Origin of the sequence: Streptomyces sp. NPDC127197 (assembly GCF_042672405.1) — a bacterium.
Taxonomy (GTDB): domain Bacteria; phylum Actinomycetota; class Actinomycetes; order Streptomycetales; family Streptomycetaceae; genus Streptomyces; species Streptomyces flavusporus.
In genome coordinates, this window is sequence record NZ_JBHXVG010000023.1 from 1 (window position 1) to 111344 (window position 111344).

At 70.6% G+C, this 111344-nt stretch carries 108 protein-coding genes, 1 pseudogene and 2 riboswitches (1 of these 111 running past the window's edge); of the genes and pseudogenes, 54 read left to right on the plus strand and 55 right to left on the minus strand.

What is annotated here, in order from left to right:
- Positions 1–327 (plus strand): catalase-related domain-containing protein (locus ACFVJQ_RS29795; RefSeq protein ID WP_385788593.1); only part of this gene is annotated, 327 nt, incomplete at its 5' end.
- A 75-nt stretch (positions 328–402) separates the two neighbouring features.
- Here ACFVJQ_RS29795 and ACFVJQ_RS29800 read toward each other — a convergent pair.
- Together ACFVJQ_RS29800 and hisN are read right to left on the minus strand one after the other, a co-directional pair.
- Positions 403–795 carry a cyclic nucleotide-binding/CBS domain-containing protein gene (locus tag ACFVJQ_RS29800; RefSeq protein ID WP_224736757.1) on the minus strand — a complete coding sequence of 131 codons (393 nt, stop codon included), beginning with the start codon at positions 793–795 and terminating at the stop codon, positions 403–405.
- Positions 796–919: 124 nt separating this feature from the next.
- Positions 920–1720, minus strand: a complete 801-nt coding sequence (hisN, locus tag ACFVJQ_RS29805) for a histidinol-phosphatase (RefSeq protein ID WP_385513398.1) — start codon at positions 1718–1720, stop codon at positions 920–922.
- 150 nt (positions 1721–1870) lie between these two features.
- Here hisN and ACFVJQ_RS29810 point away from each other — a divergent pair, with 150 nt between their 5' ends.
- The gene (locus ACFVJQ_RS29810; RefSeq protein ID WP_385788595.1) at positions 1871–2479 is read left to right on the plus strand and encodes a TetR/AcrR family transcriptional regulator; all 609 of its coding nucleotides are present in this window, start codon (positions 1871–1873) and stop codon (positions 2477–2479) included.
- 9 nt (positions 2480–2488) lie between these two features.
- On the opposite strand, the gene ACFVJQ_RS29815 is transcribed toward ACFVJQ_RS29810, so the two are convergent.
- The 4 genes from ACFVJQ_RS29815 to ACFVJQ_RS29830 all read right to left on the minus strand — a co-directional run bounded on the left by ACFVJQ_RS29815 (position 2489) and on the right by ACFVJQ_RS29830 (position 6095).
- Complete coding sequence (locus ACFVJQ_RS29815) at positions 2489–2812, minus strand: DMT family transporter (RefSeq protein ID WP_385788597.1); 324 nt, start codon at positions 2810–2812, stop codon at positions 2489–2491.
- Positions 2813–2948: 136 nt separating this feature from the next.
- Positions 2949–3959 carry a ribosome small subunit-dependent GTPase A gene (rsgA, locus tag ACFVJQ_RS29820; RefSeq protein ID WP_385513395.1) on the minus strand — a complete coding sequence of 337 codons (1011 nt, stop codon included), beginning with the start codon at positions 3957–3959 and terminating at the stop codon, positions 2949–2951.
- Positions 3960–3977: 18 nt separating this feature from the next.
- Positions 3978–5294 (minus strand): 3-phosphoshikimate 1-carboxyvinyltransferase, encoded by a 1317-nt coding sequence (gene aroA / locus ACFVJQ_RS29825; protein ID WP_385788599.1) that lies wholly within the window; start codon positions 5292–5294, stop codon positions 3978–3980.
- 87 nt (positions 5295–5381) lie between these two features.
- Complete coding sequence (locus ACFVJQ_RS29830; RefSeq protein WP_385788601.1) at positions 5382–6095, minus strand: M50 family metallopeptidase; 714 nt, start codon at positions 6093–6095, stop codon at positions 5382–5384.
- Positions 6096–6144: 49 nt separating this feature from the next.
- Here ACFVJQ_RS29830 and ACFVJQ_RS29835 point away from each other — a divergent pair, with 49 nt between their 5' ends.
- From ACFVJQ_RS29835 to ACFVJQ_RS29880, 10 genes are all read left to right on the plus strand, one after another.
- Entirely contained in the window at positions 6145–6960 is an 816-nt protein-coding gene (locus ACFVJQ_RS29835) for an SOS response-associated peptidase (RefSeq protein ID WP_224736763.1), read from the plus strand.
- Between the two features lies 1 nt (position 6961).
- Positions 6962–7588 carry an alpha/beta family hydrolase gene (locus ACFVJQ_RS29840; protein ID WP_385788604.1) on the plus strand — a complete coding sequence of 209 codons (627 nt, stop codon included), beginning with the start codon at positions 6962–6964 and terminating at the stop codon, positions 7586–7588.
- Between the two features lie 256 nt (positions 7589–7844).
- The gene (locus ACFVJQ_RS29845) at positions 7845–8540 is read left to right on the plus strand and encodes a sigma-70 family RNA polymerase sigma factor (protein ID WP_385513406.1); all 696 of its coding nucleotides are present in this window, start codon (positions 7845–7847) and stop codon (positions 8538–8540) included.
- Positions 8537–8851: a mycothiol system anti-sigma-R factor gene (rsrA, locus tag ACFVJQ_RS29850; protein ID WP_385513391.1), complete on the plus strand. Its 315-nt coding sequence runs from the start codon at positions 8537–8539 to the stop codon at positions 8849–8851. The genes ACFVJQ_RS29845 and rsrA overlap by 4 nt, the downstream gene beginning before the upstream one ends.
- Positions 8852–8996: 145 nt before the next feature.
- Positions 8997–10310, plus strand: coding sequence for an HD-GYP domain-containing protein (locus ACFVJQ_RS29855; RefSeq protein ID WP_385788606.1), 1314 nt, complete (start codon positions 8997–8999; stop codon positions 10308–10310).
- Complete coding sequence (locus ACFVJQ_RS29860; RefSeq protein ID WP_385788608.1) at positions 10307–11554, plus strand: HD-GYP domain-containing protein; 1248 nt, start codon at positions 10307–10309, stop codon at positions 11552–11554. The genes ACFVJQ_RS29855 and ACFVJQ_RS29860 overlap by 4 nt, the downstream gene beginning before the upstream one ends.
- Positions 11555–11659: 105 nt before the next feature.
- Positions 11660–12640: a hypothetical protein gene (locus ACFVJQ_RS29865; protein WP_224736768.1), complete on the plus strand. Its 981-nt coding sequence runs from the start codon at positions 11660–11662 to the stop codon at positions 12638–12640.
- Between the two features lie 124 nt (positions 12641–12764).
- A complete protein-coding gene (gene def / locus ACFVJQ_RS29870) occupies positions 12765–13415 on the plus strand; it encodes a peptide deformylase (protein WP_385513388.1) in 651 nt (216 codons plus the stop codon).
- Between the two features lie 281 nt (positions 13416–13696).
- Positions 13697–14782 (plus strand): epi-isozizaene synthase, encoded by a 1086-nt coding sequence (gene cyc1, locus ACFVJQ_RS29875; RefSeq protein WP_385788718.1) that lies wholly within the window; start codon positions 13697–13699, stop codon positions 14780–14782.
- Entirely contained in the window at positions 14779–16152 is a 1374-nt protein-coding gene (locus tag ACFVJQ_RS29880; protein ID WP_385513387.1) for a cytochrome P450, read from the plus strand. Before cyc1 ends, ACFVJQ_RS29880 begins: the two co-directional genes overlap by 4 nt.
- Positions 16153–16167: 15 nt before the next feature.
- Here ACFVJQ_RS29880 and ACFVJQ_RS29885 read toward each other — a convergent pair whose 3' ends face one another.
- Entirely contained in the window at positions 16168–17130 is a 963-nt protein-coding gene (locus ACFVJQ_RS29885; protein WP_224736771.1) for a GlxA family transcriptional regulator, read from the minus strand.
- Positions 17131–17224: 94 nt separating this feature from the next.
- On the opposite strand from ACFVJQ_RS29885, the gene ACFVJQ_RS29890 reads away from it, so the two are divergent.
- Positions 17225–17467: a hypothetical protein gene (locus ACFVJQ_RS29890; protein ID WP_385788611.1), complete on the plus strand. Its 243-nt coding sequence runs from the start codon at positions 17225–17227 to the stop codon at positions 17465–17467.
- Here ACFVJQ_RS29890 and ACFVJQ_RS29895 read toward each other — a convergent pair.
- The 8 genes from ACFVJQ_RS29895 to ACFVJQ_RS29930 all read right to left on the minus strand — a co-directional run bounded on the left by ACFVJQ_RS29895 (position 17380) and on the right by ACFVJQ_RS29930 (position 26762).
- On the minus strand, positions 17380–18390 hold the full coding sequence (locus ACFVJQ_RS29895; protein ID WP_385788613.1) for a ribonucleotide-diphosphate reductase subunit beta: 1011 nt from the start codon (positions 18388–18390) through the stop codon (positions 17380–17382). The two genes, ACFVJQ_RS29890 and ACFVJQ_RS29895, sit on opposite strands and share 88 nt — an antisense overlap.
- Complete coding sequence (locus tag ACFVJQ_RS29900) at positions 18390–20753, minus strand: ribonucleoside-diphosphate reductase subunit alpha (RefSeq protein ID WP_385788615.1); 2364 nt, start codon at positions 20751–20753, stop codon at positions 18390–18392. Before ACFVJQ_RS29900 ends, ACFVJQ_RS29895 begins: the two co-directional genes overlap by 1 nt.
- Before the next feature lie 144 nt (positions 20754–20897).
- Positions 20898–20988: riboswitch (cobalamin riboswitch) on the minus strand.
- A gap of 77 nt (positions 20989–21065) precedes the next feature.
- Entirely contained in the window at positions 21066–21566 is a 501-nt protein-coding gene (locus tag ACFVJQ_RS29905) for a GNAT family N-acetyltransferase (RefSeq protein ID WP_385513383.1), read from the minus strand.
- 71 nt (positions 21567–21637) lie between these two features.
- Positions 21638–23248 carry a monocarboxylate uptake permease MctP gene (gene mctP / locus ACFVJQ_RS29910; RefSeq protein WP_385513382.1) on the minus strand — a complete coding sequence of 537 codons (1611 nt, stop codon included), beginning with the start codon at positions 23246–23248 and terminating at the stop codon, positions 21638–21640.
- A complete protein-coding gene (locus ACFVJQ_RS29915; RefSeq protein WP_385513381.1) occupies positions 23245–23508 on the minus strand; it encodes a DUF3311 domain-containing protein in 264 nt (87 codons plus the stop codon). Before ACFVJQ_RS29915 ends, mctP begins: the two co-directional genes overlap by 4 nt.
- A gap of 98 nt (positions 23509–23606) precedes the next feature.
- A complete protein-coding gene (locus ACFVJQ_RS29920) occupies positions 23607–23813 on the minus strand; it encodes a YbdD/YjiX family protein (protein ID WP_385513380.1) in 207 nt (68 codons plus the stop codon).
- Positions 23779–25923: a carbon starvation CstA family protein gene (locus tag ACFVJQ_RS29925; RefSeq protein WP_385788618.1), complete on the minus strand. Its 2145-nt coding sequence runs from the start codon at positions 25921–25923 to the stop codon at positions 23779–23781. The genes ACFVJQ_RS29920 and ACFVJQ_RS29925 overlap by 35 nt, the downstream gene beginning before the upstream one ends.
- A gap of 74 nt (positions 25924–25997) precedes the next feature.
- Positions 25998–26762: a GntR family transcriptional regulator gene (locus ACFVJQ_RS29930; protein WP_224736779.1), complete on the minus strand. Its 765-nt coding sequence runs from the start codon at positions 26760–26762 to the stop codon at positions 25998–26000.
- 395 nt (positions 26763–27157) lie between these two features.
- On the opposite strand from ACFVJQ_RS29930, the gene ACFVJQ_RS29935 reads away from it, so the two are divergent.
- From ACFVJQ_RS29935 to ACFVJQ_RS29950, 4 genes are all read left to right on the plus strand, one after another.
- On the plus strand, positions 27158–28432 hold the full coding sequence (locus tag ACFVJQ_RS29935; protein ID WP_385513378.1) for an extracellular solute-binding protein: 1275 nt from the start codon (positions 27158–27160) through the stop codon (positions 28430–28432).
- A gap of 87 nt (positions 28433–28519) precedes the next feature.
- Positions 28520–29494: a carbohydrate ABC transporter permease gene (locus ACFVJQ_RS29940; RefSeq protein WP_385788621.1), complete on the plus strand. Its 975-nt coding sequence runs from the start codon at positions 28520–28522 to the stop codon at positions 29492–29494.
- Positions 29491–30321 carry a carbohydrate ABC transporter permease gene (locus tag ACFVJQ_RS29945; RefSeq protein ID WP_385513376.1) on the plus strand — a complete coding sequence of 277 codons (831 nt, stop codon included), beginning with the start codon at positions 29491–29493 and terminating at the stop codon, positions 30319–30321. The genes ACFVJQ_RS29940 and ACFVJQ_RS29945 overlap by 4 nt, the downstream gene beginning before the upstream one ends.
- A gap of 8 nt (positions 30322–30329) precedes the next feature.
- Positions 30330–31811, plus strand: coding sequence for a glycoside hydrolase family 3 protein (locus ACFVJQ_RS29950; protein ID WP_385788623.1), 1482 nt, complete (start codon positions 30330–30332; stop codon positions 31809–31811).
- A 177-nt stretch (positions 31812–31988) separates the two neighbouring features.
- On the opposite strand, the gene nagB is transcribed toward ACFVJQ_RS29950, so the two are convergent.
- Entirely contained in the window at positions 31989–32774 is a 786-nt protein-coding gene (nagB, locus tag ACFVJQ_RS29955) for a glucosamine-6-phosphate deaminase (RefSeq protein ID WP_385513374.1), read from the minus strand.
- 297 nt (positions 32775–33071) lie between these two features.
- Here nagB and ACFVJQ_RS29960 point away from each other — a divergent pair, with 297 nt between their 5' ends.
- The 3 genes and pseudogenes from ACFVJQ_RS29960 to ACFVJQ_RS29970 all read left to right on the plus strand — a co-directional run bounded on the left by ACFVJQ_RS29960 (position 33072) and on the right by ACFVJQ_RS29970 (position 36147).
- On the plus strand, positions 33072–34160 hold the full coding sequence (locus ACFVJQ_RS29960) for an SIS domain-containing protein (protein WP_385513373.1): 1089 nt from the start codon (positions 33072–33074) through the stop codon (positions 34158–34160).
- Positions 34161–34192: 32 nt separating this feature from the next.
- Positions 34193–34297, plus strand: a pseudogene (locus ACFVJQ_RS29965) (TetR/AcrR family transcriptional regulator); the annotation flags it as partial.
- A gap of 383 nt (positions 34298–34680) precedes the next feature.
- On the plus strand, positions 34681–36147 hold the full coding sequence (locus tag ACFVJQ_RS29970) for a sensor histidine kinase (protein WP_385513372.1): 1467 nt from the start codon (positions 34681–34683) through the stop codon (positions 36145–36147).
- Positions 36148–36337: 190 nt separating this feature from the next.
- Here ACFVJQ_RS29970 and ACFVJQ_RS29975 read toward each other — a convergent pair whose 3' ends face one another.
- Positions 36338–36595, minus strand: coding sequence for a WhiB family transcriptional regulator (locus tag ACFVJQ_RS29975; protein WP_003992873.1), 258 nt, complete (start codon positions 36593–36595; stop codon positions 36338–36340).
- A 318-nt stretch (positions 36596–36913) separates the two neighbouring features.
- Positions 36914–37882, minus strand: coding sequence for a diacylglycerol kinase family protein (locus ACFVJQ_RS29980; protein WP_224737311.1), 969 nt, complete (start codon positions 37880–37882; stop codon positions 36914–36916).
- 229 nt (positions 37883–38111) lie between these two features.
- Here ACFVJQ_RS29980 and ACFVJQ_RS29985 point away from each other — a divergent pair, with 229 nt between their 5' ends.
- Positions 38112–38564 carry a hypothetical protein gene (locus tag ACFVJQ_RS29985; RefSeq protein ID WP_385788626.1) on the plus strand — a complete coding sequence of 151 codons (453 nt, stop codon included), beginning with the start codon at positions 38112–38114 and terminating at the stop codon, positions 38562–38564.
- Between the two features lie 3 nt (positions 38565–38567).
- Here ACFVJQ_RS29985 and ACFVJQ_RS29990 read toward each other — a convergent pair whose 3' ends face one another.
- The 3 genes from ACFVJQ_RS29990 to ACFVJQ_RS30000 all read right to left on the minus strand — a co-directional run bounded on the left by ACFVJQ_RS29990 (position 38568) and on the right by ACFVJQ_RS30000 (position 40663).
- Positions 38568–39710 carry an RNA polymerase sigma factor SigF gene (locus tag ACFVJQ_RS29990; RefSeq protein WP_385513370.1) on the minus strand — a complete coding sequence of 381 codons (1143 nt, stop codon included), beginning with the start codon at positions 39708–39710 and terminating at the stop codon, positions 38568–38570.
- A gap of 17 nt (positions 39711–39727) precedes the next feature.
- The gene (locus ACFVJQ_RS29995; RefSeq protein ID WP_129802215.1) at positions 39728–40141 is read right to left on the minus strand and encodes an anti-sigma regulatory factor; all 414 of its coding nucleotides are present in this window, start codon (positions 40139–40141) and stop codon (positions 39728–39730) included.
- A 261-nt stretch (positions 40142–40402) separates the two neighbouring features.
- Positions 40403–40663, minus strand: a complete 261-nt coding sequence (locus tag ACFVJQ_RS30000; RefSeq protein WP_224737314.1) for a UBP-type zinc finger domain-containing protein — start codon at positions 40661–40663, stop codon at positions 40403–40405.
- Positions 40664–40724: 61 nt separating this feature from the next.
- Between ACFVJQ_RS30000 and ACFVJQ_RS30005 the strand changes: the two genes are divergently transcribed.
- Entirely contained in the window at positions 40725–42320 is a 1596-nt protein-coding gene (locus tag ACFVJQ_RS30005; RefSeq protein WP_385513369.1) for a Na+/H+ antiporter, read from the plus strand.
- Between the two features lie 10 nt (positions 42321–42330).
- Here ACFVJQ_RS30005 and ACFVJQ_RS30010 read toward each other — a convergent pair whose 3' ends face one another.
- Together ACFVJQ_RS30010 and ACFVJQ_RS30015 are read right to left on the minus strand one after the other, a co-directional pair.
- A complete protein-coding gene (locus ACFVJQ_RS30010) occupies positions 42331–43239 on the minus strand; it encodes a 1-aminocyclopropane-1-carboxylate deaminase/D-cysteine desulfhydrase (RefSeq protein WP_385788629.1) in 909 nt (302 codons plus the stop codon).
- Between the two features lie 22 nt (positions 43240–43261).
- Entirely contained in the window at positions 43262–43852 is a 591-nt protein-coding gene (locus ACFVJQ_RS30015) for an N-acetylmuramoyl-L-alanine amidase (RefSeq protein ID WP_385788631.1), read from the minus strand.
- 295 nt (positions 43853–44147) lie between these two features.
- Between ACFVJQ_RS30015 and ACFVJQ_RS30020 the strand changes: the two genes are divergently transcribed.
- Together ACFVJQ_RS30020 and ACFVJQ_RS30025 are read left to right on the plus strand one after the other, a co-directional pair.
- Entirely contained in the window at positions 44148–45554 is a 1407-nt protein-coding gene (locus tag ACFVJQ_RS30020) for a family 2B encapsulin nanocompartment shell protein (protein WP_385513366.1), read from the plus strand.
- A 130-nt stretch (positions 45555–45684) separates the two neighbouring features.
- A complete protein-coding gene (locus ACFVJQ_RS30025) occupies positions 45685–46818 on the plus strand; it encodes a family 2 encapsulin nanocompartment cargo protein polyprenyl transferase (protein WP_385513404.1) in 1134 nt (377 codons plus the stop codon).
- A gap of 119 nt (positions 46819–46937) precedes the next feature.
- Here the strand turns inward: ACFVJQ_RS30025 and ACFVJQ_RS30030 are convergent, their stop codons facing one another.
- On the minus strand, positions 46938–47528 hold the full coding sequence (locus tag ACFVJQ_RS30030) for a TetR/AcrR family transcriptional regulator (RefSeq protein ID WP_385265107.1): 591 nt from the start codon (positions 47526–47528) through the stop codon (positions 46938–46940).
- Between the two features lie 118 nt (positions 47529–47646).
- Here ACFVJQ_RS30030 and ACFVJQ_RS30035 point away from each other — a divergent pair, with 118 nt between their 5' ends.
- From ACFVJQ_RS30035 to ACFVJQ_RS30050, 4 genes are all read left to right on the plus strand, one after another.
- Positions 47647–48231, plus strand: coding sequence for a dihydrofolate reductase family protein (locus tag ACFVJQ_RS30035; RefSeq protein WP_385788634.1), 585 nt, complete (start codon positions 47647–47649; stop codon positions 48229–48231).
- A gap of 360 nt (positions 48232–48591) precedes the next feature.
- Positions 48592–49005 carry a YciI family protein gene (locus ACFVJQ_RS30040; RefSeq protein WP_385513363.1) on the plus strand — a complete coding sequence of 138 codons (414 nt, stop codon included), beginning with the start codon at positions 48592–48594 and terminating at the stop codon, positions 49003–49005.
- Positions 49006–49039: 34 nt separating this feature from the next.
- Entirely contained in the window at positions 49040–50266 is a 1227-nt protein-coding gene (locus ACFVJQ_RS30045) for an RNA polymerase sigma factor (protein WP_385788636.1), read from the plus strand.
- A gap of 84 nt (positions 50267–50350) precedes the next feature.
- Positions 50351–50569, plus strand: coding sequence for a hypothetical protein (locus ACFVJQ_RS30050; protein WP_385788638.1), 219 nt, complete (start codon positions 50351–50353; stop codon positions 50567–50569).
- On the opposite strand, the gene ACFVJQ_RS30055 is transcribed toward ACFVJQ_RS30050, so the two are convergent.
- Positions 50556–51299 (minus strand): VOC family protein, encoded by a 744-nt coding sequence (locus ACFVJQ_RS30055; protein ID WP_385788639.1) that lies wholly within the window; start codon positions 51297–51299, stop codon positions 50556–50558. The two genes, ACFVJQ_RS30050 and ACFVJQ_RS30055, sit on opposite strands and share 14 nt — an antisense overlap.
- A gap of 21 nt (positions 51300–51320) precedes the next feature.
- A complete protein-coding gene (locus tag ACFVJQ_RS30060; RefSeq protein WP_385788720.1) occupies positions 51321–51944 on the minus strand; it encodes a LysE family translocator in 624 nt (207 codons plus the stop codon).
- A 170-nt stretch (positions 51945–52114) separates the two neighbouring features.
- Here ACFVJQ_RS30060 and ACFVJQ_RS30065 point away from each other — a divergent pair, with 170 nt between their 5' ends.
- A complete protein-coding gene (locus tag ACFVJQ_RS30065) occupies positions 52115–52603 on the plus strand; it encodes a GNAT family N-acetyltransferase (protein ID WP_385788641.1) in 489 nt (162 codons plus the stop codon).
- 208 nt (positions 52604–52811) lie between these two features.
- Here ACFVJQ_RS30065 and sodN read toward each other — a convergent pair whose 3' ends face one another.
- A complete protein-coding gene (sodN, locus tag ACFVJQ_RS30070) occupies positions 52812–53207 on the minus strand; it encodes a superoxide dismutase, Ni (protein WP_141312035.1) in 396 nt (131 codons plus the stop codon).
- Between the two features lie 145 nt (positions 53208–53352).
- Here sodN and sodX point away from each other — a divergent pair, with 145 nt between their 5' ends.
- The gene (gene sodX / locus ACFVJQ_RS30075) at positions 53353–53787 is read left to right on the plus strand and encodes a nickel-type superoxide dismutase maturation protease (RefSeq protein ID WP_385513357.1); all 435 of its coding nucleotides are present in this window, start codon (positions 53353–53355) and stop codon (positions 53785–53787) included.
- On the opposite strand, the gene ACFVJQ_RS30080 is transcribed toward sodX, so the two are convergent.
- Positions 53691–54320, minus strand: a complete 630-nt coding sequence (locus tag ACFVJQ_RS30080) for an ABATE domain-containing protein (protein ID WP_224734627.1) — start codon at positions 54318–54320, stop codon at positions 53691–53693. The genes sodX and ACFVJQ_RS30080 overlap by 97 nt on opposite strands.
- A gap of 111 nt (positions 54321–54431) precedes the next feature.
- Between ACFVJQ_RS30080 and ACFVJQ_RS30085 the strand changes: the two genes are divergently transcribed.
- On the plus strand, positions 54432–55214 hold the full coding sequence (locus ACFVJQ_RS30085) for a class I SAM-dependent methyltransferase (protein ID WP_385788644.1): 783 nt from the start codon (positions 54432–54434) through the stop codon (positions 55212–55214).
- Between the two features lie 84 nt (positions 55215–55298).
- Here the strand turns inward: ACFVJQ_RS30085 and ACFVJQ_RS30090 are convergent, their stop codons facing one another.
- Genes ACFVJQ_RS30090 through ACFVJQ_RS30100 form a run of 3 tightly spaced genes read right to left on the minus strand, consistent with a single transcriptional unit; the run spans position 55299 to position 58047 of the window.
- Positions 55299–56051 (minus strand): amino acid ABC transporter ATP-binding protein, encoded by a 753-nt coding sequence (locus ACFVJQ_RS30090; protein WP_385788722.1) that lies wholly within the window; start codon positions 56049–56051, stop codon positions 55299–55301.
- 50 nt (positions 56052–56101) lie between these two features.
- Positions 56102–57040, minus strand: coding sequence for an amino acid ABC transporter permease (locus ACFVJQ_RS30095; protein ID WP_385265136.1), 939 nt, complete (start codon positions 57038–57040; stop codon positions 56102–56104).
- A 41-nt stretch (positions 57041–57081) separates the two neighbouring features.
- The gene (locus ACFVJQ_RS30100) at positions 57082–58047 is read right to left on the minus strand and encodes an ABC transporter substrate-binding protein (protein WP_385788646.1); all 966 of its coding nucleotides are present in this window, start codon (positions 58045–58047) and stop codon (positions 57082–57084) included.
- A gap of 552 nt (positions 58048–58599) precedes the next feature.
- Between ACFVJQ_RS30100 and ACFVJQ_RS30105 the strand changes: the two genes are divergently transcribed.
- The 4 genes from ACFVJQ_RS30105 (at position 58600) to ACFVJQ_RS30120 (ending at position 61879) form a co-directional block, all read left to right on the plus strand.
- Entirely contained in the window at positions 58600–59823 is a 1224-nt protein-coding gene (locus tag ACFVJQ_RS30105; RefSeq protein ID WP_385788648.1) for an NADP-dependent malic enzyme, read from the plus strand.
- A gap of 217 nt (positions 59824–60040) precedes the next feature.
- Positions 60041–61006: a zinc-binding dehydrogenase gene (locus ACFVJQ_RS30110; RefSeq protein WP_385513351.1), complete on the plus strand. Its 966-nt coding sequence runs from the start codon at positions 60041–60043 to the stop codon at positions 61004–61006.
- A gap of 100 nt (positions 61007–61106) precedes the next feature.
- Positions 61107–61316 carry a helix-turn-helix domain-containing protein gene (locus tag ACFVJQ_RS30115; RefSeq protein ID WP_129802197.1) on the plus strand — a complete coding sequence of 70 codons (210 nt, stop codon included), beginning with the start codon at positions 61107–61109 and terminating at the stop codon, positions 61314–61316.
- Entirely contained in the window at positions 61316–61879 is a 564-nt protein-coding gene (locus tag ACFVJQ_RS30120) for a Clp protease N-terminal domain-containing protein (protein WP_385788724.1), read from the plus strand. The genes ACFVJQ_RS30115 and ACFVJQ_RS30120 overlap by 1 nt, the downstream gene beginning before the upstream one ends.
- A gap of 226 nt (positions 61880–62105) precedes the next feature.
- Here the strand turns inward: ACFVJQ_RS30120 and ACFVJQ_RS30125 are convergent, their stop codons facing one another.
- Positions 62106–63158, minus strand: coding sequence for a helix-turn-helix transcriptional regulator (locus tag ACFVJQ_RS30125; RefSeq protein ID WP_385513350.1), 1053 nt, complete (start codon positions 63156–63158; stop codon positions 62106–62108).
- Between the two features lies 1 nt (position 63159).
- A complete protein-coding gene (locus ACFVJQ_RS30130; RefSeq protein WP_385513349.1) occupies positions 63160–64101 on the minus strand; it encodes a DUF4097 domain-containing protein in 942 nt (313 codons plus the stop codon).
- Positions 64102–64271: 170 nt separating this feature from the next.
- Here ACFVJQ_RS30130 and ACFVJQ_RS30135 point away from each other — a divergent pair, with 170 nt between their 5' ends.
- Complete coding sequence (locus ACFVJQ_RS30135) at positions 64272–65117, plus strand: hypothetical protein (RefSeq protein ID WP_385788651.1); 846 nt, start codon at positions 64272–64274, stop codon at positions 65115–65117.
- Between the two features lie 54 nt (positions 65118–65171).
- On the opposite strand, the gene ACFVJQ_RS30140 is transcribed toward ACFVJQ_RS30135, so the two are convergent.
- Positions 65172–65351 carry a DUF6104 family protein gene (locus ACFVJQ_RS30140; RefSeq protein WP_023586593.1) on the minus strand — a complete coding sequence of 60 codons (180 nt, stop codon included), beginning with the start codon at positions 65349–65351 and terminating at the stop codon, positions 65172–65174.
- A 134-nt stretch (positions 65352–65485) separates the two neighbouring features.
- On the opposite strand from ACFVJQ_RS30140, the gene ACFVJQ_RS30145 reads away from it, so the two are divergent.
- The 7 genes from ACFVJQ_RS30145 to fxsT all read left to right on the plus strand — a co-directional run bounded on the left by ACFVJQ_RS30145 (position 65486) and on the right by fxsT (position 76635).
- On the plus strand, positions 65486–65848 hold the full coding sequence (locus ACFVJQ_RS30145; protein ID WP_385513347.1) for a CU044_2847 family protein: 363 nt from the start codon (positions 65486–65488) through the stop codon (positions 65846–65848).
- Positions 65841–67805: a trypsin-like peptidase domain-containing protein gene (locus ACFVJQ_RS30150; RefSeq protein WP_385788653.1), complete on the plus strand. Its 1965-nt coding sequence runs from the start codon at positions 65841–65843 to the stop codon at positions 67803–67805. Before ACFVJQ_RS30145 ends, ACFVJQ_RS30150 begins: the two co-directional genes overlap by 8 nt.
- 148 nt (positions 67806–67953) lie before the next feature.
- Positions 67954–68961: an AAA family ATPase gene (locus tag ACFVJQ_RS30155; RefSeq protein ID WP_385788655.1), complete on the plus strand. Its 1008-nt coding sequence runs from the start codon at positions 67954–67956 to the stop codon at positions 68959–68961.
- A gap of 3 nt (positions 68962–68964) precedes the next feature.
- A complete protein-coding gene (locus ACFVJQ_RS30160; RefSeq protein WP_385788657.1) occupies positions 68965–72213 on the plus strand; it encodes an SAV_2336 N-terminal domain-related protein in 3249 nt (1082 codons plus the stop codon).
- Positions 72210–72362: a hypothetical protein gene (locus ACFVJQ_RS30165; RefSeq protein WP_385513343.1), complete on the plus strand. Its 153-nt coding sequence runs from the start codon at positions 72210–72212 to the stop codon at positions 72360–72362. The genes ACFVJQ_RS30160 and ACFVJQ_RS30165 overlap by 4 nt, the downstream gene beginning before the upstream one ends.
- Positions 72359–73570 carry an FxsB family cyclophane-forming radical SAM/SPASM peptide maturase gene (locus ACFVJQ_RS30170; RefSeq protein WP_385788659.1) on the plus strand — a complete coding sequence of 404 codons (1212 nt, stop codon included), beginning with the start codon at positions 72359–72361 and terminating at the stop codon, positions 73568–73570. Before ACFVJQ_RS30165 ends, ACFVJQ_RS30170 begins: the two co-directional genes overlap by 4 nt.
- Positions 73571–73671: 101 nt before the next feature.
- Positions 73672–76635 (plus strand): FxSxx-COOH system tetratricopeptide repeat protein, encoded by a 2964-nt coding sequence (gene fxsT / locus ACFVJQ_RS30175; RefSeq protein WP_385513341.1) that lies wholly within the window; start codon positions 73672–73674, stop codon positions 76633–76635.
- Positions 76636–76697: 62 nt separating this feature from the next.
- On the opposite strand, the gene ACFVJQ_RS30180 is transcribed toward fxsT, so the two are convergent.
- The 4 genes from ACFVJQ_RS30180 to ACFVJQ_RS30195 form a co-directional block, all read right to left on the minus strand.
- Positions 76698–80510: a multifunctional oxoglutarate decarboxylase/oxoglutarate dehydrogenase thiamine pyrophosphate-binding subunit/dihydrolipoyllysine-residue succinyltransferase subunit gene (locus tag ACFVJQ_RS30180; protein ID WP_385513340.1), complete on the minus strand. Its 3813-nt coding sequence runs from the start codon at positions 80508–80510 to the stop codon at positions 76698–76700.
- A gap of 281 nt (positions 80511–80791) precedes the next feature.
- A complete protein-coding gene (locus ACFVJQ_RS30185; RefSeq protein WP_385513339.1) occupies positions 80792–81901 on the minus strand; it encodes a sensor histidine kinase in 1110 nt (369 codons plus the stop codon).
- Positions 81898–82638 (minus strand): response regulator transcription factor, encoded by a 741-nt coding sequence (locus ACFVJQ_RS30190; protein WP_129800686.1) that lies wholly within the window; start codon positions 82636–82638, stop codon positions 81898–81900. Before ACFVJQ_RS30190 ends, ACFVJQ_RS30185 begins: the two co-directional genes overlap by 4 nt.
- 113 nt (positions 82639–82751) lie before the next feature.
- A complete protein-coding gene (locus tag ACFVJQ_RS30195; RefSeq protein WP_385513338.1) occupies positions 82752–83429 on the minus strand; it encodes a spermidine synthase in 678 nt (225 codons plus the stop codon).
- A gap of 207 nt (positions 83430–83636) precedes the next feature.
- Between ACFVJQ_RS30195 and lon the strand changes: the two genes are divergently transcribed.
- The 3 genes from lon (at position 83637) to ACFVJQ_RS30210 (ending at position 87395) form a co-directional block, all read left to right on the plus strand.
- Positions 83637–86060: an endopeptidase La gene (gene lon, locus ACFVJQ_RS30200; RefSeq protein WP_385513337.1), complete on the plus strand. Its 2424-nt coding sequence runs from the start codon at positions 83637–83639 to the stop codon at positions 86058–86060.
- Positions 86061–86267: 207 nt separating this feature from the next.
- Positions 86268–86687, plus strand: coding sequence for a hypothetical protein (locus tag ACFVJQ_RS30205; protein ID WP_385513336.1), 420 nt, complete (start codon positions 86268–86270; stop codon positions 86685–86687).
- Positions 86688–86903: 216 nt separating this feature from the next.
- Positions 86904–87395, plus strand: coding sequence for a MarR family winged helix-turn-helix transcriptional regulator (locus ACFVJQ_RS30210; RefSeq protein WP_385513335.1), 492 nt, complete (start codon positions 86904–86906; stop codon positions 87393–87395).
- A gap of 4 nt (positions 87396–87399) precedes the next feature.
- Here the strand turns inward: ACFVJQ_RS30210 and ACFVJQ_RS30215 are convergent, their stop codons facing one another.
- Positions 87400–88188, minus strand: coding sequence for a protein phosphatase 2C domain-containing protein (locus ACFVJQ_RS30215; protein ID WP_385513334.1), 789 nt, complete (start codon positions 88186–88188; stop codon positions 87400–87402).
- Positions 88189–88550: 362 nt separating this feature from the next.
- Here ACFVJQ_RS30215 and ACFVJQ_RS30220 point away from each other — a divergent pair, with 362 nt between their 5' ends.
- The 5 genes from ACFVJQ_RS30220 (at position 88551) to ACFVJQ_RS30240 (ending at position 94349) form a co-directional block, all read left to right on the plus strand.
- A complete protein-coding gene (locus tag ACFVJQ_RS30220; protein ID WP_385788664.1) occupies positions 88551–91484 on the plus strand; it encodes a nitrate- and nitrite sensing domain-containing protein in 2934 nt (977 codons plus the stop codon).
- Positions 91481–91984, plus strand: coding sequence for a roadblock/LC7 domain-containing protein (locus tag ACFVJQ_RS30225; protein WP_224739771.1), 504 nt, complete (start codon positions 91481–91483; stop codon positions 91982–91984). Before ACFVJQ_RS30220 ends, ACFVJQ_RS30225 begins: the two co-directional genes overlap by 4 nt.
- Positions 91981–92400 (plus strand): DUF742 domain-containing protein, encoded by a 420-nt coding sequence (locus tag ACFVJQ_RS30230; RefSeq protein ID WP_385513332.1) that lies wholly within the window; start codon positions 91981–91983, stop codon positions 92398–92400. The genes ACFVJQ_RS30225 and ACFVJQ_RS30230 overlap by 4 nt, the downstream gene beginning before the upstream one ends.
- A complete protein-coding gene (locus tag ACFVJQ_RS30235; RefSeq protein WP_385513331.1) occupies positions 92381–93019 on the plus strand; it encodes an ATP/GTP-binding protein in 639 nt (212 codons plus the stop codon). The genes ACFVJQ_RS30230 and ACFVJQ_RS30235 overlap by 20 nt, the downstream gene beginning before the upstream one ends.
- A 67-nt stretch (positions 93020–93086) precedes the next feature.
- A complete protein-coding gene (locus ACFVJQ_RS30240; protein ID WP_385513330.1) occupies positions 93087–94349 on the plus strand; it encodes a styrene monooxygenase/indole monooxygenase family protein in 1263 nt (420 codons plus the stop codon).
- Here the strand turns inward: ACFVJQ_RS30240 and ACFVJQ_RS30245 are convergent.
- The 4 genes from ACFVJQ_RS30245 to ACFVJQ_RS30260 form a co-directional block, all read right to left on the minus strand.
- Complete coding sequence (locus ACFVJQ_RS30245; protein ID WP_385788667.1) at positions 94313–95458, minus strand: NlpC/P60 family protein; 1146 nt, start codon at positions 95456–95458, stop codon at positions 94313–94315. The two genes, ACFVJQ_RS30240 and ACFVJQ_RS30245, sit on opposite strands and share 37 nt — an antisense overlap.
- A 101-nt stretch (positions 95459–95559) precedes the next feature.
- Positions 95560–95868 (minus strand): hypothetical protein, encoded by a 309-nt coding sequence (locus ACFVJQ_RS30250; protein WP_385513328.1) that lies wholly within the window; start codon positions 95866–95868, stop codon positions 95560–95562.
- A 36-nt stretch (positions 95869–95904) separates the two neighbouring features.
- Positions 95905–96555 carry a TetR/AcrR family transcriptional regulator gene (locus tag ACFVJQ_RS30255; protein WP_385513327.1) on the minus strand — a complete coding sequence of 217 codons (651 nt, stop codon included), beginning with the start codon at positions 96553–96555 and terminating at the stop codon, positions 95905–95907.
- Positions 96556–96725: 170 nt separating this feature from the next.
- Positions 96726–97664 carry a diiron oxygenase gene (locus ACFVJQ_RS30260; RefSeq protein ID WP_385788669.1) on the minus strand — a complete coding sequence of 313 codons (939 nt, stop codon included), beginning with the start codon at positions 97662–97664 and terminating at the stop codon, positions 96726–96728.
- Positions 97665–97753: 89 nt separating this feature from the next.
- Between ACFVJQ_RS30260 and ACFVJQ_RS30265 the strand changes: the two genes are divergently transcribed.
- Complete coding sequence (locus ACFVJQ_RS30265; protein ID WP_385513326.1) at positions 97754–98863, plus strand: ferritin-like domain-containing protein; 1110 nt, start codon at positions 97754–97756, stop codon at positions 98861–98863.
- Between the two features lie 7 nt (positions 98864–98870).
- Here the strand turns inward: ACFVJQ_RS30265 and ACFVJQ_RS30270 are convergent, their stop codons facing one another.
- The 5 genes from ACFVJQ_RS30270 to ACFVJQ_RS30290 form a co-directional block, all read right to left on the minus strand.
- Positions 98871–100331 carry a peptidoglycan D,D-transpeptidase FtsI family protein gene (locus ACFVJQ_RS30270; protein ID WP_385788671.1) on the minus strand — a complete coding sequence of 487 codons (1461 nt, stop codon included), beginning with the start codon at positions 100329–100331 and terminating at the stop codon, positions 98871–98873.
- Positions 100328–101692: an FtsW/RodA/SpoVE family cell cycle protein gene (locus ACFVJQ_RS30275; RefSeq protein WP_385513324.1), complete on the minus strand. Its 1365-nt coding sequence runs from the start codon at positions 101690–101692 to the stop codon at positions 100328–100330. The genes ACFVJQ_RS30270 and ACFVJQ_RS30275 overlap by 4 nt, the downstream gene beginning before the upstream one ends.
- Before the next feature lie 38 nt (positions 101693–101730).
- Entirely contained in the window at positions 101731–103011 is a 1281-nt protein-coding gene (locus ACFVJQ_RS30280; RefSeq protein WP_385513323.1) for an ATP-binding protein, read from the minus strand.
- Complete coding sequence (locus ACFVJQ_RS30285; RefSeq protein WP_385788674.1) at positions 103008–103745, minus strand: hypothetical protein; 738 nt, start codon at positions 103743–103745, stop codon at positions 103008–103010. The genes ACFVJQ_RS30280 and ACFVJQ_RS30285 overlap by 4 nt, the downstream gene beginning before the upstream one ends.
- Before the next feature lie 101 nt (positions 103746–103846).
- Complete coding sequence (locus ACFVJQ_RS30290) at positions 103847–104353, minus strand: dual specificity protein phosphatase family protein (RefSeq protein ID WP_224735427.1); 507 nt, start codon at positions 104351–104353, stop codon at positions 103847–103849.
- Positions 104354–104450: 97 nt separating this feature from the next.
- On the opposite strand from ACFVJQ_RS30290, the gene ACFVJQ_RS30295 reads away from it, so the two are divergent.
- Entirely contained in the window at positions 104451–105257 is an 807-nt protein-coding gene (locus ACFVJQ_RS30295) for a nuclease-related domain-containing protein (RefSeq protein ID WP_385513321.1), read from the plus strand.
- A 28-nt stretch (positions 105258–105285) separates the two neighbouring features.
- Here the strand turns inward: ACFVJQ_RS30295 and ligD are convergent, their stop codons facing one another.
- Positions 105286–106167, minus strand: coding sequence for a non-homologous end-joining DNA ligase (ligD, locus tag ACFVJQ_RS30300; protein WP_385513320.1), 882 nt, complete (start codon positions 106165–106167; stop codon positions 105286–105288).
- Between the two features lie 62 nt (positions 106168–106229).
- On the opposite strand from ligD, the gene ACFVJQ_RS30305 reads away from it, so the two are divergent.
- Positions 106230–107225 carry a Ku protein gene (locus ACFVJQ_RS30305; RefSeq protein ID WP_385788677.1) on the plus strand — a complete coding sequence of 332 codons (996 nt, stop codon included), beginning with the start codon at positions 106230–106232 and terminating at the stop codon, positions 107223–107225.
- 12 nt (positions 107226–107237) lie between these two features.
- Here ACFVJQ_RS30305 and ACFVJQ_RS30310 read toward each other — a convergent pair whose 3' ends face one another.
- The 6 genes from ACFVJQ_RS30310 to meaB form a co-directional block, all read right to left on the minus strand.
- On the minus strand, positions 107238–107990 hold the full coding sequence (locus tag ACFVJQ_RS30310) for a DUF4142 domain-containing protein (RefSeq protein WP_385513318.1): 753 nt from the start codon (positions 107988–107990) through the stop codon (positions 107238–107240).
- Positions 107991–108095: 105 nt separating this feature from the next.
- A complete protein-coding gene (locus tag ACFVJQ_RS30315; RefSeq protein ID WP_385513317.1) occupies positions 108096–108935 on the minus strand; it encodes an energy-coupling factor ABC transporter ATP-binding protein in 840 nt (279 codons plus the stop codon).
- On the minus strand, positions 108932–109681 hold the full coding sequence (gene cbiQ, locus ACFVJQ_RS30320; RefSeq protein WP_385513316.1) for a cobalt ECF transporter T component CbiQ: 750 nt from the start codon (positions 109679–109681) through the stop codon (positions 108932–108934). The genes ACFVJQ_RS30315 and cbiQ overlap by 4 nt, the downstream gene beginning before the upstream one ends.
- Positions 109682–110026 carry an energy-coupling factor ABC transporter substrate-binding protein gene (locus ACFVJQ_RS30325; protein ID WP_385513315.1) on the minus strand — a complete coding sequence of 115 codons (345 nt, stop codon included), beginning with the start codon at positions 110024–110026 and terminating at the stop codon, positions 109682–109684.
- Positions 110023–110715, minus strand: a complete 693-nt coding sequence (locus tag ACFVJQ_RS30330; RefSeq protein ID WP_385788680.1) for an energy-coupling factor ABC transporter permease — start codon at positions 110713–110715, stop codon at positions 110023–110025. The genes ACFVJQ_RS30325 and ACFVJQ_RS30330 overlap by 4 nt, the downstream gene beginning before the upstream one ends.
- A gap of 29 nt (positions 110716–110744) precedes the next feature.
- Positions 110745–110929, minus strand: a riboswitch (cobalamin riboswitch).
- A 60-nt stretch (positions 110930–110989) separates the two neighbouring features.
- A protein-coding gene (gene meaB, locus ACFVJQ_RS30335; protein WP_385788682.1) for a methylmalonyl Co-A mutase-associated GTPase MeaB crosses the window boundary here: on the minus strand, positions 110990–111344 show its final stretch. It continues 647 nt past the right edge of the window; only the last 355 of its 1002 coding nucleotides appear in the window; its start codon lies beyond the right edge, outside the window; it ends in the stop codon at positions 110990–110992.

Sequence of the window (111344 nt, forward strand, 5' to 3'; positions counted from 1 at the left end):
AAGGGCGCGAAGAACTACGAGCCGAACAGCTTCGGCGGCCCGTTCCAGACGGACCGGCCGCTGTGGGCCTCCAGCTCGGACTTCACGGCCGGCACGGGCAACCACCCGGCGCCGGTGCACGCCGAGGACAACGACTTCGTCCAGGCGGGCAACCTCTACCGCCTGATGTCCGAGGACGAGAAGGAGCGCCTGATCAACAACCTGGCGGGCAGCATCGCCGGGGTGTCGCGCGACGACATCGCCGAGCGGGCGATCAACAACTTCCGCCAGGCGGACGGTGACTTCGGCAAGCGGCTGGAAGCCGCCGTCCAGGCCCTGCGCGGCTGACACCAGCCAGCACTGGATCGCTTGCCGTGGCGACGGGCCGGGTTCCTCGGGGAGCCCGGCCCGCTTCGCGCGCCTCTAGGCCGGTACCTGCTGCCGGGCCGGCACCCAGCAGCGGATGATGTCGCGGACCGAGACGATGCCGGCGGGTTCGCCACGGTCGAGAACGATGAGATGGCGGAAGCCGCCGTGCGCCATGGCACGGGCCGCCTCCTCCAGGGTCCAGGCCGGGGCGGCGAAGACGACGTCGGTGGTGGTGTGGGCGTGGGACAGCTCCGTGTCCGGGTCCTGACCCAGGCCCACGGAGTTGAGGATGTCCCGCTCGGTGAGGATGCCGATGCCGCCGGCGTCGGGGTCGAGGACCACGGCCGCGCCGACCCTGCGGGCGGACATCAGGGCGGCTGCCTGGCGAAGCGTGTGGGTGGGGCCGATGGTGAGGACCACCGTGCTCATGGCGTCGCGGACGAGCATGGGATGGAGCCACCTCCTGAGGAAGCCCCGGCTTCGGTCATTGCACTTTGTTCATCGTTTCACAAGTTCACAAGGCCGGGGATTCTCAGAGTGACAGGCAAAGAGAGGGTCAACAAGGGGGCGTTCAGTAGCGCTGGTTGAGGTAGCCGAGCAACTCGTCGTGGAGCAGGCCGTTCGACGCGGCCGCGTTGCCGCTGTGCGGGCCCGGACGGCCGTCGAGGCCCGTGAAGGTGCCGCCGGCCTCCGTCACGATGATCGCGTTCGCGGCCATGTCCCAGAGCGACAGCTCGGGCTCGGCGCACATGTCGACCGAGCCCTCGGCGACCATCATGTACGGCCAGAAATCGCCGTACGCGCGCGTGCGCCAGACCTCGCGGGTGAGGTCCAGGAAGCCGTTCAGACGGTCCTGCTCCTCCCAGCCGGACAGGGAGGAGTACGCGAACGAGGCGTCCGACAGCTTGGAGACACGGGAGACGTGCAGCCGGGTGGCGGAGGACAGGCTGCGCCCGGTGAAGGCGCCGTGGCCCTTCGCGGCCCACCAGCGGCGGCCCAGGGCGGGGGCGGAGACGACGCCGACGACGGGCTGATAGCCGCCCTCCGCCGCCTCCATCAGCGAGATGAGAGTGGCCCAGACGGGGACGCCGCGGACGTAGTTCTTGGTGCCGTCGATCGGGTCGATGACCCAGCGGCGCGGGCCGGTGCCCTCGATGCCGTACTCCTCGCCGAGGATCGCGTCGCGGGGGCGGGCGCGTTGGAGCTGGCCGCGGATGAGCTCCTCGGCCGCCCGGTCGGCCTCGGACACCGGCGTCATGTCGGGCTTCGTCTCGACCTTGAGGTCGAGGGCCTTGAAGCGGTCCGTCGTCGCGGCGTCGGCGGCGTCCGCGAGGACGTGGGCGAGACGCAGGTCGTCGAGATAGTCGGGCATGAGCGAACGGTATCTGGATCTGTTGGTACGGGGCTATGGGGGGGCGGCGTGGGAGGGTGCCCTGGTGCGCCCCCTCCGCGCCTGTACGAACCCTTGACAGTGCCCCCGGGCGCGTCAAATCTGGGCAGGAATTCGTTGTCCCGGGAGGCGATGATGCCTGCAGCGCGGGAGTCCCTGCTGGATGCCGCTTACACGGCGCTCGCCCGTCGGCCGTGGGCCGCGGTGCGGATGGTGGACGTGGCCGCGGCGGCCGGGGTGTCCCGGCAGACGCTGTACAACGAGTTCGGCAGCAAGGACGGGCTGGCCCGGGCGCTGGTGCGCAGGGAGGCCGACGGGTATCTCGCCGGCGTCGAACGCGCGCTGGCCACCCACAGCGACGCCCGTGAGCGGCTCACCGCCACCGCGGAGTGGACCACGTCGGCCGCCCGGGAGAACGCGCTGGTGCGGGCCATGCTCACCGGCTGCTGGAACGAACGGCTGCCCGCACCGAGGCTGTCGGCGGTGCCGTCCTCCTCCGCCGTACCCGCGCAGCGGCGCGCCGACGGGCCGCTGCCCTCGCCCGGCGACTTCGTGGCGCTCGTCCGCGACCGCGCGGTGGCGGTGCTGGCCGGTCCCGGCGCGCAGAAGACGGACACCGCCGACCTGGCCCGCTCCTGCGAACTGGTCGTCCGCCTCGCGCTGTCCTGCGTGGCCGCACCGCCTGTCGAGGGCGGGGTCGCCGATCTCGTCCGCGGGGCCCTGTACCGGCAGCCGGTGTGAGTCCTCGGGTCAGTGGGCCGAGCCGGACAGCTGGAGGCCGATGATGCCGATGATCACCAGGCTGATCGAGACGATCTTCAACGTCGACACGATGTCGCCGAGGAAGACCATGCCGTAGATGGCGGTGCCGGCCGCGCCGATGCCGGTCCACACCGCGTAGGCGGGGCCCACGTCGAGCTTTTTCAGGGACAGCGTCAGCAGGCCGAAGCTGCCCAGTGCGAAGACGCAGAAGGCGACGGTCGGCCACAGCCGCGTGAAGCCGTGGGACAGCTTCAGGCAGACGGCGAAGCCGGTTTCGAGCAACCCGGCCACGATGACCAGCAGCCACGCCATGTGCTGTCCTCCCCGTACGTCCACGTCCGGTGACCGCTTGTCAGGCTTTGCTCACCCCTGGGATCCGGCCTAGCGATTATGCCCTTACCGGACCCGCCGGGAGGCAAACCCCGCGTGAAGAGAAACAACGCGCGGGTCAGTCGCCTTCCTTGCGCTCCCGCGTGGCCAGCAGTCGGCGCAGCGAGTACAGGCGGGCGGGGTCGGCATGGCCTTCGGCCACCCAGGCGTCCAGCGCACAGTCCGGCTCGTCGTGACTGCACGCGCGCGGGCAGCCCTCCGTGCCCGGTTCCAGGTCGGGGAAGGCGTGGATCACCCGGGACGGGTCGACGTGGGCGAGGCCGAAGGACCGTACGCCCGGGGTGTCGATCACCCAGCCGTCCGTGCCGGACAGCGGGAGCGCCAGGGCCGACGTCGTGGTGTGCCGGCCGCGGCCCGTCACCACGTTCACATGCCCGGTCAGGCGGCGGCGCTCCTTGGGCACCAGGGCGTTGACCAGGGTCGTCTTGCCGACGCCGGAGTGGCCGACGAAGGCCGTGATCTTGCCGTCCAGCTGGTCCCGTACGCGGTCCGCCGCCTCGCCGCTGTCCAGTTCCTCGCGGCTGGTGACGACGTACGGGATGTCCAGGTGGCCGTAGAGCTCCAGGAGCTTGTCGGGCGGGGCGAGATCCGACTTCGTCATGACCAGGAGGGGTTCGAGTCCGCCGTCGTACGCCGCCACCAGACAGCGGTCGATCAGACGCGGGCGCGGCTCCGGGTCGGCGAGGGCGGTGACGATGGCCAGCTGGTCGGCGTTGGCGACGACCACCCGCTCGTACGGGTCGTCGTCGTCCGCGGTGCGGCGCAGCACCGACGTGCGCTCCTCGATGCGCACGATCCGGGCGAGCGTGTCCTTCTTGCCGGACAGATCGCCGACGAGGGCCACCCGGTCGCCGACCACCGCCGCCTTGCGGCCCAGTTCGCGGGCCTTCATCGCCAGCACGATCCGGTCCTCGACGAGGCAGGTGAGCCGGCCGCGGTCGACGGTGAGGACCATGCCCTCGGCGGCGTCCTCGTGCTTGGGCCGGATGTTCGTACGCGGCCGGTTGCCCTTGCGGTTGGGGCGGGAGCGGATGTCGTCCTCGTCGGTGTGCTTGCCGTAGCGGCGCATGACCTGATCCCGCCGTCCCTATGCCCCGAGCATCCCGGTCCACAGGTCGGGGAAGTCCGGCAGGGTCTTCGCCGTCGTCGCCACGTTCTCGATCTGCACGCCCTCCACCGCGAGGCCGATGATCGCGCCGGCAGTGGCCATCCGGTGGTCCTCGTACGTGTGGAAGATCCCGCCGTGCAGGGGGCGCGGGCGGATGTGCAGGCCGTCGGCGGTCTCCGTCACGTCACCGCCGAGTTCGTTGATCTCCTTGGTGAGGGCGGCCAGCCGGTCCGTCTCGTGCAGGCGCAGGTGGGCCACCCCGCGCAGGGTGGACGGGGAGCCGGCGAGGGCGGCGACGGCCGCGATGCCGGGGGTCAGCTCGCCCACGTCGCCGAGGTCCACGTCGATGCCGTGGACCGAGCCCGACCCGGTGAACTCGAGGCCGTAGTCGGTCAGTTCGCAGGAACCGCCCATCTCGGTGAAGATCTCGCGCAGCCGGTCGCCGGGCTGGGTGGTGCGCGACGGCCAGTCCGGGATCAGCACCTTGCCGCCGGTCACCAGCGCCGCGGCCAGGAACGGCTGGGCGTTGGACAGGTCCGGCTCGATGGTCAGGTCACGGCCGAGCAGGGCGCCCGGAGTGACCCGCCAGACGTTCGGCTCGCCGCCCGACTCCGGGGTGTCGACCTGGGCGCCGACCGCGCGCAGCATGTCGACGGTCATGCGGATGTGCGGCATCGAGGGGAGCGTCGAGCCGGTGTGGCGGACCTCGACGCCCTGGTTGAAACGCGGGCCGGACAGCAGCAGCGCCGACACGAACTGGGACGAGGAGGAGGCGTCGATCTCGACCGGGCCGCCGTCCAGGGCGCCCCCGCCGTGCACCGTCAGCGGCAGCGCGCCGCGACCGTCGTCGTCGATCCGGGCGCCGAGGACGCGCAGGGCGTCGATCACGCCGTTCAGCGGGCGCTCGTACGACCTCGGGTCCCCGTCGAAGCGGATGGGGCCGTCGGCGAGCGCGGCGACCGGCGGCAGGAACCGCATCACCGTGCCGGCGTTTCCGACGTCGACCGTGGCCGGGCCGCGCAGACCGGCCGGGAGCACCCGCCAGGCCTCGCCGGTGCCGTCCGGACCCACGCCCTCCTCGATGGCGACGCCCATCGCACGCAGGGCACCCGCCATCAGGAGCGTGTCACGGGAACGCAGCGGGCGGCGCAGCCAGCCGGGCTCGGAGGCGAGGGCGGCGAGCACCAGGGCGCGGTTGGTGACCGACTTGGACCCGGGCACATGGACCGTGGCATTGACGGCTCCGCTCGCGTGCGGGGCGGGCCAGAGGGTGGTGTGTGCGTCGTTCGGGGCCATGGGCCCCACTCTAGTGGGAGGCCGTTGTTCGGGTGCGGCGCCGTCGGGGCTGGTCGCGCAGTTCCCCGCGCCCCTTAGGTCTGCTGGTCATGCCCCGAGTAGCCAACGCCCCCCACCTATCAGCGAGGAGAAGGACACGGCATGGAACAGGAAAAGCCACAGGCCTGCCGGGGCGTGTGTCAGGCGGGACAGCTGGTCCGCGTCCGAGTCTCCCGCGCCTCCCCGTGAGCGCTTCGCCTGGAGTTCGAACGCCGGGCGCACGCCGCCCACCAGCAGGAACCACACCACCGCGTAGGCGAACGCCGCCTGTATCTGCGGGCCGGTCAGCCAGGACACCATCAGGAACATACCGCCGGTCAGGATCACGGTGAGTGCCCCGTACGCGTTGCGGATCATCACCAGCATGGCCACCAGCAGCGCCGTGGCCAGCCACAGCAGCAGTGTGATGCGGCCCGTGGCGAGCAGCGCGGCACCGCCGAGGCCGAGCAGCGGGGGAGCGGTGTAGCCGGCGGCGGCCGTGAGGATCATGCCGAGGCCGTACGGCTTGCCGCGGCTGACGGTGAGGCCGCTGGTGTCGGAGTGCAGCCGTATGCCGGTCAGGGTCCGGCCGGTCAGCAGGGCGACCAGGCCGTGGCCGCCCTCGTGGGCGATGGTGATGGCATTGCGGAAGACGCGCCACAGGCCGTGCGGGACGATCACCGCGAGAGCGGCGACCAGGGTGGCGATCACCACCCACACGTCGGGGTCGGGCTGGGTGCCGATGAGCTCGTCCCACAGAGAGGTGGCTGTAGTGCTGTCCATGTTTCTGGGGCGCTCCCTCTGATCGGCGGAGTCTGGCAGTGTGGCACGTATGTGCGGACGGTATGCATCGAGTCGTAGGCCCGAGGATCTCGTAGGAATCTTTGAGATCGAGAAGTGGGAGCCCGAGGAGACTCTGGAGCCCGACTACAACGTGGCGCCGACCAAAGAGGTCCACGCGGTCCTCGACCGTCCTCTGAAGGACGTCGACGACCGGCGCCCGGTTCGCCAGCTGCGCAAGCTGAAGTGGGGACTGGTCCCGTCCTGGGCCAAGACGCCCGAGGGCGGCGCCCGGATGATCAACGCGCGCGCGGAGACGGTCCACGAGAAGCCGGCCTACCGCCGCGCCTTCACCACCCGGCGCTGCATCCTGCCCGCCGACGGCTACTACGAGTGGGTCACCGGCAAGCAGGAGCGGGACCTGGAGGTCGAGGGCAAGAAGAAGCGGCCGCGCAAACAGCCGTACTTCGTGCTCCCCGCCGACGGGTCGGTGTTCGCGATGGCCGGGCTGTACGAGTTCTGGCGGGACCGGACGCTGCCCGACGACCACCCGCAGGCCTGGTGGGCCACCTGCTCCGTCATCACCACGGAGGCCGAGAAGAGCCCACTGGCCGTGGCCCCCGCCGACGGCCCGTACACCCTCGCCGACATCCATCCCCGGATGCCGCTGATGCTCACCCCGGACCGCTGGGACGCCTGGCTCGACCCGTCCCGCACCGACCCCGACGACCTGCGGGAGCTGCTCGCCCCGCCCCCGCCCGGCCTGATGCGCGCCTACCCGGTGACCACGGCCGTCAGCAACGTCCGCAACAACGGCCCGGAGCTGCTCACGGAGCTCGAAGGCCCCGAAGAGGGCACACTCTTCTGATGTGAGCGAGATCATCGAGACGGACGCCGGTACCGCCCGCATCACCTGGCACAAGGCGCGGAGGGCCAGGCTCGTTCTGGCCCTCGGCCACGGCGCCGGCGGTGGCATCGAGGCGCGCGACCTCAAGGCAGTCGCGGACGTGCTGCCCGGGCACGGGGTGAGCGTCGCCCGCGTCGAGCAGCCCTGGCGGGTCGCCGGGAAGAAGATGGCCCCCGCGCCGAAGACGCTGGACGTGGGCTGGCGCGGGATCTGGCCGGCCCTGGCCAAGCCCGGGCTGCCGGTCGTCGCGGGCGGACGCAGCGCGGGCGCCCGGGTCGCCTGCCGTACGGCGACGGAGCTCGGGGCGGCGGCGGTCCTCGCCCTCGCCTTCCCGCTCCACCCGCCGGGCAAGCCGGAGAAGTCCCGCGCCGAGGAGCTGCTCGGGGCCGGGGTGCCGACCCTCGTCGTCCAGGGCGGGAACGACCCGTGGGGAAAGCCCGCGGAGTTCCCCGAGGGTTCCCACGAGCTGGTCGAGGTGCCGTACGGCGATCATGCTTTCGCGGTCCCGAAGCGGGCGGAGATCACCCAGGAGCAGGCCCTGGAGATCCTCACGGACGCGGTGGTGCGGTGGACCGGGTCACTCGGGTAAAGCTTCGGGAATGCCGGGGCCCCGACCACTGTTGAGGCGGACAGAAGTGCTGATGACCAGCGCCGACGTCGTAGGAGAGGAAGTCCGCCGCATGGGTTCGATCTACTGCCCGAGCCGCAGCAGCCGCACTGACCTGGACTGGACGGTGCTGCACGCGGCCAAGGCCGTTCCTGTTCGAGCGGCGGCGGGTGCGGATCGTCGTCTATCCTCCGATTCTGGTGGGACCGCATTCGGTCTCGCCCGGAATCTTGAGGAGGTGGGTCCGGTCACCGGTACCGACGCAGGGACCGACAACGGCCAGGCGGAGCTGCCCGAGGGCCAGGGCATCAGCGGGGACTCGAGCACGGAGTCGACCGCTCAGCGCAGTGCGCGCTTCGAGCGGGACGCGCTCGAATTCCTCGACCAGATGTACTCGGCCGCGCTGCGCATGACGCGCAACCCGGCCGACGCCGAGGACCTGGTGCAGGAGACGTACGCCAAGGCGTACGCGTCCTTCCACCAGTTCCGCGAGGGCACCAACCTGAAGGCGTGGCTGTACCGGATCCTCACCAACACCTTCATCAACTCGTACCGCAAGAAGCAGCGCGAACCCCAGCGCAGCGCGGCCGAGGAGATCGAGGACTGGCAGCTCGCCCGTGCCGAGTCGCACATGTCGACGGGCCTGCGCTCCGCGGAGTCGCAGGCGCTCGACCACCTGCCCGACTCGGACGTGAAGGAAGCGTTGCAGGCGATCCCCGAGGAATTCCGCATCGCCGTCTATCTCGCGGACGTAGAGGGCTTTGCGTACAAGGAGATCGCGGACATCATGGGGACACCCATCGGTACGGTGATGTCCCGGCTGCACCGGGGCCGCCGTCAACTGCGCGGCATGCTCGAGGACTACGCCCGTGAGCGGGGGCTGGTCCCGGCGGGCGCCGGAGAGTCGAACGAAGCGAAAGGCTCGGGCTCATGAGCTGCGGAGAGCCGCACGAGACGGACTGCAGTGAAGTCCTGGACCATCTGTACGAGTTCCTCGACAGTGAGATGCCGGACGTCGATCGCGAGAAGATCCAGCACCACTTCGAGGAATGCTCGCCGTGCCTGGAGAAGTACGGCCTGGAGCAGGCCGTGAAGAAGCTGGTCAAGCGGTGCTGCGGGCATGACGACGTGCCCACCGACCTGCGGGCCAAGGTCATGGGACGGATCGATCTGATCCGCTCCGGGCAGGCCGTGCCCGAGCACGACGTGACGGCCACGCCCCAGGCGACCCCGCAGGAATCCTGAAACTCCGGGGACGGGATTCCGCTACGGGGGTCCCGTCACCCGAACGTGCTAATCGGCCGTCCGTCGGCCGCGCCCCTCCCCCTCACCGCCCTAAGCTCCGGAGCCTGGACAGGCACGGTCGGGGGACCGGGGGAGGGGCGTCGTCATGGAGGCGGTTCCGGCACGCGCACGTGTGTACGTCGCCTGTGTCGTCCTCGGTGCCCTGGTCTGCCTGCTGCCGCTGCCGACGGTACGTGCGTCGTGGCGGGCGATGATCCTGCTGGCCGTTCTGTACGCCGGTGGTGAGTGGCTCGCCCGCAGACGCATCGCCGGCGCCTTCCACCCCGTCCTGCTCGCCGGGGCGTTTCTGCTGCCGCCGGCCGCCGCGGCGCTCGTCGCCCTGCCGGGAGCGCTGCTGTCGCCGGTGGAGCGGCGCCCCGTCGGGCTGCGGCGGATCTGGCGGGCCGCCCAGCTCACCCTCGCGGTGTGGGCCGCCGCCCGCGTCCATGGCGCGCTCGGCGGGCGGGACGCCGTGGTCGCGCCCGACTTTCCCTACGCCCTTGTGCCGGCCGGGGCCGCCGTGCTGGCGTTCTGCCTGGTGCTGACCGTGCTGGACGGGGGCATTCTCGCGCTCGCCGAGCATGTGCCCGTGCGGGCCGCCTGGCGGGGGCTCTTCCTCCGGTCACTGGCGCCGCTCGCGGTGCACGGCCTCGCCGGGCTGATGATGGCCGTGCTGTGGCGCAGCCCGTACGGGCCGCCCGCCTCCCTGCTCGTACTGCTGCCCATGTGCGTGTCCTGGTGGGCGTTCGCGCAGTACCACCGGGAGCGGGGGGCCCACCAGGCGACGATCCGTGCGCTGGTGCAGGCCGTCGACATCAAGGACGAGTACACGCGCGGGCACAGCGAGCGCGTCGGGCAGGCCTCGATGATGATCGCGCGCGAACTGGGCATGGACGACGAGCGGGTGGAGGTCCTGCGGTTCGCCGGGATTCTGCACGACGTGGGGAAGCTGGGGGTTCCCACGCGGCTGCTGCGCAAGGACGGGCCGTTGACGCCCGAGGAGCGGCGGGTGATCGAGCTGCATCCCGAGTACGGGCACGAGATGGTGCGGGGGATCTCGTTCCTGGGGGAGGCCCGGGCGGCCGTACTGCACCATCACGAGCGGTTGGACGGGAGCGGGTATCCGTACGGGCTCAGGGCGAGCCAGATTCCTGAGTCCGCTCGGGTGGTTGCGGTGGCGGATGCGTTCGATGCGATGACGTCCACGCGGTCCTATCGGCGGGGGCGGCCTGTTGCGGCCGCGCTGGAGGAACTCGAGCGGTGTGCGGGGGCACAGTTCGACCCTCGGATGGTCGCGGCGTTGGTGCGGGGGGTGGAGCGGTGTGGGTGGCATCCGGCGGTGACTGCTGACGGCGCGCAGTCCCGTCGCCTTCACCCACCCGCTCAACCTGTTTCCAGTCGGGCAGGAGTGAAGCGTTGAGACCCCGTCGACTGCGCTTGCCCCTCCATCTCATTCATCTCTCCGCCGGGCTCCTCGCCTCCGTGTCCCTCGGCATCACCCTCTGGACCGGTCTCCAAGAGCGCGGTGTCGCCCTTGCCTTCGGGGTGCTCGTCACCGTCGGGGAACTGGCCCGGTGGACGGGGCCGCAGGTCAGGGAGGCGGCGCCACTCGGGGCCGCGGGAGCGTTGTCGTACGCCCTGCTCGGCGAGGACGCCGGGAACCCCACTGCACACGGCGTCGCCCAGGTCGTCAGTGTCGTGCTCGCCGCCTCACTGGCCGGATGCGTGCCGCACATCGGCCGCGGGCGGGGGCCCGTGGTCGATCATCTGACCCGGCGGGTGCTCACCGTGGGGTTCGCCGCCCTGTGTTTCCAACCCCTGTACAAGCAGGGGTTGTTCGGGGACTGGAGCGGGCCCGCCTACGCGCTGCTGCTGATCGCCCTGCTCACGGTGAGCGTGCTGTGCGACGCCGTGCTCGCCGCGGCACTGGCGCACTCCCGTACCGGGTGGCCGTTCGGGCCGCTGCTGCGGGACGAGCTGCGGGCCATGCCGGGCATCGGGTCGGCCGTGTGCGCGACCGGGGCGGTGATGGCGCTCGCGGTCGCCGTCGTCGGGCTGTGGGCGCTGCCCGTGTTCTGTCTGCCGCTGCTGCTCGCGCAGGTGTCCCTGCGGCGGTACGCAGCCGTGCGGACCACCTACCGGCAGACCATCGCCTCCCTCGCCCGGGCCACCGAGATAGCGGGGTACACGCCGGCCGGGCATGCTCGCAGGGTGGCCGCGCTCAGCCGGGCCGTCGGGCGGGACCTGGGGCTGAGCGAGCCCGAGCTCACCGTGCTCGAGTACGCGGCCCTCATGCATGACATCGGGCAGCTCAGCCTGGTCGATCCGGTGCCGGCCGGGGCCACGGCCGGGCTGCCCGCCGCCGAGCAGCGACGGATCGCGCTGCTGGGCGGGGCCGTCGTACGGCAGACCGGGGTCGACCCCTCGGTCGCGGTCGTCGTGGAGCGGCAGGCCGACCCCTACCCGGAGCAGCCGGTCGCCGCCCGGATCGTACGGGCCGTGAACGCGTACGAGGAGAAGGTGCGCGACGCCGGACCCGGCGGACCCCTGACGGCGCTGGAGGAGCTGCGGCTGGGGACCGCCGGGGACTACGCTCCCGAGGTCGTCGAGGCACTGGCCCGGGTACTGTTCCGCGATGGTCTGACCCTGCCCTCCGTGGGGTAACCCATGGGTAATGAGCGTCCTTCCAGCCGCACGTGGTTGGATGCGAAGGGAAGGGTGTCCGGGGGCACAGGCCAGCCCACCGAACGGAACTGGCAGGCGGGAATCGTGAGGATCTTCGGCAAGGGACGGCACCGGCCCTCCGCCTCCTGGCGGCAGGCCACCGACCGTGCGTTCACGCTGATCGGGGACGGCCGGTACGAGGACGCGGGCGCGCTGCTGACCCGGGCCGCCGACCTGGAGCCCTGGCTGTCGGAGTCCTGGTTCAACCTCGCCCTGCTGCACAAGTTCCGGCACGACTGGGAGCAGGCCAGGGCGGCGGGCCTCAGGGCCGTGGCCCTGCTCGACCGGGAGACCGGCGCACCCGACTGGTGGAACGTCGGCATCGCCGCCACCGCCCTGCAGGACTGGCCGCTGGCCCGGCGCGCCTGGCAGGCCTACGGGCTGCATGTGCCCGGCGGCGCCACCGCGTCCGGCGAGCCGGTCGGCATGGACCTCGGCAGCGCGGCCGTACGGCTGTCGCCGGAGGGCGAGGCCGAGGTGGTGTGGGGGCAGCGGCTGGATCCCGCGCGGATCGAGGTGCAGTCCATTCCGCTGCCGTCCTCCGGGCGGCGCTGGGGTGAGGTCGTACTGCACGACGGCGTGCCGCACGGAGAGCGGACGACTGCGGCGGGGCATTCCTATCCGGTCTTCGACGAGATCGAGCTGTGGGCGCCCTCGCCGGTGCCGACCTGGGTGGTTCTCCTGGAGGCCGACACCGAGGCCGACCGGGACGCCCTGGAGCAGCTGGCGGCCGACGCCGGGTTCGCTGCGGAGGACTGGTCGTCGTCCGTGCGGCTGCTGTGCCGGCTGTGCTCGGAGTCGCGGATGCCGGCGGACGAGGGGGACGGGGAGCACCTGGATCCGCACGATCACAGCGAGCCCGGTCATCCGGGGCCGCTCGGCCATCGCACGGACGGGCAGCTGTGGGTGCCCGAGCGCGAGTGCGGGGTGGCTGCGCCGGCTTCGCTGGTACGGGGGTTGCTGGACGGGTGGGTTGCTGACTCGCCTGACTCTCGGGACTGGCGGGATCTGGAAGAGGTTTGCTGAGGACTGAGTCCCGCTGCGGGTTCGTTGTGGCTGGTCGCGCAGTTCCCCGCGCCCCTTACGGGGCGCTCCCCGTACCCTGTATCAGCATCACACCCCAGTTTTTGCAGGAAGGCGTACGTCGGTCATGGCGCAGCAGGACACCGATCAGCAGCACGCGGGCGTGCTCCCCGTGGACGACGAGGGCTTCGTCATCGACACGGAGGACTGCGAGGAGCGCGAGCAGGCATACCGCGCGCGCGGCACCTCGCGCCCCATCACGGTCGTGGGCAACCCGGTCCTGCACAAGGAGTGCAAGGACGTCACCACCTTCGACGACGAACTGCTGAAGCTGGTCGACGACATGTTCGCCAGCCAGCGCACCGCCGAGGGCGTGGGCCTCGCCGCCAACCAGATCGGCGTCGATCTGAAGGTCTTCGTCTACGACTGCCAGGACGACGCGGGCGTCCGGCACGTCGGCGTCGTGTGCAACCCCAAGCTGGTGGAGCTGCCCGCCGAGAAGCGCCGGCTGGACGACAGCAACGAGGGCTGTCTGTCGGTGCCCACCGCGTACGCGCCGCTTGCGCGGCCGGACTACGCCGAGGTGACCGGGCAGGACGAGCGGGGCAACCCGATCAAGGTGCGCGGCACCGGCTACTTCGCTCGGTGTTTGCAGCACGAGACGGACCACCTGTACGGGTACCTCTACATCGACCGGCTCTCCAAGCGCGAACGCAAGGACGCGCTGCGGCAGATGGCCGAGAACGAGCCCCGCTATCCCGTGGTCGCGAACGGCTGACTGCCCTCGCCACTCTCCTGCGCGCGGCGTCTGATCAGGGTTCCCTCCCCGATCAGGCGCCGTTCGTCTGTCCGTCGCACGTTCGATCGCATGCGGTCTGCCGGTGATCCAAAATCGGTCAGGGGAGAGGGGAATCTCGGCGTTGTGGGGTAGTGAATGAAGCAAATCCGTTCCCAGAACGGTCAGTTGTAGTGCTGAATGGAAGTGCGGGGATACGCAACGGCGCACGCCCGGCACAGCGGGAGGGGCGTGCCCAACTGGCGGCTGAGAGGGGTTTGTTCGTGCCTGCTTTCCCACACAGCACCACATCGACCGCAACAGCGATCGCCATCCCACCGTCGCTGTCTCTCCCGATGATCGAGGCGGCGTTTCCCAGGCAATTGCACCCGTATTGGCCCAGGCTCCAGGAGAAGACCCGCACCTGGCTCCTGGAAAAACGGCTCATGCCGGCGGACAAGATTGAGGAATATGCCGACGGCCTGTGCTACACCGATCTCATGGCGGGGTACTACCTGGGTGCCCCGGACGAGGTGCTCCAGGCGATAGCGGACTACAGCGCGTGGTTCTTCGTCTGGGACGACCGCCACGACCGTGACATCGTCCACCGCCGGCCGACGGCCTGGCGCCGGCTGCGCGGCCGCTTGCACGAGGCGCTCGATTCTCCCCGGAACCATCTGCACCACGAGGATCCCGTGGTCGCGGGACTCGCGGACAGTGTGCTGCGGCTGTACTCGTTCCTGCCCCGCACCTGGAACGAGCGGTTCGCCCGGCACTTCCACGAGGTGATCGAGGCGTACGACCGGGAATTCCGCAATCGCACCGAGGGAATCGTGCCCACGGTCGAGGAATATCTCGCGCTGCGCCGGCTCACGTTCGCACACTGGATCTGGACCGACCTGCTGGAGCCGAGCGCCGGACAGGAACTCCCGGCCGGCGTGCGGAAACACCCGGCATATCGGAGGGCGGCGCTGCTGAGTCAGGAATTCGCCGCCTGGTACAACGACCTCTGTTCGCTGCCCAAAGAAATCGCGGGCGATGAGGTCCACAATCTCGGAATCAGTCTCATCACCCATGAGGGGCTGACGCTGGAAGAGGCAGTGGTGGAAGTGCGGCGGCGGGTCGAGGAATGCATCACCGAATTCCTCGCCGCCGAACGGGAGGCCGTGCGGTTCGCCGACGGCCTCGACGACGGAACGCTGCGCGGCAAGGAACTGAGCATTGCCGTGCGCGCCTGCCTCACGAATATGCGGAACTGGTTCAGTTCCGTCTACTGGTTCCACCACGAATCCGGCCGTTACATGGTCGACAGCTGGGACGACCGGTCCACGCCCCCGTACGTCAACAACGAAGCGGCAGGTGAGAAATGACCGTCGAGTCTGTGAAGCCCGACGCCCCGGCACACGCGTCGGAACTGCGCGAACCGCCCCTCGCGGGCGGCGGTGTCCCGCTCCTCGGCCACGGCTGGAAGCTGGTCCGCGACCCGCTGGCCTTCATGTCCCGGCTGCGCGACGACGGCGACGTCGTCCGGCTGAAGCTCGGCCCGAAGACGGTGTACGCCGTCACCACCCCGGCGCTCACCGGAGCCCTGGCGCTGAGCCCCGACTACAAGATCGACGGCCCGCTGTGGGAGTCCCTGGAAGGCCTGCTCGGCAAGGAGGGCGTGGCCACCGCCAACGGGCCCACCCACCGGCGCCAGCGGCGCACCATCCAGCCCGCCTTCCGGCTCGACGCCATCCCGGCGTACGGGCCGATCATGGAGGAGGAGGCGCATGCGCTGACCGAGCGCTGGAAGCCCGGCGAGACCATCGACTGCACATCCGAGTCCTTCCGGGTCGCCGTGCGCATCGCGGCCCGGTGCCTGCTGCGCGGCGAGTACATGGACGAGCGGGCCGAGCGGCTGTGCGTCGCGCTCGCCACCGTGTTCCGCGGTATGTACCAACACATGGTCATGCCGCTCGGACCGCTGTACAAACTGCCGCTCCCCGCCAACCGGGAATTCAACCGGGCGCTGGCCGATTTGCATCTCCTGGTCGACGAGATCGTGGCCGAGCGCCGGGCATCCGGTCAAAAGCCGGACGATTTGCTGACGGCGTTGCTGGAGGCGAAGGACGACAATGGCGACCCCATCGGGGAACAGGAGATCCACGACCAGGTCGTCGCGATACTCACTCCCGGAAGCGAAACGGTGGCGTCCACGATCATGTGGCTGCTCCAGGTGCTCGCCGAGCATCCGGAACACGCGGACAAGGTCCGGGACGAAGTTGAATCCGTGACCGGTGGGCGGCCCGTCGCATTCGAGGACGTCCGGGGGCTCACGCACACGAACAATGTCGTCGTCGAGGCGATGCGTTTGCGTCCGGCCGTATGGATACTGACGCGGCGTGCCGTCACCGACACGGAACTCGGCGGCTATCGCATTCCGGCCGGGGCGGACATCATCTACAGCCCGTACGCGATCCAGCGCGATCCGCGTTCGTATGCGGACAACCTGAAGTTCGACCCCGACCGGTGGCTTCCGGAACGCGTCAAGGACGTGCCGAAATACGCCATGAGCCCGTTCAGCGTGGGCAACCGCAAGTGCCCGAGCGACCACTTCTCGATGGCCCAGCTGTCGCTGATCACGGCGGCGGTGGCGACCAGGTACCGCTTCGAGCAGGTGGCCGGGTCCAACGACACGACCCGGGTGGGCATCACGCTGCGCCCGCACAAGCTGCTGCTCAGGCCGGTACCGAGGTGACGGCCGGGCGCGCGTTCAGGCGGCCTGAGGCCCTCTGAACGTGCGCCGGTAGGCGTTCGGGGTCGTTCCCAGCGCCCGTACGAACTGATGGCGCAGCGCGGCCGCGTTCCCGAACCCCGTGCGGCCCGCGATCGCGTCCACCGTCTCGTCCGTCGCCTCCAGCAACCGCTGGGCCAGCAGCACCCGTTGGCGCAGGATCCAGCGGTACGGAGTCGTCCCCGTCTCCTGCTGGAAGCGGCGGGCGAAGGTGCGCGGGGACATCAGGGCGCGGGCGGCGAGCTGCTCGACGGTCACCTCCTGGTCGAGGTTGCGCTCCATCCACACCAGCACCTCGGCGACCGTGTCGCACTCGGAGGCGGGCAGCGGCCGCTCGATGTACTGGGCCTGGCCCCCGTCGCGGTGCGGCGGCACGACCATCCGCCGGGCGATCCGGTTGGCGACCTCGGGCCCCTGCTCCTTGCGCACGATGTGCAGACAGGCGTCGATGCCGGCGGCCGTGCCGGCCGAGGTGATCACCGGGTCCTCGTCGACGTAGAGGACGTCCGGCTCGACGATCGCCCGCGGATACTGCCGGGACAGCTCGGCCGCGTGCCGCCAGTGCACGGCACAGCGCCGCCCGTCCAGCAGCCCCGCGGCACCCAGCACGAAGACGCCGGAGCACACGCTGAGCACCCGCGCACCCCGGTCCACGGCCCGGCTCAGGGCGTCGAGCAGCTCTGGCGGGAAGGTCCGGGACTCGTACCCCGCCCCGGCCGGTACGGCGATCAGGTCGGCCGTCTCCAGCCGCTCCAGCCCGTGCTCGACCTGCATCGAGAAGCCGGCGTTGGAGCGCAGCACCGGCCCCTCGGCCGAGGCGACCGCGAAGTCGTACACCGGCAGTCCGTCGTCGCTGCGGTCGATGCCGAAGACCTCGCAGATGACGCCGAGTTCGAAGGGATTCACGCCGTCGACGAGGACGGCGGCCACGTTCTGCAGCATGCTCCCCAGTGTGCCGCAGGAGTGGCAGTAATTCGAGGTTCTACGGCAGACCTGCCACTGTTGGTAAGGAGTATCCGGCGCGACAGTGGTGTCCATGAACGCAAACCAGATCGAAGCCCTGATCGGAATGCTGGCCGTCCTCGCACTCTTCGCGATCATGGTCCTCCCCTCACTGATCGGCATCGCCCACGACCGGCGCGTCGACCGACAGCTCAGGGAGGCCCAGGACCACCACAGGGAGAAGGAGGATCAGAAGTCCTCGTCCAGGTCGACGGTGCCCTCCACCGCCACCTGGTACGCCGAGGGACGCCGCTCGAAGAAGTTGGTGAGCTCCTGAACCCCCTGCAGCTCCATGAAGGAGAAGGGGTTCTCGGAGTCGTACACCGGGGCGAAGCCGAGGCGCGTGAGCCGCTGGTCGGCGACGCACTCGAGGTACTGCCGCATCGAGTCGGTGTTCATGCCCGGGAGGCCGTCACCGCACAGGTCGCGCGCGAACTGCAGCTCGGCCTCGACGGCCTCCCGCAGCATGTCGGTGACCTGCTGCCGGAGCGCGTCGTCGAACAGCTCCGGCTCCTCCTTGCGGACGGTGTCCACGACGTCGAAGGCGAAGCTCATGTGCATCGTCTCGTCACGGAACACCCAGTTGGTGCCGGTGGCCAGGCCGTGCAGCAGGCCCCGGCTGCGGAACCAGTAGACGTAGGCGAAGGCGCCGTAGAAGAACAGGCCCTCGATGCACGCGGCGAAGCAGATGAGGTTGAGCAGGAAGCGGCGACGGTCGGCCTGTGTCTCCAGGCGGTCGATCGACTCCACCGAGTCCATCCACTTGAAGCAGAACTCGGCCTTCTCGCGGATGGAGGGGATGTTCTCGACCGCCGCGAAGGCCGCCGCGCGGTCCTCCGGGTCGGGGAGATAGGTGTCCAGCAGCGTCAAGTAGAACTGGACGTGGACGGCCTCCTCGAAGAGCTGACGGCTCAGGTACAGCCGGGCCTCGGGGGAGTTGATGTGCTTGTAGAGCGTCAGCACCAGGTTGTTGGCCACGATCGAGTCGCCCGTCGCGAAGAAGGCGACCAGACGGCCGATCAGGTGCTGCTCACCATGTGACAGTTTGGCGAGATCCGACACATCCGAATGGAGGTCGACCTCCTCCACGGTCCAGGTGTTCTTGATGGCGTCCCGGTAGCGCTCGTAGAAGTCCGGGTAGCGCATGGGGCGCAGGGTCAGCTCGAAGCCGGGATCGAGCAGGTTCTGATTGCTGGGCATTACTGGCAGGCCTCGCAGGACTCGGGGTTTTCCAGGGAGCAGGCGACCGCCTCCTCGGGGGCCGGCTGCCGTACGGGGACGGTGGCCCCCGCCGCGCGGGCGATGCGGGTCGCCGGGCGGGAGCGGAGGTAGTACGTCGTCTTCAGGCCCTGCTTCCAGGCGTACGCGTACATCGAGGAGAGCTTGCCGATGGTCGGCGTCTCCATGAACAGGTTCAGCGACTGGGACTGGTCCAGGAACGGCGTGCGGGCGGCCGCCATGTCGATCAGACCGCGCTGCGGGATCTCCCACGCCGTGCGGTAGAGCCGCCGCACGTCCTCGGGAATCCAGGCGAAGTCCTGCACCGAGCCGTTCGCCTCGCGCAGCGCCTCACGGCTGCGGGCGTCCCAGACGCCGAGGTCCTTGAGGTCCTGCACCAGGTACGAGTTGACCTGGAGGAACTCGCCGGACAGCGTCTCGCGCTTGAAGAGGTTCGACACCTGCGGCTCGATGCATTCGTACACACCGGCGATCGAGGCGATCGTGGCGGTCGGCGCGATGGCCAGGAGCAGGGAGTTGCGCATGCCCGTTTCGGCGATCCGCGCCCGCAGCGCCGCCCAGCGCTCCGGCCAGGCCGGCTCGACGCCGTAGTGGTCGGGGTGCAGAACACCCTTCGCGGTACGGGTCTTCTGCCAGGCCGGCAGCGGGCCGTTGCGCTCGGCCAGGTCGGCGGAGGCCTCGTACGCGGCGAGCATGATGCGCTCGGAGATGCGGGTGGAGAGGGCCTTGGCCTCGGGTGAGTCGAAGGGCAGGCGCAGCTTGAAGAAGACGTCCTGCAGGCCCATCGCGCCGAGGCCCACCGGACGCCACTTGGCGTTGGACCGGCCCGCCTGCTCGGTCGGGTAGAAGTTGATGTCCACGACGCGGTCGAGGAAGGTGACGGCGGTACGGACGGTGGCGTCCAGCCGCTCCCAGTCGATGCCGCCGGTCGCCGCGTCGGCGAAGGCGCCCAGGTTGACCGAGCCCAGGTTGCAGACCGCCGTCTCCCCGTCGTCGGTGACCTCCAGGATCTCCGTGCAGAGGTTGGAGGAGTGGACCACGTGACCCGGCTCGGCGGTCTGGTTGGCGGTGCGGTTGGCGGCGTCCTTGAAGGTCATCCAGCCGTTGCCGGTCTGCGCGAGGGTGCGCATCATCCGGCCGTAGAGGTCACGGGCCGGGATGGTCTTCTTGGCGAGGCCTGCTGCCTCCGCCTTGCGGTACGCCGCGTCGAACTCCTCGCCCCACAGGTCGACCAGCTCGGGCACGTCCGACGGCGAGAACAGCGACCACTGCTCGTCGGCGTCGACCCGGCGCATGAACTCGTCCGGGATCCAGTGCGCGAGGTTCAGGTTGTGGGTGCGCCGGGCGTCCTCGCCGGTGTTGTCACGCAGCTCCAGGAACTCCTCGATGTCGGAGTGCCAGGTCTCCAGGTAGACCGCCGCCGCGCCCTTGCGCCGCCCGCCCTGGTTCACCGCGGCGACCGAGGCGTCGAGGGTCTTCAGGAACGGGACGATGCCGTTGGAGTGGCCGTTCGTGCCGCGGATCAGGGAGCCGCGGGAGCGGATGCGGGAGTACGCGATGCCGATGCCGCCGGCGTGCTTGGAGAGGCGGGCGACCTGGTGGTAGCGGTCGTAGATGGAGTCCAGCTCGTCCTTGGGGGAGTCCAGGAGGTAGCAGGACGACATCTGGGGGTGCCGCGTACCGGAGTTGAAGAGCGTGGGGGAGGACGGGAGGTAGTCGAGGCGGCTCATGAGCCCGTAGAGCGCGGCGACTTCGTCGACGGACCTCACCGTGTCGTCCTCGGCGAGACCGGCGGCGACACGCAGCAGGAAGTGCTGGGGCGTCTCGATCACCTTGCGGGTGATGGGGTGGCGGAGGAGGTAGCGGCTGTGGAGCGTGCGCAGGCCGAAGTAGCCGAAGCGGTCGTCGGCGTTCCGGTCGATCAGATCGTCGAGGCGGGCCGTGTGCAGCCGTACGAACTCGGCGGTGCGGTCGGCGATGAGACCCTCGCGGTGGCCGACGGCGACCGACTCGGAGAACGACGTGACGCCTTGCGAGGCGGCCTCGGCGGCGATGCTGATCGTCAGCAGGCGGGCGGCCAGCCGGGAGTAGGCGGGGTCCTCGGAGATGAGGCCGGCGGCCGCCTCCGTGGCCAGCTCGCGCAGCTCCGTCTCGTCCGCCCGCGCGGACCGGCCGCGCAGCGCGGCGGCGGCGACCCGTCCGGGGTCGGCGTCGGGGAGGTCGGCGGTCAGCTCGGTCAGGGTCCGCAGCAGCGCGGCTCCCGGACCGTCGCTCTCGACCGGAGGCACTGAGGCTGAAGCCGGTTCGGCTGGCGCGATGGTCACGTGGGGCTCTCCCTCGCTCGGCACGGGGCCTTGCGGAGGGCAGGGGGCAGCTCACGAGCGCACACGGCGTCGCGTCCACCGGCCCATTCCACGAGGCCCGGACGTCATGGCACCCGGGCCGGATGGCCGGGCGCACTGTCGGCAGGTCCTCGGACTGACTCTCGTACGACGGCATGCGGGCATACGTGTACGAGTACACCGTTGCGGGACAGTTCCGGATTCGCACCGGATTCCCCTGCGGCGACAGCGAGCATGAGCATACATCTTGTGCCGGGTTCGCGGAGCACCCCCAGATGTTGTGTCCCGCTGGTTTCAGAGCGTCAACTGGTAGGTGAGGAGAGTGATGTCGTCGAGGTGCGGGACCGGATTCCAGTCCCGCTCTGGTGTACGGACGAAGCCGAGGCGTTCGTAGAGGCGGTGGGCGGCGTGCATGCTGCGTTGCGTGGACAGCACGATGCGCTCCGCTCCGGCGGCCCGGTCGACGCAGGCGCGGACGAGGGCCTCGCCGGCGCCCTTGCCGCGCGCCTCCGGGGCCACCGCCAGCATGCGGATCTCGGCCTCTCCGGGGCCGGCTATGTCGGCCATCGGGCCACCGCCGACGGGGACGAAGGTGACAGTGCCGATGGCTTCGTCGGTGGTGGTGGCCACCAGGACTTCCGCGGCGGCGGCTCGCTTGGCGACGTTCTTGAGTTCGGGCAGGTAGGGGTCGTTCTCGCCGTAGTCCAGGAGGTTCTCTCGGAGGTAGGCGGTCGCGATGAGGTCGCCCAGGAGGTCGTATTCGGCGGGTTCCGCTCGCCGGATCTGGAGGTCCATGAGAGCGAGTGTGGACGACTGCGGGCCGCCGTTGTACTTGATATCGGCGGCCCGCTGGGGGTTTCGTGTGGTCAGTGAGCGGAGCCGGCAGTTGCCGGCGGCAGCTCCACCTTCACCCCCGGGTCGCCCGCCTCACCCGTGTAGTCCTCCGGGCTCGTCTCGTCGATGCCCTCGGGGGCCTTCGCCGCCTTGAGGACGAAGGTGAGGACCACCGTCACGACCAGGTTCAGGACGAACGCCGTCAGGCCGATGTACCCGATCTCCCCGATCCCCGGGATCTCCGCCGACGAGCCGCCGAAATGCTTCTGCGTCGGCGAGGCCACACCGTACGCGGCGACCGTGCCGTAGATCATGCCGACCGCCCAGCCGGCGAGCAGTGCCCAGCGGTGGAACCAGCGGGTGAACAGGCCGCCGACCAGGGCCGGGAAGGTCTGCAGGATCCAGATGCCGCCCAGGAGCTGGAAGTTGATCGCGACGGTCTTGTCCATGCCGAGGACGAAGACCAGCGCGCCCACCTTCACCAGCAGGGACACCAGCTTGGAGACCTTGGTCTCCTGTGCGGGCGTGGCGTCCGGCTTCAGGAAGTCCTTGTAGATGTTCCGGGTGAAGAGGTTGGCCGCCGCGATCGACATGATCGCCGCCGGCACCAGCGCGCCGATGCCGATCGCCGCGAAGGCGACGCCCGTGAACCAGTCCGGGAACATGTTCTCGAAGAGCTGGGGGATCGCCAGCTGGCCGTTCTCCACCTTGATGCCGGCCGCGATCGCCATGAAACCGAGCAGGCCGAGCATGCCGAGCATCAGCGAGTACAGCGGCAGGATCGTGGAGTTGCGGCGGATGACGTCCCGGCTGCGGCTGGACAGCACGGCCGTCACGCTGTGCGGGTACATGAACAGCGCGAGTGCCGAGCCCAGCGCCAGCGTGGCGTACGTCCACTGCGAGCCGTCGGTCGGTACGAGCCCGCCCGCGCCCGCCTCGGTGTACTTGTCGCTCGCCGCGGCGAAGATGTCGTCGAAGCCGCCCAGCTTGATCGGGATGTAGATGATCGCGACGGCGATGACGAGGTAGATCAGCGTGTCCTTCACGAACGCGATCAGGGCCGGCGCGCGCAGACCCGACGAGTACGTGTAGGCGGCCAGCACACCGAAGGCGATCAGCAGCGGCAGGTCCTTGATGAACCAGTGCGTGTTCTCGCCGCCGCCGACGCCCAGGACGTCCAGCACGGCCTGGATGCCGACCAGCTGGAGCGCGATGTACGGCATCGTGGCGAGGATGCCGGTCACCGCCACCGCCAGCGACAGGCCCTTGGAGCCGAAGCGGCCGCGGACGAAGTCCGAGGTGGTGACGTACCCGTGCTTGTGCGAGACCGACCACAGCCGCGGCAGGAAGACGAACATCATCGGGTAGATGAGGATCGTGTAGGGCACGGCGAAGAAGCCGGCCGCGCCCGCCGCGTAGATCGCCGCCGGGACCGCCACGAACGTATAGGCGGTGTAGAGGTCACCGCCGAGCAGGAACCAGGTGATCCAGGTGCCGAACGACCGGCCGCCCAGACCCCATTCGTCGAGGCTGTGCTCGTTCTCCGCCCTGCGCCAGCGTGAGGCCAGGAAGCCCATGACCGTCACGGCGACGAAGAAGAGGATGAAGACGGCGAGTGCGACGCCGTTCACGCCGTCCTTCATGACCCAGCACCCTTCTCGGACCTGCGGGCGCGCTGGTCACGCTGCCACAGCTGGTACGCGATCATCGTCAGGACCGTGGAGATGATCACCCAGGCCATCTGGTACCAGTAGAAGAACGGGATGCCGAGGAACGCCGGGTCGGTCTTCGCATACGAACCGACCCAGAGCATCGCCACGAAGGGCGCTATGAGGCAGAGGGCGATGACGACGCGCACGGGCGTCACCACCGCCGCTCTGCTCACTTCTGGGGCTTGTGACATCTGGCGGCTCCGTCCCCTCACTGATCACCTGGTGTAGTGCGCAGGCAATGTAGGTCACGGTGTCGCACATTCGGAAGCCCTGGTTCACATATCGGTACTCAGCAGCAGCGGAACCCCTGCCTCGGATCCCTTTCCTGCCGTTCTGTCCGCATTCGCTCGAACTCCCGTCGGGTCGGCACCTCCGCCTCCGGATGATCCTTGCGGACGTGCGCGACATAGCGGTCGTAGGCCGACTCGTCGGTCAGCTCTCGCACGTACCAGCGCACCCCGCTAATCACGCGGCGCAGCAGCGGTGACGGCGGCACGGCGCTCCTCCTCCTTCTCCTCCGGCGTCGGGAACAGCCCGGCCGGTGCGACGATCTTCGACTCCACGTGCGGCGCCTCGCTCAGCGTGGACAGCGCGGGGCGCCGGATGTGCCGGATGCAGACCCGGGTCGCGTCCACGATCACCACGACGATCAGGAGGGCGAGTACGGCGGACAGGACGCCGTCCACCGTGGAGTTGGTGACGACGGTGTGCATGTCGTCCATGGTCTTGGCCGGCGGCAGGATCTCCCCGCGGTCGATGGCGTCCTGGAACACCTGACGCTGCTTGAAGAAGCCGACCTTGGGGTCACTGGAGAACACCTTCTGCCAGCTGGCGGTCAGGGTGACCGTCGCGTCCCAGGCGAGCGGAATGCCGGTGATCCAGGCCCACTTGAGGCGGCCGGACTTCACCAGCAGGGTGGTGCAGACGGCGAGGGCGACCGCCGCCAGCAGCTGGTTGGAGATGCCGAAGATCGGGAACAACTGGTTGATGCCGCCGAGCGGCTCGTGGACGCCCACCCAGAGGAAGTAGCCCCACAGACCACAGACGATCGCGCTGGTGACGACCAGGCCCGGCTTCCAGCTGACGTTCTTGAAGGGCTTGTAGACGTTGCCGAGGGTGTCCTGGAGCATGAAGCGGCCCACGCGGGTGCCGGCGTCCAGCGCGGTCAGGATGAACAGCGCCTCGAACATGATCGCGAAGTGATACCAGAACGCCTTAAGGCCTCCGCCCGTCACCTCGGAGAAGATCTGCGAGACGCCGACGGCGAGGGTGGGCGCACCGCCGGTGCGGGACAGCAGGGTCGACTCCTCGACGCTCTCCGCCGCCTTGGCGAGGTCGGCGGGGGAGATCTGGTAGCCCCAACTGCCCACCACCTGCGAGGCGTTCTCGACCGTCGTGCCGATGACACCGGAGGGCGCGTTCATCGCGAAGTACAGGCCGGGGTCGATGATGCTGGCCGCGACCAGCGCCATCACGGCGACCGACGACTCCATCAGCATGGAGCCGTAGCCGATCATCCGTACCTGCGTCTCCTTCTGGATCATCTTCGGCGTCGTGCCGGAGGAGATCAGCGAGTGGAAGCCGGAGAGCGCACCGCAGGCGATGGTGATGAACACGAACGGGAAGAGCGAGCCCGCGAAGACCGGGCCGTCGCCGCGCGAGGCGAAGTCGGTGACCGCGTCCATCTTCAGCGTCGGCAGCGCGATGACGACACCGAGGGCGAGCAGCACGATCGTGCCGATCTTCATGAAGGTGGACAGATAGTCGCGGGGCGCGAGCAGCATCCACACCGGCAGGATCGAGGCGATGAAGCCGTATGCCACCAGCCAGATCACCAGCGTGGAGGGGGCGAGGGTGAAGGTGTCGGCCCAGGAGGACTCGGCGACCCAGCGGCCCGCGACCAGTGCGAGCAGCAGCAGTGCGACGCCTATCAGCGACACCTCGGCGACCCGGCCCGGCCTGAGGACCCGCAGATAGAAACCCATCAGCAGGGCGATGGGGATGGTCATGCCGATGGAGAAGGTGCCCCACGGGGAGGCCGCGAGGGCGTTGACGATGACCAGCGCCAGCACGCCGAGCAGGATGATCATGATGGCGAACGCGGCGAGCAGCGCGGCCGCACCGCCGAACGGCCCGATCTCCTCCCGTGCCATCTGGCCCAGCGACCGTCCGTCACGCCGGGTGGAGAAGAACAGCACCACCATGTCCTGGACCGCGCCCGCGAAGATGACGCCGACGATGATCCAGATCGTGCCGGGGAGGTATCCCATCTGTGCCGCGAGCACGGGGCCGACGAGCGGGCCGGCGCCGGCGATCGCCGCGAAGTGGTGGCCGAGCAGCACGCGGCGGTCGGTGGAGTGGAAGTCGATGCCGTTGTCGAGGCGTTCGGCCGGGGTGGCGCGGGTCTTGTCGACCTTGAGGACCTTGTACGCGATGAACTTGGCGTAGAAGCGGTAGGCGATCGCGTACGTGCCGAGGGCGGCGGCGACCATCCACGCCGCCGAGACCTCCTCCCCGCGCGAGAGCGCGAGCACGGTCCAGCCGGCGGCGCCTACCAGTGCAACGAGGGTCCAGATGACGATGGTTCGGGCATTCGCTGTGCGCACGGGTCGTCCTCCCGTCGGCTGCGATGACGGAAGGACCGTAGGGCAGGAATGTGATCTGCGCTACACCCCGAGCGCTACTCTTGTGGACGCTTCAACCTCGCAACGAACTTGTAGCGGTCGCCGCGATACACCGACCGCACCCACTCCACCGGCTTCCCGTCCCGGTCCAGCGAGTGCCGGGACAGCATCAGCATCGGCAGCCCCACGTCGGTGCCGAGCAGTCCCGCCTCCCGCGGAGTCGCCAGCGACGTCTCGATCGTCTCCTCGGCCTCCGCGAGATGGACGTCGTACACCTCGGCGAGGGCGGTGTAGAGGGAGGTGTACTTGACGAGGCTGCGGCGCAGCGCCGGGAAGCGCTTCGCGCTCAGGTGGGTCGTCTCGATGGCCATCGGCTCGCCGTTGGCCATGCGCAGCCGCTCGATGCGCAGCACGCGCCCGCCGGCGGAGATGTCGAGGAGGCCGGCGAGGGTGTCGTCCGCGGTGATGTAGCCGATGTCCAGCAGCTGTGAGGTCGGCTCCAGGCCCTGCGCGCGCATGTCCTCGGTGTACGAGGTGAGTTGCAGCGCCTGGGACACCTTCGGCTTGGCGACGAACGTGCCCTTGCCCTGGATGCGCTCCAGCCGGCCCTCGACCACCAGCTCCTGCAACGCCTGCCGCACGGTGGTGCGGGAGGTGTCGAACTCCGCGGCCAGTGTGCGCTCGGGCGGGACCGGCGTGCCGGGCGGCAACGTCTCCGTCATGTCGAGCAGGTGCTTCTTCAGGCGGTAGTACTTGGGCACGCGCGCCGTACGGACGGGCGCCCCGTTCTCGTTCTCCGCACTGCTGACGTCAGTGCTCATGCTCCGCCTTCCCGGCTCCTGTACCGACACGACGGACGTCCGTCGGTCACGGCTCACATCGTGGCACGGCTGCGCGCGAGAGGTTCCCCGCACGTTCCGTGATCCCCTCTGTATACCGTCGACGCCTCCGTTGGTCTAGTCCACCACATCCAAGTGGTCTACCCGAAGTGTGCCGCGCGGAATCGCTGTTTTCGACGGGTTCTTACTTAAAGGTTCCTGCATATGTAGGTCCCATAACGGCTGGTCGGGGCCTACACGAGACCCTTGACACGCCCTATGGTCTGGGCCAAGCTCCCCGTACTGGTCTACACCATTGGTCCAGGTCCCGGCCCCAGGGCGGTACATCGGTCACCGCGGGGACGAGGGGGGTTTGTGGCATCCCTGAGGAGGGTGGCGTGAAGCGCAAGCTGATATCCGCGATCGGTGTCGCGGCGATGATGGTCTCCATTGCGGCGTGCGGGGGCGACAACGGCGACGAGGGCAAGACCGGAGCGGACGGCTATGCGGGCCAGACGCTCACCGTGTGGGTGATGGACGGCTCCTCGCCCGACCAGTGGCAGAAGGACGTCGCCGCGGCCTTCGAGAAGAAGACCAAGGCGAAGGTCAAGTTCGAGATCCAGCAGTGGAACGGCATCCAGCAGAAGCTGACCACCGCCCTGTCCGAGGAGAACCCGCCGGACGTCTTCGAGATCGGCAACACCCAGACCCCGGCCTACGCCAAGACCGGCGGTCTCGCCGACCTCGCCGACCTCAAGTCGGAGATCGGCGCGGACTGGACCGAGTCGCTGAACAACTCCTCGGTCTTCGAGGGCAAGCAGTACGCGGCGCCCTGGTACTTCGCCAACCGCGTCGTCATCTACAACAAGAAGGTCTGGGAAGACGCCGGCATCAAGGAGACGCCGAAGACCCGCGACGAGTTCTACGACGCCCTGAAGACGATCGGCGACAAGACCGACGCCGAGCCGATCTACCTGCCCGGCCAGAACTGGTACCACTTCGTCGGCCTGGTCGTCGGCGAGGGCGGTGAACTGGTCAAGAAGGACGGCGACAAGTACGTCTCCAACCTCGACGACCCCAAGGTCGCCGCCGCCATGGAGACGTACCAGAAGTTCCAGGCCCTCTCCAAGGCGCCCAAGGACAAGGACGAGGCCACCCCGCAGCAGGGCGAGGTCTTCGGCAAGGGCAACGTCGGCGCGTTCATCGGCATGGGCTGGGAAGCCGGCATCGCCATCGAGGCCAACCCGAAGATCGAGAAGGAGATCGGCTACTTCACCATCCCCGGTGCCACGGCCGACAAGCCCGAGGGCGTCTTCCTCGGCGGCTCCAACCTCGCGGTCGCCGCGGGCAGCGAGAAGCAGGAGCTCGCCAAGGAGTTCCTGAAGATCGCCCTGTCGGACAAGTACGAGGGCCAGCTGGCCAAGCTCAACGGCGTCATCCCGAACAAGGAGTCGCTGCAGTCCAACCTGACGGGCAACGCCGCCGCCGAGGCCGCCGCGCCGGCCGCAGCGGGCGGTGGCACCACGCCGCTGATCCCGGAGTGGGCCGCCGTCGAGAACGCGCCCAACCCGATCAAGACCTACATGACCGCCGTGCTCAACGGTAAGTCCTCGGCCGAGGCCGCGGCGCAGGTCGAGGACGAGTTCAACAAGCGGCTGTCGCAGCAGCAGTAACGAGCGCTCCAGCCGGGGCGGAGGCCGGCCCTCGCGGCAGGCCCCGCCCCGGCGATCGTACGTAGGTCGAGAAGAGAGATCGCGAGCATGACCGTGCAGACCGAACGGCCGCCCTCCGGTCCGGTGGAGATCCGCAAGCCGGACGGCGGGTCATCCCCGAGGCCCACACGGCGCGGCGGCGCCCTCGCCCCGTATCTGTTGCTGCTGCCGGCCTGCGCGGCCACCGTGCTGCTGCTGGGCTGGCCGCTGCTGAAGGACGTACTGCTGTCCTTCCAGAACCTCAACATGGCGCAGCTGATCCAGCACGTCACCGAGTGGAACGGCATCGACAACTACAAGGAGACCCTCACCGGAGAGGACTTCTGGCGGGTCACCCTGCGCTCGATCCTGTTCACGGCGGTGAACGTCGTCCTGATCATGGTCTTCGGCGCCCTGATCGGCCTGTTGCTCGCCCGCCTGGGCAAGCGGATGCGGGTCACGCTGATGATCGGGCTGGTGCTGGCCTGGGCGATGCCCGTGGTCGCCGCGACCACCGTCTACCAGTGGCTGTTCGCCCAGCGCTTCGGCGTCGTCAACTGGGTGCTCGACAAGCTCGGCTGGCACTCCATGGCCGACTACAGCTGGACCAGCAGCCAGATGTCGACGTTCTTCGTCGTCACCGTGCTGATCGTCTGGATGTCGATCCCCTTCGTCGCGCTCAACCTCTACGCCGCGACCACCACCATCCCGGGCGAGCTCTACGAGGCCGCCGCCCTCGACGGGGCCGGTGCCTGGCGGAGCTTCACCACCGTCACGTTCCCGTTCCTGCGCCCGTTCCTCTACGCCACCACGTTCCTGGAGATCATCTGGGTCTTCAAGGCGTTCGTGCAGGTCTATGCCTTCAACAGCGGTGGCCCCGACCGGCTGACGGAGATCCTGCCCGTCTACGCCTACGTCGAGGGCGTCGGCAACCAGCACTACGGAATGGGCGCGGCGATCGCCGTCCTGACCATCCTGATCCTGCTCGCTCTGACCGCGTACTACCTGCGGATCGTGCTCAAGCAAGAGGAGGACGAGCTGTGAAGCGCTCGCTCTTCGGCCGCCTGTGGCCCAACGCCACGGCCGTCGTCCTGTTCATCGGCTTCGTCTTCCCCGTGTACTGGATGTTCGCCACGGCGTTCAAGCCGACCGGCGACATCATCTCGGAGAGCCCGGTCTGGTTCCCGACCGACATCACCTTCGAGCACTTCAGGACCGCGACCGACGCCGACAACTTCTGGACGTTCGTCACCAACTCGCTGGTCGTCACGGTGCTCGCGGTCGTCTTCTCGCTGCTCATCGCGCTCGCCGGGGCCTTCGCCCTGGCCCGTATGCGGTTCAAGGGACGGCGTGGCTTCATCGTCGGCTTCATGATGGCGCAGATGGCACCGTGGGAAGTCATGGTCATCGCGATCTACATGATCGTGCGGGACGCGTCGATGCTGAACAGCCTGGTCCCGCTGACGCTCTTCTACACGATGATGATCCTGCCCTTCACCATCCTGACGCTGCGAGGCTTCGTCGCCGCAGTGCCCCGGGAGCTGGAGGAGTCGGCGATGGTCGACGGCTGCACTCGCGGCCAGGCCTTCCGCAAGGTCATCTTCCCGCTGCTCGCGCCCGGCCTGATGGCCACCTCGATGTTCGGCTTCATCACCGCCTGGAACGAGCTCCCGCTCGTCCTGGTCGTCAACAAGGAGGCCGAGGCGCAGACGCTGCCGCTGTGGCTCACCAGCTTCCAGACCGTCTTCGGCAACGACTGGGGCGCGACCATGGCCGCCTCCTCCCTCTTCGCCATCCCGATCCTGATCCTCTTCGTCTTCCTGCAGCGCAAGGCCGTCAGTGGTCTGACCGCCGGCGCCGTGAAGGGATAACGCCCCCGATGACGACATTCGCCAGCGATACCGGCACGCTCACCCGTGACGCGCTGACGGTCCTCCAGCCCGGCTTCACCGGCACCACGGCCCCGGACTGGCTGCTGCGCCGCCTCGGCGAGGGCCTCGCGTCCGTCGGCCTGTTCGGCCGCAACATCGCCTCACCCGAGCAACTCGCTGCACTGACCGCCCAGTTGCGCGTCGAACGCGACGACGTCCTGGTCGCCATCGACGAGGAGGGCGGCGACGTCACCCGCCTGGAGGTCCGCACCGGCTCCTCCTTCCCCGGCAACCACGCCCTCGGCGCGGTGGACGACGTGGACCTGACGACCCAGGTGGCTGCCGAGCTCGGCCGCCGACTGGCAGCCTGCGGGGTCAACTTCAACTGGGCCCCGTCGGCGGACGTCAACTCCAACCCCGGCAACCCGGTCATCGGCGTCCGCTCCTTCGGCGCCGACCCCGCCCTGGTCGCCCGGCACACCGCCGCCTACGTCACCGGCCTGCAGTCCGCCGGCGTCGCCGCCTGCACCAAGCACTTCCCCGGCCACGGCGACACGGCCGTCGACTCGCACCACGCGGTGCCCCGCATCGACGCGGACGCCACCGTGCTCGGCGACCGGGAACTGGCCCCGTTCCGCGCCGCCATAGCCGCCGGTTCGAAGGCGGTGATGAGCGCCCACATCCTGGTCCCGGCCCTGGACCCGGACCGCCCGGCGACCCTGTCGGCCAGGATCCTGACGGACCTGCTCCGCCGCGACCTCGGCTACGACGGTCTGATCGTCACCGACGGCATGGAAATGCAGGCCATCTCGGGCACGTACGGCATCGAACGCGGCAGCGTCCTCGCCGTCGCGGCCGGCGCCGACGCGATCTGCGTGGGCGGCGGACTCGCGGACGACGACACGGTACGACGGCTGCGCGACGCCCTCGTGGCTGCGGTGCGCGCCGGCGAACTCCCCGAGGAGCGGCTCGCGGACGCGGCGGAACGCGTCCGCAGGCTGGCGCGATGGACGGCGACGCCGACCGCGAAGGTGGCCGGTGCCGACAGTGAGGTGGGCCTGCGTGCAGCCCGCCGAGCGCTGAAGGTGACCGGCGCGGACCCCTTCACCCCGCTCACAGCACCCCCCTACGTCGCCGCCCTCGCCCCCGTCGCCAACATCGCCGTCGGCGACGAGACCCCTTGGGGCGTGGCCGCGGAACTGGCGGCATTGCTCCCCGGCACGGAGGCCGGCACCTTCGCGGGGGAGGACGCAGGACCCGCGGCCCTCAAGGCAGCCGGCTCCCGCCGCATCGTGGCCGTCGTCCGCGACGAACACCGCCACCCCTGGATGGCGGCTGCCCTCGACATGCTGCTGACGGCACGCCCCGACACGATCGTGGTCGAAATGGGCGTCCCCCAGGCGGCTCCCCGAGGCGCCCTCCACATCGCCACCCACGGCGCGTCCCGCGTCAGCGGCCGAGCAGCGGCGGAACTCATCGCGGGCGCATAGCTGCGGGCAGTCGTGCCGCTGGGGCGATGGGGGTCCCCCCGCTCGAGCGAAGCCGAGAGTGGGGGAGGGTGGGCGCAGCGGCACCCCGCCGGCGCGGGCGAGCGAACCCCCCCACCAGCCGACCCGCACCGAAAAGGTGCCGGTCACCCCATCACCGGGGCGGCCGGCACCTTCACGTCAAATCCCCTGCCACTCCGGCTTGTTGGCATACGTATGCCGAAAATAGTCGGCAAGCTTCAGCTTGGACGCCGCCCCCTCGTCGACGACAACCGTCGCATGCGGATGAAGCTGAAGCGCAGAGGCCGGGCACACCGCAGCCACCGGCCCCTCGACCGTCGCGGCGACCGCATCCGCCTTGCCCTCGCCGGTCGCGAGCAGCACCAGGTGCCGCGCCTCCAGAATCGTCCCGATGCCCTGTGTGATGACGTGATGCGGCACCTGGTCGATGTCGCCGTCGAAGAAGCGGGCGTTGTCGATCCGCGTCTGCTCTGTCAGCGTCTTGATCCGGGTGCGCGAGGCCAGCGACGAGCACGGCTCGTTGAACCCGATGTGCCCGTCGGTGCCGATCCCCAGCAGCTGGAGGTCCACCCCGCCGGCCTCGCCCAGCGCTCTGTCGTACGCCTCACAGGCCCCCGGCACGTCCTCGGCCGTACCGTCCGGCCCCATGAACGCGTCCATTCCGATACCGAGCGGCTCCAGCACCTCGCGTCGCAGCACCGAGCGGTACGACTCCGGATGCTCGGCCGGCAGCCCCACGTACTCGTCGAGCTGCGCGATCCGCGCCCGCGAGACGTCGGCGGCGCCGGAGCGCACCTTGGCCGCCAGCGCCTGGTAGACGGGCAGCGGGGTCGAGCCGGTGGCCACGCCGAGCAGCGCGTCGGGCTTGCGCCTGAGCAGCTGCGCCATGGCCTCGGCGATCAGCTCGCCGCCCGCCTCGGCGTCGGGAACGATGACAACTTCCACGCTGGGCCTGCCGATCTGGAGAGGACACGAAGGGCACCCGAAAGGGCATGTGGTTTAGACCAATCTAGCAGGGCGTGGCCGTCCGTCCCAGATGTGTATGAGCCCACCGGCCGGCCCCGGCCATGACTGCTGCCCCTGGGGCGCGCATCGCCCCGCCGCAGGGCCGACCCGACGGAACTGGGCAGGCGCCGCCCGTCCCCGGGGAGTGGAATGGGAACGTCAGCAGAGAGCAGTCAGGACAGAGCCGCCCGGGACCGAGCCGTCAGGGCAACGACAGGGCGAAACGCGGAGGACCCCATGACCGCCACGACCCCGTACCCTCACGACCCCCACGCGCCCCACACCGACGTCCCCGGCCGGATCATGGCCCGCGAGATGGCCCAACAGCCCGCCGTACTCAGGCGGATCCTGGACGAGGGCGCCCCGGCCATCCGCCGGGTGGCCCGGGAGATCGCCGCCCGCACACCCCGTTTCGTACTGCTCTCCGCCCGTGGCACCTCCGACAACGCCGCGCTGTACGCCAAGTACCTCCTCGAAATCCGCCTGGGCCTGCCCTGCGGTCTCAGCTCGATGTCCACCACGACGGCCTACGGCGCCCGCCCCGACCTCACCGACGTCCTCCTCGTCACCGTCAGCCAGTCCGGCGGCTCCCCGGACCTCGTGGCCTCCACCCGGGCCGCCCGCGAGGCGGGCGCGATCACCCTCGCGGTGACCAACAACCCGGACTCCGCGCTGGCCGGCGTCTCCGAGTACCACATCGACATCCTGGCCGGACCCGAGAGAGCGCTCCCCGCCACCAAGACCTACACCGCCTCCCTCCTCGCGCTCTATCTCTTCGTCGAGGGCCTGCGCGGCGGCGACGGCGCCCCCGCGAAGGTGCTGCCGGACCTCGCCGCACAGCTGCTCGCCCGGCAGGACGAGGTCCGCGCTCTCGCCGCCCGCTACCGCTTCGCCGAGCGCATGGTGATCACCTCGCGCGGCTACGGCTACCCCACGGCCAAGGAGGCCGCCCTCAAGCTGATGGAGACCAGCTACATCCCCGCCCTCTCCTATTCCGGCGCCGACCTGCTGCACGGCCCCCTCGCCATGGTCGACAACGTCTCCCCGGTCATCGCGGTCGTGACCGACGGCAAGGGAGGGGAGGCCCTCCAGCCCGTCCTCGACCGGCTGCGCGGCCGTGGCGCCGATCTGTGCGTCATCGGCCCCCGGAGTCAGGTCGAGCGCGCCGCCGTGGGCTTCGCCCTGCCCAGCGAGGGCGTGGCCGAGGAGGTCCAGCCCGTCCTGGAGATCATCCCCCTCCAACTCCTGGCCTACGAGATCACCATCGCCCGCGGCCAGGACCCGGACGCCCCGCGCGCCCTGGCGAAGGTGACGGAGACCCGGTGAGGGCGGCCCGCTGAACGGCTCGCCCGCCACCCGGCGCGATGATCCAGGGCATGTCACAACAGGCGCGCAACGGCGCGAGCCGGGTGGAACCGGAAGCGCTCGCGGAAATTGCCATGGCCATCTGGCCCCGCAGCTGAGCCAAGCGGGTTAGGCTTCGAAGCGCCAACACCACACAGCCTTCAACAACAACTGCCCCCGCTCCATGGACACGCACAGTGGTCTAGTCCACAATGGGGCAGTGGTCCACCATGCGCTTGGGGACCAGAAAGAGCCTCCGTCTTCCCCGCACAGGAAGGCGGATCGAGGGACCGGAGCTCTCTGCCCTGACTGCCCCGGCTCCTCATCTTCGGCCGACCGGGACCGCACACCCCGCGGCCGATGTTGCTCCGGGCTGCGGTGCCGGGAGGGTTGAGGGTCCCTCTCAGGCGCCGCGGCCCGCGGGTGTTTCACAGCCCCCTGCGGACTCCGGGCGCTTTTAGGACCTGCACAAACCCCCAGGTACGCTCGCAACGTGCCCTCCATGAACGAACTGGTCCGCCAGCACACCGCCCTCGACGACTCCGACCTCGAGTGGCTCCATCTGCTGGTCTCGGAGTGGCAGCTGCTCTCCGACCTCTCCTTCGCCGACCTGGTCCTGTGGGTCCCCACCCGCGACGGCACCCGCTATGTCTCCGTCGCCCAGATGCGGCCCAACACCGGCCCCACCTCCTACCAGGACGACATGGTCGGCCACCTCGTCCCGCGCGGCCGCCGCCCCATGCTGGACGCCGCGCTCGACGAGGGCCGCATCGTGCGCGAGGGCGACCCGGAGTGGCGCGAGGAGGTCCCGGTCCGGGTCGAGTCGATTCCGGTACGACGGGACGGGCGCGTCCTCGGCGTCATCGCCCGCAACACCAACCTCCTCACCGTCCGCACCCCGAGCCGCCTGGAGCTGACCTACCTCCAGAGCGCCTCGGACCTCGCCCAGATGATCGCGGCCGGCGCTTTCCCCTTCGCCAACCAGCAGGTCGACATGGACGCCTCGCCCCGCGTGGGCGACGGACTGATCCGGCTCGACGCGGACGGCATCGTCCAGTACGCCTCCCCGAACGCCCTCTCCGCCTACCACCGCATGGGCCTCGCCGCCGACCTCGTCGGCCATCACCTGGGCCGGACGACCGCCGAACTCGCCCCCTCCCGCGGGCCGGTGGACGAGGCGCTCGCCAAGGTGGCCAGCGGCTGGGCGCCGCGCGAGTTCGAGATCGAGGCCAATGACGGAGTGATCCAGTTCCGCGCGATCCCGCTCAAGCCCAAGGGCACCCGCATCGGTTCGCTGGTCCTGCTCCGGGACGTCACCGAACTGCGGCGCCGTGAGCGGGAGTTGATCACCAAGGACGCGACCATCCGGGAGATCCACCACCGGGTGAAGAACAACCTCCAGACGGTGGCCGCCCTGCTGCGCCTCCAAGCCCGGCGCATCGAATCCGAGCGGGGCCGCGCGGCCCTCGAGGAGGCGGTGCGGCGGGTCGGCTCGATCGCGATCGTGCACGAGACGCTCTCCCAGAACCTGGACGAGCGCGTGGAGTTCGACGAGATCGCCGACCGGGTGCTGGCGATGGTCGCCGAGATCTCGCCGGGCAAGGTCACCGGCCGGCGCACCGGCCGCTTCGGCATCCTCGACGCCGAGGTCGCGACCCCGCTGTCGATGGTGCTGACCGAGGTGCTGCAGAACGCCCTCGAGCACGGCTTCCGCGAGGGCGACACCGGCACGGTAGAGGTCTCGGCCGTCCGCGGCGGTACGACGAAGGAGTCCCGCCTGCTGGTCACCGTCCAGGACGACGGGGTCGGCCTGCCCGAGGGCTTCGACCCGCGCACCTCCGGCAACCTCGGCCTGCAGATCGTACGGACGCTGGTGGAGGGGGAGTTGGGCGGGACGTTCGACATGGTCCCGGCTCCGGAGCGCGGCACGCAGGTGATCCTGGACATCCCGGTGCGGGCGCAGAAGTGATCAGCGCAGCGAAGCGATGAGCTCAGTGACGTGATCAACACAGCAAAAAGCCCCGGACCTTGTGGTCCGAGGCCAGTGCTCGTTGCTGCTGCTAAGCGCATCGGGGGTACTGCGCGCTGCGGCTCGGGGGCGGGAGTTGCGTACTCGCTGTACGCGCCGCCAAGCTCAGGCTGTCAGCGGGGTGGGTGTGTCAGGCGGAGGCCTGACGGGCCCGGTTGCGGGCGGCGCGGCGCTTCATGGCACGGCGCTCGTCCTCGCTGAGACCACCCCAGACGCCGGAGTCCTGGCCGGACTCGAGCGCCCACTGCAGGCACTGCTCGATAACCGGGCAGCGACGGCAGACGGCCTTGGCTTCCTCGATCTGCAGCAGCGCAGGACCGGTGTTGCCGATGGGGAAGAAGAGCTCGGGGTCTTCCTCGCGGCAAACGGCGTTGTGACGCCAGTCCATGGCTGCTACCTCTCCTTGAATTACGTGCAGGTTGCTTGTGAATGTGAACGCTTTCACGAATCCCTCAACAAGTGAAGGGCCGACCGCCAGGTTCCCTGGCGTGGTCCTGTGGTTTGAAGAGGGGTTCCGGTGATCTGTCGAGGCCGGTGTTGCGGGCCGTCCCGATCGCCATGTAGAGACTCGCAAACCTCGGCGGCGGATACAACCCCTTCCGGAAAGTTTTTTTTGATTCCTCGGTGTCGACTAGGTCACAGCCGTACTTCCATGGGGTGGACCCTGGCCTAAACGTTCGAGTGAAAGGACTTTAGCCCCTTCTGCTCACACAATCACACGCAGTGCACGGCGTACGCCTGTGAACGTCACGCTGGTACGCAGTCCCAAGTGGTCGCCGTCCATCTGAAGGGGCAGCGGCGCCTTCGAATGCAAGGTGAACTCACTCAGGTCGTGCAGGGACACGGCGTGCTTGCCATGGGGTCCGCGCTCGGGGGACGAAGTGAGCAACTGGGTGCCATACCGGGCAACCGCGGCCGTGGACATACGGCTGAGGCCGAACACGTCGAGTCCGGTGTCGAACGAGGCCTTAGGCGACGCGTACATCGGGCGATTGCCGAGAAACGTCCAGGGGGCCGTGTTGGACGCTATGCACAGGAGCAGATCCGTCACGGCGTCCTCGCCGGCCTGCTCCAGCGTGATCGTGCCCTTCCGCCGGCTGGGCTCGCCCAGCAGCTGGCGCATCACCTGGCGGACGTAGAGGGCGTGGGTCGACTTCTTGCCGCGCTCGCGCTGCTGCTCGACCCGCCCGACCACCCCCGCGTCGAAGCCGAGCCCCGCGTTGAAGGTGAACCAGCGGGACGGCACCGCCTCGTCCTCGGTGCCGGGCGGGCCCGAGGTCAGCCCCAGTCCGACGGTCCGCTCGCTGCCCTGGCGCAGGGCGTCCAGCAGGGCGCCGGTGGCCTCGACGGCGTCGTTGGGCAGGCCCAGGGCGCGGGCGAAGACGTTGGTCGAACCGCCGGGGACCACGGCGAGGCCCGGGAGGTGGTCCGGAGCGGGGCCGGCGTGCAGGAGGCCGTTGACGACCTCGTTGACCGTGCCGTCGCCGCCGAGGGCCACGACGAGGTCGATGTCGTCGCTCTCCGCCGCCTGCCGGCCCAGGTCGCGCGCATGCCCGCGGTACTCGGTGGTGACGGCCTCCAGCTTCATCTCGCTGGCGAGTGCGTGGATCAGGACATCGCGCGTACGTGCGCTTGTGGTGGTTGCCGCCGGATTGACCACGAGAAGTGCACGCATGACTGGCAGGGTACCTACTGGGGGGTACCGGGCCCAGACCGGATGGGGGATCCAGCGGGAGATCGAGGCGTGAGCCTGGCCACGGCGGCTTTCTGCCGCGGCCGTGACTCCGCCTCGGGCGGTCGCTCCGGCGCGGGCGGTACGCCGCGGCCCTCAGCCTCCGTCCCCCCTCCTCGCCGCTCCCGAGCCTCCACGCGGGGCCCTCCGGGGCGAGGGCTACCCTTCAGGGGTGAGCTCTGCGCAGAACCCCGCGTCCGAAGCCGCCGAAGAGGCGAGTCCCCGTCCCGTCCGGCTGACCGCAGCCGCGGCGCTGACCGCGCTGGAGGGGCTCGCGCTGGTGGTCGGCGGTGCCTGGGTCGCCGTACTCGGGCTCACCGGGCACCCGGACGACCGGCAGCAGGCCGTGACCGGGGGCGTCACCCTGATCGTGCTCGCGCTGCTGCCGCTGCTCGCCGCCCGGGGTCTGCTGGGCCGACGCAGCTGGAGCCGCGGCCCGGCACTGATCACACAGATCATCGCGCTGCCCGTGGCCTACAACCTGCTCCAGGCCGACAGCATGGCCATCCCGGCGGGCATCGCGCTGGCGGTCGTCGCCGTAGCGGCGCTCGTCCTGCTGGTCAACGCCGAGACGACCCGGGCCCTCGGGATCCGGGGGCCCGGCAACGCGCAGGACCAGAAGTAGCCGCTACTCCTCCACGAGCAGCTTCTCCCGCAGCTGCGCCAGCGTCCGCGCCAGCAGCCGCGACACGTGCATCTGCGAGATGCCGACCTCCTGCGCGATCTGCGACTGGGTCATGTTGCCGAAGAAGCGGAGCAGCAGGATCCGCTTCTCGCGGGGCGGAAGGTCCTCCAGCAGCGGCTTGAGCGACTCCCGGTACTCGACGCCCTCCAGCGCCTCGTCCTCCGCGCCGAGCGTGTCGGCGACGGCCGGAGACTCGTCGTCCGTGTCGGGGACGTCCAGGGACAGCGTGGAGTACGCGTTGGCGGACTCCAGGCCCTCCAGGACCTCCTCCTCCGAGATGGACAGCTTCTCGGCGAGCTCGTGGACCGTGGGGGAGCGGCCGTGCAGCTGCGAGAGCTCGGCCGTCGCGGTGGTCAGCGACAGTCGCAGCTCCTGCAGCCGGCGCGGGACGCGCACGGCCCAGCCCTTGTCGCGGAAGTGCCGCTTGATCTCGCCGACGACCGTCGGGGTCGCATACGTGGAGAACTCGACACCGCGGTCCGGGTCGAAGCGGTCGACCGACTTGATCAGGCCGATGGTGGCGACCTGGGTGAGGTCGTCCAGCGGCTCGCCCCGGTTGCGGAAGCGGCGCGCGAGGTGCTCGACGAGCGGCAGGTGCATACGGACCAGCTGGTTGCGCAGTTCCGCGTACTCCGGGCTGCCCTCCTTCAGTTTGCGCAGCTCGACGAACATGGCGCGCGCCCCGCTGCGGTCCTGAGGGTCGTGCTGCGTGGCCTGAGTGGTCTGCGCGCCCTGTGTGGCCGGCGCATCATGCTCGGAGTATCGCTCGTGCTCGCTCATCGTCCCGCCCGTCGCCCTTCCCCGAGCCCTCGCCTCCTCCCCCACTCTCGACTTCCCTCGAGTGGGGGGACCCCCATGGGCAGGGGGCACCCCGATCCGCCGTTCCAGAGGCGCGCTCTGCACGGCACCTTCCTGAGCCCGCTGCCCCTCGCCCGGGAAGCCGGCCTCCGCCGTGTCGTCGGAGTCGTCCTCCGGATGCGGCCGGGCCTGCTCAGGGATGCCGTCGATGCCGTCCATGCGTCGGGAACCGCCGGGACCGCTGTCCTCGGTCGGCAGCTCCCGTGTGCTGCGCTCTTCGTCCCGCACCGGCCCGTCCCCGTCCCTCACGTCGGCCCGGGTCCCGCGCCGCGCTGTTTGTAGAGGCTGATCGAAACGGTTTTGTCGTCGTCCACGGCGGAGGAGACCTTGCCCGCCAGGGCGGACAGGACGGTCCAGGCGAAGGTGTCCCGCGAGGGAGCGTGACCGTCCGTGGTCGGCGCCGAGACGGTGACCTCGAGCGAGTCGTCGACGAGCCGGAAGACACAACTGAGCACCGAGCCGGGCACGGCCTGCTGGAGCAGAATCGCGCAGGCCTCGTCGACCGCGATGCGCAGGTCCTCGATCTCGTCGAGGGTGAAGTCCAAACGGGCTGCGAGGCCGGCCGTGGCCGTCCGCAGCACCGACAGGTAGGCACCCGCAGCCGGCAGCCGGACTTCCACGAAGTCCTGGGTCGCGGGCTCGCCTGCGATCTGGGACACCCTCACCTCCAAGGTGGTACAAGCTTTACGGGGCCGAGGGTCGCCCCTCGGGGTAACGCGATGTGTGGTTCAGCGGTGACGCTACCGCGCTCCCCAGTGTCCTGTCCCCGGGACCCCGCCCCTTGCTGTCACTCATAGTAAACACATGAATACGCACAGTGGCTAGAGGGCGGGCGGCCCCAATTGGGAAGAGCGCGCGCCGGGTTGACGTACCCAGACGTCAGACGGTCGAACCGTCCGGTTCCGGGTCGTCGGCGCACCTCATGCGAGGACGTGGTCGACGAAGCACCACCGCCAGCTCTCGCCGGGTTCGAAGGTCCGCATCACCGGGTGACCGGACGTGTTGTGGTGCTCCGTCGCGTGCCGACCCGGCGAGGAGTCGCAGCAGCCGACGTGACCGCAGGTGAGGCACAGCCGCAGCTGCACCGGATGCGTGCCGTCCGCCAGGCACTCCGGGCAGGTCTCGGTCAGGGGACCGGGCTCCGGGTGCGGCAGCGCGTCGACATGCGTGCACTGTTTCATGATTGCCAGGTTACGACGGCTGTGCGGAAGACCGCGCGGAAAATGAGGGCGGGCGAAATCCATGGACGTGATGCCACTGTTGCTGCTGGTGGCGGGCAGCGCCGCGATCGCGGCGGCCGGACGGCGCACCCCCGTACCGGCGCCGCTGTTGCTGGTGGCGGTCGGGCTGGCGGTGTCGTATGTCCCAGGGGTCCCGGAATACGCCCTGGACCCGCATGTCGTCCTGCCCCTCATCCTGCCGCCCCTGCTGCACACCGCGGCCACCGACAGCTCCTACCTCGACCTGCGGGCGCAGCTGCGGCCCGTCGCGCTGCTGTCGGTGGGGTATGTGCTCTTCGCGACCTTCGCCGTCGGCTGGGCCGCCTATCTGATCGTGCCGGGCCTGCCGCTGACCGCGGCCCTGGTGCTGGGCGCGGTGGTGGCGCCGCCGGACGCCGTCGCGGCCACGGCGATCGCGCGCCGGGTGGGACTGCCCTCCCGGATCACGACGATCCTGCAGGGCGAGTCCCTGGTGAACGACGCCACCGCGATCACCGCCTACCGCGTGGCTCTCGCGGCCGCGGTCGGCGAGGGTGCCACCTGGGCCGGTGGAATCGGCGAGTTCCTGCTCGCGGCGATCGGCGGCATCGGCGTCGGACTGGTGCTGATGGTGCCGATCCACTGGCTGCGCACCCACCTGAAGGAGCCGCTGCTCCAGAACACCCTCTCCCTGCTGATCCCGTTCGTCGCGTACGCCGTCGCCGAGCAGGTGCATGCCTCCGGTGTCCTCGCGGTCGTCGTGGTCGCCCTCTACCTCGGACACCGCGCGTGGGAGGTCGATTTCGCCACCCGGCTCCAGGAGACGGCGGTGTGGAAGATGGTTGCCTTTGTTCTGGAATCAACGGTTTTCGCGCTCATCGGACTGCAGCTGCCGGTGGTCCTCAGGGGGCTCGGGGAGTACGAGGGTCTGGACGCCGCCTGGTATGCGGTCGCCGTCTTCCTGGTCGTCGTCGTGACCCGGTTCGTGTGGGTGTATCCGGCGACCTACCTGCCCGGCATACTGTCGGCGCGCATCCGGGAACGGGAGGGGAGTCCGAGCGGGAAGAGCGCGTTCATCGTCTCCTGGGCCGGTATGCGGGGCGTGGTCTCGCTCGCCATCGCCTTCTCGATTCCGCAGACCCTGAACGGCGGGGAGCCCTTCCCCGGCCGCAACCTGATCCTCTTCCTCACCTTCACGACAGTGATCGGCACGCTCGTCATCCAGGGCCTCACCCTCCCCCCGATCATCCGGCTCCTCAGGCTGCCCGGCCGCGACCTCCAGGCCGAGACGCTCGCCGAGGCCAATGCCCAGGCGCAGGCCTCCCGGGCCGCCGAGCGCCGCCTGGACGAGCTCCTCTCCGACGAACGCAACGCGCTGCCCGGGCCGCTCGCCGACCGCCTGCGCTCGGTCCTGGAGCGCCGCCGCAACGCCGTCTGGGAGCGCCTCGGCCAGCCCAACCCCGTCACCGGCGAGACCGCCGACGACACCTACCGCCGTCTCGCCCGCGAAATGATCAGTGCCGAGCGCGAGGTCTTCGTGAAACTCCGCGACGGCCGTTACATCGACGACGAGATGCTCCGCACCCTGCTGCGCCGACTGGACCTCGAGGAGGCGGCAGCCTATCGGGAGGCAACCTAGCGGGGGCCGTTCAGGGGAACGGCCGGCCGGTGATCACCGCCGCCAGCGTCGTCCCGCGCGGGAACGCGCCCTCCTGCGCCAGGGCGATGAGTCCGTACAGCATCTTGGCGACATAGAGACGTTCGACGGGCAGTCCGTGGCGGCTTTCGAAGTCGTCGGCGAAGGAGTGGAGTTCGGGGGTGGTGCGGGCGTAGCCGCCGAAGTGGAAGCGGTCGTCCAGCTGCCAGTCGCCGCGCGGGCCGCCGAAGGCCGCTTCCTGGAGGGAGCGTATGTCGGCGGTGAGGAAGCCACCCTTGAGGACCGGAAAGCCCAGTGCACGCTGACCGGGGGCCAGTCCCGCCGCGAGGCCGGCCAGGGTGCCGCCGGTTCCGCAGGCAAGGGCGACGACGTCGGCCCGGCCGTGCAGCTCCTCGCCGAGGGCCCGGCAGCCGCGTACGGCGAGGGGGCTGCTGCCGCCCTCGGGGACGACGTACGCGTCCTCGGCGCCGGCGGCGCGCAGGACGGCGGCGAGGGTCTCCGGGTCGGTCTTGTGGCGATACGTCGACCTGTCGACGAAGTGCAGACGCATGCCGTCGGCCGCGCACCGGGCCAGGGAGGAGTTGAGGGGGCGATCGGACAGTTCCTGGCCGCGGACCACGCCGATGGTGGGCAGGCCGAGAAGACGGCCCGCGGCGGCGGTGGCGCGCAGATGGTTGGAGTAGGCGCCGCCGAAGGTGAGGATCGGGCGGCCCGCCGTCGCGGTGAGGTGGGGCGCGAGTTTGCGCCACTTGTTGCCGATGAGGTCGGGGTGGATCAGGTCGTCGCGCTTGAGGAGGAGGCGGACGCCCCGCCGGGTGAGGCGGTCGTCGTTCACTTCCTGCACGGGGGAGGGGAGCCGCGGGTGCAGGACGGCGAGGTCGGGGGCGTCGGGGCCGGTCACCCGGCCATTGTCGCCCGGTGTCCTATTTCAGCCGGTCGCGGATGCGCTCCCGCATCGACGCCATCGTGAATCCGCGCGGATCCACCTTCCCCGGCTGCCACTCGAGGTGGCCGATGACCGACCGCTCGTTCCAGCCGTGATGCCGGCACACCGCGGCGGCCGCCCGCTCGATGGCCTCCAGCTGCACCGCGGGCCAGGGATCCTCGCCGTCGCCGAGGTTCTCGCACTCGAAGCCGTAGAAGTGGCGGTTGCCGTCGGTGTTCGCCTCGTTGTCCGGCGGGAGCGCCCGCTCCGCGATCACCGCGCGCAGGACGTCGTCGTCGCCCAGGCCGGCGTGGTTGGCGCGGCCGTAGCCGACCAGATGGACGGTGCCGTCCTTGGTGATGACGCCGTGGCACAGCGGCCCCGGCAGGCCCGCGTAGCCGTCTCGGCAGAGCCCCACGGTCCGCTCGCTGCCCCGGGTCACCGTGTGATGGATCATCACGCCGTGGACGGGTCCCCAGGGGCCCTTGTGGTTGCGGTTGTGATGTCTCCAGTCGCCCACTTCGACGACCGTGACGCCCTCCGCGCGCAGGCACTGCAGAAACCTGTCCGCGGACATCGGTGAGGACATGGGCGCCTCCTTCGGCGCGGTGCGACGACCGCCCGTCGCGGCCGCTCATACCGCTGCTTGTACCGAAGCGACGGCAAGCGGAACCACTCGTTCGCACAGCGTGCGAGCGGATTCGGTCAGCGCCGCGGGCAGTGTGCCCCGCTCGAGGGGATCCCCATTTTTGCCCGCCCGGCAATGATCCATTCCCGCTCTTTCGGGTAATGGCACGAGCACACTGCGTGATGAAAGTGTTGCTCGCGGAGATCGGTGCCCGGCGCAGACCGCTGCCGGGGCATGACCGGGAGGGCAATTCCTTATGTCGGTAGGCGAAGAGGTCCGCACGGAGCAGACCAGGCCGCAGCAGAGCCTCGGTACGGCGGCCGCGCGGAACCTGGCCACCACGACCAAGTCCGTACCCCAGATGCAGGAGATCAGCTCGCGCTGGCTGCTGCGCATGCTGCCGTGGGTGGACGTGCAGGGCGGCACGTACCGGGTGAACCGGCGGTTGAGTTACGCGGTGGGCGACGGACGCATCACCTTCGTGCAGACCGGCGACCGCGTCGAGGTGATCCCCGCGGAGCTGGGCGAGTTGCCGGCGCTGCGGGCGTACGAGGACGAGGAGGTCCTGGCGGATCTGGCCCGGCGCTGTGTGCAGCGCGAGATCGCCGCGGGGGAGGTGATCGCCGGCTTCGGCAACCAGACCGACGAGGTGTACCTGCTGGCGCACGGCAGGGTGGAGAAGATCGGCACGGGCCCGTACGGCGAGGACGAGAGCCTCGGCGTCCTCGCCGACGGGGCGTACCTCGGCGACCAGGCGCTGCTCGACCCGGACGCCATCTGGGAGTACACGGCCCGCGCGATCACGGCCTGCACGGTGCTCGTCCTGTCCCGGCGGGACGTCGAGCAGGTCGCGGAGCGCGCCGACTCGCTGCGCGAGCACCTCCGGCAGCGGCGGGCGATCCCGCAGCAGCGCACCAACAAGTACGGCGAGAAGGAGATCGACCTGGCCGCCGGTCACTCCGGCGAGCCGGACATCCCGCACACCTTCGTCGACTACGAGGCCCGGCCCCGCGAGTACGAACTGAGCGTTGCCCAGACCGTGTTGCGCATCCACACGCGCGTGGCCGACCTCTACAACCAGCCGATGAACCAGACCGAGCAGCAACTGAGGCTCACCGTGGAGGCGTTGAAAGAACGCCAGGAGCACGAGCTGGTCAACAACCGCGAGTTCGGTCTGCTGCACAACTGCGAGTACGACCAGCGGATCCAGCCGCACGACGGCGTGCCCGGCCCCGACGACCTGGACGAGCTGCTCAGCCGGCGCCGCGGCACCAAGATGTTCCTCGCCCACCCGCGCGCGATCGCCGCGTTCGGCCGTGAGCTCAACAAGCGGGGACTGGTGCCGGAGACGATCGACGTCGGCGGCAACCGCATCCCCACCTGGCGCGGTGTCCCCATCTACCCCTGCAACAAGATCCCGGTCACCGAGGCCCGGACGAGCTCCATCATCGCCATGCGTCTCGGCGAGGCCGACCAGGGCGTCATCGGTCTGCGGCAGTCCGGCCTGCCGGACGAGATCGAGCCGAGCCTGTCGGTGCGGTTCATGGGCATCAACGAACAGGCGATCATCAAGTACCTGGTGACGGCCTACTACTCGGCGGCGGTTCTCGTCCCGGACGCGCTCGGCGTACTGGAGAACGTCGAGATCGGCCGCTGGCGGTGACCCAGCCCGCAGACACGTCGTGTCCCCGCCCGTCAGGGCGGGTACACCTCCGGGTATGCGTCCGACCGGAACGGAAGCGCCACCGTCCGCGGACTCTCCGAGGGGGGATCCCGGTTCCATGACCGAGTCCATGACCGAGTCCACGACCGCGTCCTTGGCGGAGGCCGATCAGCGGCCCGCCGGGGCGCTCGAGAGAGGGAGTTCCATCGCGACCGACACGGACAGCCGGCCGGGGCCGTTCGACGGCCACGAGGCCGTGGCGATCCTGGAGCGTGCGCGGGCGTCGGTCGACCCCGAACTGCGCGCGGCGATCGAGTCGCTGCCCGGCTCGATGCGCCGGATCGCGCGCTATCACTTCGGCTGGGAGCACGCCGACGGCACACCCGCGGCGGGCAACGCGGGCAAGGCGATCCGCCCGGCGCTGGTTCTGACGACGGCCGCCGCGCTCGGCGGACCCGGGGCACGGGCGGCGGCCGTACGGGCGGCCGCGGCGGTGGAACTTGTCCACAACTTCACGCTGCTGCACGACGACGTGATGGACCGGGACACCACGCGCAGGCACCGGCCCACCGCCTGGACGGTGTTCGGCGACACCGACGCGATCCTCGCCGGGGACGCACTCCAGGCGCTGGCCCTGCGGCTGCTCGCGGAGGATCCGCACCCGGCGTCCGCGGCCGCCGCCGCCCGGCTCGCGGCCTGCGTCGTGGAGCTGTGCGAGGGCCAGCAGGCCGACACGGCGATGGAGGGCCGCGGCCCTGCGGAGGTCACCCTCGGCGAGGTGCTCGCCATGGCCGAGGCCAAGACGGGGGCGCTGCTGGGCTGCGCCTGCGCCCTGGGCGCGCTGTACGCCGGGGCGTCGGCGGCCGATGCCGAGGCCGTGGATGCGTTCGGCCGTGAGGCCGGGCTCGCCTTCCAGCTCATCGACGACGTCATCGGCATATGGGGCGACCCGAGCCGCACCGGCAAACCGGCCGGCGCGGACCTCGCCGCCCGCAAGAAGTCACTGCCGGTGGTCGCCGCGCTGACCTCCGGCACACCGGCCGCCGTCGAACTCGCCGAGCTGTACGAAGTCCCGTACGACGGCGGGGACCTGGAGCCGACGGTGCTGGCCGTGGAGCGGGCCGGCGGACGCGACTGGGCGCAGGGTCAGGCGTCCGACCGGATGGCGCGGGCGATGCAGGAACTGTCCCGCGCGATCCCGGACCCGGAGGCGGCGGGCGGCCTGCTCGCCCTCGCGGAGTTCGTGACGCGGCGGACCAGCTGAGCGCCCGAACCGGACCCCGGAGCCACCGGGGCGTGCGGCTCCTGACCCCGCACGCCCCGGTCGGCTCCGGCCCCGGCCGATAGGCTCCAACTGCCCATGCGGTGCGAGCCGCTGAGCCGTCAGTCCTCCGGCACCACCACCCGTACGATCCGCTCCACCAACCCTTCCGGCACTCCCACTCCCGGCAGTACGCCCTCCAGTACTCCCGGCAGGGTGAGGTGCTCGATGATCAGGCCGAGCATCGCGAGATAGAGCACGGCGACGGTCTCGTCACCGCCGGGCAGCCCGGCCTCGCGGTGGAACCGCATGCCGTCCTCCAGGTCCCCGCGCACCGACTTGGTGTACGACTCGCGCAGGCCGGGGCGCCGGGTGGCTTCGAGGCGTAGCTCCAGGAGGGCCAGGTAGCCGGTGCGGTCGCGGGTCACGCGGTTGATCAGGTCGTGCATGAGGGCGACGACCAGGGCGCGGTCCTTCGGCGCCTTCATCAGCTCGTCGAGCACGTCGGGGTCGGGGGCGAGGCGCAGGTGCAGCCGGTCGTCGATCTGGCGCAGCAGGTCGTCCCGGGCGGTGAAGTAGTTGGAGGCGGTGCCCACGGGCACCCCCGCCTCGGCGTCCACCGCCCGGAACGTCAGCCCGCGTGCCCCCTCTCGCGCCAGTACCTCGATCCCGGCGTCGACCAGGGCCGCCCGGCGCTCCGGATTGCCGGCCATACGGAATCCCCTCTCCCACTTGAGCCATGTCTCGAAAACACCCTTGCAACCACTACATTCGAAGTACTACAACTGAAGTGGTCAAGCGAACGAACGCAGCCTACGAAAAGAGACCAGCTTGCGAAAGCTCGTGTACTACATCGCCTGCTCGATCGACGGCTTCATCGGCGACCCGAGCGGCGACGCCTCCTCCATGCTGTCCCTCCTCGGCCCGGAGGTCCTCGAGTACCTCACGACGGAATACCCGGACACCCTGCCGACCCACAGCCGCCGCCCCCTCGGCATCGACGACCTGCCGAACCAGCGGTTCGACACCATCGTCCAGGGCCGCAGCAGCTACGACCTGGCGCTGAAGGAGGGCATCACCAGCCCGTACGCCCATCTGCGCGAGTACGTCGCCTCGCGCACCCTGAAGGAGTCACCCGACCCCAACGTCGAGATCATCGCCGAGGACCTGGTCGGCAAGATCCGCGAACTGAAGGCCGAGGACAGCGAGTTCGACATCTACCTGTGCGGCGGCTCGCAGCTCGCGGGCGAGCTGATCGACGAGATCGACGAACTGGTCGTCAAGACGTACCCGATCGTGCTGGGCAGCGGCATGCCGATGTTCGGCTCCGGCACCGCCGTCCACGAGTTCACCCTGGAGTCGACGCGCACGTTCGGCAACGGAGTTCTGGCGAGGACGTACAGCAGGAAGCGCTGAGCCGCCGTCCGCCCTACCCTGAGGACATGGACAGCGAAAAAGTCTGTCCCGTCTGCGGACAGCCAGTCGAAACGGTCATCCGGCGCCACAAGACGCTGGGCGCATGGGTGCCGACGTGGGTTGCCGGCCCGTGCCGGAACCCCAAGTGCGAGGCATACGCCGGAGGCGACGCCGAGCCCGTCACCGAGCGGCGGCCCGGCCGGCCCGAGGCGAAGGAACCCCATCCCCTGAGTCAAACCAAGAAGCCCTGAACCGGACTGCCGAAAAAATTCCGGAAGCCGTGTCGAGAATCCGCGGTCGGCTCCGACGTCCCGTACGAGAGCCGCCCATGGAGGGTGGCCGAGCCGAAGGAGCGGACTCATGAAGTACCTGGTCATGGTGCAGGGCACACAGGCGGACTACGAGGCGATGCGAGGCAAGGCCTCCGCGCAGTCCCCGGCCTGGAGCGAGGAGGAGCTCCAGGCCATGTACGCCTACATGAGCGCGATCAACGACGACCTCTCCGAGTCCGGCGAGCTCGTCGACGCACAGGGACTGGCCGAGCCCGCCCGGACCCGGCTGGTCACGCTCGGTGAGGACGGCAAGGCCGTGATCACCGACGGGCCGTACAGCGAGACCAAGGAGCTGCTGGCCGGTTACTGGGTCCTGGAGTGCGCGAGCCTGGAGCGGGTCACGGAGATCGCCGACCGGGTGACCCGTTGCCCCCAACCGGCCGGTGCCCCCAACCATCCGGTGGTGATCCGGCCCATCATGGACGGCGCGGGGGACATCTGAGCCCTCGAACAGACAACGGCCCTCCGAGCCTCCGATGAACCGCCCGGACGAGATCGAGGACCTGCTGCGCCGGCACGCGCCGCAGGTCCTCGGCGCCGTCGTGCGGCGGTACGGGCACTTCGACGCCGCTGAGGACGCCGTACAGGAGGCACTCCTCGCGGCTGCCGACCGCTGGCCGTCGGACGGTGTCCCGGACAATCCGCGCGGCTGGCTGATCAGGGTCGCCTCACGTCGGCTGACCGACACGCTGCGCAGCGAGGAGGCGCGGCGCCGGCGCGAGGAGCGGGCGGCGGCGCTCACTCCGCCCGACACCTTCATCGCCCCGCCGCCGGGCGCGGACCGCGCTCCGCGCGAGGACGACACCCTCACCCTGCTCTTCCTGTGCTGCCACCCGGACCTGACCCCGCCCGCGCAGCTCGCGCTCACCCTGCGGGCGGTCGGTGGTCTGACGACGGCGGAGATCGCCCGCGCCTGCCTGGTCCCGGAGGCGACCATGGCGCAGCGGATCAACCGGGCCAAGCAGAAGGTGCGGGGCGTGCGCTTCGGGCGGCCGGACAACTGGGCGGAACGCCTGCCCGCCGTCCTGCACACCCTCTACCTCATCTTCAACGAGGGCTACACGGCGACCTCCGGCGCAGCTCTCCAGCGGCGCGAACTGGCCGGCGAGGCGATCCGGCTCACCCGCACGGTCCACCGTCTGCTCCCCGACGACGGCGAGGTGGCCGGCCTGCTGGCCCTGATGCTGCTCACCGATGCCCGCCGGGACGCGCGTACCGGCCCGCACGGCGAGCTCGTCCCGCTCGACGAACAGGACCGCGACCGCTGGGACAAGGCGGCGATCGAAGAGGGCGTCGCCCTGGTCACCCGGGCGCTGGCCGGCGGACGCCCGGGCCCGTACCAACTGCGCGCCGCGATCGCGGCGGTGCACGACGAGGCCCCGTCCGCCGAGGCGACCGACTGGCGGGAGATCCTCGGCCTGTACGACATCCTGGTACGGCTGGTGCCCGGCCCTGTCGAACGCCTCAACCGTGCCGTCGCCGTCGCCATGGCCGACGGACCACGCGCCGGGCTCGCCGAACTCGACGCGCTGGAACTCGACTTGAGCGCGAGTCACCGCCTGGACGCGGTGCGCGCCCACCTCCTGGAGCGGACCGGGGAGTACGAGGCCGCCCGCGCCGCCTACGAGTCGGCGGCCGCAAGGACGCTGAGCCTGCCGGAGCAGCGGTACCTGCAGGCGCGGGCGGCGCGACTGAGGCCGTAACGTCGTCCCAAGTGCCAGGTGTACAGGGAGGGTTGGACGTGACGGAGTCCGGGGGGCAGACGTCGTACGGCATGGCGGTGGGCCGTGACGGTGTGGGCAGTGACGGTGGTCGTCGGGGGCGGACTCACCCTGTGGCTGCAGGACTCGGCCGAGCCGCCGGAGCCGTACGGTCGGCGGGAGTCGAGCCCGGCGCCGACACCGCTGTCCGAGGCGGACTGGAACACCGCGTGCCCGAGGCCCACGCCCCCACCCGGTGAGGACGGGGCGGTGTACGACTACGCCTGCGTGATCAAGGTCGGCTAGGCAGCACGCCCGTCTCCGGGTCCCGCCCCGTCAGGCAGTACATGCCGCCCGCCGGGTCGCGCATCACCGTCCAGTGGGCGCCGCGGTACACCGGCCGTGCGCCGAGCCGCTCGTGCTCGGCACGGGTCGTCTCGATGTCGGCGCAGGCGAGGTCGAGGTGGGCGGCGATAGGCCGTTCGGTGCCGAGCCGCTGCAGCAGCAGCCGCACCGGCAGTCCGGGCGGCGGCTTGACCACATGGAACTCGGGCAGGGCGCCGGGCAGGGATTCCCAACCGTCCAGCAGCCCGCTCCAGAAGGCGACTTCGGTGTCGTACGACGAAGGCGGGACGTCGAGGCACACCTGATCCAGCCGGCTGCCGCGCACCACGGGTGGCCGTACCGACTCCCCGTGCCAGGGCACGGCACAGAACAACTGCCCCGCGGGCGAGCGCAGTACGGCCCACCCCTCGTGCTCGGCGACTTCTTCCGCCCCGAGCCGCACCGCCGACGCGACGAACTCCCGTACGTCCTCGACGGCGAAGTCGAGATGTGCCCCGCCGCCCCCGGAGTCCACGCCCTGCGTCTTCACACACGCGTCCGTCCCCCGAACCGGCAGGAGAGTCGCGAACTCCCCCTTCTCACCCCGGGGTTCGGACAGCCGGGTGCCGGTGACGGCCGTCCAGAAGTCATGGGCCCGGTCGAGGAGTTCGACGGGGCGGTCGATGAAGGCGTAGGTCCAGCGGATGGTCATGGCCGCGATCGTAGAGGGCCATCAGGACTCGGTGGCCAGGCGCACCCCCAGCCCGACCAGGACCGCCCCGCAGACCTGTTCCATGCGGCGCCGAACGGACTGCCGCTGAAGCACTCCTCCCACCCGCCCGGCCAGCCGGACCAGCGGTAGATACCAGATCAGGTCGACGAGGGCCCAGATCACCGAGAAGGCGAGCAGCGTCGGAAGAACAGGGGCTCCATGCGGCACGAACTGCGGCAGGAAAGAGACGGCGAACACGCCGGCCTTGGGATTGGCGAAGTTGGTGACCAGGCCCTGCCAGTACGCCCGCCGAAGCGACACCGCGTCTGTTTCCGCCGGTCCTTCAGCCGGTTGAGCGGCCCGCCGCGCCTGCCACAAGGCACGCGCTCCCATCCACACCAGCACCGCCGCGCCGGCCATCCGGATGACGACGTAGGCGACCTGCGAGGCCAGCAGCAGGGCCGAGAGCCCGACGGCTGCGGCCAGGCCCCACAGCAGCACCCCGCACTCGTTACCCAGGACCGTGGCCATGCCGGTTCTCCGGCCGTTCACCACCGCCCGACGCAGGATCACGACCGTGCTCGGCCCTGGAACCATGGCGATCAGGAAGGCCGCACCGACGAACGCAACGACGGAAGTCATCATCGAGGCAGCATCGCCAAGCTCGTTGATGCCCCACAAGGCTTTTCTCAGCGCCGCTGCGGATGCCTTCCGCGGATCATCGGTCAGGGCGAAGCCCACGGTCGGGTCCACGCCGCTGAGAAGGCGCGGAATCGGATGGACACGGCTCGGCACGGTGACCGGTGATCTCCGGCATGATCCGGACCGCCACGGTGAGCGACGTTGCTGAGATCCGCGCGATGATCCGCGAACTCGCCGAGTACGAACGGGCCGTTGAGCAGGCCCGAGCGACCGAGGAGCAGCTCCGCGAGGCGCTGTTCGGCGACCGTCCCGCCGCCTTCGCACTGATCGCCGAGGACGACGAGACGGGCGAGACCGTGGGCTATGCCCTGTGGTTCCCGCACTTTTCGACCTGGACCGGCACGCGCGGCATGCACCTGGAGGACCTCTACGTACGACCGCACGCCCGAGTCGGGGGTCACGGCAAGGCCCTGCTCGCCTCCCTGGCCGCGATCTGCGAGCAGAAGGGCTACGAGCGCTTCGAATGGTGGGTCCTCGCCTGGAACGAGCCGACGATCGACTTCTACAAGTCGCTCGGGGTGGAGCTCCTGGAGGAGTGGACGGTGTGCCGACTGACCGGTGAACCCCTCAGGAAACTCGCTGCCCGGACCCGGCTGTCGTGAACCAGACTTCCGCCCGAGGCGTCGCATCGGCGATTTCGATGGCGAGAGCGCCGAGGGCTTCCTTCTGAGGCGGACAGGTGGCCCGTGGCCGGGTGAGGAAGACCGCACCCGGACCGTCACGGACGCCATCTCGGCGGCCTGCGGACCGGGTGCGGACAGGAAGACCAGGCGACCAAAGAAATCGCAGGTCAAACGGCATGATCGAAGGTCAGGCCTTCTTGGTCTCCCAGAAGATCTTGTCGATCTGGGCGATGTAGTCCAGCGCCTTCTGGCCGGTGGCCGGGTCGGTGGACGCCTTGGCGGCCGAGAGGGCCTTCAGGGTGTCGTTGACCAGCTGGTGCAGCTCGGGGTACTTCTCGAAGTGCGGGGGCTTGAAGTAGTCGCTCCACAGCACGGAGACGTGGTGCTTGGCCAGTTCGGCGCGCTGTTCCTTGATGGTGGTGGCGCGAGCCTGGAAGTGCGGGTCGTCGTTGCCGGCCATCTTCTCCTGGATGGCCTTCACCGACTCCGCCTCGATGCGGGCCTGGGCCGGGTCGTACACACCGCAGGGCAGGTCGCAGTGTGCGCTGACCTTGACCTTGGGGGCAAACAGGCGGGAAAGCATGGAGCATTCCTTCCTCGTGATCGTCTTCTCAGGTGGGACATTACTCCCTGAGGGACGGGATTTCGCGAGTGCCCCCATGGGCTTAGGACAAAAGTCCGGGGTGAGACTGAGACTGGTGGAGCGTCGAGCAGGGGAGGTGCCGGGGATGCCGGAACTGTCGGAGGAGAGCGAGCGCAGGGGGGCGCTGCTGCCCTTCGGGGTGGCCGAGGTGACCGGTCCCTCCATGGTGCCGACGCTGTTCCACGGGGACCGGCTCGTGGTGCGCTACGGCGCTCGGATCCGGCCCGGTGACGTCGTCGTCCTGCGTCATCCGTTCCAGCAGGACCTGCTGGTGGTCAAGCGGGCCGCGGAGCGCCGTGAGGGCGGCTGGTGGGTGCTCGGGGACAACGCCTACGCCGGTGGCGACAGTACGGACTACGGCACCGTGCCGGAGGAACTGGTGCTTGGGCGGGTGCGGTTCCGGTACCGGCCGCGGCGGGCCGATCAGCGTTCGCTGCTCGCGGTGCTGCGCTGGGCGCTGTCGGCGGCCCGGCCCGTCTTCTCCGACCGGTCGGCCTCGAGGCGTTTGCGGGCACGGTAGGCGGCCACGTTGGCGCGGGTGGCGCAGCGGTCGGAGCAGTAGCGCCGGGAGCGGTTGGTGGAGGTGTCGAGGTAGGCGTTGCGGCACGGGGCCGCCTCGCACAGGCCCAGGCGGTCCACGCCGTACTCCGTGAGGTGGAAGGCCAGGCCCATCGCCGCGATCGCCGCGTAGCCCGCGGTCGCGTTCGACGGGTGGTCCGCGAGGTGCATGTGCCACAGCGGGCGGCCGTCGTCGTCGCGGAAGTCGTGCCCGGAGATCTGCGGGCTCACCGGGAACTCGAGGAGCAGGGAGTTCAGCAGGTCCACCGCGAGCGTCTCGTCACCGCTGTCGGCCGCCTCGAAGACCGCACGCAGCCGGGCCCGGACCGAGCGGAACCGCGTCACGTCCGCGTCGGTGGCGCGGCGGGCCGCCGACTGGTTGACGCCGAACAGGTCGCGGACGGCCTCGACCGAGGTCAGCGAGTCCTTGCCCCGGGCCGGTTCCTCGCTGTTGACGAGACGTACGGCGTAATCCGAGTAATAGGCCAGTTCCACTTGTAGTCCTTACGGAGGGGCTCTATGGTCGTGCTGCGATCGCGTAACAGACGGTTCTGCTTCCAGGGTATTACGCGTTGTATCGGGCGACGAGCGTGACGGAGGGCGCCAATGACGGACATGGAGACCACTTCCACCGGTACTGCCACCGGTACCGACTGGCAGGCCTGGCAGCGCAGCTGGGACCGGCAGCAGGAGTGGTACATGCCCGACCGGGAAGAACGCTTCCGGGTCATGCTGGACATGGTCGAGGCCTTCACCGGCGACGAGCCGCGCGTCCTCGACCTCGCCTGCGGCACGGGCAGCATCACCGCCCGCTTGCTCGACCGCTTCCCCAAGGCCACCAGCACCGGCATCGACCTCGGCCCCGCGCTGCTCGCCATCGCCCGCGGCACCTTCGACGGCGACGACCGTGTCACCTTCGTCGAGGCGGACCTCAAGGATCCCGACTGGCCCGCCCGGCTGCCGTACGACACGTACGACGCCGTCCTGACGGCTACGGCCCTGCACTGGTTCCGTGCCGAGCCCCTGGAGACGCTCTACGGGCAACTCGCCGGGCTCGTCCGGCACGGCGGTGTCTTCATGAACGCCGACCACATGATCGACGACACCACGCCCCGTATCAACGCGGCCGAGCGCACCCTGCGGCGCGCCCGCATGGACCAGGCGCAGAAGGCCGGCGCCCTCGACTGGGCCGAGTGGTGGCAGCTCGCCGCCAAGGACCCGGTCCTCGCCGCGCCCACCGCCCGCCGCTTCGAGATCTACGGCGACCACGCCGACGGCGAGATGCCGTCCGCCGCCTGGCACGCGCGCGTACTGCGCGACAAGGGCTTCGCGGAGACGCGTCCGGTGTGGTGCTCGCCGTCGGACACGCTGTTGCTGGCGCTCAAGTAAGGCCGAACAGGAGCGCTCAAGCAGGGCCGGACAGGAGAAGGGGCGGTACGGAAATCTCCGTACCGCCCCTTCTCGTACGTACCGTCAGAGCACCTTCGACAGGAACGCCTTCGTGCGCTCGTGCTGCGGGTCGGTCAGGACGTCGCGCGGGTTGCCGGACTCGACGACCACGCCGCCGTCCATGAAGACCAGGCTGTCGCCGACCTCGCGGGCGAAGCCCATCTCGTGGGTGACGACGACCATCGTCATGCCGGACTCGGCGAGGTCGCGCATGACGTCGAGGACGTCACCGACCAGCTCCGGGTCCAGAGCCGAGGTCGGCTCGTCGAACAGCATCAGCTTCGGGTCCATCGCGAGGGCCCGGGCGATCGCCACGCGCTGCTGCTGGCCGCCGGAGAGCTGCGACGGGTAGTTCCCGGCCTTGTCGGCCAGGCCCACCCGGTCCAGGAGCTGTGCCGCCCGCTCCCTGGCCTGGGCCTTGCTGGTGCCCTTGACCTGGATCGGGGCCTCCATGACGTTCTCCAGCGCCGTCATGTGCGGGAACAGGTTGAAGCGCTGGAAGACCATGCCGATGTCCCGGCGCTTCAGCGCGACCTCGCTGTCCTTGAGCTCGTACAGCTTGTCGCCCTTCTGGCGGTAGCCGACGAGTTCCCCGTCGACGTACAGCCGCCCGGCGTTGATCTTCTCCAGGTGGTTGATGCACCTGAGGAACGTCGACTTGCCGGAGCCGGAGGGGCCGATGAGGCAGAACACCTCGCCGGTCTTCACCTCCAGGTCGATGCCCTTGAGGACCTCGACGTGGCCGAAGGACTTGTGGACGCCCTCGGCCTTGACCATCGGGACGACGGAGTGCTCCGCGGAGGTGTCTGTCTTGCTCACGTTCTCGGTCATGCCGTGACTCCCTTCCGGCTCGACAGGGAGAGCACGTTCTTCTTGATCTTCTGCCACGGCGTCGGCGGCAGCTGTCGGCTGGAGCCCCGGGCGTAGTACCTCTCAAGGTAGTACTGGCCGACGCTGAACACCGAGGTCAGCAGGAGGTACCAGGCCGCGGCGAGGAACAGCATCTCGGCCGGGGCGCCGGAGGTCTGGCCGATGTCCTGGGCGACGCGGAGCAGTTCGGAGTACTGGACGACCGAGACCAGCGAGGTCGTCTTCAGCATGTTGATGACCTCGTTGCCCGTCGGCGGCACGATCACGCGCATCGCCTGCGGGATGACGATCCGGCGCAGCGTCTTGGCGTGGCTCATGCCCAGCGCGTGTGCCGCCTCGGTCTGGCCCTCGTCGACCGCGAGCAGACCGGCGCGGCAGATCTCCGCCATGTACGCAGCCTCGTTGAGGCCGAGGCCGAGCAGCGCGGTCAGGAACGGGGTCATGAAGTCCGACCACTCGTCCCGGTAGACCGGACCGAGGTTGATGTACTCGAAGACCAGGCCCAGGTTGAACCAGACGATGAGCTGGACCAGGACCGGGGTGCCGCGGAAGAACCAGATGTAGAACCACGCGATGGCGGAGGTCACCGGGTTCTTCGACAGCCGCATCACGGCGAGCAGGATGCCGCCGACGATGCCGATCGCCATGGACAGGGCGGTCAGCAGGAGCGTCTTGCCGACGCCGCTGAGCACGCGGTCGTCGAAGAAGTAGTCCGGAATCGCGTCCCAGTTGATCTTGCCCTGGGAGAACGCGTACACGACCGCGCCGAGCAGCGCGATCGCGACGACGGCGGAGACGTACCGCCCGTAGTGCCGGACCGGGATGGCCTTGATGGCCTCCGGTCCGGCCGGGGGCGTGTCGGCCGGACCCGTCGTCTTGTCGATGTCAACAGTCACGGGTGTTGCCTTTCAGTGGTCGCTGGTCGCCGACCGAGCGATCACTTGCCGCCGTTGATGGTGGCCTTGTCGACGGCGCCGTCCTCGACGCCCCACTTCTTTATGATCTTGTCGTACTCGCCGTTCGCGATGATCGCATCCAGGGCGGCCTGCAGGGCGTCCCGCAGCTGGGTGTTGTTCTTGGCGACCGCGATGCCGTACGGGGCGGCCTCGACCTGCTCGCCGACGAGCTGGAAGTCCTTGCCGCCGCCGGAGGTCTTCACGGCGTACGCGGCGACCGGGAAGTCGGAGGAGCCGGCGTCGGCGCCGCCCGCGCGCAGGCGGGTCTGGGCCTGCTGGTCGTTGTCGAAGGCCTCGATGGAGAGCTTCTTGCCCTTCGGGCAGTTCTTCGCCTCGGCCTTGGCGAGGTCCTCGGAGACCGTGCCGCGCTGCACCACGATCTTCTTGCCGCACAGGTCGGACCAGGTCTTGATGCCCTGGTCGTCGCCCTTCTTGGTGTAGATCGAGACACCGGCGGTGAAGTAGTCCACGAAGTCGACGCCCTCACCGACCTTCTTGCCGGTGTCGGAGTCGATGCCCTCCTGGCGGTCCTTGGTGTCGGTCATCGCGGACATGGCGATGTCGTAGCGCTTGGAGCGCAGACCGGTGATGAGGGTGTCGAACGTGCCGTTCTCGAACTGGAACGTCACGCCGAGCTGCTTGCCCATGGCGGCGGCGATGTCCGGGTCGATACCGACCGTCTTGCCGGAGCTGTCCTTGAACTCGACCGGCGCGTACGCGATGTCCGAACCGACCTTGATGACGCCCTTGTCGCGGATCTCCTTGGGCAGCTTGTCGGCCAGCGGGGCGGCCGCGGTCGTCGCGGTGTCCGTGCTGTCCGAGCCGCCGCCGTTCTCCGTCTGGTCACCGCAGCCGGTGAGAAGCAGGGCGCCTGCGACCGCGATCGCACCGACCGCGGCTAGCCGGGAACGCGCGGCGGTCGTACGACGGGTGGAGCTGGCGGTCATTGTGGGTTCCTCCGGCGGATGGGTGGAGTTGCCGATGGGTCGACGAGAACACACAGCTTCGGGTGTCGCGACCTCGTGTGATTACCGCATCTTGCCATTCGGACTGGACCATTCAGGTGACCCGCGATGTCAAAATCGGATAACGAGTGACCCTCGAACCGGACCACTCCGGGACATCCCGACCGGATCTTCTACGGGAATCCCTGGTTCCGGCAGGAAGATCTTCGGTGTGTCTCGGGATGTGGCCGTTCGATAGCCGGTGTCGTGTGTTCGTTGAGCGGTTGTCGACGGTTTGTCGAGGCCTTGTCCCTATATTCGGGCATGAGTCATGTCACTGGCATGTGACCTTCGCGCTATCGACTCGTCGACGACACCCTCCGTCAGGTAAGAAGGTTCTTTACACCCCTCATCCGGGGCTCAGGGCGCGTGTGCGGCGCGCCCGTCGCGTATGTGCCCGTACGCATCACTCACCTGGGCCGTGCGCGGTGCCCGCCCACCCCTCACCAGGAGTGGTCAACCCTCAAACCATGAAGACTTAAGGGGTAAAACAAAGTGGCAGCGGAGATCGTCAATCCTCGCAGCGACAGCAGTACGGAGCAGGAGGGCGGGGCAGAGCCCCTCGATTCCTTCGATCCGGCGTTCGCGCTGCACCGCGGCGGCAAGATGGCTGTGCAGGCCACCGTGCCGGTCCGAGACAAGGACGACCTGTCCCTGGCGTACACGCCCGGCGTCGCGAAGGTGTGCACCGCGATCGCCGAGCAGCCGGACCTCGTCCACGACTACACGTGGAAGTCGTCCGTCGTCGCCGTCGTGACCGACGGCACGGCCGTGCTCGGGCTCGGTGACATCGGGCCCGAGGCCTCCCTCCCGGTGATGGAGGGCAAGGCGATTCTGTTCAAGCAGTTCGGCGGCGTGGACGCCGTGCCGATCGCGTTGGCGTGCACCGACGTGGACGAGATCGTCGAGACCGTGGTCCGGCTCGCTCCCTCTTTCGGCGGTGTGAACCTCGAGGACATCTCGGCACCGCGGTGCTTCGAGATCGAGCGCAGGCTCCAGGAGCGGCTGGACATCCCGGTCTTCCACGACGACCAGCACGGTACGGCGGTCGTGACGCTGGCGGCGCTGCGGAACGCGGCGCGGCTGAGCGGGAAGGAGCTCGGGGAGCTCAGGGCCGTCATCTCGGGCGCCGGCGCGGCGGGGGTCGCCATCGCGAAGATGCTGATCGAGGCCGGCATCGGCGATGTCGCGGTCGCGGACCGCAAGGGTGTCGTGTCGGCCGGTCGGGACGACCTGACGCCGGTCAAGCGGGAGCTGGCCGCCTTCACGAACAAGGCGGGGCTCTCCGGGTCGCTGGAGGCGGCTCTGGCGGGCGCGGACGTCTTCATCGGGGTCTCCGGCGGTACGGTGCCGGAGGAGGCGGTCGCCTCCATGGCCGAGGGCGCGTTCGTGTTCGCGATGGCCAACCCGAATCCCGAGGTGCACCCCGATGTGGCGCACAAGTACGCGGCGGTCGTGGCGACCGGGCGGTCGGACTTCCCCAACCAGATCAACAACGTGCTGGCGTTCCCGGGGATCTTCGCGGGTGCGCTGCAGGTGCGGGCGTCGCGGATCACCGAGGGGATGAAGATCGCGGCGGCCGAGGCGTTGGCGGGAGTGGTGGGGGACGACCTCGCTGCGGACTACGTCATTCCGTCGCCGTTCGACGAGCGGGTCGCTCCCGCGGTGACTGCGGCGGTCGCGGCGGCGGCGCGGGCGGAGGGTGTGGCTAGGCGCTGAGGTTTTTTTATGGCCCCGTCCGGTTGGGCGGGGCCATTTTTCTTTGCTTTTCCCACCCGCCCACCCGTTCGGATCGTTGAGGGGTGGACGTCGCTTGTGGGGGTTGGGCGCCGTGGGCGGGTGCGGGTGGGGCGCCGTGGGCGGTTTCTGGCAAGTGGGTGTGTGTCACAGGGGCATACGGTTCCGTTGGGGGGAGTGGGAACCTATCGTCGGGCTCATGTTCGCTGTCTACGCCGCCCGAATCGATCGTGACCAGCCGCTCGCAGGCCTGGAGTTGGGGGAGCGCCCGGCCCCCGAGGCCCGGCCGGGCTGGAGTGTCGTCGATGTCAGGGCCGCTTCCCTCAACCACCACGACCTCTGGTCTCTGCGCGGCGTGGGCCTCCCGGAGGACCGGCTGCCGATGATCCTCGGCTGCGACGCCGCCGGTGTCGACGAGGACGGCAACGAGGTCGTCCTGCACTCCGTCATCGGCCAGACCGGCCATGGCGTCGGCCCCAAGGAACCCCGTTCCATCCTGACCGAACGCTATCCGGGTACGTTCGCCGAGCAGGTCGCCGTACCGACCTGGAACATCCTGCCCAAGCCCAGGGAACTCTCCTTCGAGGAGGCCGCCTGTCTGCCCACGGCCTGGCTGACGGCGTATCGGATGCTGTTCACCAACGCCGGGGTACGGCCCGGTGACTCGGTGCTGGTGCAGGGTGCCGGCGGTGGCGTCGCCACGGCCGCGATCGTGCTCGGCAAGGCCGCGGGGCTGCGGGTCTTCGCGACCAGCCGGGACGAGGCCAAGCGCAAGCGTGCCCTGGAGCTGGGGGCCGTGGAGGCGGTGGAGTCGGGGGCGCGGCTGCCGCAGCGGGTGGACGCCGTGATCGAGACGGTGGGGGCGGCCACCTGGTCGCACTCGGTGAAGTCCCTGCGTCCCGGCGGCACGCTGGTCATCTCCGGCGCCACGAGCGGTGACCGGCCCTCCCATGCCGAACTGACCCGGATCTTCTTCCTGGAGCTGAAGGTCGTCGGCTCGACGATGGGCACCAAGGAGGAACTGGAGGACCTGCTGTCCTTCTGTGCCGCCACCGGGGTGCGGCCCGTCATCGACGAAGTGCTGCCGATGGACCGGGCCCGCGAGGGCTTCGAACGGATGGAGTCGGGTGAGCAATTCGGGAAGATCGTGCTCACCAACAGCTGACGATTTGCGGGTTCTGCAACGGCCGGTCCGGGTCTCGGGCCGGCCGTTTGTGTTGTCAACCGGGGTTGACGAGCGAGGTATGTCAACGTAAGTTGACATCATGACCGAAGCTACGGAACTCGCCGAGCGAGCCGGTGACCGCGATCCGCGGGTCGGACTGCGGGCCGTCGCCGCGCTGCGCAGGCTGCTGGAGCAGTTGGAGGCCGTTCAGGTGCGCAGTGCGCGCAACCAGGGCTGGTCGTGGCAGGAGATCGCCGCGGAACTCGGTGTGAGCAGGCAGGCCGTGCACAAGAAGTACGGGAGGCGATGATGTTCGAACGGTTTACGGAGGACGCCCGTTCGGTGGTGAAGGGGGCCGTCGAGCACTGCGAGAGGTCGGGGGCGCAGATCGTCGATGCCGAGCACCTGCTGCTCGCGCTGATGGACCGAGGGGCCGGCAAGGGTGCGTTCGCGCTGGCCGCTCTGGGGCTGACCGAGCGTGCGGAGTCGGTGGCGGGGGCACTGGGGGAGGCCCGGCGTCGCGCGGGACTGTCGCAGGCCGAGGCCGACGCGCTGGCCGGGCTGGGGATCGATGTCTCGGAGATCGTTTCGCGGGTGGAGGAGGCGCATGGCGTGGGCGCCATGGCCGGGGACCGGAAGGACAGGGGCTGGTGGGGCGGGCGCCGTTCTTTCGGCCCGGACGCCAAGGACGTGCTCGTGAAGTCCCTGCGTGTCGCCGTCGCCCGCCGGGACCGGCGCATCGGTGACGAGCACATCCTGCTCGCGCTCACGTCCCGCCCGGGCGTCGCAGCGGAGGTCCTCGCCGACCACGGGGTCACGTACGAGTCGGTGACGCGGGTGCTCTACGGCGGGGGAGAGGCCCGGACGGGCTGAACCGGGGGCGGTTGCCCTCGGGTGGGTGCGAGGCTCGCAGCCCGGCGTTGCGGGGTGCCTCCCCCACTCTCGGCTTCGCTCGAGCGGGGGGACCCCATCGCCCTGGGGGTCCCCCCAGCCCCTTAAGGCACTGGGGGAGGCACGACTGCCCGCAGCTGCGCGGGACGACGGCTTGCCTGCGGCGGGGCGCGTTGGGGTGGCCCCGCCCTTCGGCGTGTGGTTGTGCCTACCGCTTCGGTGTCCTCAGCAGCGCCCCGATGTGTGCCGCCGCCGTCGACAGGTGGCGGCGGGCCTCGCGGAGTTGGTCCGCGGTGACGCCGTGGTCGCGGGCCGCGTCGCGGATGTCGTCCCGGAAGCGGTCGAGGAGGCGGTCCAGGTCGCGGGCCGGGTCGCCGGTGGAGGTTGTGTCGTGGGCCCAGGCCGGCTCGTAGCCGGCCGGGAAGTCCTCAGGCGTCGTCGAGTGCTCCGGCCCCGTGGTCGACTTGGCGGCGTTGCCGCGGCCGAAGCCGAGGTCCTTGCCGAACTCCATGCCGAAGTCCTTTCCGAACTCGCCGAACTCCTTGGCCAGTTCCGTCAGGCCCTCGCGCACCCCCGTCGGCCAGTCGCCCCGGGCGAAGTGGTCCTGCACCTGCTCCTGGACCCGCTGGGCGATGCGCTGTACCTCCTCCTGCGCCTGCGCCCGGGCCCGGTCCTGCGCCTCCTTGGCCTGGCGGCGGGCCCGCTGGGCCTCCTCGCGCGCCCTGCGGCTCTCGTCCTTGGCGCGCCGGGCCTGCTCCTTCCACTCCTGCTTGACCCGGCGCATCTCCTCCTTGGCGAGGCGCCAGGCTTCCTTCTCGCCGTAGTCGCCGAAGTCGCCGAAGTCCCCGGCGGCGCCGCGGCCCTGGGCGCCCTTGCGGGCCTCGGTCGCCGCCGCCCGCATCTCGCGCCGCAGGTCGCCCGCCGCGCCGCGTACATCGGCCTGGATCTCGGCGGCCAGTTCCGCCACCGACTCGCGGATCTCCAGCTCCAGGTCGGCCAGTTCGCCGCTGCGGTCGGCCAGTTCCGCGCGGCCCGCGTCCGTGATGGCGTACACCTTGCGGCCGCCCTCGGTGGTGTGTGTGACCAGGCCCTCGGCCTCCAGCTTGGCCAGGCGCGGGTATACCGTGCCCGCCGACGGTGCGTACAGCCCCTGGAAGCGTTCTTCGAGGAGGCGGATCACTTCGTAGCCGTGGCGCGGGGCCTCGTCGAGCAGCTTCAGCAGGTAGAGGCGGAGGCGGCCATGAGCGAAGACGGGGGGCATGTCAGAGCACCTTCTTGTCGGTCGAACCGTCGGCCGGGGCGCTGGACGGGGTCGTGCCCCCGCTCCGGCCGGACGCCGAATTGTCCCCCGAGTCGTCCTGTGGACCGTCCGCCGGCCCGTCCCACGGCCCGTCCTCCACCGGTGGGCGGCGCAGCAGGGCGATGGAGCCGGAGACGGTCGTGGCCTTCAGTCGGCCGCTGCCCGTGCCGAGGCGGCCGGTGATGCGCTTGGCGCCCCACTGGCCGGTGACGCGGAGGTCCTCGAAGGCGTTGGAGACCGTTCCGCTCGCGGTGTTGGCGTCCACCTCCGCGTCCGCCGGATGCGGCAGCCGGATGGCGATCTCGCCGGAGACACTGGTCAGGCTGACATCGGTGGGGCTGCCCGCCGGGTCGAGGTCGACGATCATCGATCCGCTCACCGAGTCCGCCTTGACGGACGAGCCGGCGCCCTCGACGACGGTGAGGTCACCGGAGACGGAGTTGAAGCGCAGGTCGCCGGAGAGGGCCTGGGCCTCCACGTTCCCGGAGACGGTGTCCGCGCGGACCGGGCCCGCGAGCCCCACGAGTGTCGTGTCCCCGGAGACGCCCTTCACCTCCGCGCGCCCCTCGACGCCGGAGACCACGGCGGCGGCGCTGACCACGCCCACCTCGACGCGTGTGCTCACCGGCACCGCCAGTGAGACGACGGCGCTGCGGCGCCAGCCCTTGCGGTCGAGCCACTTCAGGAAGCCCTTCCACGGCAGGTCCTCGTACGCCACGGTGAGCGTGCCGCCCTGCTGGGTGACCACCAGGGGTGGTCCCTCGATCTCACTGACCTCCAGGCGGGCGGAACCTTCGTCCGTCCCCACTACGTTCACCGTTCCGTCGACGATGCGTACGTGAAGTTCGCGCACGGGGTCGTCGAAGGTGAGCTTCCTCGGCTCGGCGACGGACCACTCGGACATGGTGCTGACCTCCTCGACCTGCCGGGCCGCACGCGGACCGGACGAACGGACCTCGACACGCCATATCGCGTCTTCCGTAAAACACGATATATCGTGGACCCGGGAAGTCAAGACACTCGTTCTGGTGATCGCCCGTCTCCGAACCGGGACAAATGCCCTAGCGTGTGAGCATGTCGACGGAAGAGTTCCGGGCCGATGCCCGGGCCGATCCCGTGGCCCCCGGTGCCCTGCTGCTCTGCCGTGCGCACGCCCGGGCCGTGGCCCCCGCCGCCCGTCTGCTGCGGGCCCGGATGGTGCTCACCCGGGCCGGCGAGAACTGGAGCGTCCTCGTCCCCGAGGGCGGGCCCTGGCTGAACGGCACCGAGCCCGTCGACCGGGTGCTCACCGGCTGGGCCACCGCTCTCGCCGTCGGCGCCCCCTGGCCCGTACTCGCCCTGTGGTGGGACGCGGACCGCGCCGGTTACACATTCGCGTCCGGCTTCCGGCGCCCGGTCGGCTACGTCTGGCTCTCGGGCGGCACCCCGGTCGGCGAGGACGAGGCCATGCGCACTTTCGCCGCGTGCCTCGGTCTGGACCCGGTCCTCGATGTGCAGTCCCTGGACCGCCTGACGAAACCCGACCCCTCGGCCGACGCCCCGGCCCGCCTGCGCGGTCTGCTCGCCGTGCTCACGCGCGCGGGAGTCCGTCTGCCGGCCGGCCTCAACCCCGGCGAACCCGCCGACCGCCTCAGAGAAGCCGCTCGCGCTCAGCCGGACGCCCGCACGGTCGAGGGGACGGGCCGGACCGCGGCGTCCCGCACGGAACCCGACGTCGGGGGCGGCTGCCCCGGCCCGTACCTTCCCTGGTCCGGCGACCCCAGGGCCCGCGCGCTCGCCTTCGCCCAGGTCGCCGCGGGCCTCCCCCTCACCGCCTGGGGGCTACGCCGCCACAGCGGCGGCTGGACCACAGCGGGGGCGCTCCTCCTGGCCCACGGCACACTGGGCCTGGCGTACGACCTGGGCCGGCCTCGCGACTGACGGCCGAGTGGGCGCACACAAACGAGGCGTCCCGCACAAGCAAACCCGCCGGACCTACTCCTCGTCCTCGTCGTCCAGCCGTGCCAGCCACGTCGCCAGCCGCTCCACCGGTACCTCGAAGTCAGGGTTCAGGTCGACGAAGGTCCGCAGTTGCTCGGCGAGCCACTCGAACGTGACCTCTTCCTCGCCGCGCCGCTTCTCCAGTTCTTCGATGCCTCGGTCGGTGAAGTACATGTCCTCAGAATATGCGCCACTCGGCCGGTCGGGGGACTCGCACCGGAACCGTCGGTACGGCTAGCCTCGTCGCAGCTCAAGTGTGGTCCGGCTGCGGCCGGTTGGACGGGACGCAAGCTCGACGGGGGAGCGGCATGAGTCACATCCAGGACATCGAACTGCCCGACGGCACGGTCATCACCGCCCGGATCGGCAGCGCGGACGCCTACGGGGAGCAGGAGGACGTCGGCTTCACCGACGCCGCCCTCGCCAAGGTCGAACAGCTCCAGGAGCTGATCAGGGCCGTCGGCGGCACCGTGCTCGACGCCGCGCGCGCGTCCCGGCCCGACGAGGCCGCCATCACGTTCGGCGTGGAGCTGACCGCCAAGGAGGGGCTCGCGGTCGCCGTGCTCGCCAGGGGAGAGGCCAAGGCCTCGCTGCAGGTCACGCTGACGTGGCAGTTCGACCGGCAGCCCGTCCAGGCCCCCGCCGCGCCGGACCCGGCCGCGCATGACTGAGCGCACCGAACGCCTGCACGCCCTGGCCAAGGCCGCCACCGTCCACCTGCTGTCCGCCGACGGCGACGACAAGCCGCTGTGGGGCAGCGGATTCCTCGTCGCCCCGGGCTGGGTGCTGACCGCCGCCCATGTGGTGCGCCCGTACCTCGCCGCCCGTCGCGACCTGACGTTCCGGGTGTGCGGTGAGGGCGTCGACGCCGAGGCCCGGCTCGAGGCCTGGCTGCTCACACACCCGGAGCGGCCCGTCGTACCGCTGGAGGAGGACCTGGCCCTGGTGCGGCTCGCGGGCGACGCCGACGAGCACCAGCACGAGTGCGTGTGGCTCGCCGACCGGGACGTACGGCACTCCGGTGCCGTCAAGGTGTACGGCTACTACCCGGAGCCGCCGCACACCCACGCGCGCGCGGTGGACGCCGAGATCAACGGCCACGAGGACGGCTACGGGCTGATCATCAAGCCCGACATCGACTTCCCGGCCGGAGTCTCCGGCGGCCCGCTGCTCGACCCGGACACCGGAGCCGTGGTCGGACTGGTCAAGTCCCGTCGCCGGCAGCAGGACGGCGGGAAGGCGGTCGCCATATCGGCGCTGCGCCGCTTCGGACAGACGTACCGCACCGTCATAGCCGCCCACGACCGGTGGCACGGCACCGAGCCGCTCTCCGAGAGCGGGGACAACTGGATCGACCTGCAGTCCGGTCCTGCCGCCGACGGCGGTGAGCGGTGGACGCCGGACGACCGGCGCACCGCGCTGCGGCTGCTCGCCGCGCTGCCCGCCCCGCCCGACGCGCCCACCGTGGAGGTCCTCGCCAGCCGCGCTCGCAGCGGCCGGCGGTGGCCGGGGCGGACCCCCGAACTGCAGACCTGGCGCGACGGTTACGGCCTGCTCTACGAGGGCCCGCATCCGCTCGACTCGCTCACCTTCCTGCGCTATCTGAAGTTCGTCGAGGCGTACATACGCTGCCGGGGCGGGGACTGTTCGCAGCTCGCCGACTGGATCGACCGGCGGCTGCGCCGGGACCCGCGCCGGGACATGCACGACTTCGTCCGGGACGCACGCCTCCCCGAAGCGGTCCGGCCCACCGCGGCGGACGGACCGGAGCGCATCGTGATCCCCTACCCCGGCCCGGGCGAGGGCCCCACGGTCGCCGTGCTGCTCGACCCGGTGATCGGCTCGCAGCCCACCCGCTTCTTCTGGCAGATCTGGTTCGACGACGGCGACGGGTCCGACGAACCGGAGCTGTGGCAGACGGACGACTCCGTCCACGGCCACCTCCCCGGCGAACTCGTCCAGGCCCTGCGCGGCCCGCTGAGCGAACTGCTGCGCGCCAAGGACCGCGTGGACCTGCCCGTACCACTCGAAGTCGCCCTGCCCGCCGAGTACTTCGACACCGCGGTGCACCGCTGGCGGTTCGACGACATCGCCCAGCTCGACGACGCCGCACACCTCGGCGCACGCCGACGGGTGGTGCTGCGCTCCCTCGCACGCCGGGGAGAACCGGACAAACTGTGGGCCGAACGCTGGCAGGCCATGACCGCCCAGCAGCGCTTCACCGGCTGGCGCACCCCGCAACGCGGCGTCGCGTCCAGCGGCAGCAGCTATCGCGACGCGGCCTTCGACCACATCCCCGTGATGTGCCGCCCCGCCGGGCGCGGACCGGGCCGGACCGCGATGAAGCTCGCCCTGGAGAACGGGCACGGTGTGGCCCTCTGGCACATCGACGGCCACGCCACCCGCATCTGCGCCGAGGCGTGCGACACCCTCCACGCCAAGGCGGAGGAACTCCTCGGCACCCTCGGCTCGCTGGCCGAACTCCCCGACCGGCTGCGCCACCTCCGCCAGGACATCAGCGAACACTGCGCGGACCGCGCCTGGGCCGAGCCGCTCGCACTCCTGTACGACGACCCGCGGCGTCCACTGCCCGCGGAGGAGACCGAGACCCTGGACGCCCCGCTGTGAGCACCCCGGAGAACATTCGCGACGGCTGGCCGAAAACGGCCGTGTGGCAGGCCTGTCCTGGGTACATTTCCAGGGGCCCGTTGTGGGCGCACAACGCCCCCGTCGGCCAGGACGTGGACCACCACCGACCGTCGACGAGGAGCGCACCATGAGCGAGTGGTTCATCTACCAGGGCAACGGGCGCCCGGATCCGGCCAGGATCAACCAGCTCCCGGCACCGCCCCCGTGGCGCAACTTCGACGCCCCGGTCGTGCCGTACGACGTCCCGAGCCTCGACTCCTCCACCCGCCGCAGGCTCGGCGCCGGCGCCGTACCCCTGCCCGTCCAGGGCGACCGGACCCTCGAACTCGTCAACGCCGCCCTCTACCTGAGGCGCCCCCTGCTCGTCACCGGCGAGCCCGGGGTGGGCAAGTCGACGCTGGCGCACTCCGTCGCGTACGAACTCGGACTCGGCCGGGTCCTGGAGTGGCCCATCGTGAGCCGCAGCGAACTGCGCGAGGGGCTCTACACGTACGACGCCATCGGCCGCCTCCAGGACGCCCAGCTCCGGCGTGCCGCCCAGGACGGACCGGAGTCCGAGGACATCGGCCGGTACATCAAACTCGGTCCGCTCGGCACCGCGCTGCTCGCCGCCGACCGGCCCCGCGTCCTGCTCATCGACGAGCTGGACAAGAGCGACATCGACCTGCCGAACGACCTGCTGAACGTGTTGGAGGAAGGCAGGTTCGCCATCCCCGAGCTGGAGCGGATCGCCGACCGGACACCGGTGGTGGAGGTGCTCACCGACGACGGGCGCAAGGTCGCCGTGACGGGCGGTCAGGTGCGCTGCCGGGCCTTCCCGTTCGTCGTGCTGACCAGCAACCGGGAGCGCGAGTTCCCCGCGCCCCTGCTGCGCCGCTGCATCCCGCTCGATCTCCAGGCCCCGCGCAACGAGGGCCTCGCCGCGCTCGTCCAGGCGCACTTCGGTGAGAACGCGCACGAAATCCACCGCGACATCCTCGACCAGTTCGTCGAGGCCGAGGCGGACGGCGCGCTGCGCCCCACCGACCAGCTCCTCAACGCCATCTTCCTCGCCGTGCACGCCGCCCGGGACGCGGTCCGGCGCGAGGAGATCTCGGCGCTGCTGATGCAGCCCCTGGACCGCGGGCCCAGGTAGCCGATGTCCGCACCGGCTCCCGGCACCCCGGCCGGCGCCGTGAGCGAGGTGCTCACGGCGCTGGTCGCGCGTCTGCGCGACGCGGGCCTCGCCCCGGACGTCGAGGAGCTGGCGGACGCACTGTGGCTGGCCCGCCGGCTGTCGGCACCGGCGCGGCAGGAGCCGGACCGCACGACACCCACCGCACCCGGCACACCCCATGGGCCCGCGGACGGCCTCCCGTCCCTGCCGACCGCCCCGCCCACCTCGGCCGGCCCGCCCGAGGAGCAACGGCCCGACAGTGTCCGGATGTTCGCCCCGGGCTCCGGAAGCGACGAGAGAGGCGACGAGACCGGCGGCCGGATGACCCCCGTCCGCGTCCCCGCCGCCCCCGCCCTGCCCGAACCCCTTGCCCTGCAACGCGGATTACGCCCCCTCCAGCGGTACCGCGCACCCGTACGCCCCGTGCCGCGCACCCTCGACGAGCGGGCCACCGCCGAACAGGCCGCCGAATCCGGGCTCGTCCTGCCCGTCCTGCGCACCGAGCGACGCCGCGAGGCACGCCTACTGCTCCTGATGGACGTCTCCACGTCGACCGTGGTGTGGCAGCAGGCCCTCGACGAGCTGCGCCAGGTCTGCGAGCGCGCCGGCGCCTTCCGCGAGGTGCAGGTGCAGTACCTGCACGAGGACACCCACGGGCGGCCCGGCTGCGCCGCCACGCCGGAGCACACCGGCCCGCTGCACGCGCCCGGACAGCTCAGCGACCCGACCGGACGCCGGCTGACGCTCGTCCTCAGCGACTGCGCCGGCCCCATGTGGCGCAGCGGCCGTATCCAGCGGCTGCTGCACGGCTGGGCCGCGACGGCGCCCGTGGCCGTCGTCCAGCCGCTGCCGCAGCGCATGTGGCTGCGCACCCATCTGCCGGCCCGGCGCGGACTGCTGCGGCGGCGCGAAGGGCCCGCCGGAACGCTGGAGTTCCTGCCGGACAAGGGGCCCGTCGAACGGCAGGCGCTGCCCGTCCCGGTGCTGGCGCTGCGCCGTGGCTCGGTGGAGGGCTGGGCGCGGCTGGTGTCGGGCGCCACGGGAGGGTCGCTGGCCACCGCGGCCGGCTGGGTACGCGCCGACCACGCCCCCTCCCGCGCGCGGGTGCGGGCCCAGGAGGACCTGAGCGGTACGGAACGGGTGCGGGCCTTCTGGCGTTCCGCCTCTCCGGAGGCGCGCCGGCTCGCGGTGTATCTGTCCGCGGTGCCGCTGTACCTGCCGGTGATGCAGCTCGTACAGCACGCCATGCTCGCCGGGAGCGGGCCCGAGGTGCTGTCCGAGGTGCTGCTCAGCGGGCTGCTCAGGCGCCGGGAGGACCCGGACGACCCACAGGCCGTGCGGTACGAGTTCCTGCCGGGCGTGGCCGGCGAGCTGCGCACCCGCCTGGCCGTGGAGGACGTCGAGCTGCTGTTCAAGCACTGCTCCGCCTACGTGGAGCGGAAGTTCGGGCGCAGTGTGCGCAACTTCCCGGCACTGGCGGCGGCATTCCTGCGCGGAGCGGTGGATCCGGGGGCGGCCGACGCGTCGCCGCCGGCCGGCCCGGGTGCGGAGGAGCCGGCCGGGCTGCGGGCGTTCGCCGAGGTGTCGGCGGATGTGCTGCGGGAGTTGGGGGCTCGGATTCCGGTCGCGGCGGTACTGCCCGAGCTGAGCGCTCAGGAGCTGGTCGGCAAGGGACGTGAGGCGATCGGGCGGTTCGAGGGGGAGGGACTGACCCGCGAACTCGACGCTGCGGTGCGGTACTTGCAGCAGGCGGTGGAGGTGTCGCGGACGGGTGCCGAGCGGGAGTCGGCGTCCGTGGAGCTGGCCGACGCGCTGCTGATGCGGTGGCGGGTGAAGGGGGTGGGGGAGGATCTCCGCGATGCGTGGGAGGCGGTGGGTGAGCCGGAGGAGGTCGGTCCGCGGGGGCGGCTGGTGCGGGGCCTGGTGTGCTGGGTGCTGGCCGGTGAGCTGAGCAGTCGGGGACTTGACTTCGAGGGGATTCCGGACAGTCTGCGGGACTGGACGAGGAGGACGGCGCACGGCACGGAGGCCGCTGCCCTGGCAGTGCTGCTGTATCTGGCGGACCGGGACCTCGGTCTGGCGATGCGGGATCAGGCGGACACTCCCGACGCGATGGTCGCCTCCGAAACGCTGATGCACGTACGGCGGGCGATCGCGGAGGCGGGACGGGAGCACGCCGGCGCGGGTCCCTACCAGGCGGTGGACCCCGGGCACTGGTATCCGGCGCATCTGCAACGGGCCGTCTCGGCGGCCGACATCCGGATCTCGTACCCGGAGTGGGAACACGCCCTGCTCGTCCGAGGAGGGCTGTGGCTCGACCTGGCACGGCACCACGCCGGGACGGAAACACCCGTACCGAAACGAGCGGCGGAGTCGGTACGGCAGGCCAGGGAGGACTTCCTGGCCGCGCTCATGGGCGAACCGGTCCTTTCGGACGTGGAGCGCTGCCGGGCCTGGCTGGCGGTGGCGTCGGCCACCGAGCTCGCCGGGTCGGTGAGCGGTGCCGTCGAGGTTGGCCCGCTGGTGGAGGCTTGGCAAGAAGCACTGGCCGCCGCGGGTAACGACGAGGCCCTACGGCTCGAATGCCTCCTGCTGATCGCGCGCATGTCCTGGAGCGGTTACCAGAACGCCCGCGACGAACGCCAGTTGGACTCCGCCATCGAAGCGTGGACGCAGGCCGAACGGCTGCTGGGCGAGGACCACCCCGACCGGCCGGACATGCTGGCCGCCTTCGGTGCCGCCCTGCTCGAGAAGGCCCGGCTCCAGGACGCCATCGACACCGCGAGCCGGGCCGTCGTCGTGCTGCGCGCCGCCCTGCAGGAGACCCCCATGGCCCATCCGGACATCCCGGTGCGCTGGATGAACCTGAGCCTCGCCCACTTCAGGCGGTACGAGCTCCAGGAGGTGCTGTCCGACCTGTACGAGGCCGAGTGGCTGCTGGGCGAGGCCATCCGTTGCGCCGATCAGCCCGAGTTTCTCGTACGCTGCTGGACCACCCGCGGTGCCATGCTCACGTCCCTCTACTCCAGGACGGCCACGCTCACGCATCTGCACCGGGCGATCGAGTGCTACGGGCAGGCCGTCGAGCTGGCGCGGGAGGAAGGCATGGACGAGTTGCTGGCCACGGCGCTGCTGAGCCGAGAGCAGCTGCGGGAGCAGCTCCGCACCATGAGGTCCGGGCCGGCCCGCACCCCCACCACCCGCCCGGACCCCGAAACGGCCCCCGAGTGACCGCACGCCCGGAGGACACCCGCATACCTCTCCCCGACATCCCCAGGCCGGACCGGACCGACCACCCGGTTCTCGCGGCGATCCTCGCCGAACTGCGCACCCGGGACGGGGAGTCCACCGTCGTCGCCCATTACGAAGACGCCCCATGACCACACATCCCCAGTGGCCGCACGCCGTCCTGGACCCGACGGCGCACCGCCCGACGCCCTTCCGCCAGTTCGTGCTGAAGGTCCACGGCCGCTGCAACCTGGACTGCTCCTACTGCTACGTCTACCGGGGCCGGGACGACGGCTGGCGCGAGCGTCCGGCCCGTACGCCCGAGCCGACGATGCGCCGCACCGCGGCCCGGATCGCCGAGCACGTCCGGGAACACGGCCTCGACCGCATCCGCGTCGAACTCCACGGCGGTGAACCCCTCCTCACCGGCCCCGAGCCCGTCCTCGCCTACGTGCGCGCGGTACGGGAGGCCGTCCCCGCCGACTGCCGGGTCACCACCACCGTCCAGACCAACGGCACCCGACTCACGGCTGCCGCGCTGGACCGGCTGGCCGGGGCCGGTGTCCGGGTCGGCCTCAGCCTCGACGGGGGACGGGCCGCGCACAACGCCCGCCGCGTCGACCACGCCGGCCGCCCCGCCTGGCCCGCCGCCCGGGCCGCCGCCCGGCGGCTCGCCGCCCGCCCGGAGACGTACGCCGGCATCCTCTGCACCATCGACCCGGCCACCGATCCGCACGACGTCTACCGGTCGCTGCTCGACCTGGACCCGCCCGGCGTGGACTTCCTGCTCCCGCACGCCAACTGGGCCCACCCGCCCCCGGGACTCCCGTCCCGGCGTCCGGGCCGGCACCGCCCCGCCCCCACCCCGTACGGCGACTGGCTCGCCGCCGTCTTCGACGCCTGGTGGGACGCGGGACGGCTGTGCACCCGTGTGCGGCTCTTCCAGGAGATCGCCGCCCTGCTCCTTGGCGCCCCCAGCAGTGCCGAGGCCGTCGGGCTCTCCCCGATGGCCGCGGTCGTCGTGGAGACGGACGGCGGCATCGAGCAGGTCGACTCGCTCAGGTCGGCCTACGCGGGCGCCGCCGAGACCGGCCTCGACGTCTTCCGGCACTCCTTCGACCGGGCCCTGCGCCATCCCGGGATCGCGGCCCGGCAGGTCGGAGAGCGGGCGCTGGCCCCGGAGTGCCTGGACTGTCCGGTCGGCCGGGTGTGCGGTGGCGGCAACTACGTGCACCGGTACGCGCCCGGCACCGGCTTCCGGCACCCCAGCGTCTACTGCGCCGACCTGGAGCGACTCGTCCGGCACATCGCCGGCCGGCTCGACCGGACGGCGCGGGAAACGACGCAGGACGGAACGTGATGCCGGTGCACATCGCCCAACTGGGCACCCATGAAGTCGTTTTGACGCACAATTGACTAACCTGTGCACAGTCGTGACAGGTTCAGTGAGGGGACTGCAGGATGACCGCGCAGCTCGGACACGTCACGGTGGTCTTCGCCGGGCAGAGCGAATCCTGGGCCAAGTGGATCGACCACCAGATCCGGGCCGCGGGACGCCGCACGACACTGGTGCGCTGGAACCCGCTGCGACGCCCGCCCACCGTGCAGGCCCTCGGCGACCTGATGAGCGCCCCGGGCCGGATACTGCTCGTCATAGACGACTGGTACGAGCGCCTGGAACGCAGCCGGTTCGATGCCTGGGCCGGCGTACTGCGCCAGACGCTGCCGGAGTACCGGGACCGGATCGCCGCCGTCAGCGTCACGGCCCAGCCGATGCCCGAGGCCACCATCGCGCTGGCCCCCGTCGAACTGCGCGGCCTCAGGCCCGAGGTGGCCCGCAGCCGCGTCCTGGAATGCGCGGGAGTACCGGCCCCCGGCGCCCTGATCGACCTGCGCCGCGGCCCCCGCTTCCCGGACGACCCGCCGGAGGTGTGGCGCCGGGTGCCGCGCCGCAACCGCCGGTTCATCGGACGCACCGAGCTGCTGGAGCAGGTGTACGCGACGCTGTCCGCCGCCCGCCGGGACGGAGCCACCGTGGCTTTGCGTGGCCCGGGCGGCTTCGGCAAGACCCAGCTCGCCGCGGAGTACGTGCACCGGTTCGCGGGCGAGTACGACATCGTCTGGTGGATCAGCGCCGCCCAGCGCGTCACCGCCCGCCAGCAGTTCGCCGAGCTCGCCCCCGAGATGGGCCTGACGGACGCCGGGGACCTGGCGGCCACCATCAAGGCCGTACGGCGTGAACTCGACGACACCGCACGACCCTGGCTGCTCGTGCTGGACGGCGCCGGCGACCCCGAGCCGCTGCGCGACCTCGTCCCGGAGGGCCGTGGGCACGTCCTGGTCACCACCCATCGCGGCGAGTGGGCCGCGCACGCCGAGACCATCGAGGTGCCGCCCTTCGAACGCCGGGAGAGCGTCGCGTTCCTCCGGCGCCGCGCGGCCCGGCTCACCGACGACCAGGCGGAACGGCTCGCCGAGGCCGTGGAGGACATGCCGCTGCTCCTCGACCAGATGGCCGCCTGGCTGGATCTGAACCCGACGGTGTCGGTGAACGACTACGTACGCGACATCCGGGAGGGCCGGCCGGACCGGTTCGGCGTCATGGCCTCCGGCCAGTACCCGAAGTTCGAGGTCGCCTGGGCCAAGCTCATCAACTCCCTGCGCGAAGGGTCCGAACCGGCCTGGCAGTTGCTGAACCTGCTCGTCTGCTTCTCACCCGACGTCGTCCCCGTACGACTGCTGCAGACGGCCCGGCACGGCGACCTGCCGCCCGAACTGGCCGAGCTGATCAGCGAGCCCAGTAGCTGGAACACGGCGCTGCGCAAGCTCTCCGAGATCACCTCCATGCGCATCGAGTACGAGCAGGGTCCCCGCCGCCTGGACACCCAGACCGTCGGCACCCTGCGCATGCACCGCCTCTTCCACCGCTACGTCCGCTCCGTACAGGCACCCGACGACGCCGAACGCTATTCGGCCGCCGCCCGCAAGGTCCTGGTCTCCGCCGACCCGCGGGACTCTGCCCAGGCCGGCAACTGGGCGCGCTACGCCGAGATCATCCCGCACCTGGAGCCGTCCGGCGCGCTGCAGTCGGCCGACGACGACGTACGGGACCTGGTGCTCAACTGCGTCGAGTACCTGCGGATGCGCGGCGAGTACCACGACGGCTGGTGGCTGAGCCGGCTGGCCGTGGACAACTGGCGGCCCAAGTTCGGCGACACCGACCGGTCCGTGCTCGTCGCGGTCCACCAACTCGCCAACATGCTGCGCCGACTCGGCCGGTACGCCGAGGCGGAGGAGGTGGGCCGGGAGAACCTGCGGCGGCTGAGCGGCGCCGGGCAGGTCCGGCCCATCGAGCTGATCCGCGCCAAGGACGGACTCGGCGGGACGCTGATGGCCCTCGGCCGGTACGCCGAGGCGCGCACCCTGTTCGAGGAGGCCGCCGCGAGCGCCGCGGAGGAACTCGGCGGCGAGAACGTCCCGCGTACCCTCAGCATCCGCAGCAACCTCGCCGTCGCCGTCGGCCTGCAGGGCCACTACGCCGAATCGCTCGTCCAGCACCGCCGGATCTTCGAGGCCCGGGTCGAACTGCTCGGCGGCAAGGACGCGGCCACGCTCAACTCGGCGCTGCGCAGTGCCTGGATGCTGAGACTGCTCGGCCGGTACCGGGAGGCGCTGGCCATCCAGGGTCACAACTCCCGCGTCCACAGCCAGGTGCTGGACCGCAACCACAGCCAGACCCTGCACGCCGAGCACAACCTCGCCCTGTGCGCCCGCCGGGACGGGGACCTGCAGTTCGCGCACGTCATGATGCGCGGCGTCCGGGAGAAGCTGCTGCGCCGGCGCGGCGCCCTGCACCCCGAGACCCTGATGGTCTCCTGCGACTACGCGATGCTGCTGCGCCAACTGGAGCGGACCGCGGAGGCCAGGGAACTCGCCGAGCTCACCGCCACGCAGTACGCGGCCCAGCTCGGCGAGGCCCACCCCTACGCGATCGGGGCGCGGGACAACGTCGCCACCGTCATGCGGGACATGGGAGAGACCCGCAGCGCGCTGGAGCTGTCCCTGCGGACCGTTCAGGAGATGGAGCAGGCGGTCGGCCGGGAGCATCCGTGGGCGATCGGCTGCGCCAAGAACGGGGTGGCCGCGCTCGCCGCCGCAGGGGAGACCGAGTCCGCGGCCGCGCTCGGCCGCGACGCAGCCGAACGCTCCGCCCGGGCGCTGGGCGAGAGCCATGTCCTCACCATCAGCCTGCGGGCCGGTCTCGCCCTCGACCTCGCCGAGCTGGGCGAGCCCGAGGAGGCCGAGACCCTGCACCGGGACGCCGTCACCCGCCTCACCACGGTCCTCGGCCCCGACCACCCCCAGACCCACTACATCCTCGAACGCCACCGCCCCTACTGGGACTTCGAGCCCCAGCCGATCTGAAACGGCGAGGGCCCGGTCCCGAGTCGCAGCGACTCGGGACCGGGCCCTCGGTGCCGTAAGGCCTAGGCCTCGAACACCTCACGCACCAGCTGCTCCTGCTCCGCCTGGTGCCGCTTGGCGGAACCCACCGCCGGCGACGACGAGTGCGGGCGGGAGATACGGCGCAGGCGCTCACCGTGCGGGACGTCGGCGCCGACCGCCAGGTCCAGGTGGTCGATCAGGTTGAGGGCGATGAACGGCCAGGCACCCTGGTTCGCCGGCTCCTCCTGGGCCCACAGGTACTTCTCGGCGTTCGGGTACTTGGCGATCTCTGCCTGGAGCTCGGCACCCGGCAGCGGGTACAGGCGCTCGATACGGATGATCGCCGTGTCCGTGGCGCCGCGCTTCTGACGCTCGGCCTCCAGGTCGTAGTAGACCTTGCCGGCGCAGAAGACGACCTTCTTCACCGCGGCCGGGTCCGTGACCGTCGCGTCGCCGATGACCGGCTGGAACTGGCCCGTGGTGAACTCGTCCGCCTTCGACGCGGCGGCCTTCAGGCGCAGCATCGACTTCGGCGTGAAGACGACCAGCGGCTTGTGGTGCGGGTTGTGCACCTGCCACCGCAGGAGGTGGAAGTAGTTCGACGGGGAGGTCGGCATGGCGACCGTCATGTTGTTCTGCGCGCACAGCTGCAGGAACCGCTCCGGGCGGGCGGACGAGTGGTCCGGGCCCTGGCCCTCGTAGCCGTGCGGGAGGAGCAGGACCACGCCGGACGTCTGGGCCCACTTCTGCTCCGCCGACGAGATGAACTCGTCCACGACCGTCTGCGCGCCGTTGACGAAGTCGCCGAACTGGGCCTCCCACATCACCAGCGCGTCCGGGCGGGCCAGCGAGTAGCCGTACTCGAAGCCCATCGCCGCGTACTCGGAGAGCAGGGAGTTGTAGACGTTCAGCCGTGCCTGGTCCTCGGAGAGGTACTGCAGCGGCGTGTACTCCTCGCCGGTGCTGCGGTCGATGATCACCGCGTGGCGCTGGCCGAACGTACCGCGCTGCGAGTCCTGGCCGGCCAGGCGGACCGGGGTGCCCTCCAGGAGGAGGGAGCCGATGGCGAGGGTCTCGCCCATGCCCCAGTCGATCGTGCCGTCCTCGACCATCGACGCCCGGCGCTGCAGCTGCGGCAGCAGACGCGGGTGGACGGTGATGTGGTCGGGGATGTTGACCTGGGACTCGGCGATCCGCTTGACGATCTCCGTGGAGACCGCGGTGTTCACGGCGACCGGGAACTCGGCCTGCGCGTCGGGCGTCTGCACCGCCGCCGGCTGCGCGGTGGCCTCGCGGACCTCTGTGAAGACCTTCTCCAGCTGGCCCTGGTAGTCCTGCAGGGCCTGCTCGGCCTCTTCCAGGGTGATGTCGCCGCGACCGATGAGGGACTCGGTGTACAGCTTGCGCACCGAGCGCTTCTTGTCGATCAGGTCGTACATCAGCGGCTGGGTGAAGGCCGGGTTGTCCGACTCGTTGTGACCGCGGCGGCGGTAGCAGATGAGGTCGATCACCACGTCCTTGTTGAACGCCTGGCGGAACTCGAAGGCGAGCCGCGCGACGCGGACCACGGCCTCCGGGTCGTCACCGTTCACGTGGAAGATCGGGGCCTCGATCATGCGGGCCACGTCCGTCGCGTACATCGAGGAGCGCGAGGACTCGGGGGCCGCGGTGAAGCCGACCTGGTTGTTGATGACCACGTGGACCGTGCCGCCGGTGCGGTAGCCGCGCAGCTGCGACATGTTCAGGGTCTCGGCCACCACGCCCTGGCCCGCGAAGGCCGCGTCGCCGTGCAGGGCCACCGGCAGGACGGTGAAGTCCGTGCCGCCCTTGTTGATGATGTCCTGCTTGGCGCGGGCGACGCCCTCCAGGACCGGGTCGACCGCCTCCAGGTGCGAGGGGTTGGCGGTGAGCGAGACCTTGATCTGCTCGCCGTCCAGGCCGGTGAAGGTGCCCTCGGCGCCCAGGTGGTACTTCACGTCGCCGGAGCCGTGCATCGACTTCGGGTCGAGGTTGCCCTCGAACTCGCGGAAGATCTGCGCGTACGACTTGCCGACGATGTTGGCGAGGACGTTCAGCCGGCCGCGGTGGGCCATGCCGATGACGACCTCGTCGAGCCGGGACTCGGCGGCCGAGTCCAGCACCGCGTCGAGCAGCGGGATGACGGACTCGCCGCCCTCCAGGGAGAAGCGCTTCTGGCCGACGTACTTCGTCTGCAGGAAGGTCTCGAAGGCCTCCGCGGCGTTCAGCCGGCGCAGGATCCGCAGCTGCTCCTCGCGCTCCGGCTTGGCGTGCGGGCGCTCCACGCGGTCCTGGATCCACTTGCGCTGCTTGGGGTCCTGGATGTGCATGAACTCGATGCCGATGGTGCGGCAGTACGAGTCGCGCAGGACGCCGAGGATGTCGCGCAGCTTCATCAGGGACTTGCCGGAGAAGCCGCCGACGGCGAACTCGCGCTCCAGGTCCCACAGGGTGAGGCCGTGCTCGGTGATGTCCAGGTCGGGGTGCTTGCGCTGGCGGTACTCCAGCGGGTCGGTGTCGGCCATGACGTGGCCGCGGACCCGGTAGGAGTGGATCAGCTCGAAGACGCGGGCGGCCTTGGTGACGTCGTCGTCGTGGCTGGCGTCGATGTCCTTGAGCCAGCGGACCGGCTCGTAGGGGATACGCAGGGCCTCGAAGATGTCGTCGTAGAAGCCGCTCTCGCCGAGGAGCAGGTTCGCGACCTGGCGGAGGAACTCGCCGGAGGCGGCGCCCTGGATCACCCGGTGGTCATACGTCGACGTGAGCGTCATGACCTTGGAGATGCCCAGCTTGTTCAGGGTGTCCTGGGAGGTGCCCTGGAACTCCGCCGGGTAGTCCATCGAGCCGACGCCCATGATGACCGACTGGCCGGGCATCAGACGCGGGACCGAGTGCACGGTGCCGAGGCCGCCCGGGTTGGTCAGGGAGACCGTGACGCCGGTGAAGTCGTCCATCGTCAGCTTGTTGTCGCGGGCGCGGCGGACGATGTCCTCGTAGGCCTGCCAGAACTCGAAGAAGTTCAGCGTCTCGGCCTTCTTGATCGCCGCGACGACCAGCTGACGGTCACCGTTGGGCTTGACCAGGTCGATGGCGAGGCCGAGGTTGATGTGCGGCGGCTTGACGAGGGTCGGCTTGCCGTCCTTCTCGCCGAACGACCAGTTCATCGACGGCATGGCCTTGATGGCCTGCACCATCGCGTAGCCGATCAGGTGCGTGAAGGAGATCTTCCCGCCCCGGGCCCGCTTGAGGTGGTTGTTGATGACGATGCGGTTGTCGAAGAGCAGCTTCACCGGGACCGCGCGCACGGACGTGGCCGTGGGCAGCTCCAGGGAGGCGTTCATGTTCTTCGCGACGGCCGCGGCGGGGCCGCGCAGCGTGATCAGCTCGGGGCCCTCCGGCGCCGTCGTCGCGGCGGCGGGCTCGGCCTTCGCCTTCGGCTTGGCGGCCGGGGCAGGGGCCGCGGCCTTCGCCGGAGCCGGAGCCGCCGGGGCGGGCGCGGCGGCCGGCTTCGGGGCCGCGGGAGCGGCCGGGGCGGCCGGAGCCGCGGGAGCTGCCTGGGCCGGGGCGGCCGGGGCCGGGGTCTGAGCCGTGGTGGTGGTCTCCGCGGCCCCCGCGGCCGCGGTACCCGCCGGAGCCGGGGCGGACGGTGCCCCCGGCTTGTAGTCGGCGAAGAAGTCCCACCAGGCGCGGTCTACCGAATTCGGGTCCTGGAGGTACTGCTGATAGATCTCGTCGACGAGCCACTCGTTGGGACCGAACGCGGCAGCGGGGTTCTTGCCCGCTTGATCGGCGTCGGTCGAGATGCTCGATGCGTTACTGGGGGACTGTGGCGACACGGCGGCAACCGCCCTCTTCCGCTTCACAAGGTGATGGACAGCGGGAATCAAGGCTACGCCTCCATGACCGAGAAGGTCAGGCCGGGCCCGTTCATCGTCGCGTAAGTCACATCTGAGCACGTGTTTCGGGGATGGAAATGGCGGGAAACAAGCGTGGTTCCGGTGTGAAAGGGGTGCGTTGGCCCGAGCCCGGCGCATACGAGACGCGGGCCTTCGCCTGATCACACGTGTCCTGCAGTGCGGACGCCCGTGGATCTTGTGGCTCCGCTTCGAACTTTACGTCAACTTGGCACGGATGGCAGTCCCGGAAGGGTGACAAGGATCCGGCAACCCCGCTCGGATTCGGCCACACCGATCTTGCCGCCGTGCAGATCCACCGCCCAGCGGGCGATCGCCAGGCCGAGGCCCGTGCCGCCGTCGCTGCCCGGACCGTGCGGCCGGCTGACGGCACCCCGGTTGAACCGCTCGAAGACCCGGTGCCACTCCGACCGCGGAATGCCCGGACCCTCGTCCAGGACCTCGAGCTCCAGCGACTGGGGCAGCGCCCCGCGCCGCGCCTTCACCGTGACCCGGCCGTGCGGCGGGCTGTGCTTGACCGCGTTGTCGATCAGGTTGGCGACGACCTGGTGGATCCGCTCCGGGTCGGCGTGCGCGGTCAGCTCCGGCGGGGACACGTCGAGGTGCAGATGGACGTCCGTACGTGTGTGACTGCCGGAGCCGGAGGCGATGCCCGCGCGCGCGGAGGCGACCATGTTGGCCTCCTTCAGCACCCCGGACAGATACGGCCACACCTCGAACCGCCGCATCTTCAGCGGTACGACGCCGTTGTCCAGACGCGACAGGTCGAGGAGCGTCTCCACGAGCCGTCCCAGCCGCTCCGTCTGCTTCAGGGCCGTCCGCATGGTCTCCGGGTCGGCCTCCGTGACGCCGTCCACGATGTTCTCCAGGACCGCGCGCAGCCCGGCGATCGGTGTGCGCAGCTCGTGGGAGACGTTGGCGACCAGCTCCTTGCGCTGGTTGTCCTGGGCCTCCAGGTCGTCGGCCATGCGGTTGATCGTGACGGCCAGGTCGCCCAGCTCGTCCCGCCGGTTCTCACGGACCCGGCGGGTGTAGTCGCCGTGCGAGATGGAGCGGGCCACCGCGTTCATCTCGTCCAGTGGTGCGGTGAGCGAATGCGCCACGAACTGCGTGATCAGCAGGGTGGCGATCATCGAGAAGACCGTGATGAAGCGCAGCTCGGTCTCGGTGCGCATGGCGATCATCATCAGCCCGGTGGTGATCAGTACCGAGATGACGACCAGCGCACCCAGCTTCGTCTTGATCGAGAACGGGCGTACGCCGCCCCAGGGCTCCCCGGGGCTCCTCCGTGCGGCCGGCCGCCCCTCGCTCATGGCGTCGGTGTCTCCAGGGCGTAGCCCACGCCGTGCACCGTGCGGATCCGCTCGGCGCCGATCTTCCGCCGCAGCGCCTTGATGTGGCTGTCGACGGTACGGGTGCCGGAGGCGTCCGCCCAGTCCCACACCTCGGCCAGCAGCTGCTCACGCGAGAGCACCGCGCGCGGCGTGTTCGCCAGGCAGACCAGCAGGTCGAACTCGGTGGGCGTCAGATGCACGTCCTCGCTGCGCACCCGGACCCGGCGCTGTGCGTGGTCGATCTCCAGCTCGCCCAGGCGCAGGATGCCGGTGCGCGGAGTGGCGGCCGCGACCGCGGCCCGCTCGACCCGGCGCAGCAGCACATGCACGCGTGCGGCCAGCTCCCGGATCGAGAACGGCTTGGTCATGTAGTCGTCGGCGCCGACGCCGAGGCCCACCAGCATGTCGGTCTCGTCGTCGCGCGCGGTGAGCATCAGTACCGGCACCGGCCGCTGGGCCTGCACCCGCCGGCAGACCTCCAGACCGTCGAAGCCCGGCAGCATGATGTCGAGAATCAGCAGGTCGGGCTGCCAGGCCTCGGCGGTGTCGACGGCGGCCGGGCCGTCACTGGCCGTCTGTACGAGAAATCCCTCGGCGCGCAGGCGGGCCGCGATGGCGTCGACGATCGTCGCATCGTCCTCGACCACCAGCACCCGGCGCTGTGCGCCCGGGGTGGTCGCCGCCGTGCCGTTGTGGGAGGTGTGTGTCTGCTCCATCGCCCGCCCCTGAAGTGTGCTTTCCGGAATCCGTGGGGTGATCCCATGACTGCGATTGACGCTTGAATGATCGGCGTCAGGGATGCAGCGTACGGGGAGTCACCGCAGCTCGGCTATCCAGGTCGTACGCCGAGATGCACGGCGTCCGGAACGCCCCGGGCAACGGGGATCTCTTCGGTACGCACATACCGGAAACCGGCATTCCGCAAGGATCCTTCAAATTCCGGGGAGGGCTGCGCCGACCACACGGCGAGCACGCCGCCGGGCCTCAACATCCTTGCGCAGCTTGCCAGTCCGGCCGCGGAGTACAGCCCGTCGTTCCCCTCCGTGACGGTCCATCCGGGCCCGTTGTCGATGTCCAGGCACAGCGCGTCGAACGTGGCGGAAGTCTCATTGACGAAGTCGATCAGATCCGCTTCGACGATCTCCGTACGGCTGTCGGCGAGGGCCTCTCGGGACAGCTCGGCGAGCGGTCCGTCGCGGTGCCAGTCGATGACGGCGCGCTCGCGCTCGACCACCGTGATGCGGCCCCAGCGGGGGTTCGCGGCGGCGTGTGCGAGCGAGAATCCGACGCCGAGTCCGCCGATCAGCACAGCGGGCGCCGCCCTCCTGTCCAGGGCGTTCAGCGCCGCGTCGACCAGCCGCCGCTCCGATCGTCCGTCGGAGGTGTCCATCAGGAAACAGCCGTTGACGATGATCTGCAGCAGGGTCCCGTGCCGGCGCAGCACGACCTCGCCCGAGGGGCCCTCACGACGGTCCAGGACTTCGGGGATGTCGTAGGTGGTGGCCATCTGCCCATCCTGGCACTTCTCTGACGGCATGTTGGCGGAATGACGGAGGGGAGTAGCTCGGCTCCCGGCGGCGTTGGCACAGAGGTGGCGCAGGGGCCCGGCGGCGGCTCGGGAGTGATCGCTCAGAGCGAACGGGGCCAGGGGAACATTCGGCGGCTCCCGTGCATTGAGTCGGCATAGCTCAACTTGACTGCCTAAGGGGAGATCATGGCTGCTGAGTCAACGGCGTTCACACCGCTCACTCTGCCCGTGCTGCCGCTCGACGGCGAGGTCGTGCTGCCCGGGATGGTGGTCCCGCTGGACCTGAGCGACGCCGATGTGCGGGCCGCGGTGGAGGCCGCCCAGGCCGCTGCCCGGTCCGAGCCCGGAAAGCCCAAGGTCCTGCTGGTGCCCCGGATCGACGGGACGTACGCGAGCACCGGTGTGCTCGGCACCGTCGAACAGGTCGGGCGGCTCGCCGACGGTGACCCCGGTGCCCTGATCCGGGGGCGGGGGAGGGTGCGGATCGGCGCCGGGACGACCGGGCCGGGTGCCGCGCTGTGGGTCGAGGGGACCAGAGTCGACGAGAGCGTGCCGGAGCCGCTGCCCGGGCACGTCGCCGAACTGGTCAAGGAGTACAAGGCCCTCGCCACCGCCTGGCTGAAGAAGCGCGGCGCATGGCAGGTCGTCGACCGTGTGCAGGCCATCGACGACGTGTCCGCCCTGGCCGACAACTCGGGGTACTCGCCCTTCCTGACCCTCGATCAGAAGATCGAGCTGCTGGAGACCGGCGACCCGGTCGACCGGCTGAAGCTCGCCACCCAGCACCTGCGCGACCACCTCGCCGAGCAGGACGTCGCCGAAACCATCGCCAAGGACGTCCAGGAGGGCGTCGACAAGCAGCAGCGCGAGTTCCTGCTGCGGCGGCAGCTGGAAGCCGTACGCAAGGAACTGCGCGAGCTGAACGGTGAGAAGGACGGCGAGGAGTCCGACGACTACCGCGCCCGCGTCGAGGCCGCCGACCTGCCCGAGAAGGTCCGCGAGGCCGCCCTCAAGGAGGTCGACAAGCTGGAGCGGTCCAGCGACCAGTCGCCCGAGGGCTCGTGGATCCGGACCTGGCTCGACACGGTGCTCGAACTGCCGTGGAACGAGCGGACCGAGGACGCGTACGACATCCAGGGCGCCAAGACGATCCTGGACGCCGAGCACGCGGGCCTGGAGGACGTGAAGGAGCGGATCACCGAATACCTGGCGGTGCGCAAGCGCCGTACGGACCGGGGCCTGGGCGTCGTCGGCGGGCGGCGCGGAGGTGCCGTGCTTGCGCTCGTCGGGCCGCCCGGCGTCGGCAAGACGAGTCTCGGCGAGTCCGTCGCCCACGCCATGGGCCGCAAGTTCGTCCGCGTCGCCCTCGGCGGTGTCCGCGACGAGGCCGAGATCCGCGGTCACCGGCGTACGTACGTCGGTGCGCTGCCCGGCCGTATCGTCCGCGCCATCAAGGAGGCCGGGTCGATGAACCCGGTCGTGCTCCTGGACGAGATCGACAAGGTGGGGTCGGACTTCCGCGGCGACCCGGCCGCGGCCCTGCTGGAGGTCCTCGACCCCGCGCAGAACCACACCTTCCGTGACCACTACCTGGAAGTCGAACTCGACCTGTCCGACGTCGTCTTCCTCGCCACCGCCAACGTCCTGGAGGCCATCCCGGAGGCCCTGCTCGACCGTATGGAGCTGGTCCGGCTCGACGGCTACACCGAGGACGAGAAGATCGTCATCGCCCGTGACCACCTGCTTCCGCGCCAGCTGGAGCGGGCCGGCCTGGACAAGGACGAGGTCGTCATCGACGAGGGCGCGCTGCGCAAGCTCGCCGGCGAGTACACGCGCGAGGCGGGCGTCCGCAACCTCGAGCGGTCCATCGCACGGCTGCTGCGCAAGGTCGCGGCACAGCACGAACTGGGCGAGCGGGAGCTGCCGTTCACGATCGGGGACGGTGACCTGCGGGGTCTGATCGGACGACCGCACCACGTACCCGAGTCCGCCCAGGACCCGGCGGAGCGGCGTACGGCCGTGCCCGGCGTGGCGACTGGCCTCGCGGTCACCGGAGCGGGCGGAGACGTGCTGTTCGTCGAGGCGTCGCTGTCCGACCCGGAGACGGGCGCGGCGGGCCTGACGCTGACCGGACAGTTGGGTGACGTGATGAAGGAGTCGGCGCAGATCGCGCTGAGCTTCCTGCGCAGCCACGGCGCCGAGCTCGAACTGCCGGTCGCCGACCTGAAGGACCGGGGCGTACACATCCACTTCCCGGCGGGTGCGGTGCCGAAGGACGGCCCGAGCGCGGGCATCACGATGACGACGGCACTGGCGTCACTCCTGTCCGGCCGTCTGGTGCGTACGGACGTGGCGATGACCGGCGAGGTCTCGCTGACCGGCCGCGTCCTGCCGATCGGCGGCGTGAAGCAGAAGCTGCTCGCCGCGCACCGTGCGGGTGTCACCACCGTGATCATCCCCAAGCGCAACGAGCCCGACCTGGACGACGTCCCGGCCGAGGTGCTGGACAAGCTCGACGTCCACGCCGTCACCGACGTCCGCCAGGTCCTCGAACTGGCCCTGTCGCCGGCCACGAACGGCGCGGAGCCGGAGGTTCCGGTCGCGGCGTGACGGACGTGACCGGATGGGCAAGGCCCGGGTCCCGTGAGGGAGGCCCGGGCCTTCGCCGTGAGTGCGTATTAACCACCTTTACCCCTTGTGGTGTCAAGTCACGAATATTCGGAACATGACCTTTTTGTGCAGTTCCGGCCTACTTGAAGTGCGGCCTTACCCGAAACGCCGGAAAACGAAAAGGCCCCTCCGAAGTAGGAGGAATCCGTGACTCGCACCAAGGAAAACAAGCAGGAAATCCGCCAGAAGCGCAGAATCCGTGTCGCGACCATCGCGGCTTCGGGCGTGGTGGCCGCCGGAGGGATCATCCTCCCGGCGAGCGCTGCCTCGGCGTCCTCGGTGCCCGAATCGCCGACCGTGAGCACGGTCGCCACGCACGGCGACCACGGGCACAAGTACTGGCACTGCAAGTGGCACAAGCACCACAAGTTCGGGGAGTGGCACAAGCACTGCAAGTGGTACAAGCACCACGACCACCACTGGAATGACGACCGCGACCACCGCTGGGACGACGACCGCGATCATCACTGGAAGGACAGGCACGATCGCGACTGGAAGGACAGGCACGATCGCGACTGGAAGGACAGGTTCGATTACTGGAAGGACAGGTACGATTACCACTGGTAACGGCGGCGGCGTCGACTGATCCCGACAGAACCGCGCCGCGAACCGAACCGCCCCGACCCGCTGCCCCGCCGTCCTTCCGTCCGGTGGGGCAGCGGCAGTGTGTCGTCGACCTGGCACTGCCGTTGGTCTACGCCTGCGAAATACTGAGAGAGCTGCGGCAATGGCCGGTGGCTGGCAGGAACTTTCAGGATCGGGAAACCGGATCAGGGGACTGACGTGCACGTGGACGGAAACGGCGACGGACATCGCGGCGGAAGCGGCGCGTCGCCGACTGGTGTGGACCAGGAGTTCCTGGCCCTGGAACGCGAGCTGACCGTGTTCCTGCGGCGGGCCCGCGCCAACCAGGGCGAGATGGCCCGCGAGGTCCATCCGGACCTGGAGTCGGCCGCGTACGGACTCCTCGTACGGCTGGAGGAGTGCGGCGCGCAGCGGGCCACCGAGCTCGCGGCCTACATCGGCGTCGGCAAGGCCACCATGTCCCGCCAGCTCCGTGCCCTCGAGGAGCTGGGGCTGGTGGCCCGCGAACCCGATCCGGCGGACGGCCGCGCCTGGCTGGTGCACCTCACCGATGAGGGGCGGACGCGGGTGCAGCGGGTCCGGGAGGCCCGCCGGGCGCGGTACGTCAGCAAGCTCGCCCACTGGGACCGCCGCGAGGTGGCCGAACTCGCCCGGCTGTTGCACCAGTTGAACACCGGGATGGAGAAGTAGCCCGTCAGAGCTCCGCGTAGACGGCCGTCGCGTCGTCGTGGGTCTTGCTGCGGCCCAGATACGTCCGCTCCTCGCGGTCGGCGGCCTCAAGGGTGCGGACGCGGTCGATCAGCGCCTGCGCCCCCTTCTTGCGTACGAAGGTGAAGAGGTCCGTCCAGTCGCCCTCCCGGAACTTCTCCGTCCACCGGGTCGCCCCGTCCGTCAGCGCGGCCAGGGCGCGGACCTCGCTGCGCGGCAGGGCCCCGGTCACCGCCCGTGCGGCCACCGAGGGATCCGCGGCGGCCGTGAAGAAGCCGCCCTCCTTGTTGCGGACGGTGGCGTCGACCAGGGCGTCGGTGGCCAGGCTCGCGCGGGGGAGGCGGGACAGGCGGTCGTCGAGGTACGGCGTGACCGTGCCGTCGGGGGACTCGACGAGGAGTGTCGAGTCGGAGAGGACCAGATACTCGACGGTCGCCGGGGACCAGCGGGCGAGGACCACGGTCGCCTGCGGGGTGCGCGGGTGAGAAAGCTCACAGGTTTCGGCATGGGCCTCGGCCGTACGCGCTATGGCGCGGGCCAGGGCGTCGGACAGGGGAACATCCGGGAGTGAAACGGTCAGTTCGGTCAGCGCCCCGCCGAGCCGGGCGGTGTACCAGTGAACGGAATGCAGACAGCCCGTCTCACCCCTCGGCGGGGTCACTCCGTCCAGCACCACGAGCGAACCACCCTGTCCGCAGGCGGGAAGTCCGACACTGGCGAAGTCCTCGTTGGGGCGGGCCGGATCAGCCGGCTCCGAAACCAGTTCTGTGCGCATCCGGCCAGTCTGCACGAGCCCTTCACAAGGTCCGCGAAAGGGTGCCATCGGTCGCCGGATCGACGTACCGTCGCAGGTCAGGCGCCGGGTTTGGGGTGGAATGGCGGACTCCGGGAAGACGTGGCGGCGAATAGTGCCAAAGCCCGCCGCCCACGTCCAACCGGCCCGCCGCGCGGGGCCGTCGCACACGCCGGAGGAACTTGCCCGCCAACTCCCCTCCGATGTTCACTCCTTCGGGTGGCGGGTCAGGTGATGGGCGACCACTGACCACCGGCACTGGGAGGGTCGGGGACCGGAACCGCACCGGGTGTGCACACCAGTTGACGGAGCGTCGCCCGGGCCCATGGGTACACGAGTCAGGAATGCGAGCACCGGTGCAGAAGAAGAGGCCTCGGCGCACAGGCAAGCAGACGGCCTCCGAAGGGGGCGCGGAGCGCACCCCTGTCGGCAGGGGTCGTCCGACCCACGTACGCAACCGGCTGATCGTGGCCGTCGCCGTCGTGGCCGCCGCCATCGCCGGGGCTGGCGCCCCCTCGGTCATCGCCGCCTCCGGGCAGCTGAGCGACAGCCAGGACCTGGTGACGCTGGCCGGGCAGACCCGGGACGCCCTCGTCCTGGCCCACTCCCTTGCCGACGAACGCGACGAGGTCACCTCCTACGTCGCGGCCGGCCGCCCCAAGTCCAAGGCGCCCTCCGAGCAGCGCAGCGCCCGGGTCGACCGGCAGGTCGAGGAGCTGCGCGCGAACACCGACACCCCCGCCTCGCTGCGGGCGGACCTCGATGGCATCGCAGCCGTACGCAGAGCGGCGCTCACCGGAAAGAGCACCGCTCTCGAAGCGCACGAGGCCTACTCCGACGCCATCGGCGAACTCCACCGGCTCGCCGAGGAACTGGCCGAACAGTTCCCGCCCCGCGCAGGCTCCGGCGCGTACGCCCTCGCCGAGCTCGACACCACCGTCCAGCAGGCCGCCGCCACCCGCGGACTGCTCCTCGCCGCCCTCAACGTGCCGCGCACCACCCAGACGGTCATCGACCCCGTCACCGGCCTGCCGACCGAGACCGTCGTCTCCTCGGACGCCGACACCGAACAGCGCGCCGCCCTCACCGCCGCCGCCCTGCAGGCCCGGCTGCGCTCCGACGCCGCCCTCGCCGACTTCCACGACACCGCGACCAAGTCCGCCCGCACCTCCTACGACTCCACGGTCACCGGCCCCGAGGTCAACGCCGCCGACCAGTACCTCGCCGCCCTCACCGACCAGCCCACCCTCTCCGACCGCGAACTCGCCACCAGCGCCGACAAGCTGGACGCCGCCCTCTCCGCCCGCGTCAACACCATGCGCGGCGTCGAGTCCGCCCTCTACGAGCGCCGCATCGAGGACCTCGAGGCGCTGCGCGACGACGATGTCACCGAGCTGGAGATCCGTATCGCGATCCTCGGCGCCCTGATACTCCTCGCCGTCGGTGTCGCCACCGGCCTGGCCCGCAGCCTCACCCGCCCGCTCGCCGTCCTGCGGATCGGTTCGGCCCGGCTGGCCGGCGCCGAGGCCCCGGCCGCCGAAGAGCCGGTGAAGTTCACCGGCCGCAACGACGAGTTCGCCCAGGTCGTCCGCTCGGTCAACGCCCTGCACGCGCAGGCCGTGGCCCTGCACGAGCGCGTCACCACCCTCGAGTCCGACCGCAAGCACCTCATCGGCCAGCGGCAGAAGATGGCCGACGCCCGCGAGGAACTGCGCGCCGAACTCGACGAGGCCGCCGGCCGGCTGCAGCGGCTGCGCGAGAGCATCGGCGGCACCTTCGTCAACCTCGCGCTGCGCACCCTCGGCCTGGTCGAGCGGCAGCTCGGCGTCATCGAGGGCCTGGAGGAGCGTGAGCAGGACCCCGACCGGCTCGCCACCCTGTTCAAGCTCGACCACTTCGCCACCGTCATGCGTCGGCACAGCGAGAACCTGCTCGTCCTGGCCGGCGCCGAGCACATCCAGCAGCACGCCGGGCCCGTCCCGATGGTCGACGTGGTGCGTGCCGCGGTCAGCGAGATCGAGCGGTACGAGCGGGTCCGGATCGCCGCGCTGCCGCCGCACGCGCACATCGCCGGGTTCGCCGCGGACGACCTGTCGCACCTGCTGGCCGAACTCATGGAGAACGCCACCGCGTTCTCCCCGCCCGACCTGCCCGTCGAGGTCTCCGGCTGGCTGCTGGAGAACGGCGAGGTCATGCTCTCCGTCCAGGACGAGGGCATCGGCATGACCGACGAGCGGATGAGCCGCCTCAACGCCCGCCTCGCCGACCTCGACCCCGAGGCGACGTACGACCAGGAGGGCGAGGACGGGCTCGGGCTCGGTCTGTACGTCGTCGCCCGGCTCGCCCAGCGGCACGGGGTGCGGGTGCAGTTGCGCGCGCAGAAGCAGGGCGGGGTCGCGGCCGTCGTCGTACTGCCCCAGGGGCTCCTCGCGCAGGCCCCGCAGTCCGCGGTCCCGACGGTCACGCCGGCGGCCGCCGGTACGCACACGTTCTCCCTGCCGGGCGCCGACGCGGAGGCCAACTCCAACGTCCTGCACGGTCGCTCGGACAGCGGCGACCCGCTGGTCGCGCTGGCGGAGAAGGCCGTACAGGCGCGGGACGCGGAGCCGGAGGAGCCGGTACGGGAGCAGGCCGCCGAGCCCGAGGAGACCGCGGCGACCGACGAGTCCACCGGGGCCGACGAGGCCGTACGGGACACCGCGGAGACCGACGAGGCCGTACGGGAGACCGCGGAGCCGCACGAGAGCGTGCCCGCGCCCGAAGCCCCCGCCGAGACCACGATGGAGCTCCTCATCCCGGAGCCCACGCCCGCGGAACCGGCCACGGCAGTACTCCCCGCGGACGCGCATCCCGACGACCCGTACGCCCCCGAGGCCCGCCCCACCGAGCCTCGGCCCGCGGACGCGTACCCCGCGGACGCGCACCGTACGGACGCGCCCCCCGCCGGCCCCTATTCCATCGGCCCCGACACCCACGAGCGCACCCCCGACGAGGGGGACGAGCCCGTCACCGACAAGGGGTTGCCCAAGCGCACCCCGAAGATCACCGCGCCCGTTTCGGCGCCCCGGCCGCGCAGCGGATCCGTCGACGCCGAGGCACTGCGCCGCCGGCTGGGCGGCTTCCGCCGGGGAGCGGAGGCCGGTCGCCGGGACGTCGAGGCGGAAATCGCCGAACGCACGGCCGAGACGACGACGCCGGACGCAGCGTCCCGGACACCCAGCGCACACGCACATGCCGAAGAAGCCACGGGGGGCACCGTCGAGGAGGCAAGCAGTTGACCGCTCCCAGTACCTTCGGACTGAGCAGTGAGGCCCGCAATCTGCACTGGCTGCTGACCAACCTCGTCGAGGAGGTGCCCGGCATCCTCTCGGTCGCGGTGGTCTCCTCGGACGGTCTGCTGCTGCTCTCCTCCGACCCCGGCCGGAACGAGGCGGCGCGCCGGCCCCGGGAGGACCGGCCCACCGGTCCGCGCGGCTCCTCCGCCGACCTCGCCACCATCGTCTCCGGCATCGGCAGCCTCACCATCGGCGCAGCCAAGCTGCTGGACTTCGGCGGCGTGAAGCACACGATGGTCGCGATGGACGAGGGCAGCCTGTTCGTGATGTCGATCAGCGACGGTTCGCTGCTCGGCGTGCACGGCTCCGCGGACTGCGACATGAGCGTCGTGGCGTACCACATGGCGCTGTTCGTCGGCCGCGCCGGTCACGTCCTGACGCCCGAACTCCGCAGCGAGCTCCGAAAATCCCTGGAGTCCGAACCTACGGGGAGTGCCCGATGAGCAGTACGCCCAAGAAGCTTCCCGTGCGCGGCGGCGACCGCAAGCCCGCCCGGGTGCGCCCCTACTCGCTGACCGGCGGCCGTACCCGCTTCGGGCATGTGCTGCTGGTCGAGACGTTCGTGGCCAGCACCGCCGCCCTCGAAGCGCCCGAGGAACGCAAGGAACTGACGAATGGTTCCCTCACCACCCGGGTGATGCCGGAGATGCGGGCCATCGTCGAACTGTGCCGCCGGATGCGCACGGTGGCCGAGATCGCCGCGCTGCTGAAGATGCCGCTCGGTGTGGTCCGCGTGCTGCTGAGCGATCTCGCGGACCAGGGAAAGATCCGTGTGTACGGAACCGGAACCGGTCACGGCACGGGCCGGCCGGACCGCGCTCTGCTGGAAAGGGTGCTGAGTGGACTCCGTCGTCTCTGACGCCGCCCGTGGCGTCTCCCCCCTCGTCGAGCCCGACGACAACCTCAAGGCCTGGCAGACGGACCGCACCCGTGCCCCCATCGCCACGAAGATCGTCGTGGCGGGCGGCTTCGGCGTGGGCAAGACCACGCTGGTCACCTCGGTCTCGGAGATCACGCCGCTCCAGACGGAGGCGCTGATGACCGAGGCCAGTGAGGAGACCGACGACCTCACCGCCACGCCCGGCAAGCTGACCACTACCGTGGCCATGGACTTCGGCCGCATCACGCTCGACGACGACCTGGTGCTCTACCTGTTCGGCACGCCGGGCCAGCAGCGGTTCTGGTTCATGTGGGACGACCTGGTGCGCGGCGCGATCGGTGCCGTGGTGCTGGCCGACACCCGCCGGCTGAAGGACTGCTTCCCGGCGCTTGACTACTTCGAGAGCTGCGGACTGCCGTACGTCGTCGCGGTCAACCACTTCGACGGCACGGAGCTGTTCGAGCCGGAGGACGTGCGGGAGGCGCTGACGATCCCGCGCCACATACCTGTCATGATCATGGACGCGCGGCGCCGGATCTCGGTGATCGAGACCCTCCTGGCCCTGGTGGCCCACGCGCTCGAGGAAACCCCCGAGTAATCCCCGAGACTCCCGAGTTGTCCCGCGTAGTCCTGAGCAGCCCAGTAGTCGGAGGAGACACCCCCGCATGCGGAAGATACTCGTCGTCGGAGCCGGCCAGTCCGGACTCCAGCTCGCCCTCGGCCTGCAGTCCCACGGGTACGAGGTCACCCTGATGTCCAACCGGACGGCGGACGAGATCCGTACCGGCCGGGTCATGTCGACGCAGTGCATGTTCCACACGGCCCTCCAGCACGAGCGCGATCTCCAGCTGAACTTCTGGGAGTCCCAGGCCCCGAAGATCGAAGGACTCGGCGTCTCGGTCGCGGCCCCCGGCTCGCACGATCCGGGCCCGACGCAGCGGGCGATCGACTGGGTGGGCACCCTCGACGGGTATGCGCAGTCGGTCGACCAGCGGGTGAAGATGGCCGGCTGGATGGAGACCTTCGCCCAGCGCGGCGGCCAGCTGGTCATCCACGGCGCGGCGGTCGGCGACCTCGACTACTTCTCCCGTACGTACGACCTGGTCCTCGTCTCCGCGGGCAAGGGCGAGCTGGTGTCCATGTTCGGCCGCGACCCGGAGAGGTCCCCGTACAGCGAGCCGCAGCGCGCCCTCGCCGTCGCCTACGTGCACGGCCTGGGCCCGCGCCCGGAGCACCCGGAGTTCGACGCGGTCCGCTGCAACCTGGTGCCCGGCGTCGGTGAGCTGTTCGTCATGCCGACCCTCACCACCTCCGGCCGCGCCGACATCCTGTTCTGGGAAGGCATACCCGGCGGCCCGCTGGACGTCTTCAACGGCGTCAAGGACCCGGCGGAGCACCTCTCCCTGACCCTGGAACTCATGGAGAAGTTCGTCCCCTGGGAGTACGCGCGGGCCACCAAGGTGGAACTGACCGACGCGAACGGCACGCTCTCCGGCCGCTACGCCCCCACCGTGCGCAACCCCGTCGGCCGCCTGCCCGGCGGCGGTCTGGTGCTCGGCGTCGCCGACGTGGTCGTCGCCAACGACCCGATCACCGGCCAGGGCTCCAACTCGGCGTCCAAGTGCGCCGCCTCCTACCTCGCCTCGATCCTCGAGCACGGGGACAAGGAGTTCGACGAGGCGTGGATGCGGCAGACCTTCGACCGCTACTGGGACACCGCCCAGCACGTCACCAAGTGGACGAACGCCATGCTGGCCCCGCCGCCGGAGCACATCCTGGGCCTCATCGGCGCCGCCGGACAGCTCCAGCCCGTCGCCGACCGCTTCGCCAACGGCTTCAACGACCCGGCGGACTTCGAGAACTTCTTCTACGAGCCGGAGAAGACGGCCGCCTACCTCGCCGAGGTCGGCGGCGCGGCCGAGGCGTAACCCTCGTCCGACCCGTCCATGGCCCCCTTGGGGAGCTTCGGCGGCGCGTACCGCCGCAGGGGCTCCCCGTCGGGGTCGGGCCGGACGGCCCCCAGGATCGGGTTGGCCGCGATCGGCGAGACCTTGACCTTCGCGCCCGGCCGCGGCGCCTGGACCACCATCCCGTCGCCGAGGTACATCGCCACATGCGTGGCCTCCGGGAAGTACACCACCAGGTCCCCGGGCCGCAGCGCGCTCATCGGGATGCGCTTCAGACGTGCCCACTGCTCCTGGCTGGTCCGCGGGATCGTCGTCCCGGCCTTCGCCCAGGCCTGCGAGGTCAGCCCCGAGCAGTCGAACGACTTCGGCCCCTCCGCGCCCCACTCGTAGGGCTTCCCCAGCTGACGCACGGCGTAGCGCAGGGCCCGGTCGCCCTGCTGGGTCGGCTTCTGCACACTGCTGAGGGCGCCGGACGCCAGGAACTCCTTCTGCGCCTTGGCGATCCCGTTCTTCTCGAACTCGGCGAGCGCCGCCAGCTGCTCGGCACTGAGCGAGGCGAGCATCTCCTCCACCGCGTCCAGCCGCCTGCGCACCTCGTCCCGCTGCTTCTTCTGCCGTGCGGCGAGGGTGAGCTGGCGGTCGAGGGCCGTGCGGGCCTTACGGGCCAGCTCGTCGGCCTTACGCTCGCCGCCTGCCAGCTCGGCCACCGTCTTGGCCCGCTCCCGGGCCAACTGGCCGATCACATGCCCCTGCTCGAGCGCGCGCTGCGGATCGCGGGCGAGCAGCAGCCGTACGTACGGGGAGATGTCGGTGCTGCCCTGGTACTGCTGCCGGGCCAGCCGTCCGGCGGAGCTCCGGCTGTCCTGCAGGGCGAGCCGGGCGCGGGCCAGCGCGGTGTCCAGCCGGCGGACCTCGGTGCGCTGCTTCCTCAGCTTCTCCTCGGTGGCGTTGTGGGACTCGGTGGCCCGCTCGGCCTCCCGGTACAGCCGCCGAAGGTCCGTCAGCAGCTCGGCCACGGTTCGCTTCCCAGGTACGGGCGGCTGCGGTGCGGCGGCCGCGGGTACGGCGGCGAGCACGGCGTGGGCCGCCACGGTCGCCGTACACACCAGACGCAGGAGCCTTCCTGACACGTCATCACCTCCGGTGCGGGCAGCGTCTGCGCTCCGCACCGCGAGCATCCCCGGGTCCGCGCGGGGCGCTCGCCGGGTGTGCGCGGGATGGCGTAACCAGGTCACCCGTCGGCGTCGTCCGGTTTGCTGCCCGGCGTGGCGTCGGGCTTGGCATCCGGTTTGGACCACGGCCATCTGAGGCGGCTGCCGCCCTGGTCGCCGCTGGGGTCGTGGACGTACTTCCAGCGCTGCGTGAGCCGGCCGTGTCCTCGTGGCACGCGGCGGTAGACCAGCACGGTGGGCGGGCCGCCGTGCGGGTCCGGCACGGGGATGCGGTACGTCTTGGGCGGGTGCCCGGTGAGCCCGAGGAGCACGGGCAGGACGCGGCCGTCCATGGGCCCGCCCTCGAAGGGGGTGTCTTCGCTCTTCACGGGACCAGTCTCAGGTATTCGTCCCGGGTGTCCGCTTCAGGTGCCCGCCGAGGCGAGGGCCTGCACGACCGAGGCGGTCTGGGGGTCGCGGGCGGCGGTCACCGAGAGCACCGCGACGAACTGCTCCACCAGCCAGTCCCGCAGCTCGTCGACGGGCGGCTGCTTGTTCTCGTCGAGCCAGATCAGCGAGGCCGCCTCCACGGCGGTGATCCACATGCGTACGGTCATTCGCAGCCGGGGGGTTGGTTCCGTGATGTCCAGGTGCCGCAGGATGTGATCGGCCGCGGCCCGTCGTACGCCGTCCACGATGGCGGTCGTGCGGGACGTCTCGACGACGCTGCCGCCCTGGAGGAGGGCGCTGAAGCCGGCGTCGTGCTGGTCGACGAAGGCGAGATAGCGGTCCAGGGCGCGGCGCAGGCGGGGGAGGAGCGGGCCCTGTCTCGGCTCGTCGAAGCACTGCTCGAGTTCCTCGGCGGCGGAACGCAGGGCGGCCTCGTACAGCTGTTGCTTGCCGCCCGGGAAGTAGCGGTAGACCAGAGGGCGGGAGACCCCGGCTGCCTCCGCCACGTCGTCGAGGGAGACGTCCTCGGGGGCGCGGTGGGCGAAGAGGGTGAGGGCGGCGGTCAGGAGTTGGGTGCGGCGTTCCTCTACGCTCAGGCGGCGGTAGGCGGGGGTGGCGGGGGTCATGACCGCAGCGTAATCGTGCGGTCGCTTGAATCGGCACTCGGCATGGGGGCTGGCGCCGGGGTGGGTGCGCAGCCCGGCGCTGCGGGGTGCCGCTGCGCCCACCCTCCCCCACTCTCGGCTTCGCTCGAGCGGGGGGACCCCCATCGCCCCAGCGGCACGACTGCCCGCAGCTAGGCCAGGAGCCCGGACGACTTCCACAGCCGTCGGCCGACTCCTCGCAGTACTCCGATGTCGTCCAGGAAGTCCGTCAGGCGCTTCGCGCCCGTCTGCATGATCTCGCGGCGGTGGGCGCTTGCCTTGACCTGGGCCATTGCCTCACGTTTGTCCAGGCCCACGTTGGTGTAGACCTCGGGGTTGATGAAGGCGACCGAGAAGACGCGGGCGAACTCGCCGGAGGTGATGCGGGCGAACTCCTGGGACCACTTGGGGGCGGTCACCATCTGGCGGCGCAGTTCCTCGCGGGCGTAGCGGACGTGGCGGGCCTCCTCGACGACGTGGATGCGTGTCACGCCCCGGATCAGTGGCTGCACACGCTCGTCCGGGAAGGTCAGCCGCTGCATCCAGTCGAGGACCTCCTCGCCGAGCAGGGTCGCGGTGAAGGAACCGGGCGTGGTGGAGATGGTCTTGAAGAGGCGGCCGAGCTGCTGGTGGGTGCGGCTCACCGGGTACCAGGGCGTCTCACCGTGCGCTATCAGCCGGGCGAACATCTTGGAGTGCCGGCACTCGTCCTCGATCTCGGTGAGGGCGTAGCGGACGTGTGCGCTCGTCGCCGCCTTGTCGTAGATGTGCCGGACCAGCAGCTGCATCAGGATGAGCTCGAACCAGATGCCGAGCGAGGCGAGCGCGGCGGCCTCGTGCTGGGAGAGCAGAATGCGCTGCTCCTCGCTCATCCGCTTCCACATCGGCGTGCCGTACAACGACACCAACTCCGGCGGCCAGAACCACTTGCCCTCCTCGAAGGGCGCGTCCCAGTCGAGTTCCTTGTCCGGGTCGAAGGAGTGCTTCGCTGAGGAGTCGAGCAGCCGCTCGGCCACCTGCTCGCGGTCCTTGAGCAGGCCGAGCGCGTCGCGCAGTCCTTCGAGTGCGTCGGTTTCGGTGAGGGATGTCATGCCGCTATGAGACTGCCTGTCAGCAAGGCCGTCAATCCCCTGCGCGCGACTTGTTGACCCCGCGTCTACTACGTGTGAACCTGCGCACCATGCCGACCTTCGACCAGTACGCCATGGACCCCGGAGTCCCCCTCTGGCCGGTGCCCGCGACCGGTGCGGCCCGGTTCAGCTGGGAGTACGACGACGGCCGCGACCGTCTTCTGGCCCTGTACCAGAAGGGCAAGGACAAGCAGTGGGACGGGCAGAAGCGGATCGACTGGGACCTCGAGGTCGACCCGTACGACCCGCTCGGCACCCCCGACGAGGCGCTCTCGCTGTACGGCACGAAGCACTGGACGAGGCTCACCGAGAAGGACCGGGGTGAACTGCGGCGGCACTACTCCGCCTGGCAGTTCAGCCAGTTCCTGCACGGCGAGCAGGGCGCGATGATCTGCGCGGCGCGGATCGTCGAGTCCGTTCCCGACCTGGACGCCAAGTTCTACTCGGCGACACAGACCATGGACGAGGCCCGGCACGCGGAGATCTACGGGCGCTTCCTGCACAAGAAGATCGGGATGCTCTACCCGATCAACGACAACCTCCAGTCCCTGCTCGGCGACACCCTGCGCGACAGCCGCTGGGACATGCCCTACCTCGGCATGCAGGTGCTGATCGAGGGCCTCGCCCTGGCCGCCTTCGGCATGATCAGGGACACCACGAACAAGCCGCTGCCGAAGCAGATCCTGGCGTACGTCATGCAGGACGAGGCCCGGCATGTGGCCTTCGGCCGGATGGCCCTGCGCGACTACTACAGGCAGCTCAGCGACGCCGAACTGCGCGAACGCGAGGAGTTCGTCATCGAGGGCTGCTACCTGATGCGCGACCGGCTGCGGGGCGTGGAGGTGCTGGAGAACTTCGGCATCCCGAAGGCGGAGGCCGAGGAGTACACCGAGCGGTCCGAGTTCCTCGCCCTCTTCCGCAAGCTGCTCTTCAGCCGCATCGTCCCCTGCGTCAGGGACATCGGCCTGTGGGGCAAGCGCCTCCAGCAGGCCTATGTCGACATGGGCGTCCTCGAGATGGGTGACGCCAACCTCGACCTGCTGATGTCCCAGGACGAGGAGATCGCGGACCGGCTCGACGCCGAGCGCTTCGCGGCCGAGGAACAGGAGCGGGTCGCGGAGGTGACGGAGGCGATCGAAGCGGGCGCCTCCCCCGACTGACGGCTTCTCATGACCTGAGCACCGCCGCCATCACCGCCCGGGCGATCGGCGCCGCCACCCCGGCCCCGCTGATGTGCCCCCGGTGCGCCGCCGCGTCCTCCTCCACCACCACGGCGACCGCGACCCTCGGCTCCGGTTCGTCCTCGGCCTGCGCCCAGGACACGAACCAGGCGTACGGCATACCGGTGTTGCCGATGCCGTGCTGGGCGGTGCCGGTCTTGCCGCCGACCGTCGCGCCGGGAATCGCGGCGTTGGTGCCGGTGCCGTCCTCCACCACGCCCCGCATCAGCTCCCGCAGCCGGGCCGCGGTGGACGGGAGCATCGCCTGGCGGACCGGGCGGGCACCGGCCGTGGACACCGTCGCACCCCGGTTCGTGGTCGTGCGCTCCACGAGATACGGCTCCCGCAGCTGCCCGCGGTTGGCCACGGCCGCCGAGACCATCGCCATCTGCAACGGCGTGGCCCGCGTGTTGTACTGCCCGATGGACGACAGGGCCAGCTGCGCCCGGTCGACCCTGGTGTCGAAGCTGCTCGGGGAGACCGGGTACGGGATCCGCAGCCCCGTGTCGTTGAAGCCGAACGCCTGGGCGGTCGCCGCCATGCCGGTCACGCCCACGTCCACGCCCAGCTTCGCGAACACCGTGTTGCAGGACCGCTCGAAGGCCACCCGCAGTGAGGCGTTCCGGCAGCCCTTGGCCGCGTTGCGCAGCGGCGTCGTGGTACCGGGCAGGGTGTACGGGTCGGGCGAGCGGGTGGGCCGGTCGACGTGCCTGATCACGCCGGCGTCCAGTGCCGCCGCCGCGGTGACCACCTTGAAGGTCGAGCCCGGCGGATACGTCTGCCGCACCGCCCGGTTCAGCATCGGCCTGGCGGGGTCCGCGTTCAGTCCCAGCCAGGAACGGGTCACCGACGGGCCGTTCCCCGACAGCGACTCCGGGTCGTACGACGGAGTGGAGACCAGCGCCAGGATCCGTCCCGTCGCCGGTTCCAGCGCCGCCACCGCACCCGTGCGTCCGCCCAGCCCCCGGTACGCCGCCTGCTGCGCCGCCGCGTTGAGCGTGGTGACGACGTCACCGCCCGGATTCTGCGCCCGGGTGAGGTCGGACCACAGGGGGAACGGCGAGAGCATCGGGTCGGTGCCGGACAGGGTGCTGTCCTCGGCGTGCTCCAGGAACGACGTGCCGTACTCCTGTGAGGCGAAGCCGGTGACGGGGGCGTACAACGGGCCGTTCACGTAGGTGCGTTCGTAGCGGAGCTGCTCGCCGGTGTCCTCGGAGCCGGTGACCGGCCGGCCGCCGACCAGGATGTCGCCGCGCGGCTGGCCGTAACGGGCGATGCTCTGACGGCGGTTGGCGGGGTTGTCGTCGTACGCCGGGGCCTGGACGACCTGGATGCGGGACGCGTTGAGCAGCAGGGCGACGAGCAGCAGGGCGCAGAAGGCGGCGGCGTGCCTGATGTGCCGGGTCACGGGGCGACCCGCCCGTCGTACTGTCTGCGGGCCGAGTCGCTCACCCGGATCAGCAGCGCCACGATCGCCCAGTTGGTGACCACCGAGGAGCCGCCCTGCGCCAGGAACGGCATCGCCATGCCGGTCAGCGGGATCAGGCCCGTCACCCCGCCCGCGATGACGAACACCTGGAGCGCCACGATCGACGCGAGCCCCACCGCGAGCAGTCGGCCGAACGGGTCGCGCAGGGCGAGGCCGGCCCGGTAGCCACGCTCGACGAGCAGGGCGTAGAGCAGGAAGATCGCGGTCAGCCCCAGCAGGCCGAGTTCCTCGCCCGCCGTGGCCAGGATGAAGTCGGACTTGACGGCGAAGCCGATCAGGGGGGAGTGGCCGAGCCCGAGGCCCGTGCCGAGCATGCCGCCCGCCGCGAAGGCGAACAGGGACTGCGCGAGCTGGTTGGGGCCCCGGCCGGCGTCGATCGACGCGAACGGGTGCAGCCAGTCGTGGATCCGGGCGGCCACATGGGGTTCCATCCGGCCGACGGCGACCGCGCCCAGCGTCGCGAGCAGCAGACCGACCGCGATCCAGCCGGTGCGGCCGGTCGCGACGTACAGCATGACCACGAACAGGCCGAAGAAGAGCAGCGAGGTGCCCAGGTCGCGTTCGAGGATCAGGACGCAGACGCTCAGCAGCCAGATGGCGACGACCGGCCCGAGGACCCGGCCGGTGGGAAACTGCAACCGCCAGATGCGGCGGCCCGCGTACGCCAGCGCGCTGCGGTTCGCGGCCAGGTACGCGGCGAAGAACACCGCCAGCAGCACCTTCGCGAACTCGCCCGGCTGGATGGAGAATCCGGCGATCCGGATCCAGATCCGGGCGCCGTTCACGGCCGGGAACAGGATCGGCAGGGTGAGCAGGACCAGGGCGGCGGCGACACAGACGTACGCGTAGCGCTGCAGGACCCGGTAGTCGCGCAGCGCGGCGACGACCACGATGAACAGGGCCACCCCGAGGGTCGACCAGACGAGCTGGGCGGGGGCCGCCCGGTCACCCGGCGTCTGCAGGTCCAGCCGGTAGATCAGCACCAGGCCGAGGCCGTTGAGCAGGACACCGATGGGCAGCAGCAGCGGATCGGCGTACGGGGCGCGGAGACGGACCGTCAGATGGGCGAGCAGCGCGAGGACGCCGAGCCCGGCGCCGTAGCCCATGGCGCCGGGCGGGACGGCGCCGTGCCGGGCGAGGCCGACAGCGCAGTAGCCGTACACCGAGAGGAGTACCGCCAGGACGATGAGGGCGAGTTCGATGCCACGGCGCCGGGGGATGCGGAGCGCGGGAGCGGGTGCGTCCGTTGCCACGGTGGTTCCGGTTCCGGCCTTCGTCATGCCCGGAACTTACCCAAATGAGGAGAGTTGTTCTCCCGTCATGCTGCGCCATCGGGGACCGCCGGGCCCCCGTTCGGCGGAGTCGGAGGAAGCGTCAGCCGCGCCACCGCCCCGCCGTCCGGTGCGTTGCCGAACTCCAGGCGCGCGCCCAGCACCTCCGCCTGCCCGAGAGCGATCGTCAGGCCGAGTCCGTGCCCTTTCGAGCCGCCCTCCGTGCGGAACCGCTGCGGCCCGTGCGCCAGGAGGTACTCCGGATAGCCGTCCCCGTGGTCCCGCACGGTCACCACGGGCCCGTCCACCGTCAGCACCACCGGTGGCCGCCCGTGCTTGTGCGCGTTCGCGACCAGGTTGCCCAGCACGCGTTCCAGCCGCCGCCGGTCGGTCTCCACGCGCGCGTCCCGCACGATGTGCACCCGCGTCTCGGTCCCGGAGGCCCGCACGACCCGGCCGGCCAGTACGCCCAGTTCCTCGACGGCCAGGTCCAGCCGCTCCCGCCGGGTGTCCAGCCGGGAGATCTCCAGCAGGTCCTCGGTGAGGGTGCGCAGCGCCGCCACCCGGTCCCGCACCAGCTCGGTCGGGCGGCCCGGCGGCAGCAGCTCCGCCGCCGCGTGCAGGCCGGTCAGCGGGGTGCGCAGCTCGTGCGCCACATCCGCGGTGAACCGCTGCTCGGCCTGCAGCTTGCCCTGGAGCGAGGCGGCCATGGAGTCCAGCGCGGCGGCCACCGCGGCCACCTCGTCCTGCGGCCGGCTCGGATCGCGGGTACGGGCGTCGTGCACGCGCGCGTCCAGGTCGCCCGCGCTGATCCGCCGCGCGACCTGCGCCGTGGCGTGCAGCCGCCGGGTCACCCGGGTCACCGCGAACACCCCCACCAGCACCGTCGCCCCGGTCGCGAGCGCCGACGACCAGCCGATCGCCTGGTCGAGGCCGTCGATGGTGCGCGCCTGCTGCGAGTAGTCGACGGCCACCGCGAGGACCCGGCCGCGGTCGGCGGGGCCCGCCGCCCACATCGTGGGGCGGCCCTGCCGGTCGGCGACCATCGTGCCGCGGTCCCCGGCCGCCGCGAGCTCACGCAGCGGCGCGGGCAGCCCGTCGGGGTCGAGGCCGGCGCCCGGCACCAGCGGGTCCCCGGCCTCGTACGCCGCCGTGGCGTCCGCCAGCCGGGACAGCGCGAGGTCGCGGGCCTCGCCGACCGTCCGGTGCGTCACCGAGACATGCACCAGGACGCCGAGCAGCGCGGCGAGGGCGCAGCACATCGCCGTGATGAAGAGGGCGGACTTCACGGCCAGGGTGCCGGCCCAGCGGGGCAGCGTGAGCCTCATCGAGGGCTCGCCGAGGGCGTGACGGACGGGCGGGGGGAGTCCTCCCGCTTGCCGGTGCGCAGCATCTCGTCATGCGTGAGCAGCATCGCGCGCTGCTCCGGGTCCCAGGTCCACTGCAGGCGGTACTCGTAGCCCGTGACCTCGGACGGCGCGCGCAGGATCACCGACCGCCCGGCGATCTCCACCCCGCTCAGGGCGTCGTCGTACGCCATGACCTGCATCAGCCGGTGCCTGTCGACGGTGTAGACGCGGACGGCGGTCAGCTCGCCGGGCAGCAGCCGGAAGCCCAGCGTCAGCTCGTGGCGCCCGTCGCCGGTCAGATCCCGGAAGTACGGCTCGAGGACCGGGCACCGGGTCCGGTCCCCGGCCCTGCCGCACTCCGCCATCCGGCGGGCCGTCTCCCGGTACGGCGCCTTGCTCCCCTGGTAGTCGCCCGGGCTCGCGGCGATCTCGGTGCGGACCACCGCGACCGGGTCCACCGTGCGGATGTCGTCGCCGGGGACGTCGACACCCTTCATGACCTTCCGGTCCACCTCGCCGATCTCGAAGGCGGGGCTGGACGCCGGCGGCAGCTCGGGCCACAGCCGGGCCGGGCCGACCGCGGTCGGTGTCGCCCCCGCGCCACGCAGCCCGCCCGCGTCACCGCAGGCCGTGGCGGTCGCCGCCAGAAGGACGGCCGCGAGGACGGCGAGGACGCGCACGGGGGTGGTGCGCGGGGGGAGACGGAGGGGCACTGCGCTCCTGTGGTTCATGGTTCACGGTGGTCGGGCCGCGTACACCTTATTCGTGGGGAATTCCTTTTTGCGTATCCGCTCGGTGGGCGGACGGCCCACGGCTACTCGGCGAGCTCCTCCAGTAACCGCACCGTCGGCAGCCCCGCCCGCAGATACTCCACGAACAGGTCGTTGTGCAGCGCCCAGGGCGAGCGGCGGGCGCGGATCAGCCGGATCGCGGCCTCCACGGAGCTGCCGCCGTGCACCAGGGCGTGGGCGATGACCAGGCCGGAGCGGTTGTAGCCGTGGTAGCAGCGGACGAGGACCCGGCGTCCCTGGTCCAGCGCGTCGCAGACGGCCTCGGCCAGCCGGATCACGCCCGCGAGCTGGGTGCCGTCCAGGGGCCCGTCCGGGATGGGCCACACCTGGTGCTCGACGCCCGGGTCGGGGCCGTGGCCGGGCAGCCGCAGAAGGGTCTGGACGAGATCGAACTCGTTCCGCACGACGGCGAACTCCACCTCGCCCGAACGGCCCGTGAACTCGTGCCCGCCCATCCACAGACCGGGCACGATCTCGTCCCACGGGCTGTCCGGAGCCGGTACGTCGGGTTGCTTCCTGCGGGTACGCAACGGCTCCTCCCGAGGGCCTGCCCAACTCCTCTCAAAGGTAACCGGGTTCTTGCCCCTGGAGCACCCCGCCTGTTCCCATGGTCATGGGGTGATGTGCATGAGCGGACTGCGCGTCGTACCGACCTGGCAACACGGTCGGGAACGGCTGTACGTCTGCCTCACGGACGGCAGGAACATCGCCTGGTACGACCGTGAGGCGGCCCGGGTCAACCTGATCGGCGAGGACCGCAGAGAGGATGTCCTCCAGGCCCTGCGCCCCTTCCTGACCGGCCCGGTCACGGTGGGCCCGCCACCGGTGCCCACCCCGGCCGAGCTGGCCCGTCTCTCCCTGCACCCGGACGACGACCTGGCGCCCAACCGCCCTGGCGAGGCCCTCCTGATCGCCCTGGACCGGAATCCGGGCGGCCCGGTGCCCCGGCTGCGCACCGATCCCCGGCGCCGGGCGCTGGAGGCCGAGCAGACGGTGGGGGAGGCGCTGGACCGGCTGGACGGCGCGGGCTGGCACACCCTGCACTCCGTTCCGCTGCCCGGCGGCGACCGCATCCACCATCTGCTGATCGGCCCCGGCGGACTCTTCGCGATCCACACGCTGTACGCCCGCAAGCAGCGGATCCTGGTCGCCGACCCCATGGTCACGCCGGGGCGGCGGGAGGCGCGGCCGCTGCTGCGCCGGGTGCGTGCGGACGCCGACCGTGCCTCGTACGCCCTGACGGCCGAGGTCCACCCCGTGCTGGCCCTGGTCGGCCCGGCCCGCGTGTCCCTCGACGGGCCGGTGCGCGAGGTCCGCGTCCTGCAGGACACCGACCTCGCCGGGCTGGCGCGGCTCGGGGGAGTCCTGAAACCGGCGGACGTGGAGGCCCTGCACGCGATGGCCCGGGACCGGAACACGTGGGCCCGGGTGTGAGCGCATTGCAGGTGGGGTGCCCGGATGGTCAGGGCAGCCGGCCGGCCTGTTCCGGGTCGAGCAGCGGGGCCAGTACATCGCCGTAGTCCTGCACGCGCGGGGCGATGTCGCCGGCCTGGAAGGTCAGCTGGCCGACGTCCCCGCACGCCTCGACCTCCTCCCAGGTCACCGGCGCCGACACCGTCGGCGTGGCCCGTGCCCGCAGGGTGTACGGCGTCGCCGTCGTCTTCCGGGCGGCGTTCTGGCTCCAGTCGACGAACACCTTGCCCGGTCTGAGGCTGCGCGTCATCCGGTGCAGGACCAGCCGGGGCATCGCCTTCTCCGCCTCCATGGCGAGCTCCTCGGCGTACTCCGACACCTGGTCGGAGGGGGTCGGCCGGATGCCGGCCAGCAGATGAAGCCCCTTCGACCCGGATGTCTTCGCGTACGCGTCGATGCCGTCCGCCGCCAGCCGCTCCCGCAGCCACAGCGCGACCTCGCAAGCCTGGACGACGGTCGCCGGTGCCCCGGGGTCCAGGTCGAAGACCAGCCGGTCGGCCATCGCCGGCTCCTGGATCACCCACTGGTGCGTGTGGAACTCGGTCACCAGGTTCGCGGCCCACATCAGGCTCGGCAGGTCCTGCACGAGCACCATCCGGGCCGGACCCTCCGAACGGGGCACCTCGGCGGTGGTGACCCACTCGGGCGTACCCGGCGGCACGTTCTTGGTGAAGAAGACCTGCCCGTCGGGCCCGTCCGGGTAGCGCAGGAAGGACACCGGCCGATCCCGCAGATGCGGCAGCAACACGTCGGCGGTCGTCGCGTAGTAGTGCAGCAACTCGCCCTTGGTGAACCCGGTCGCCGGGTGCAGCACCTTCTCGAGATTGCTCAGCGCGACCCGCCGCCCCTCCACCTCTGTGATCGGCGTCATACGATGAGAATCACATGAAACCGGGTGATATCGCCTGATACAGCTTGATGCCGCCATGAAAGGTGCTGGATGTGCGATCCATATGGAACGGCGCCATCTCGTTCGGCCTCGTCAGCGTCCCGGTCAAGCTGGTGAACGCCACGGAGAGCCACTCGATCTCGTTCCGCCAGATCCACACGGAGGACGGCGGGCGGATCCGGTACCGCAAGTTCTGCGAGCTGGAGGACCGCGAGGTCAGCGGGGCGGAGATCGGCAAGGGCTACGAGGGCGCGGACGGGTCGATCATTCCGATCACGGACGAGGATCTGGCCCATCTGCCCCTCCCGACCGCGAAGACGATCGAGATCGTGGCCTTCGTGCCGGGCGAACGGATCGATCCGCTCCAGATGGACGCGGCGTACTACCTCGCGGCGAGCGGCGCCCCGGCCGCCAAGCCGTACACCCTGCTGCGGGAGGCCCTGAAACGCAGCAACAAGGTCGCCATCGCCAAGTTCGCGCTGCGCGGCCGGGAGCGGCTGGGCATGCTGCGGGTGGTCGGCGACGTCATCGTCATGCACGGGCTGCTGTGGCCGGACGAGGTCCGCGCCCCCGAGGGCGTCGCCCCCGAGACCGACGTCACCGTCCGCGACAAGGAACTCGACCTCGCGGACACCCTGATGGACACCCTCGGCGAGGTCGACCTCGAGGACCTGCACGACGAGTACCGCGAGGCCGTCGAGGAGGTCATCGCCGCGAAGGCCGCCGGCGAGGCACCCCCCGAGGCCCCCGAGCCGGCGAAGGGTGGCAAGGTCATCGACCTGATGGCCGCCCTGGAGAGCAGCGTCAGGGCGGCGAAGGAGTCCCGCGGCGAACAGCCGGCCGAGGTCCGCGAGCTCCCCCGGCGCAGGACGAGCCGCAGCGCGCCCAAGGAGCCCGCGGGCAGGAAGTCCACGGCGAAGAAGCCGACCGCCAGGTCGACGCAGACGGGAAAGAAGACGGCGTCCACGAAGAGCACCGCGAAAAGCACGACGAAGAAGACCGCCGCGAAGAAGACCACGTCCCGCAAGCGCTCGGCCTGAGCGGACGCCCCGTCAGCGGGCCGTCGAGTTGGCCGTGGGCGTGGGTGTCGGGGAGCTGGTGTTCACGTCCAGGCCGGGGGGTTCGGTGAGGGCCACGACGGGGGCGCCGGGCTGCGGCGGGGGCGGGGTGACCTGTTCCCTGGGCATCTTCGGCGGGCTGGTCTGGGCGAAGTTCACCTGGTCGAAGTTGACCATCTCGGTCTTCTCCAGAACCGTGATGTGGTCGAGCACGGTGTCGTTGGTTTGGTCGGCCAGCGCCCGGACCAGCGTGTTCTTGGTGCTGGCGCGGATCTTGGCGACGACCGGGAAGATCCCCCCGTGCGCGGTGCGCATGATGTTCACCGCGGTGGTGTCGAACTGCTTGCCGCGCTCCGCGTCCGCCGTCGCCACGAACTGTTCCTGCTGCGGGGAGGGCTGGTTGGGCAGCGTGATGCCGAGCTCGGGAGCGATCTTGCGGCAGGTCGCGTCGAGCCGGGCGTGCCCGGCGACCAGGTGTTCGCCGGCCTCCTTCATCTCCGGCGTGGTGCCGCGCTCCATCGCCATCATCCCGAGCGGGTACTCCCACAGCCCGGCCGCACGCACCTTGACGACGAAGTCGCGGTCGGCCTCGGTGAGCGGCCCGTACGGGGTGTTGGCGATGACGCGATCCTGGGCGCTCGACGTGTTCTCGACCCCCAGCATGGCGGGGTAGGCGAGGGCCGCGATGGTCAGGGTCAGCGCGCCGCCCATGAAGACGGCTCCGACCATGCTGCGCGTAAGGCGCATTCTGCCTCCTGGTGCGAACGGCTCCGGACGCCAAGGAATACGGATCGCAGGCGCCCCGCAATCATCGAGCCGGGTAAAAAACTGCCGCGGGCGGTATGGCATGCATCACAAGGCGGTCGCCGTCACGGCGGCCAGCTCCTCCGCCGTCCGCGGACCGGCGACGTGCTCGCCCAACAGCCCCTGCGCCCGCAGCAGTTCCGCCGCCGCGACGCCCCACGGCAGCCGCAGCCCGGCCTGCCGGAGGAGGTCCGTGCGGGCCAGCGCCGTGGGCGCGGGCCCCGTGCGGACGCCGGACGGGGTGAGCAGGGCCGCGTCGTCGGCCCAGCGCAGCGCGAGATCCACGTCATGGGTCGCCATCACCACGGTCGTGCCGCTCTCGCGGAGGGCATCGAGGGTGGCGAGCAGCCGTTCCTGACCGTCGGGGTCGAGCCCGGCGGTCGGCTCGTCGAGGATCAGCACCCGCGGGCGCATGGCGACGGCACCGGCGATCGCGGTCCGTTTGCGCTGCCCGTAGGAGAGCAGGTGCGTGGGCCGGTCGGCCAGCCCGGCGATGTCCAGGGCGTCGAGCGCCTCGGCGACGCGGGAGCGCACCTCGGCGTCGGACAGCCCCAGGTTCAGCGGACCGAAGGACACGTCCTGCGCGACGGAAGCGGCGAACAGCTGGTCGTCCGGATCCTGCACGACCAGTTGGACGGTGGTCCGCAACCGGGTCAGGCCCTTCCGGTCGTACGACACCGGCCGGCCTTCCACCGTCAACTGCCCGCTGTGCGGCCGCAGTCCGCCGCTGAGCAGCCGCATCAGCGTGGTCTTGCCGCTGCCGTTGCGCCCGAGCAGGGCCAGTGCCCGCCCCTCGGGCACCGCGAAGTCGAGGCCGTCGAGCACGACGGGGCCCTCGTCGTAGGCGAAGGACGCGCCCCGCAGGGCGACGAGCGCGGGCTCGCTCATGACAGCGGCCTTTCCAGTACGAAGGTGAGGGCGGCCAGCGCCGCCAGCAGTGCGGTGCTCGCGGCCGTGAAGCGGACGGAGACGCGGGCCTCGGGCACCAGGACGCGCAGGGTGCCGTCATAGCCGCGTCCGGCGAGCCCGGTCTGCAGCCGCGCCGCCCGGTCGAAGGCCCGGACGAAGGCGGTCGCGCCGAGCCCGGCCAGGGAACGCCAGGTCGCGGCCCGCGTGGTGTGGCCGAGCCGGGCGGCCTGCGCCTCCCGGATCCGGCGCACGGAGTCGAGCAGCAGGAAGCTCATGCGGTACGTCACCAGCGCCACGTCGACGACCGGCGCCGGCACCCCGGCCTGCACCAGCCGCGGCAGCAGATCGGACATCGGGGTGGTGAACGCGAACAGCAGCACGCCGAGCGAGGCGGCCGAGGTGCGCAGCAGCAGTTCCCCGGCGCGCACCGGGCCCTCGTCGGCCAGGGACACGAACCCGCCCGGCCCGCCGACCTGCACGAGCAGGGTGGCCGCTCCGGTCACACAGAACCCCAGCGGCACCCGGTAGGCCCGCCACAGACGACGCCGGGGCACGCCCGCCGGACCGAGCAGCGCCACGAGCGCCGTCACCAGGACCAGGGCGGCGCCCGGCCAGGGCGGCAGCGAGATCGCGAGCAGGGTGAGACCCAGCCCGAGCACGGCCTTGTCCACGGGGTGGCGGCGGCGCCAGCGACTGCTGTGCGCCGCCGCGTCGATGGGCAGCACTCAGACCTGCTCGTCGGCGCCGTCGGCGCCCTGCCGCTCCAGCGCCCGCTTCTCGCCCTGCCGACGCCCGCGCCGCAGCCCGAAGTAGTAGGCGAGGACACCCGCGCCGATCGCCGCCTGCAGCGAGAACAACGCCGACTCGATCTCGCCGGAAGGCGGCTCGTACAGGGGCGAGAACCAGGGCTCGTAGTCCGGCTCGATCTCGGTGATGGCCTTCTCCGCCTGCCCGTCGGCGCCCGTGAACGGCTCCTCCTCGTCGTCGCCGAGACCGAGAGCCAGCGGCAGCACCGCCAGCGCGGCGACGAGAAGCAGCAACAGGGAGTTGATCTTCGCGTTCCGGCTCATCCGGCCACCGCCTCGGTGCCGGCCTTCTTGGTGAGGAGGACACCGAGCCGGGTCAGCTCACCCCGGCTCGACTGCACCAGCAGACGCATCACCAGCACCGTGAGCAGCCCCTCGCTCACCGCGAGCGGGATCTGGGTGACGGCGAAGATGGAGCCGAACTTGCCGAGCGCGCCCAGAAATCCGCTGCCCGGGTCGGGGAAGGCGAGCGCCAGCTGCACGCTGGTGACGCAGTACGTGGACAGATCGGCGACGAACGCGCCGCAGAACACGGCGCCCATCAGCGGCACGTCGTACCGGCGCAGCAGCCGGTACACCCCGTACCCGGCCCACGGACCGACGATCGCCATGGAGAAGACGTTGGCGCCCAGCGTGGTCAGGCCGCCGTGCGCGAGCAGCAGCGCCTGGAAGAGCAGGGTGATGGTGCCCAGCACCGCCATGACCGGCGGCCGGAACAGGATCGCGCCCAGCCCAGTGCCGGTGGGATGGGAGCAACTCCCGGTCACCGAGGGCAGTTTCAGGGCCGACAGGACGAAGGTGAAGGCTCCGGAGGCGCCGAGGAGCAGTGTGCTCTCGGGGTGCTCCCTGACCTCACGGGTGAGTGACCGGACTCCGTGGACGACGAACGGCGCGGACGCGGCGCCCCAGGCGACCGCGTGCGCAGGAGGCAGAAAACCCTCGGCTATGTGCATGGCTCAGCAGACCCTCTCCAGCACCTCGTGGATGGTTGACGTGCCTTGGCCGGTCTCCTGGCTGACGGGTACCACCGCCCGTGCTCCGCCTTCCCGGGTCACAAGGACCCAGTGGCTGCCCGTAAGGGCCGGAGCCGGACTTCCCGATCACAGTGGCGAGGGCCGCACCGGCATTTCACCGGATTTCCCGTGCACCAAGGCGTGGTGACAGTAGTGCTCGGTCAGGGGTGGAGACAAGCGCACCCCGGGAGGCGTGCGGACGGCGGACGCCCGCTCACGCCCCGCGGGACGCGCCGTCGCCGGACCCCTCGAAGGCGTCGAGCAGGCGCTCCGCCGCGAGCGTGGCCGTCAACTGACCGTCCCTGACCCGTTGTTCGAGTTCCGGTGCGAGGGCCCGTACCGCCGGGTCCGCGTGCAGGCGGCCCAGCAGTTCGTCGCGGACCATGTTCCACGTCCAGTCGACCTGCTGGTCGCGGCGCTTGGCGGCGAGCCGGCCGGTGGAGTCCAGGAGGGTGCGGTGCTGCTCCAGGCGCTCCCACACGGTGTCCAGGCCGGTCGACTCACGGGCGCTGCAGTGCAGGACGGGCGGGGTCCAGGCGGCGTCCTTGCCGTGCATGAGACGCAGGGCG

Excerpts from the sequence above, each read along its gene's own strand:
- ACFVJQ_RS29800 (WP_224736757.1), bottom strand. The coding sequence starts at position 795 with ATGCTCGTCCGCGACGCCATGAGCACGGTGGTCCTCACCATCGGCCCC.
- hisN (WP_385513398.1), bottom strand. The coding sequence starts at position 1,720 with ATGCCCGACTATCTCGACGACCTGCGTCTCGCCCACGTCCTCGCGGAC.
- ACFVJQ_RS29810 (WP_385788595.1), top strand. The coding sequence starts at position 1,871 with ATGATGCCTGCAGCGCGGGAGTCCCTGCTGGATGCCGCTTACACGGCG.
- ACFVJQ_RS29815 (WP_385788597.1), bottom strand. The coding sequence starts at position 2,812 with ATGGCGTGGCTGCTGGTCATCGTGGCCGGGTTGCTCGAAACCGGCTTC.
- rsgA (WP_385513395.1), bottom strand. The coding sequence starts at position 3,959 with ATGCGCCGCTACGGCAAGCACACCGACGAGGACGACATCCGCTCCCGC.
- aroA (WP_385788599.1), bottom strand. The coding sequence starts at position 5,294 with ATGGCCCCGAACGACGCACACACCACCCTCTGGCCCGCCCCGCACGCG.
- ACFVJQ_RS29830 (WP_385788601.1), bottom strand. The coding sequence starts at position 6,095 with ATGGACAGCACTACAGCCACCTCTCTGTGGGACGAGCTCATCGGCACC.
- ACFVJQ_RS29835 (WP_224736763.1), top strand. The coding sequence starts at position 6,145 with ATGTGCGGACGGTATGCATCGAGTCGTAGGCCCGAGGATCTCGTAGGA.
- rsrA (WP_385513391.1), top strand. The coding sequence starts at position 8,537 with ATGAGCTGCGGAGAGCCGCACGAGACGGACTGCAGTGAAGTCCTGGAC.
- ACFVJQ_RS29855 (WP_385788606.1), top strand. The coding sequence starts at position 8,997 with ATGGAGGCGGTTCCGGCACGCGCACGTGTGTACGTCGCCTGTGTCGTC.
- def (WP_385513388.1), top strand. The coding sequence starts at position 12,765 with ATGGCGCAGCAGGACACCGATCAGCAGCACGCGGGCGTGCTCCCCGTG.
- ACFVJQ_RS29880 (WP_385513387.1), top strand. The coding sequence starts at position 14,779 with ATGACCGTCGAGTCTGTGAAGCCCGACGCCCCGGCACACGCGTCGGAA.
- ACFVJQ_RS29885 (WP_224736771.1), bottom strand. The coding sequence starts at position 17,130 with ATGCTGCAGAACGTGGCCGCCGTCCTCGTCGACGGCGTGAATCCCTTC.
- ACFVJQ_RS29890 (WP_385788611.1), top strand. The coding sequence starts at position 17,225 with ATGAACGCAAACCAGATCGAAGCCCTGATCGGAATGCTGGCCGTCCTC.
- ACFVJQ_RS29895 (WP_385788613.1), bottom strand. The coding sequence starts at position 18,390 with ATGCCCAGCAATCAGAACCTGCTCGATCCCGGCTTCGAGCTGACCCTG.
- ACFVJQ_RS29905 (WP_385513383.1), bottom strand. The coding sequence starts at position 21,566 with ATGGACCTCCAGATCCGGCGAGCGGAACCCGCCGAATACGACCTCCTG.
- mctP (WP_385513382.1), bottom strand. The coding sequence starts at position 23,248 with ATGAAGGACGGCGTGAACGGCGTCGCACTCGCCGTCTTCATCCTCTTC.
- ACFVJQ_RS29915 (WP_385513381.1), bottom strand. The coding sequence starts at position 23,508 with ATGTCACAAGCCCCAGAAGTGAGCAGAGCGGCGGTGGTGACGCCCGTG.
- ACFVJQ_RS29930 (WP_224736779.1), bottom strand. The coding sequence starts at position 26,762 with ATGAGCACTGACGTCAGCAGTGCGGAGAACGAGAACGGGGCGCCCGTC.
- ACFVJQ_RS29940 (WP_385788621.1), top strand. The coding sequence starts at position 28,520 with ATGACCGTGCAGACCGAACGGCCGCCCTCCGGTCCGGTGGAGATCCGC.
- ACFVJQ_RS29950 (WP_385788623.1), top strand. The coding sequence starts at position 30,330 with ATGACGACATTCGCCAGCGATACCGGCACGCTCACCCGTGACGCGCTG.
- ACFVJQ_RS29960 (WP_385513373.1), top strand. The coding sequence starts at position 33,072 with ATGACCGCCACGACCCCGTACCCTCACGACCCCCACGCGCCCCACACC.
- ACFVJQ_RS29970 (WP_385513372.1), top strand. The coding sequence starts at position 34,681 with ATGAACGAACTGGTCCGCCAGCACACCGCCCTCGACGACTCCGACCTC.
- ACFVJQ_RS29975 (WP_003992873.1), bottom strand. The coding sequence starts at position 36,595 with ATGGACTGGCGTCACAACGCCGTTTGCCGCGAGGAAGACCCCGAGCTC.
- ACFVJQ_RS29980 (WP_224737311.1), bottom strand. The coding sequence starts at position 37,882 with ATGCGTGCACTTCTCGTGGTCAATCCGGCGGCAACCACCACAAGCGCA.
- ACFVJQ_RS30000 (WP_224737314.1), bottom strand. The coding sequence starts at position 40,663 with ATGAAACAGTGCACGCATGTCGACGCGCTGCCGCACCCGGAGCCCGGT.
- ACFVJQ_RS30005 (WP_385513369.1), top strand. The coding sequence starts at position 40,725 with ATGGACGTGATGCCACTGTTGCTGCTGGTGGCGGGCAGCGCCGCGATC.
- ACFVJQ_RS30015 (WP_385788631.1), bottom strand. The coding sequence starts at position 43,852 with ATGTCCTCACCGATGTCCGCGGACAGGTTTCTGCAGTGCCTGCGCGCG.
- ACFVJQ_RS30020 (WP_385513366.1), top strand. The coding sequence starts at position 44,148 with ATGTCGGTAGGCGAAGAGGTCCGCACGGAGCAGACCAGGCCGCAGCAG.
- ACFVJQ_RS30025 (WP_385513404.1), top strand. The coding sequence starts at position 45,685 with ATGACCGAGTCCACGACCGCGTCCTTGGCGGAGGCCGATCAGCGGCCC.
- ACFVJQ_RS30030 (WP_385265107.1), bottom strand. The coding sequence starts at position 47,528 with ATGGCCGGCAATCCGGAGCGCCGGGCGGCCCTGGTCGACGCCGGGATC.
- ACFVJQ_RS30040 (WP_385513363.1), top strand. The coding sequence starts at position 48,592 with ATGAAGTACCTGGTCATGGTGCAGGGCACACAGGCGGACTACGAGGCG.
- ACFVJQ_RS30045 (WP_385788636.1), top strand. The coding sequence starts at position 49,040 with ATGAACCGCCCGGACGAGATCGAGGACCTGCTGCGCCGGCACGCGCCG.
- ACFVJQ_RS30055 (WP_385788639.1), bottom strand. The coding sequence starts at position 51,299 with ATGACCATCCGCTGGACCTACGCCTTCATCGACCGCCCCGTCGAACTC.
- ACFVJQ_RS30060 (WP_385788720.1), bottom strand. The coding sequence starts at position 51,944 with ATGATGACTTCCGTCGTTGCGTTCGTCGGTGCGGCCTTCCTGATCGCC.
- ACFVJQ_RS30065 (WP_385788641.1), top strand. The coding sequence starts at position 52,115 with ATGATCCGGACCGCCACGGTGAGCGACGTTGCTGAGATCCGCGCGATG.
- sodN (WP_141312035.1), bottom strand. The coding sequence starts at position 53,207 with ATGCTTTCCCGCCTGTTTGCCCCCAAGGTCAAGGTCAGCGCACACTGC.
- sodX (WP_385513357.1), top strand. The coding sequence starts at position 53,353 with ATGCCGGAACTGTCGGAGGAGAGCGAGCGCAGGGGGGCGCTGCTGCCC.
- ACFVJQ_RS30085 (WP_385788644.1), top strand. The coding sequence starts at position 54,432 with ATGACGGACATGGAGACCACTTCCACCGGTACTGCCACCGGTACCGAC.
- ACFVJQ_RS30090 (WP_385788722.1), bottom strand. The coding sequence starts at position 56,051 with ATGGTCAAGGCCGAGGGCGTCCACAAGTCCTTCGGCCACGTCGAGGTC.
- ACFVJQ_RS30100 (WP_385788646.1), bottom strand. The coding sequence starts at position 58,047 with ATGACCGCCAGCTCCACCCGTCGTACGACCGCCGCGCGTTCCCGGCTA.
- ACFVJQ_RS30110 (WP_385513351.1), top strand. The coding sequence starts at position 60,041 with ATGTTCGCTGTCTACGCCGCCCGAATCGATCGTGACCAGCCGCTCGCA.
- ACFVJQ_RS30115 (WP_129802197.1), top strand. The coding sequence starts at position 61,107 with ATGACCGAAGCTACGGAACTCGCCGAGCGAGCCGGTGACCGCGATCCG.
- ACFVJQ_RS30120 (WP_385788724.1), top strand. The coding sequence starts at position 61,316 with ATGTTCGAACGGTTTACGGAGGACGCCCGTTCGGTGGTGAAGGGGGCC.
- ACFVJQ_RS30125 (WP_385513350.1), bottom strand. The coding sequence starts at position 63,158 with ATGCCCCCCGTCTTCGCTCATGGCCGCCTCCGCCTCTACCTGCTGAAG.
- ACFVJQ_RS30130 (WP_385513349.1), bottom strand. The coding sequence starts at position 64,101 with ATGTCCGAGTGGTCCGTCGCCGAGCCGAGGAAGCTCACCTTCGACGAC.
- ACFVJQ_RS30135 (WP_385788651.1), top strand. The coding sequence starts at position 64,272 with ATGTCGACGGAAGAGTTCCGGGCCGATGCCCGGGCCGATCCCGTGGCC.
- ACFVJQ_RS30140 (WP_023586593.1), bottom strand. The coding sequence starts at position 65,351 with ATGTACTTCACCGACCGAGGCATCGAAGAACTGGAGAAGCGGCGCGGC.
- ACFVJQ_RS30145 (WP_385513347.1), top strand. The coding sequence starts at position 65,486 with ATGAGTCACATCCAGGACATCGAACTGCCCGACGGCACGGTCATCACC.
- ACFVJQ_RS30150 (WP_385788653.1), top strand. The coding sequence starts at position 65,841 with ATGACTGAGCGCACCGAACGCCTGCACGCCCTGGCCAAGGCCGCCACC.
- ACFVJQ_RS30155 (WP_385788655.1), top strand. The coding sequence starts at position 67,954 with ATGAGCGAGTGGTTCATCTACCAGGGCAACGGGCGCCCGGATCCGGCC.
- ACFVJQ_RS30160 (WP_385788657.1), top strand. The coding sequence starts at position 68,965 with ATGTCCGCACCGGCTCCCGGCACCCCGGCCGGCGCCGTGAGCGAGGTG.
- ACFVJQ_RS30170 (WP_385788659.1), top strand. The coding sequence starts at position 72,359 with ATGACCACACATCCCCAGTGGCCGCACGCCGTCCTGGACCCGACGGCG.
- fxsT (WP_385513341.1), top strand. The coding sequence starts at position 73,672 with ATGACCGCGCAGCTCGGACACGTCACGGTGGTCTTCGCCGGGCAGAGC.
- ACFVJQ_RS30185 (WP_385513339.1), bottom strand. The coding sequence starts at position 81,901 with ATGAGCGAGGGGCGGCCGGCCGCACGGAGGAGCCCCGGGGAGCCCTGG.
- ACFVJQ_RS30190 (WP_129800686.1), bottom strand. The coding sequence starts at position 82,638 with ATGGAGCAGACACACACCTCCCACAACGGCACGGCGGCGACCACCCCG.
- ACFVJQ_RS30195 (WP_385513338.1), bottom strand. The coding sequence starts at position 83,429 with ATGGCCACCACCTACGACATCCCCGAAGTCCTGGACCGTCGTGAGGGC.
- lon (WP_385513337.1), top strand. The coding sequence starts at position 83,637 with ATGGCTGCTGAGTCAACGGCGTTCACACCGCTCACTCTGCCCGTGCTG.
- ACFVJQ_RS30215 (WP_385513334.1), bottom strand. The coding sequence starts at position 88,188 with ATGCGCACAGAACTGGTTTCGGAGCCGGCTGATCCGGCCCGCCCCAAC.
- ACFVJQ_RS30220 (WP_385788664.1), top strand. The coding sequence starts at position 88,551 with ATGCGAGCACCGGTGCAGAAGAAGAGGCCTCGGCGCACAGGCAAGCAG.
- ACFVJQ_RS30230 (WP_385513332.1), top strand. The coding sequence starts at position 91,981 with ATGAGCAGTACGCCCAAGAAGCTTCCCGTGCGCGGCGGCGACCGCAAG.
- ACFVJQ_RS30240 (WP_385513330.1), top strand. The coding sequence starts at position 93,087 with ATGCGGAAGATACTCGTCGTCGGAGCCGGCCAGTCCGGACTCCAGCTC.
- ACFVJQ_RS30255 (WP_385513327.1), bottom strand. The coding sequence starts at position 96,555 with ATGACCCCCGCCACCCCCGCCTACCGCCGCCTGAGCGTAGAGGAACGC.
- ACFVJQ_RS30260 (WP_385788669.1), bottom strand. The coding sequence starts at position 97,664 with ATGACATCCCTCACCGAAACCGACGCACTCGAAGGACTGCGCGACGCG.
- ACFVJQ_RS30265 (WP_385513326.1), top strand. The coding sequence starts at position 97,754 with ATGCCGACCTTCGACCAGTACGCCATGGACCCCGGAGTCCCCCTCTGG.
- ACFVJQ_RS30275 (WP_385513324.1), bottom strand. The coding sequence starts at position 101,692 with ATGACGAAGGCCGGAACCGGAACCACCGTGGCAACGGACGCACCCGCT.
- ACFVJQ_RS30280 (WP_385513323.1), bottom strand. The coding sequence starts at position 103,011 with ATGAGGCTCACGCTGCCCCGCTGGGCCGGCACCCTGGCCGTGAAGTCC.
- ACFVJQ_RS30295 (WP_385513321.1), top strand. The coding sequence starts at position 104,451 with ATGAGCGGACTGCGCGTCGTACCGACCTGGCAACACGGTCGGGAACGG.
- ligD (WP_385513320.1), bottom strand. The coding sequence starts at position 106,167 with ATGACGCCGATCACAGAGGTGGAGGGGCGGCGGGTCGCGCTGAGCAAT.
- ACFVJQ_RS30310 (WP_385513318.1), bottom strand. The coding sequence starts at position 107,990 with ATGCGCCTTACGCGCAGCATGGTCGGAGCCGTCTTCATGGGCGGCGCG.
- ACFVJQ_RS30315 (WP_385513317.1), bottom strand. The coding sequence starts at position 108,935 with ATGAGCGAGCCCGCGCTCGTCGCCCTGCGGGGCGCGTCCTTCGCCTAC.
- ACFVJQ_RS30325 (WP_385513315.1), bottom strand. The coding sequence starts at position 110,026 with ATGAGCCGGAACGCGAAGATCAACTCCCTGTTGCTGCTTCTCGTCGCC.
- ACFVJQ_RS30330 (WP_385788680.1), bottom strand. The coding sequence starts at position 110,715 with ATGCACATAGCCGAGGGTTTTCTGCCTCCTGCGCACGCGGTCGCCTGG.